The organism is Streptomyces sp. NPDC015127, from assembly GCF_043080095.1.
GTDB lineage: Bacteria > Actinomycetota > Actinomycetes > Streptomycetales > Streptomycetaceae > Streptomyces.
The window spans coordinates 124,898-215,221 of record NZ_JBIBVE010000016.1 but is presented as its reverse complement, the minus strand read 5'-3'; the positions used below and the strand labels follow the sequence as shown (position 1 = coordinate 215,221).

82 protein-coding genes, 2 tRNA genes and 1 pseudogene (1 of these 85 running past the window's edge) are annotated in these 90,324 nt (G+C 70.8%); 39 read left to right on the top strand and 46 right to left on the bottom strand.

The features are described from left to right. Positions 1–154: 154 nt before the first annotated feature. From ACF08N_RS29460 to ACF08N_RS29450, 3 genes are all read right to left on the bottom strand, one after another. A complete protein-coding gene (locus ACF08N_RS29460) occupies positions 155–697 on the bottom strand; it encodes an SseB family protein (RefSeq protein WP_392327745.1) in 543 nt (180 codons plus the stop codon). A gap of 114 nt (positions 698–811) precedes the next feature. After that, the gene (locus ACF08N_RS29455) at positions 812–1,177 is read right to left on the bottom strand and encodes a hypothetical protein (RefSeq protein WP_392327744.1); all 366 of its coding nucleotides are present in this window, start codon (positions 1,175–1,177) and stop codon (positions 812–814) included. Between the two features lie 75 nt (positions 1,178–1,252). After that, a complete protein-coding gene (locus ACF08N_RS29450) occupies positions 1,253–1,897 on the bottom strand; it encodes a hypothetical protein (RefSeq protein ID WP_392327743.1) in 645 nt (214 codons plus the stop codon). Between the two features lie 119 nt (positions 1,898–2,016). On the opposite strand from ACF08N_RS29450, the gene ACF08N_RS29445 reads away from it, so the two are divergent. Both ACF08N_RS29445 and ACF08N_RS29440 read left to right on the top strand, forming a co-directional pair. Continuing rightward, positions 2,017–4,644 (top strand): bifunctional FO biosynthesis protein CofGH, encoded by a 2,628-nt coding sequence (locus ACF08N_RS29445; protein ID WP_392327742.1) that lies wholly within the window; start codon positions 2,017–2,019, stop codon positions 4,642–4,644. 573 nt (positions 4,645–5,217) lie between these two features. After that, positions 5,218–6,351, top strand: a complete 1,134-nt coding sequence (locus ACF08N_RS29440; RefSeq protein ID WP_392327741.1) for an ADP-ribosylglycohydrolase family protein — start codon at positions 5,218–5,220, stop codon at positions 6,349–6,351. A 63-nt stretch (positions 6,352–6,414) separates the two neighbouring features. Here the strand turns inward: ACF08N_RS29440 and ACF08N_RS29435 are convergent, their stop codons facing one another. Together ACF08N_RS29435 and ACF08N_RS29430 are read right to left on the bottom strand one after the other, a co-directional pair. Beyond that, positions 6,415–7,968 (bottom strand): sodium:solute symporter family protein, encoded by a 1,554-nt coding sequence (locus ACF08N_RS29435; protein WP_392327740.1) that lies wholly within the window; start codon positions 7,966–7,968, stop codon positions 6,415–6,417. A 205-nt stretch (positions 7,969–8,173) separates the two neighbouring features. Next, complete coding sequence (locus ACF08N_RS29430) at positions 8,174–8,956, bottom strand: SDR family oxidoreductase (protein WP_392327739.1); 783 nt, start codon at positions 8,954–8,956, stop codon at positions 8,174–8,176. A gap of 84 nt (positions 8,957–9,040) precedes the next feature. Between ACF08N_RS29430 and ACF08N_RS29425 the strand changes: the two genes are divergently transcribed. Next, on the top strand, positions 9,041–9,880 hold the full coding sequence (locus tag ACF08N_RS29425) for a hypothetical protein (RefSeq protein ID WP_392327738.1): 840 nt from the start codon (positions 9,041–9,043) through the stop codon (positions 9,878–9,880). A 126-nt stretch (positions 9,881–10,006) separates the two neighbouring features. Here ACF08N_RS29425 and ACF08N_RS29420 read toward each other — a convergent pair whose 3' ends face one another. From ACF08N_RS29420 to ACF08N_RS29410, 3 genes are all read right to left on the bottom strand, one after another. Then, positions 10,007–10,216 carry a DUF397 domain-containing protein gene (locus ACF08N_RS29420; protein WP_307714976.1) on the bottom strand — a complete coding sequence of 70 codons (210 nt, stop codon included), beginning with the start codon at positions 10,214–10,216 and terminating at the stop codon, positions 10,007–10,009. A gap of 165 nt (positions 10,217–10,381) precedes the next feature. Further along, entirely contained in the window at positions 10,382–11,263 is an 882-nt protein-coding gene (locus ACF08N_RS29415; RefSeq protein WP_392327737.1) for a helix-turn-helix domain-containing protein, read from the bottom strand. A gap of 242 nt (positions 11,264–11,505) precedes the next feature. Continuing rightward, the gene (locus ACF08N_RS29410) at positions 11,506–12,234 is read right to left on the bottom strand and encodes a GPP34 family phosphoprotein (RefSeq protein WP_392327736.1); all 729 of its coding nucleotides are present in this window, start codon (positions 12,232–12,234) and stop codon (positions 11,506–11,508) included. A 241-nt stretch (positions 12,235–12,475) separates the two neighbouring features. On the opposite strand from ACF08N_RS29410, the gene ACF08N_RS29405 reads away from it, so the two are divergent. The 3 genes from ACF08N_RS29405 (at position 12,476) to ACF08N_RS29395 (ending at position 18,205) form a co-directional block, all read left to right on the top strand. Further along, positions 12,476–15,166, top strand: a complete 2,691-nt coding sequence (locus ACF08N_RS29405; RefSeq protein WP_392327735.1) for a D-alanyl-D-alanine carboxypeptidase — start codon at positions 12,476–12,478, stop codon at positions 15,164–15,166. 170 nt (positions 15,167–15,336) lie between these two features. Further along, complete coding sequence (locus tag ACF08N_RS29400) at positions 15,337–17,289, top strand: MFS transporter (RefSeq protein ID WP_392327734.1); 1,953 nt, start codon at positions 15,337–15,339, stop codon at positions 17,287–17,289. Positions 17,290–17,392: 103 nt separating this feature from the next. After that, a complete protein-coding gene (locus ACF08N_RS29395; protein WP_392327733.1) occupies positions 17,393–18,205 on the top strand; it encodes an adhesin in 813 nt (270 codons plus the stop codon). A gap of 66 nt (positions 18,206–18,271) precedes the next feature. On the opposite strand, the gene ACF08N_RS29390 is transcribed toward ACF08N_RS29395, so the two are convergent. Together ACF08N_RS29390 and ACF08N_RS29385 are read right to left on the bottom strand one after the other, a co-directional pair. After that, positions 18,272–18,517 carry a hypothetical protein gene (locus ACF08N_RS29390; protein ID WP_392327732.1) on the bottom strand — a complete coding sequence of 82 codons (246 nt, stop codon included), beginning with the start codon at positions 18,515–18,517 and terminating at the stop codon, positions 18,272–18,274. 7 nt (positions 18,518–18,524) lie between these two features. Further along, complete coding sequence (locus tag ACF08N_RS29385; RefSeq protein ID WP_392327755.1) at positions 18,525–18,983, bottom strand: hypothetical protein; 459 nt, start codon at positions 18,981–18,983, stop codon at positions 18,525–18,527. Positions 18,984–19,323: 340 nt separating this feature from the next. Here ACF08N_RS29385 and ACF08N_RS29380 point away from each other — a divergent pair, with 340 nt between their 5' ends. Continuing rightward, positions 19,324–19,650, top strand: coding sequence for a GYD domain-containing protein (locus ACF08N_RS29380; RefSeq protein ID WP_392327731.1), 327 nt, complete (start codon positions 19,324–19,326; stop codon positions 19,648–19,650). A 383-nt stretch (positions 19,651–20,033) separates the two neighbouring features. On the opposite strand, the gene ACF08N_RS29375 is transcribed toward ACF08N_RS29380, so the two are convergent. The 3 genes from ACF08N_RS29375 to ACF08N_RS29365 all read right to left on the bottom strand — a co-directional run bounded on the left by ACF08N_RS29375 (position 20,034) and on the right by ACF08N_RS29365 (position 23,852). Continuing rightward, the gene (locus ACF08N_RS29375; RefSeq protein WP_392327730.1) at positions 20,034–22,250 is read right to left on the bottom strand and encodes an FG-GAP repeat domain-containing protein; all 2,217 of its coding nucleotides are present in this window, start codon (positions 22,248–22,250) and stop codon (positions 20,034–20,036) included. A 414-nt stretch (positions 22,251–22,664) separates the two neighbouring features. Next, positions 22,665–23,330, bottom strand: coding sequence for a signal peptidase I (gene lepB, locus ACF08N_RS29370; RefSeq protein WP_392327729.1), 666 nt, complete (start codon positions 23,328–23,330; stop codon positions 22,665–22,667). Between the two features lie 207 nt (positions 23,331–23,537). Then, entirely contained in the window at positions 23,538–23,852 is a 315-nt protein-coding gene (locus ACF08N_RS29365; protein WP_392327728.1) for a YrhB domain-containing protein, read from the bottom strand. 988 nt (positions 23,853–24,840) lie between these two features. On the opposite strand from ACF08N_RS29365, the gene ACF08N_RS29360 reads away from it, so the two are divergent. Beyond that, positions 24,841–25,401 (top strand): hypothetical protein, encoded by a 561-nt coding sequence (locus ACF08N_RS29360; protein WP_392327727.1) that lies wholly within the window; start codon positions 24,841–24,843, stop codon positions 25,399–25,401. 64 nt (positions 25,402–25,465) lie between these two features. Then, positions 25,466–26,193, top strand: a pseudogene (locus ACF08N_RS29355) (tyrosine-type recombinase/integrase); the annotation flags it as partial. Positions 26,194–26,259: 66 nt separating this feature from the next. On the opposite strand, the gene ACF08N_RS29350 reads toward ACF08N_RS29355, so the two are convergent. After that, a tRNA-Arg gene (locus ACF08N_RS29350) sits at positions 26,260–26,332 on the bottom strand. Positions 26,333–26,521: 189 nt separating this feature from the next. Here ACF08N_RS29350 and ACF08N_RS29345 point away from each other — a divergent pair. Continuing rightward, positions 26,522–28,192, top strand: a complete 1,671-nt coding sequence (locus ACF08N_RS29345) for a class I adenylate-forming enzyme family protein (RefSeq protein WP_392327726.1) — start codon at positions 26,522–26,524, stop codon at positions 28,190–28,192. Between the two features lie 24 nt (positions 28,193–28,216). Here ACF08N_RS29345 and ACF08N_RS29340 read toward each other — a convergent pair whose 3' ends face one another. Next, positions 28,217–29,503, bottom strand: coding sequence for a M6 family metalloprotease domain-containing protein (locus tag ACF08N_RS29340; RefSeq protein WP_392327725.1), 1,287 nt, complete (start codon positions 29,501–29,503; stop codon positions 28,217–28,219). 314 nt (positions 29,504–29,817) lie between these two features. Here ACF08N_RS29340 and ACF08N_RS29335 point away from each other — a divergent pair, with 314 nt between their 5' ends. Together ACF08N_RS29335 and ACF08N_RS29330 are read left to right on the top strand one after the other, a co-directional pair. Continuing rightward, positions 29,818–30,465, top strand: a complete 648-nt coding sequence (locus tag ACF08N_RS29335; protein ID WP_392327724.1) for a TetR/AcrR family transcriptional regulator — start codon at positions 29,818–29,820, stop codon at positions 30,463–30,465. A gap of 199 nt (positions 30,466–30,664) precedes the next feature. Beyond that, positions 30,665–32,188 (top strand): MFS transporter, encoded by a 1,524-nt coding sequence (locus ACF08N_RS29330; RefSeq protein WP_392327723.1) that lies wholly within the window; start codon positions 30,665–30,667, stop codon positions 32,186–32,188. A 255-nt stretch (positions 32,189–32,443) separates the two neighbouring features. Here ACF08N_RS29330 and ACF08N_RS29325 read toward each other — a convergent pair whose 3' ends face one another. Next, positions 32,444–32,968 (bottom strand): MarR family winged helix-turn-helix transcriptional regulator, encoded by a 525-nt coding sequence (locus ACF08N_RS29325; protein ID WP_392327722.1) that lies wholly within the window; start codon positions 32,966–32,968, stop codon positions 32,444–32,446. Positions 32,969–33,064: 96 nt separating this feature from the next. Here ACF08N_RS29325 and ACF08N_RS29320 point away from each other — a divergent pair, with 96 nt between their 5' ends. Further along, positions 33,065–33,868 carry a dioxygenase gene (locus tag ACF08N_RS29320; protein ID WP_392327721.1) on the top strand — a complete coding sequence of 268 codons (804 nt, stop codon included), beginning with the start codon at positions 33,065–33,067 and terminating at the stop codon, positions 33,866–33,868. A 32-nt stretch (positions 33,869–33,900) separates the two neighbouring features. Here ACF08N_RS29320 and ACF08N_RS29315 read toward each other — a convergent pair whose 3' ends face one another. Beyond that, the gene (locus tag ACF08N_RS29315) at positions 33,901–34,443 is read right to left on the bottom strand and encodes a GNAT family N-acetyltransferase (RefSeq protein WP_392327720.1); all 543 of its coding nucleotides are present in this window, start codon (positions 34,441–34,443) and stop codon (positions 33,901–33,903) included. Between the two features lie 151 nt (positions 34,444–34,594). Here ACF08N_RS29315 and ACF08N_RS29310 point away from each other — a divergent pair, with 151 nt between their 5' ends. Further along, complete coding sequence (locus ACF08N_RS29310; RefSeq protein WP_392327719.1) at positions 34,595–35,647, top strand: RNA polymerase sigma factor RpoD/SigA; 1,053 nt, start codon at positions 34,595–34,597, stop codon at positions 35,645–35,647. 271 nt (positions 35,648–35,918) lie between these two features. Here ACF08N_RS29310 and ACF08N_RS29305 read toward each other — a convergent pair whose 3' ends face one another. Then, complete coding sequence (locus ACF08N_RS29305) at positions 35,919–36,878, bottom strand: helix-turn-helix transcriptional regulator (RefSeq protein WP_392327754.1); 960 nt, start codon at positions 36,876–36,878, stop codon at positions 35,919–35,921. A 62-nt stretch (positions 36,879–36,940) separates the two neighbouring features. Between ACF08N_RS29305 and ACF08N_RS29300 the strand changes: the two genes are divergently transcribed. From ACF08N_RS29300 to ACF08N_RS29285, 4 genes are all read left to right on the top strand, one after another. Continuing rightward, positions 36,941–38,485: an MFS transporter gene (locus tag ACF08N_RS29300; RefSeq protein WP_392327718.1), complete on the top strand. Its 1,545-nt coding sequence runs from the start codon at positions 36,941–36,943 to the stop codon at positions 38,483–38,485. A 271-nt stretch (positions 38,486–38,756) separates the two neighbouring features. Continuing rightward, a complete protein-coding gene (locus ACF08N_RS29295) occupies positions 38,757–39,518 on the top strand; it encodes a DeoR/GlpR family DNA-binding transcription regulator (protein WP_392327717.1) in 762 nt (253 codons plus the stop codon). Further along, positions 39,515–40,468 carry a 1-phosphofructokinase gene (gene pfkB / locus ACF08N_RS29290; RefSeq protein WP_392327716.1) on the top strand — a complete coding sequence of 318 codons (954 nt, stop codon included), beginning with the start codon at positions 39,515–39,517 and terminating at the stop codon, positions 40,466–40,468. The genes ACF08N_RS29295 and pfkB overlap by 4 nt, the downstream gene beginning before the upstream one ends. Further along, positions 40,465–42,660, top strand: a complete 2,196-nt coding sequence (locus ACF08N_RS29285) for a fructose-specific PTS transporter subunit EIIC (RefSeq protein ID WP_392327715.1) — start codon at positions 40,465–40,467, stop codon at positions 42,658–42,660. Before pfkB ends, ACF08N_RS29285 begins: the two co-directional genes overlap by 4 nt. A gap of 8 nt (positions 42,661–42,668) precedes the next feature. On the opposite strand, the gene ACF08N_RS29280 is transcribed toward ACF08N_RS29285, so the two are convergent. The 3 genes from ACF08N_RS29280 to ACF08N_RS29270 all read right to left on the bottom strand — a co-directional run bounded on the left by ACF08N_RS29280 (position 42,669) and on the right by ACF08N_RS29270 (position 45,930). After that, positions 42,669–43,448, bottom strand: coding sequence for a DUF6227 family protein (locus tag ACF08N_RS29280; protein WP_392327714.1), 780 nt, complete (start codon positions 43,446–43,448; stop codon positions 42,669–42,671). Between the two features lie 154 nt (positions 43,449–43,602). Then, positions 43,603–44,694 carry a P1 family peptidase gene (locus tag ACF08N_RS29275; protein WP_392327713.1) on the bottom strand — a complete coding sequence of 364 codons (1,092 nt, stop codon included), beginning with the start codon at positions 44,692–44,694 and terminating at the stop codon, positions 43,603–43,605. Positions 44,695–44,712: 18 nt separating this feature from the next. Beyond that, positions 44,713–45,930: a low temperature requirement protein A gene (locus ACF08N_RS29270; RefSeq protein WP_392327712.1), complete on the bottom strand. Its 1,218-nt coding sequence runs from the start codon at positions 45,928–45,930 to the stop codon at positions 44,713–44,715. Between the two features lie 149 nt (positions 45,931–46,079). Here ACF08N_RS29270 and ACF08N_RS29265 point away from each other — a divergent pair, with 149 nt between their 5' ends. Together ACF08N_RS29265 and ACF08N_RS29260 are read left to right on the top strand one after the other, a co-directional pair. After that, positions 46,080–46,532: a hypothetical protein gene (locus tag ACF08N_RS29265; protein ID WP_392327711.1), complete on the top strand. Its 453-nt coding sequence runs from the start codon at positions 46,080–46,082 to the stop codon at positions 46,530–46,532. Beyond that, positions 46,529–46,735: a hypothetical protein gene (locus ACF08N_RS29260; RefSeq protein WP_392327710.1), complete on the top strand. Its 207-nt coding sequence runs from the start codon at positions 46,529–46,531 to the stop codon at positions 46,733–46,735. The genes ACF08N_RS29265 and ACF08N_RS29260 overlap by 4 nt, the downstream gene beginning before the upstream one ends. 47 nt (positions 46,736–46,782) lie before the next feature. Here ACF08N_RS29260 and ACF08N_RS29255 read toward each other — a convergent pair whose 3' ends face one another. The 6 genes from ACF08N_RS29255 to ACF08N_RS29230 form a co-directional block, all read right to left on the bottom strand. Continuing rightward, complete coding sequence (locus ACF08N_RS29255; protein ID WP_392327709.1) at positions 46,783–47,283, bottom strand: MscL family protein; 501 nt, start codon at positions 47,281–47,283, stop codon at positions 46,783–46,785. A gap of 138 nt (positions 47,284–47,421) precedes the next feature. Further along, a complete protein-coding gene (locus ACF08N_RS29250) occupies positions 47,422–47,937 on the bottom strand; it encodes a hypothetical protein (protein ID WP_392327708.1) in 516 nt (171 codons plus the stop codon). 623 nt (positions 47,938–48,560) lie between these two features. After that, positions 48,561–49,484: an S-methyl-5'-thioadenosine phosphorylase gene (locus ACF08N_RS29245; RefSeq protein ID WP_392327707.1), complete on the bottom strand. Its 924-nt coding sequence runs from the start codon at positions 49,482–49,484 to the stop codon at positions 48,561–48,563. Positions 49,485–49,565: 81 nt separating this feature from the next. Beyond that, positions 49,566–49,886, bottom strand: a complete 321-nt coding sequence (locus ACF08N_RS29240; RefSeq protein ID WP_392327706.1) for an FmdB family zinc ribbon protein — start codon at positions 49,884–49,886, stop codon at positions 49,566–49,568. Between the two features lie 68 nt (positions 49,887–49,954). Then, complete coding sequence (locus tag ACF08N_RS29235) at positions 49,955–51,226, bottom strand: MFS transporter (RefSeq protein WP_392327705.1); 1,272 nt, start codon at positions 51,224–51,226, stop codon at positions 49,955–49,957. A gap of 280 nt (positions 51,227–51,506) precedes the next feature. Further along, positions 51,507–53,012 (bottom strand): potassium/proton antiporter, encoded by a 1,506-nt coding sequence (locus ACF08N_RS29230; RefSeq protein ID WP_392327753.1) that lies wholly within the window; start codon positions 53,010–53,012, stop codon positions 51,507–51,509. Positions 53,013–53,229: 217 nt separating this feature from the next. On the opposite strand from ACF08N_RS29230, the gene ACF08N_RS29225 reads away from it, so the two are divergent. Next, positions 53,230–56,016 (top strand): penicillin acylase family protein, encoded by a 2,787-nt coding sequence (locus ACF08N_RS29225; RefSeq protein ID WP_392327704.1) that lies wholly within the window; start codon positions 53,230–53,232, stop codon positions 56,014–56,016. On the opposite strand, the gene ACF08N_RS29220 is transcribed toward ACF08N_RS29225, so the two are convergent. After that, positions 55,982–56,599 carry a 5-formyltetrahydrofolate cyclo-ligase gene (locus ACF08N_RS29220; protein ID WP_392327703.1) on the bottom strand — a complete coding sequence of 206 codons (618 nt, stop codon included), beginning with the start codon at positions 56,597–56,599 and terminating at the stop codon, positions 55,982–55,984. The two genes, ACF08N_RS29225 and ACF08N_RS29220, sit on opposite strands and share 35 nt — an antisense overlap. 94 nt (positions 56,600–56,693) lie before the next feature. Here ACF08N_RS29220 and galU point away from each other — a divergent pair, with 94 nt between their 5' ends. The 7 genes from galU to ACF08N_RS29185 all read left to right on the top strand — a co-directional run bounded on the left by galU (position 56,694) and on the right by ACF08N_RS29185 (position 62,062). Then, on the top strand, positions 56,694–57,617 hold the full coding sequence (galU, locus tag ACF08N_RS29215) for a UTP--glucose-1-phosphate uridylyltransferase GalU (protein WP_392327702.1): 924 nt from the start codon (positions 56,694–56,696) through the stop codon (positions 57,615–57,617). Between the two features lie 4 nt (positions 57,618–57,621). Continuing rightward, a complete protein-coding gene (glp, locus tag ACF08N_RS29210; protein WP_392327701.1) occupies positions 57,622–58,923 on the top strand; it encodes a gephyrin-like molybdotransferase Glp in 1,302 nt (433 codons plus the stop codon). A 73-nt stretch (positions 58,924–58,996) separates the two neighbouring features. Beyond that, the gene (gene moaC / locus ACF08N_RS29205; protein WP_392327700.1) at positions 58,997–59,488 is read left to right on the top strand and encodes a cyclic pyranopterin monophosphate synthase MoaC; all 492 of its coding nucleotides are present in this window, start codon (positions 58,997–58,999) and stop codon (positions 59,486–59,488) included. Further along, positions 59,485–60,015 carry a molybdenum cofactor biosynthesis protein B gene (locus ACF08N_RS29200; RefSeq protein ID WP_392327699.1) on the top strand — a complete coding sequence of 177 codons (531 nt, stop codon included), beginning with the start codon at positions 59,485–59,487 and terminating at the stop codon, positions 60,013–60,015. Before moaC ends, ACF08N_RS29200 begins: the two co-directional genes overlap by 4 nt. Beyond that, complete coding sequence (locus ACF08N_RS29195; RefSeq protein WP_392327698.1) at positions 60,012–60,674, top strand: GNAT family N-acetyltransferase; 663 nt, start codon at positions 60,012–60,014, stop codon at positions 60,672–60,674. Before ACF08N_RS29200 ends, ACF08N_RS29195 begins: the two co-directional genes overlap by 4 nt. A 136-nt stretch (positions 60,675–60,810) precedes the next feature. Next, positions 60,811–61,905: a gephyrin-like molybdotransferase receptor GlpR gene (gene glpR / locus ACF08N_RS29190; RefSeq protein WP_392327697.1), complete on the top strand. Its 1,095-nt coding sequence runs from the start codon at positions 60,811–60,813 to the stop codon at positions 61,903–61,905. Between the two features lie 83 nt (positions 61,906–61,988). After that, positions 61,989–62,062 (top strand) — tRNA-Ala (locus ACF08N_RS29185). A 73-nt stretch (positions 62,063–62,135) separates the two neighbouring features. Here the strand turns inward: ACF08N_RS29185 and xerC are convergent. The 11 genes from xerC to ACF08N_RS29130 form a co-directional block, all read right to left on the bottom strand. Then, the gene (gene xerC, locus ACF08N_RS29180; RefSeq protein ID WP_392327696.1) at positions 62,136–63,374 is read right to left on the bottom strand and encodes a tyrosine recombinase XerC; all 1,239 of its coding nucleotides are present in this window, start codon (positions 63,372–63,374) and stop codon (positions 62,136–62,138) included. Beyond that, positions 63,362–63,568: an excisionase family DNA-binding protein gene (locus ACF08N_RS29175; protein ID WP_392327695.1), complete on the bottom strand. Its 207-nt coding sequence runs from the start codon at positions 63,566–63,568 to the stop codon at positions 63,362–63,364. The genes xerC and ACF08N_RS29175 overlap by 13 nt, the downstream gene beginning before the upstream one ends. Further along, positions 63,565–64,854: a replication initiator gene (locus ACF08N_RS29170; RefSeq protein ID WP_392327752.1), complete on the bottom strand. Its 1,290-nt coding sequence runs from the start codon at positions 64,852–64,854 to the stop codon at positions 63,565–63,567. Before ACF08N_RS29170 ends, ACF08N_RS29175 begins: the two co-directional genes overlap by 4 nt. A gap of 137 nt (positions 64,855–64,991) precedes the next feature. Further along, positions 64,992–65,177 carry a hypothetical protein gene (locus ACF08N_RS29165; RefSeq protein WP_392327694.1) on the bottom strand — a complete coding sequence of 62 codons (186 nt, stop codon included), beginning with the start codon at positions 65,175–65,177 and terminating at the stop codon, positions 64,992–64,994. Between the two features lie 5 nt (positions 65,178–65,182). After that, positions 65,183–65,386 (bottom strand): hypothetical protein, encoded by a 204-nt coding sequence (locus ACF08N_RS29160; protein ID WP_392327693.1) that lies wholly within the window; start codon positions 65,384–65,386, stop codon positions 65,183–65,185. Positions 65,387–65,477: 91 nt separating this feature from the next. After that, positions 65,478–65,798: a SpdD-like protein gene (locus ACF08N_RS29155; RefSeq protein WP_392327692.1), complete on the bottom strand. Its 321-nt coding sequence runs from the start codon at positions 65,796–65,798 to the stop codon at positions 65,478–65,480. Between the two features lie 17 nt (positions 65,799–65,815). Beyond that, positions 65,816–66,010 (bottom strand): hypothetical protein, encoded by a 195-nt coding sequence (locus tag ACF08N_RS29150; protein ID WP_392327691.1) that lies wholly within the window; start codon positions 66,008–66,010, stop codon positions 65,816–65,818. A 16-nt stretch (positions 66,011–66,026) separates the two neighbouring features. After that, on the bottom strand, positions 66,027–66,218 hold the full coding sequence (locus ACF08N_RS29145) for a mobile element transfer protein (RefSeq protein WP_392327690.1): 192 nt from the start codon (positions 66,216–66,218) through the stop codon (positions 66,027–66,029). A gap of 20 nt (positions 66,219–66,238) precedes the next feature. Continuing rightward, positions 66,239–66,910, bottom strand: a complete 672-nt coding sequence (locus ACF08N_RS29140) for a DUF2637 domain-containing protein (RefSeq protein ID WP_392327689.1) — start codon at positions 66,908–66,910, stop codon at positions 66,239–66,241. Positions 66,911–67,051: 141 nt separating this feature from the next. After that, positions 67,052–68,419, bottom strand: coding sequence for an FtsK/SpoIIIE domain-containing protein (locus tag ACF08N_RS29135; RefSeq protein ID WP_392327688.1), 1,368 nt, complete (start codon positions 68,417–68,419; stop codon positions 67,052–67,054). 5 nt (positions 68,420–68,424) lie between these two features. Continuing rightward, the gene (locus ACF08N_RS29130) at positions 68,425–68,763 is read right to left on the bottom strand and encodes a hypothetical protein (RefSeq protein ID WP_392327687.1); all 339 of its coding nucleotides are present in this window, start codon (positions 68,761–68,763) and stop codon (positions 68,425–68,427) included. A gap of 345 nt (positions 68,764–69,108) precedes the next feature. Here ACF08N_RS29130 and ACF08N_RS29125 point away from each other — a divergent pair, with 345 nt between their 5' ends. Beyond that, on the top strand, positions 69,109–70,242 hold the full coding sequence (locus ACF08N_RS29125; RefSeq protein ID WP_392327686.1) for a helix-turn-helix transcriptional regulator: 1,134 nt from the start codon (positions 69,109–69,111) through the stop codon (positions 70,240–70,242). Here ACF08N_RS29125 and ACF08N_RS29120 read toward each other — a convergent pair. The 4 genes from ACF08N_RS29120 to ACF08N_RS29105 form a co-directional block, all read right to left on the bottom strand. Beyond that, positions 70,226–71,017, bottom strand: a complete 792-nt coding sequence (locus ACF08N_RS29120; protein WP_392327685.1) for an NUDIX domain-containing protein — start codon at positions 71,015–71,017, stop codon at positions 70,226–70,228. The two genes, ACF08N_RS29125 and ACF08N_RS29120, sit on opposite strands and share 17 nt — an antisense overlap. 470 nt (positions 71,018–71,487) lie before the next feature. Then, positions 71,488–72,585, bottom strand: a complete 1,098-nt coding sequence (locus ACF08N_RS29115; protein ID WP_392327684.1) for a helix-turn-helix domain-containing protein — start codon at positions 72,583–72,585, stop codon at positions 71,488–71,490. Positions 72,586–73,464: 879 nt separating this feature from the next. Next, complete coding sequence (locus tag ACF08N_RS29110) at positions 73,465–74,418, bottom strand: trypsin-like serine peptidase (protein WP_392327683.1); 954 nt, start codon at positions 74,416–74,418, stop codon at positions 73,465–73,467. Positions 74,419–74,528: 110 nt separating this feature from the next. Beyond that, positions 74,529–75,014 (bottom strand): GNAT family N-acetyltransferase, encoded by a 486-nt coding sequence (locus ACF08N_RS29105; protein WP_392327682.1) that lies wholly within the window; start codon positions 75,012–75,014, stop codon positions 74,529–74,531. A gap of 74 nt (positions 75,015–75,088) precedes the next feature. Between ACF08N_RS29105 and ACF08N_RS29100 the strand changes: the two genes are divergently transcribed. Then, on the top strand, positions 75,089–75,886 hold the full coding sequence (locus tag ACF08N_RS29100; RefSeq protein WP_392327681.1) for an exodeoxyribonuclease III: 798 nt from the start codon (positions 75,089–75,091) through the stop codon (positions 75,884–75,886). Here the strand turns inward: ACF08N_RS29100 and ACF08N_RS29095 are convergent. Next, positions 75,874–76,620: a MerR family transcriptional regulator gene (locus ACF08N_RS29095; RefSeq protein WP_392327751.1), complete on the bottom strand. Its 747-nt coding sequence runs from the start codon at positions 76,618–76,620 to the stop codon at positions 75,874–75,876. The two genes, ACF08N_RS29100 and ACF08N_RS29095, sit on opposite strands and share 13 nt — an antisense overlap. 184 nt (positions 76,621–76,804) lie before the next feature. Here ACF08N_RS29095 and ACF08N_RS29090 point away from each other — a divergent pair, with 184 nt between their 5' ends. From ACF08N_RS29090 to ACF08N_RS29075, 4 genes are all read left to right on the top strand, one after another. Further along, positions 76,805–78,340: a flavin-containing monooxygenase gene (locus ACF08N_RS29090; protein ID WP_392327680.1), complete on the top strand. Its 1,536-nt coding sequence runs from the start codon at positions 76,805–76,807 to the stop codon at positions 78,338–78,340. Then, complete coding sequence (locus ACF08N_RS29085; RefSeq protein ID WP_392327679.1) at positions 78,337–79,245, top strand: alpha/beta fold hydrolase; 909 nt, start codon at positions 78,337–78,339, stop codon at positions 79,243–79,245. The genes ACF08N_RS29090 and ACF08N_RS29085 overlap by 4 nt, the downstream gene beginning before the upstream one ends. Continuing rightward, positions 79,242–80,132 carry an SDR family oxidoreductase gene (locus ACF08N_RS29080; protein ID WP_392327678.1) on the top strand — a complete coding sequence of 297 codons (891 nt, stop codon included), beginning with the start codon at positions 79,242–79,244 and terminating at the stop codon, positions 80,130–80,132. The genes ACF08N_RS29085 and ACF08N_RS29080 overlap by 4 nt, the downstream gene beginning before the upstream one ends. A gap of 119 nt (positions 80,133–80,251) precedes the next feature. Next, positions 80,252–80,470 (top strand): hypothetical protein, encoded by a 219-nt coding sequence (locus ACF08N_RS29075; protein WP_392327677.1) that lies wholly within the window; start codon positions 80,252–80,254, stop codon positions 80,468–80,470. A gap of 81 nt (positions 80,471–80,551) precedes the next feature. On the opposite strand, the gene ACF08N_RS29070 is transcribed toward ACF08N_RS29075, so the two are convergent. Then, positions 80,552–83,875 carry a S41 family peptidase gene (locus tag ACF08N_RS29070; protein WP_392327676.1) on the bottom strand — a complete coding sequence of 1,108 codons (3,324 nt, stop codon included), beginning with the start codon at positions 83,873–83,875 and terminating at the stop codon, positions 80,552–80,554. A 170-nt stretch (positions 83,876–84,045) separates the two neighbouring features. Here ACF08N_RS29070 and ACF08N_RS29065 point away from each other — a divergent pair, with 170 nt between their 5' ends. Together ACF08N_RS29065 and ACF08N_RS29060 are read left to right on the top strand one after the other, a co-directional pair. After that, positions 84,046–84,618, top strand: coding sequence for a TetR/AcrR family transcriptional regulator (locus tag ACF08N_RS29065; protein WP_392327675.1), 573 nt, complete (start codon positions 84,046–84,048; stop codon positions 84,616–84,618). 176 nt (positions 84,619–84,794) lie between these two features. Further along, positions 84,795–86,960: an MMPL family transporter gene (locus tag ACF08N_RS29060; protein WP_392327674.1), complete on the top strand. Its 2,166-nt coding sequence runs from the start codon at positions 84,795–84,797 to the stop codon at positions 86,958–86,960. Between the two features lie 227 nt (positions 86,961–87,187). Here the strand turns inward: ACF08N_RS29060 and ACF08N_RS29055 are convergent, their stop codons facing one another. After that, a complete protein-coding gene (locus ACF08N_RS29055; protein WP_392327673.1) occupies positions 87,188–87,670 on the bottom strand; it encodes an SsgA family sporulation/cell division regulator in 483 nt (160 codons plus the stop codon). Positions 87,671–87,843: 173 nt separating this feature from the next. Here ACF08N_RS29055 and ACF08N_RS29050 point away from each other — a divergent pair, with 173 nt between their 5' ends. The 3 genes in view from ACF08N_RS29050 to ACF08N_RS29040 are tightly spaced (at most 1 nt apart) and all read left to right on the top strand, a layout consistent with a single transcriptional unit that may run on beyond the window. Beyond that, a complete protein-coding gene (locus ACF08N_RS29050) occupies positions 87,844–88,917 on the top strand; it encodes an energy-coupling factor ABC transporter permease (protein WP_392327672.1) in 1,074 nt (357 codons plus the stop codon). Position 88,918: 1 nt separating this feature from the next. After that, the gene (gene cbiQ / locus ACF08N_RS29045; protein WP_392327671.1) at positions 88,919–89,680 is read left to right on the top strand and encodes a cobalt ECF transporter T component CbiQ; all 762 of its coding nucleotides are present in this window, start codon (positions 88,919–88,921) and stop codon (positions 89,678–89,680) included. Then, positions 89,668–90,324, top strand: partial view of an energy-coupling factor ABC transporter ATP-binding protein gene (locus ACF08N_RS29040; RefSeq protein ID WP_392327670.1) — the 5' portion only. The gene runs 105 nt beyond the window's last position; only the first 657 of its 762 coding nucleotides appear in the window; it begins with the start codon at positions 89,668–89,670; the stop codon falls past the right edge of the window. The genes cbiQ and ACF08N_RS29040 overlap by 13 nt, the downstream gene beginning before the upstream one ends.

Here is a 90,324-nt window from a genome sequence, read left to right as displayed (position 1 = left end):
TCCAGCCCCGACAACGCCAGATCCGCAAACCCACGCCCCACCGACGCCTCGCCGATCATCCCGAGCTCCTTCAGCTCGGCATGCGCCAGATTGATCCCGCTCGCGATCTCCGCCAGCGCCGCCGGCGGAGCCTTCAGCTCCGGCTCGCCCCCACTCACCGCGTCCCCCCGAAATCCACCGCCACCGCATCCGGCACGATCCCCGCAACCGGCGGAAACACCATCCCCTCATCACTGCCCGCATCCAACGCCACCCCGCCCGGACCCGGCAGCATCGGCACCATCACATCCAACAACCGCGCACCCAGAACCGTCCGGTACGCCAACTCACGCACCGCATCCCCCTGCGCGACCGCGAACCGCGCCAACGCCACCTCGTCCGAGAACGCACAGATCCACCGCACCCCGTTGAAATCCGCCGTCCACAAACTCCCCCGCGCATCGAACGGCACCAACACCGCCGACCGCCGAAACTCCCCCAGCAAACGTGCAAACCCCCGCCGCGCCACCACCAACTCATCCACCGGCTCAGCGGCCACTGGCTCATCCGAGCCCGCGTCCACCGGAGTCGAGTCGGGTGCGGAGACCGGCGCTTCAACCGCTGGTGCAGGGCTTTCCACCGGCACGGATGCCTCAGCCAAGTCGGCCAGTCGGGAGGCGTGTTGCGGCCTCGCTATGTCATCCCCGTTGTCAGTCACGTCCGGAATGCTGCCACGTGCGTCTTCTCATCAGCAACGTATAACGGGCCTAATCCCCGGCAAACCGGCCAAACGCCGATGACGCTTCTCGTGCACCCAGAGCATTACCGAGGGTCACAGCTCGTCGCGACTCACAGCGAACAGCATGCTCTCGGTGACACTCACCACAGGAAGGATCTGCACCTTCAGCTCGCCCGCCGTGTCCGCTGTCCTGAACTCCACCAGGAGGCAGCTTCTCCCGTCCTCCTCGACAACTCGCAGCAGCCGTGCCCCTTCGCGGAAGAGACGCATCCTCAGCTCTCCCGAATCGGTGAGCCAGGAGACACCCACGGATCGGCCGATGGCGTCATAGGAGAACGTCACGTCCTCGCCGGTGACCTCCTTGAAGCGCAAGGTCCTCTGGGTCTCACCCGTGATCTCCGGTGCGACGCCGAAGGCGTTGATCAGGAGTTGGGGGTCGGGCGTGACGAACTCACTCACAACTGGGCACCGTCCCCTGCCTCCAGTTCCAGCAACGCCTCGTGCCGGAAGTCCTCAGGGTCCGTGACCACGCCCTCACGCCCCGGCCCCCAGCGCCGGTGCCACCAGCCCCGTCTCGTACGACGAGCCGCTGGACGTCTCGGACGCCTCCGCCGCCGGGGCGTACGCGCACTCCATGTGCACGCCCCCGAAGAAGCGGCCGCCCTCCGCCATCCACTCGTACACCTGGCGCTCCCTCTCCCCGCGTTCCAGGCGCAGGATCCAGTCCTGGGAGGCCTGCTGCTGCTCGTACGACGTGATGTCCCAGCCGTCCGCCTTCAGGTGGTCCCGCAGGCGGGCCAGTGCCGCCAGTGCCTCGTCGCGCGGGACGTCGTTCAGCTGCCAGCCGTGGGACAGCGCGTACGCGTTCTCCACCGGGGTGTCCGCGATGCTCTCCAGGCCGCCGGGGTAGCACGAGTCGGCGCTGAACCCGTTGTACTGCCCTGCGGGGAGCACCGTGTCGAAGCCCGCGACCTCGTACGCCTCCTGCGAGCGCGCGGCCGCCCGGTCCGCCATCTTCTGCGGGGCCACGCGCGGGTAGTCCTCCGGCGTCGCGCTCTCGATCCCGTACGTCACGAACAGGCCGAGCACGAACAGCACCGGCGCGCCGATCATCACGGCCAAGGTGATCCAGAGCCACCGGAGAACGGGGAAACGGCGGTGTTCGAGGTCGTCGATCATGCCGTGGACGCTACGGGGGGCCGGTCCCGGCACGTATCCGCAGGTGACACCAGGCCGAATAGGCGCTGATACTCAGCCGCACCGGCCGCCCGGTCAGCACCCGCTCGTATGCTCGCAGCATGACCGATCACCAGGGCGGGCACGACGCGGGACGGCCCACAGAGAACGCCATGCGGCGTGCGCTCAAGCGGGCCAGGGACGGGGTGGCCCTCGATGTCGCCGAGGCCGCCGTGCTGTTGCAGGCCAGGGGGAGCGACCTGGAGGACCTGGCCGCCTCCGCCGGCCGGGTGCGGGACGCGGGGCTGGAAGCCGCTGGGCGGGCTGGGGTCATCACGTACTCGAAGAGCGTCTTCGTCCCGCTCACCCGCCTGTGCCGCGACAAGTGCCACTACTGCACCTTCGCCACCGTCCCCGGCAAGCTCCGCCGCGCGCGGGCTACGGAGGGGGCACCTCCCGCCTCAAAGAGTGCGGGGGCGTTCATGTCGCCCGACGAGGTCCTGGAGATCGCCCGGCGCGGGGCCGCACTCGGCTGCAAGGAGGCGCTGATCACCCTCGGGGACAAGCCCGAGGACCGCTGGCCCGAGGCCCGGGAGTGGCTGGACGCGCACGGGTACGACGACACGATCGCGTACGTGCGCGCCATGTCGATCCGGATCCTGGAGGAGACCGGGCTGCTGCCCCACCTCAACCCCGGGGTCATGTCCTGGACCGACTTCCAGCGGCTCAAGCCCGTCGCCCCGTCGATGGGCATGATGCTGGAGACGACGGCCGAGCGGCTGTGGTCCGAGCCGGGCGGGCCCCACTACGGCTCCCCGGACAAGGAGCCGGCCGTACGGCTGCGCGTCCTGGAGGACGCGGGCCGGTCGAACGTCCCGTTCACGAGCGGCCTGCTCATCGGGATCGGCGAGACGTACGAGGAGCGCGCGGAGTCGCTGTTCGCGCTGCGCCGCATCTCCCGTGCCTACCACGGCATCCAGGAGCTCATCCTGCAGAACTTCCGCGCCAAGCCGGACACGGCCATGCGCGGGATGCCCGACGCCGAGCTGGACGAGCTCGTCGCCACCGTCGCGGTCGCCCGGCACATCATGGGCCCCTCGGCGTGCCTGCAGGCGCCGCCCAATCTCGTCGACGGCGAGTACGCCAGGCTGCTGCGGGCCGGGATCGACGACTGGGGCGGCGTCTCCCCGCTGACCCCCGACCACGTGAACCCGGAGCGGCCCTGGCCGCAGATCGACCAGCTCGCCGAGCAGTCGGCCGCCGCGGGGTTCGAGCTGCGCGAACGGCTGTGCGTGTACCCGGAGTTCGTACAGCGCGGCGAGCCGTGGCTCGACCCCCGGCTGTTCCCGCACGTCCAGGCGCTCGCCGACCCGAGCACCGGGCTCGCCCGCGAGGACGCGATCCCCGCCGGGCTGCCCTGGCAGGAGCCCGACGAGGGGTTCACGGCGAACGGGCGCACGGACCTGCACCGCACCATCGACTCCGAGGGCCGCACGCACGACCGGCGCGACGACTTCGACGACGTCTACGGGGACTGGGAGGCGCTGCGCGAGGCCGCGGCGCCCGGCATGGTGCCGCAGCGCATCGACACGGACGTGCGGCAGGCACTGAGCCGGGCCGCGGACGACCCGACGCGGCTCACCGACGACGAGGCACTCGCGCTCCTCCACGCCGACGGGCCCGCCCTCGACGCGCTCACCCGCATCGCCGACGAGCTGCGCCGGGACGTCGTCGGTGACGAGGTGACCTACATCGTCACCAGGAACATCAACTTCACCAACGTCTGCTACACCGGCTGCCGTTTCTGCGCCTTCGCCCAGCGGCGCACGGACGCCGATGCCTACACCCTGTCCCTGGGCCAGGTCGCCGACCGTGCCGCGCAGGCGTGGGACGTCGGGGCGGTCGAGGTGTGCATGCAGGGCGGCATCCACCCGGACCTGCCGGGCACGGCGTACTTCGACATCGCGCGCGCGGTGAAGCAGCGCGTCCCCGGCATCCATGTGCACGCCTTCTCGCCGATGGAGGTCGTCAACGGCGCCAGCCGCACCGGCATGTCGATCCGGGAATGGCTCACGGCCGCGAAGGAGGCGGGGCTCGACTCCGTCCCCGGCACCGCGGCCGAGATCCTCGACGACGAGGTCCGCTGGGTGCTGACCAAGGGCAAGCTGCCCGCCGCCACCTGGATCGACGTCGTGAGGACCGCGCACGAACTCGGCATCCGGTCGAGCTCCACGATGATGTACGGGCATGTGGACCAGCCCCGGCACTGGCTCGGCCACCTCCGTACCCTCGCCCGTATCCAGCAGGAGACCGGCGGTTTCACGGAGTTCGTGACGCTGCCCTTCATCCACACCAACGCGCCGGTGTACCTCGCCGGGATCGCCCGGCCCGGCCCGACGGACCGCGACAACCGGGCCGTCACGGCCATGGCCCGGCTCCTCCTGCACCCGCACATCACCAACATCCAGACCAGCTGGGTCAAGCTCGGCGTGGAGGGCGCCGCGGAGATGCTGCGCTCCGGCGCGAACGACCTCGGCGGCACGCTGATGGAGGAGACCATCTCGCGGATGGCCGGTTCGCGTTACGGCTCCTACCGGTCGGTGCGCGACCTCACCGCCATCGCCGAGGCGGCGGGCCGGCCGGCGAAGCCGCGGACGACCCTGTACGGGGAGGTGCCGCGGGAGCGCCAGGAGGCGGCCGCGGCGTCCGACGGACACCTCCCGGAGCTGCTGCCGCTGCTGCCGGACTGACTGGGATGCGGTGCGGCCGGCGGGCGCACTGCGGTCGGGTCGTGGGCCGGCAGGCGCCCGCTGTGGGGCGGGCCGGCGCCCGCTGTGGTCGAGGCCGTGGCCCGGGCGGCACCCGCCGTGGTCGGGTCCTTGGGCCGGGCGGCGCCCGCCGGGCGGCACCCACCTGGGTCGCGCGGACCCGGCCGTGGGCCGGGCGGCACCGCCGTGGGGCGGGCGGGCACCGGTGTGGTCGAGGCCGTGGGTCGGCAGGCGTCCGCTGCGGTCGGGTCCGCGGGCCAGCAGTCGCCCGTCGTGGGCCGGGGCACCCGGTGTGGTCCGGGCCGTGGGCCGGCAAGGCACTCGGTGTGGTCGAGGCCGTGGGCCCGGGGCGTCCGCTGTGGTCCGGGCCGTGGCCCGGACGGCGCCCGCCGTGGGCGCGCGGCGCCCCGCGCTCACCCGCCGGCCGGTCATTTCCGGCGTCCGGGGAGTTCGTCGACATACCTGCGCGATCCCCCTGCGCGCTCCGAGGGCCCCGTGCCCGTTCGATTACAGTGCTGCGCCGGGCAGTGTTCGTTCGACGTCGGGGAGGGCACGGTGAGTGCAGCAGCCGCGGCCGTGTGGGGCCGGGCCGAGCAGCAGGACTTCCGTGCCCGCGTACGCGGCGCCCTCCTCGGCGGCGCGATCGGCGACGCGCTCGGCGCGGGAGCCGCGGGAGCGGGCCTCGACGCGCTGCGCGAGGCCCACGGGCCGGAGGGCCTGGTCGACTTCGTGCCGGTGGACGGGCGCCGGGGGACGGTGACCGCCGCCACCCAGATGACCCTGTTCTCCGTCGACGGGCTGATCCGCGCCCAGGTGCGGCGGGACACCGGGGCCTGGCATCCGCCGACCGACCTGCACCGCGCGTATCTGCGGTGGGCCGCGACGCAGCGCGACTGGGGCCCGGACGAGCGCCGCAAGGACAACGGCTGGCTGGCGTGCGAGGAATGGCTCTACGCCCGCCGCGGCCCGTCCCGCGAGTGCCTGACCGGTCTCGGCGACGAGACCATGGGCACGCTGCAGGCACCGAAGAACCCCACCGCCCGGGACGCGGGCGCGCTGGTGCGCTCGGCGCCGTTCGGGCTGCTGGTGGGCTGGGAGCCGCAGCTCGTGTGCCAGCTCGCGGTGGAGTGCGCGGCGCAGACCCACGGGCACCCGACCGCGTACCTGTCCGCCGGGGCGTTCGCCGTGATCGTGCACGGGCTCGCCCGCGGGGAGACCCTCGACGGCGCGGTGCAGCGCGCCCTCGCGCAGCTGGCGGCCCGGCCCGGCCACCAGCCCGTCACAGACGCGCTCAAGCAGGCGCTCGGCTCCGTACGTCAGGGCATCCCGAGCCCCACCCGCGTCGCGGCGCTCGGTGAGAACGGGTACGCGGAGGAGGTGCTGGCGATCGCCGTGTACTGCGCGCTCGTCGGCGAGGACATCCGCCACGGCCTGCGCCTCGCGGTGAACCACGACGGCCCGTCGCAGGCGACGGGCGCGGTGTGCGGTGCCCTGCTGGGCGCGCTCCACGGGGAGACGGCGCTGCCGCCGGCGTGGCTGTGCGAGCTGGAGGGGCGGGGGACGCTGCTGGAGATCGCGGACGACTTCGCGATGGAGATGACGCAGGGGCCGGCGCTGCACAGCCCGACGTCCACGGCGCCGGGCTGGCTGGCGCGCTATCCCCGCGCGACGGCCCCGGAACTGGCCTGAGGCCGTCGCATCCCGGGGGTGCCGGGCCGAGGGCGGGGGCAAGGCCCCCCGGCCCGCACGGCGTCAGTCCGCCGTGCCCGTGCCGGCAGGTGCCGGCACCGGAGCCGCCGCCGCACCCGTCCCCGACGGACCGTCCGTGTTGATCTTCGCGAGGACCTCGTCCCGCTCCGGTGTCGCCTCCGGCTTGATCCAGCCGACCACGACGTAGAGGACCAGCGAGACGACGAGCGGCACCGAGACCTGGTACTGCAAGGGCACCCCGCCCTCGACGTTCCAGCTGATCGGGTAGTTGACGAGCCAGAAGGCGACCAGGCCGACGCCCCAGCTGAGCAGCGCCGCCGTCGGGCCGCTCTTGCGGAACCAGGGGAGCAGGCCGAGCATCAGCGGGATGGCGATCGGGCCCATCAGGCCGGCGACCCACTTGATGACGACGGTGATGATGTCGCCGAAGAAGGGCGAGTTGACCTGCGTGGCGATCGCCATCGACAGGCCGAGGAAGAGCAGCGTCGTCCAGCGCGCAGCGAGGAGCCCCATGCGGGTGTCCCACTCGCGCGCCTTGCGCGACATCGCCGGCATGATGTCGCGGGTGACGACCGCCGCGATGGCGTTCGCGTCGGACGAGCACATGGCCATCGTGTGGGAGAAGAAGCCGACGATGACGAGACCCAGCAGGCCGTGCGGCAGCAGCTGTTCGGCCATCAGCGCGTAGCTGTCGGCGGGCACGTCGGTCTCGATGAGCAGCGGCGCGACCCACATGGGGAAGAACAGCACCAGCGGCCACACCAGCCACAGCACCGCGGACAGGGCCCCGGAGCGCTGCGCGGACTTCGCGGTGTCGGTGGCCATATAGCGCTGGGCCTGGTTCCACATGCCGCCGTTGTACTCGAAGGTCTTGATGAACAGGTACGCGATCAGGAAGACCATCATGTACGGACCGGCCAGCGGTTCGGCGTGCCCGGCCAGCTTCGGCTCGTCCCACACGGTCCACAGGCTGCTGAAGCCGCCGAGTTCGGCCATGACGGCGACGAGCATCGCGATGCCGGCGACGAACTGGATGACGAACTGGCCGAGTTCCGTGAGGGCGTCGGCCCACAGTCCGCCGACCGTGCAGTAGACGGCGGTGACCGCCCCGGTGATCAGGATGCCCGTGTTGAGGGAGACGCCGGTGAAGACGGACAGCAGTGTGGCGATGGCCGCCCACTTGGCGCCGACGTCGACGATCTTCAGCAGCACACCGGACCAGGCGAGCGCCTGCTGGGTCGGCAGGTTGTAACGGTTCTTCAGGTATTCGAGCGGTGAGGCGACATGCAGCCGCGAGCGCACCCGGTTGAGCCGGGGCGCGAAGAGCCGTGCGCCGATCGCGATACCGATGGCGATCGGGAAGGACCAGGTGACGTACGAGGTGATGCCGTACGTGTACGCGATGGCCGCGTAGCCGGTGAACATGACGGCGCTGTAGCCCGACATGTGGTGCGAGATGCCGGAGAGCCACCACGGCATCTTTCCGCCCGCGGTGAAGAAGTCGCTGACGTCGTCCACGCGCTTGTGGGACCAGACGCCGATCGCGACCATCACGCCGAAGTAGCCGATGAGCACGGCCCAGTCGAGACTGTTCATGCCCCCTCCAGGGGTCCGGTCCGCCTTGTGAACGCCGTTCATGGTGTGGCGATCCACTGCGGCGCGACAACGGATGGGAGGGTCAAGTCCGAGTAAAATCGTTCGAGTTATTGACCTGTGTTCATGTGTGTGACCGACAGAAGGGTGAAAAAACGGCCGCACGGGGCGCGTCCCGTGCGGCCGGAAGAGAGGAGGGAGGCGCGCTCTAGCGCATCAGCTCGCCCGCGTTGACGAGCAGCGACTGGCCGGTGATCGCCCGCGCGCGGTCGGAGGCGAGGAACGCCACGGCCTCGGCCACGTCCGCGTCGGTCGCGAGCTCGGGCAGGGCCATCCGCCCGGTGAGCCGCCCGAGCACCTCGTCCTCCGGCACCCCTTCGGTCCGCGCGGTCATGCGCACGTACGCCTTCACCGGCGGCCCCCACATCCAGCCCGGCAGTACGGTGTTGACCCGGATCCGGTGCGGGCCGAGCTCGCGCGCCAGCGAGTACATCGCCGAGGTCAGCGCACCCTTCGATGCCGCGTACGCCGCCTGCCGCACCTGTGAGGGGGCGGCGACGGCCGACTGCGTGCCGATGACCACGACCGAGCCTCCCCGCTGTTTCAGTGCCGGCAGGCAGGCGCGGGTCATGCGCAGGGTGCCCAGCAGGTTCACGTCCAGGACCTGCCGCCAGGTCGTGAAGTCGGCGTCCTCCAGGCCGCCGAAGCAGCTGTCCCAGGCGGCGACGTGGACGACCGCGTCGATCCGCCCGAAGCGCTCCAGCGCGAGCGCCGCGAGCGCCTCGCACTGCGCCTCGTCGGTGATGTCCGTGGCGCGACAGGCGGTGCGCGTGCCGCCGGGGTCGATCTCGCGCGCCGACGCCGCCAGATTCGCCTCCGTGCGCGCGCCCAGCACCGCATTGCCCCCGTCCCGTACGACGGTGGCCGCGACCTGGTGTCCGAGGCCCGCGCCGACGCCGGACACGACGACGGTCCTGTCTCGCAGCGGCATCCCGACGCCTCCCCGCTCTGGCCAATTATCTGACGGACCGTCAGAGTAGGTCCGTCCGATGGCGGAGGGAAGGGAGCGGGCACCGTGAACGAGGACACGCGCAGCGAGGTGTACGCGGAGCTGGCGGGCGTCGGCCCGTACGGGGTGCGCCCCGGCCATGCCCTGATCACCATGGTGGAGCCGCATCCCGGCCATGAGTACGCGTACAACCGCTGGTACGAGGACGACCACTACTACGCCGGCGCGATGGCGATGCCCTGGATCTACGCCGGGCGGCGCTGGGTGGCGACCCGGGACCTGCAACTGCTGCGCCACCCCGCCACGTCCGCCGTCGCCCGGCCCGTGACGGCCGGGTGCTACCTCTCGACGTACTGGATCACCGAGGGCCGCTACGACGACCACATGAAGTGGACCGTCGCCATCAACAAGCGACTCAACCGCGACGGACGGGTCCATCAGCAGCGGACGCACGTCTTCACCGCGTTCCAGGACCACGAGGCCACTGTCTACCGCGACGGAGCGGCGGGCCCGCGCGATCATCACGCGCTGGACCATCCGTACGCCGGGCTCGTCCTGGAGGTCGTCGACGCACAGGGCACGGGCCAACGCGGGGAGCTGCTGGAGTGGCTGTGCGCGCGGCATCTGCCGAAACGGCTGGCCGGGTCGGCGGCGGCGATGGTGACCGTCTTCCGGCCGACGCCGCTGCCCGGCGACCGGATGACCTATGTGAAGCAGGTGGAGGGCGTGGACACCCGGCTCACTCTGCTGTGGTTCCTGGAGGCGGACCCCAGGGAGTGCTGGGAGCCGACGTTCCGCGGGCTCGACGCGGCGGTCGAGGCGACCGGACTCGGCCGCGTGGAACTGGTTGCTCCCTTCGTCCCGACGATCCCCGGGACCGACCGCTACGTCGACCTGCTCCGGTAGCACCGAGGCGAAGACCCGAGGGGGAGGCCGAGCCCCCTCGGCCGGGACGGCGAACCAGTCGAGAGGGCTCCTGTCGGTGCTGTCCGGTTCTGGCTGGTACTCGATGGGGCTTCCGTGGCGCCGCGCTCAGTCGCGACCGAACGCGCTCTGCGCCACTTCGTTCACGAACGCATTCCACGAGTCGGGCACGAAGGTGATCGTCGGGCCCGCGGTGACCTTGGAGTCACGCACGGAAATCGCGTCGACCACGGGGGACTTGACCTCTACGCAAGCACCGTTACCCGTGGAGTACGAGGACTTCGTCCAGGTCTCCGTGGCGCCCTGAATGATTGCCATGATCGCTCCGCTTCGGCAAGTGATGTGATGTGCGCCAACGTTCTTGCTGGCGTGATCGACGCTACTCGCCGCGCTGGGAGCGCGAGATGGGCATTCACTCGACCGGATGGCATATACCAGGCGACTCTTCCGTCACACCGACCCAGTGGTGTACCGTGCGGCGCTTCAGCCGTCGAAGCGGCCCGCGGTCTCCCGCGCGTAGTCCTTCGCGATCGTCTCGATGAACTGCCGCGTCTGGTCCACGTTCAGCGCCTGGGCCCGCAGATGCTCGTACATGACGCTGTACTTCTGCACATCGTTGGCCTTCTCCAGGTACAGGTCGCTGGTGACGCCCTCGATGTAGACGACGCTCGAGTCCGAGGCGTCGGGGAACTCGAGGATCGCGTACTGCCCGTTGATCCCCGGGTGTGCGCCCATGTCGAACGGCAGGACCTGCACCGTGACGTGCGGCTGATGGGACAGCTCCACCAGGTGCTCCAGCTGCTCGCGCATGAGCTGCTGGTCGCCGACCCGGCGGCGCAGCGCGGCCTCGTCGATGACCGCCCACAGCCGCAGCGGGTGCTCGGCGTCCTTGATGCGCTCCTGGCGGCGCAGCCGGACGCTGACCCGTTTCTCGATGTCCGTGACCCCGCTCTCCGGCAGGGCGCCGGCGATCAGCGCCTCGGCGTACTGGCGGGTCTGCAACAGGCCGGGCACGACCTGCGGTTCGTACACGCGCAGGCTCGCCGCGTCGGTCTCCAGACCGATGTACACGCTGTACGGGATGTCACCGAACGCGTGCCACCAGCCCTGCTGGCGGGAGTCCTTGGCCATCTGCATCAGCGAGTCCACGATGCGGTGGTCCTCGACCTCGTACACCCCGCACAGGTCACGGACGTCGCGCTGGCTGATGGAGCGGCGGCCGTTCTCCAGCCTGCTGATCTTGGACTGGGACACGAGCAGGCGCTCCGCGACCTCCTCGGCCGTCATGCCCTTCAGCTCCCGGAGCCGGCGCAGCTCCTGACCCAATCGGCGTCTCCGAACAGTGGGATTGACGTTGGACGCCACGGAAACTGCACCTCCGACCGCGTTGCTCTGCGTATCTACTGTTCAGCAGACTGCCACCAATCGGCCTTCCTGCGCTGCCAAATGGCCACACACGCGAACGCGCGGAGCAGCAATGAAGCTGCCCCGCGCGTTCTGCGGCTCCCGAACCGGGTCTTGGGGACGTCGGTGCGGCGGTGCGGCGGTGCGGATGGTGCGTATGCCCGAGCGGTGGTGCTGCGGTACGCGCTGCGGCGGCGTCGCGCTCAGTGCGCGGCGACGCGGGCCATGCCGCTGCGGCGTGGCTGCATCGGTACCGGACCCGGCTGACGGCCGCTCGCGGTCGCCGGCTGGTTGCGGCGCGGCTGGGCCGCAACACCGTTCTGGACGTCCATGACGGCGTGCGCCACGAGACCGCCCATCGGGTCGTGCCTGATGAGGTCCCGCAGCCGGGACCTCGAGGAACGCCCTTCGTTCCCGGGGTACAGGTGCTTGCCGAGACCGACCGCGTGGGCCAGCGCGGCGAGCGCCGCGGTCCGCGGGTCCGGCGGTACACCGGTGCGGATCGCACTGTCCAGCCGGGCCCTGATGTCCCGGCTGATCGCCGTGTCCGTCGCCTGGTAGCGAGTCGTCGGCAGCACTCCGCACATCTGACCCGCCACGGCATGCACCATGCCGCACCGCTCCAGATGCGAGAGGTAAATCTGGCGCAGCCCCAGGCGGGGCCCGCCGATCCAGTGGACCGCCCGTACCGGACTGCCACGTCGGCGCAGCAGTTCCAGTGCGGAGTCCAGGGTCGGATCTCCGGTCGGCCGTGGCATCACCACGGCGATACGATCCCCGTCTGGGGCTATCCGTCCTGCCAGAGCCAGCTCTACTAGCTGTGCCCCGGCCAGGCCGAGGTCGAGCGACTGCGGCTGCGCTGTGGTACCCGTGGCCGGGTCCAGAGCGAGCAGCAGAAGCTCCTCCGGAAGTGTTCTGCGGCTCCTGCCCATCCATGCCTCCCCGCGTGGATGAATGACAGGGTGACCCCTCTCACATTGGTCTGTCGAGAGCGCCTGGGTGCTTTGTTAGGGAACCGATAGGTATGTCGTTCTCGTCTAGCACGGGAGCCAAGCGCTCACACAGGACACTGGTAGATGGTTCGGACACGGCGGGCGCTCGGTCCTCGAGGCTCGTGGTGACACTCGTCGTGCCGCACGCGGGTGTGCGTACGCACCCGAATACGCATGGCACATGGCAATGACTCACGAAGGAGGCACGGTGGCGGGCGAGTCCCCCGGCAGGTCGGAGCAGCGGAAGTCGTCGGGGGAGACGACGGGGCGCGAAAGCGATCCGCGGCTCGCCGTGTTCCGCGAAGGTTCCCGGGCCTCGTCAGAGGCCCTTTCCGAGTCGTCCGCGTCGGCTGCCGAGCCGCCGGCGAACGAGCGGACGGCGGTGTTCCGGACGCTGCCCGCGCGGGGGGCGGCCGAGGCCGCCGCGACCGCGGAGGCGGATGTGGACCCCGGCGCGGCCCAGGCGTCCCGGGCGGGCGTGGGGGAGGATCCTGCCTCCCGGGCGGAGAGGGGCGGCGTGGCGACTGCCTCCGAGGACGAGGGTGATGCGTCGGCGGACGCGGCCGACGAGGACGGCGTGGCCGAGAGCCCGGCCTCCCCGGCCGAGGCGGCCGGTGCGGCCACTGACGCCGGCGCGAGCGGTGCTGACAGCGCGGACGCGGCTGAGGCCGTAGGCGCGGCGGACGCGGCCGGTGGGGCTGCTGCCGAGGGCGAAGCGTCCTCGGTGGACGCGGCCGGCCGGGCCGAGGGCGGTGTCCCGGGTGAGGCCCGTGCGGCGTCGGTCCCTGCGGCCGGGTCCGGCGTGGCTTCGCAGGCGGAGTCGACGTCGGCGTCCTCCGCCGAGGAGTCCGGCGAGGCTTCCCCCGACGGTGATGCGGCCTCGTCAGCCCGGCGGTCCACGGAGGCGTCCTCCGCGGCTCCTGAGCCCCCGCTGAGCGAGCGGACGGCGGTCTTCCGGACGCTGCCCGCCCGTGGGGCGTCCGACGCCGTCAAGGGCGCTTCCGGCGACACCCCGCAGGACGGCGCGACCTCCGAGGAGTCCGGCGGCAACGACGCGCGCCTGCGCGCGGCCGTGGCCGCGTGGGTCGGTAAGACGAACGAGGACGCGGAGCCTTCCGCGGCCCCGGCCGACGCCCCCGGGAAGAAAGCTTCCGCTGAGGCCGCGGACGCCGAGGGCGCCGAACCGTCTGCGTCTGCGTCTGCGAACGCGAACGTGAACGTGAACGCGGATGCGAAGCCGAAGGCGAAGAGCGACGAGCGCCCCGCCGTCGACCAGCCCACCACCACGTTCAAGGCGCTGCGCCGCCCGGCCGTCGATCAGCCCACGACGGCGCTCAAGTTGCCTCCGGTGCCCAAGCCGGCCTCCGAGTCGGAGCTTGCGAAGAAGGCCGCGACGCCGTCCGCGACGCCGTCCGCGAACGAATCCGCTGCCGCCTCCGCATCCGGTTCCCAGGGTTCGAGCACCTTCGTGCCGCTGCGGCGCGACGAGGCGAGCGCCGCCTCCCCCCGGAAGCCGCAGGCTTCATCCGCGCCGCTGCCCCCCGCGTCGCTCACCGAGGCCGAGCGGACCAAGCAGCAGCCCATGCCGCCGCTGCCCCCGCTCGACCTGCTCGCCGAGCTGACGAACACCCCGCCGCCGCCGGAGACCCCGGTCCGCACGGTCGTGCGGCGCATCAAGATCTGGACCCCGCTGGTCCTGTTCCTGCTGATCGTCTTTGCGGTCGTGCAGATGGTCCGTCCGCTCCCGGACCCGCAGCTGGCGCTCACCGCCGACGCGGAGGTCTCCTTCGACGGCGGCAAGCCCGCGCTCCCGTGGCCCGGTGAGGGCCAGGGGCAGATCGTGGTGTCCGGGCTGGGCGTCGTCGGCGAGTTCGGCGAGGAGAAGCCCGTGCCGATCGCCAGCGTGACCAAGACGATGACCGCGTACATCATCATGCGCGACCACCCCTTCAAGCGGGGCGAGGACGGCGCGTCCATTCCCGTCGACGCCCTGGCCGAGAAGGAGGGCGGCTACGACCAGACCAACGACGAGTCGACCCTCAACACGATCAAGGAGGGCGACACGATCTCCGAGCGCGACGCCCTCAGCGCGATCATGATCCCGTCCGCCAACAACGTCGCCCGGCTGCTCGCCCGCTGGGACGCCGGTTCCGAGAAGGCGTTCGTCAAGAAGATGAACGACACCGCCAAGGAACTCGGCATGACGAACACGACGTACACCGACCCGTCCGGTCTGAACGCCACCACCGTCTCCACGGCGGCCGACCAGGTGAAGCTGGGTCAGGCGCTGGTGAAGAACAAGGCCATGGTGGACATCACCCGGCAGCAGGAGTGGTACGACCCGTCCGGCAAGCGGCACAGCAACTACAACACGCTGATGCCCCGCAACGGCGCGATCGGCATCAAGACCGGATCGACCACCAAGGCCGGCGGCAACCTGCTCTTCGCCGCGTACAAGGACATCGGCGGCACGACGCAGACGATCGTCGGCGCGGTGCTCGGGCAGCACAAGCCGTCCATCCTCGAGACGGTCAACCGCGTCAGCGAGGAGGTGCTCGTCGCGACCCGCGAGGCGCTGGAGGCGAAGACCGTCGTGAAGAAGGGAGACGTCGTCGGTCACGTCGACGACGGCCTCGGCGGCCGTACCCCGGTCGTGGCGACCAAGGACATGACGGTCGTCGGCTGGTCGAGCCTGAAGGTCGAGCTCGGCATCACCGACGGCGGGAAGAAGCTGCCGCACACGGCGAAGGCGGGCACGGTCGTCGGCAGCCTCACCGCAGGCTCCGGCGCGGGCACCATCAGCGTGCCGGTCGCACTCCAGCAGGACCTCGTGGAACCGGGCTTCGGCGACAAGCTGACCCGTATCGTCTAGGGGTTCTTCGGCACACGTGGGCGTCCCGGGTGACCGGGGCGCCCACGTGTTAGCGTCCCCGGGCAACTGAAGGACGCAGGGACGGCGTCCTATCCGTACGGACGGCACATGACGGAGCCGGCAAGGCCCGGGAGACGACGGCAGACAGGGACAGAACGGGGAGAGCCGCAGTGACCACCGCTGAGCCGACACGGGCGGACGGGAGCAGCACGGCCACGCCCGACGGCGGCGACACCGCCGCGCCCGAGGCCCGCGACCAGGGCACGCCCGACAGCGGCGGCACGGAACCGGACCGGCGCCGCGGGCCGCGAATACAGCCCGTTCTCCCCGCCCATGACGGTGGGTCGGATGTCTCGGATGTCTCGGATGTCTCGGACGTCGCGCACCGGCCGGGCGGCCGGCGGCCGGACGGGCTGCCCGCCCGCCTCATGCGCCACCCCGTCGCCCTCGCCACGGCGTCGGCCGCCTTCCTGCACCTGCTCTGGTTCTTCCTCGTCGCCAACAGCGGCGGCGACATCGCGGCCCAGGACGCCTGGGCGGAGTTCGTCGGCCGGCACCCCGACTCCGCGTACAACCTCGCCTGGTACGGCGGGATGCACCCCGTCTCGTACAGCGTCGTCTCCCCGTACCTGATGTCCGTGCTCGGCGTACGGACGACGATGATCCTCGCGGGGACGGTCTCCTCGGCCCTGACGGCGCTGATGCTCGTGCGCGTGCGGGCCGTGCGGAATCCGGTGGCGTGCGGGCTCGCGGGTGTCTTCGCGTTCCTGTGCAACGCGCTGTCCGGGCGGGTCACCTTCGGTCTCGGCATGATGTTCGCGCTCGCCGCCGTCGGCGCCGTCTTCTGCTGGCCGCCTCGCTGGCGCCACAACCGCTGGGCGAAGGCGGCGGTCGCCGCCCCGCTCGCCGGGCTCGCCACCGCGGCCAGCCCGGTCGCGGGCCTGTTCCTCGGCGTGGTGGCCGCGGCCCTGTTCCTGAACGGCCGCCGCCCGGGCGCGTACGCGGTCGGTCTCGCACCGGTCGTGGTCGTGGCGCTCTCTGCCTGGCTGTTCCCGTTCTCCGGTACGCAGCCGATGTCGCTGCTGTCGACGTCGCTGCCGTTCGCGTTCGGCGTCCTCGTCTTCGTCCTCGTACCGAAGCACTGGCGCACGGTCCGGACGGGCGCGGCCGTGTACGCCCTCGGCACGGTGCTGACCTGGCTGATCGATTCGCAGATCGGGTCGAACGTGTCCCGGCTGCCGATGCTGTTCGCGGGTGTCGTGCTGCTCGCGGCCCTGCCGTACACGATGCCGCGCTCGCGCAAGTGGTACGCGGTCCTGATCGCCTTCGCGGGCCTGAACGCCTGGATCGGGTTCAAGGGCGTCGACGACATCGTGCGCACCGCTCCGACCGCCTCCTGGAACAGGGAACTCGCGCCGCTCGTCGACCGGCTGCAGCGCGTGGGCGCGGAGCGCGGCCGGGTCGAGGTGGTCCCGGCGAGCAGCCACCGCGAGGCGTCCGCGCTCGCCCCGTACGTCAACCTCGCGCGTGGCTGGAACCGCCAGGCGGACATGAAGCGCAACCCCCTCTTCTACGACGGGGAGAACGTGCTGACCTCCGAGAGCTACCGCGCGTGGCTGGACCGCTGGGCCGTGCACTACGTCGTGCTGCCGAAGGGGCGCCCGGACTCCAGCGGTGCGGTGCGGGAGGCCGAGCTGGTCAGCAAGGGGCAGCCGTATCTGACCCGGGTGTGGGGGGACGCGAACTGGCAGCTGTACGCGGTCAAGGACCCGATGCCGATCGCCGACCCGCCGGCGACGGTCGAGCACGCGGGCGCGGGGGAGCTGACGATCCGTGTGCGGTCGGCGGGCCGGGTGCTGATCCGGGTCCCGTACTCGCCGTGGCTCGGCCTCGTCGACGAGGAGGGCAAGAGCGTGCAGGGCCCGCAGGAGACGGCGGAGTCCAAGCTGCGGCAGGACGGGCCGAGGAGTTTCGACAATCCGCACGGCTGTCTGCTGAAGGCGGAGGAGGACTGGCAGGGCGACGAGTGGACCGAGCTGCTGGCCCCGCGCGCGGGCGTCTACCGGCTCGCTGCGCCCTATCAACTCCCGCGCGGTACGCCGTGTCCCGAGGAACTGCGGTAGTCCGCGGCCTTACCCGCGTTAACACTTATGCGCTCCGTCGCGCTGGTGCATAGTGGACGCGTTTTGACATACCGATCAGTCGGTCTACGGGGTTCGGTGCGACATGGCGTGCGAACGGAACGGCGACGACGGCGCGGGAACGAGGGCGGCGCGGTCCGGTCGACTGCTGCTGGGAGCGCTCGCGCTGGCGCTGACGCTCACGGGCTGCGGCCCCTTCGGAGACGACGCGGCCCCGGCCGACGCGCGGGCGTCGGGCCCGGACGAGGACCTCGACGAACTCGGCGGCGCGCCGCAGCGGATCGAGCCGTCCGACGTGCCGGCCCCGTCACCGTCGCGCTCCCTCGTCACGCCGAGCCCGAAGCCGCCGGCGACGTCGAAGCCGCCCCGCCCCAAGAGCCCCTCGTACGCGGCCTGGGCCGGCCCCGGCTGCACGGGCGGCGGGCGCTACGAGGAGGACGGCCGCTACAGCGACGGCGACGACGGCTGGTACACCGTGCGCTCGGGCGGCCACCGGGGCGATGGCTGCGACGGCCGCTTCACGGCCCTTCCCATGTCCGGCTCCCGGGTCAAGGACCGCGGGAACACGGCGACATGGTCCTGGTACGTCGGCAGCGGCTACACGAGCTGCTCGGTGGCGGTCGTCGTCCCCGAGAGCGCCCGCCCCCAGGACGTGGCGGGCCGGCCGTCCACGTACCTCGTCCTGAAGGACCCCGCGGACCCGGCCGGCGACGCGGTCAGGACGTTCGAGATCGACCAGACCTCACTGCGCGGCAGGGGCGTGGTCATCGAGAAGGTCCCGGTGCACGACCAGCGCCTGACGGTGCGACTGGTCGACCGCGGCGAGGACTGGGGCACCGCCGCCCGCGCCGGCGCGCACCACGCGGCGGCCCAGATGCGCGCGGAGTGCAGTGCCTGAGGGGCGGGGTGCGGTGGGCTGCGCCGGCTGGGCGCGAGAGTGCTCGCCGAAGCCCCACCGCCCTGATCACATGTGGTCGGTCCTCCTCCTCGCTGCCTTCGTCATCCGGGACTGGCAGCCCCAGTGAGCAAGCCCGCCCACCCCCAGGGCCACGAGGATTGCTCCCCAGTCGATGACGTGCGGCAGCCCGGGGAAGAAGGCGAAGAACGCGAGCGTGGCGACGAGCCCCCCGAGAAACGCGGCGATCCCGGCCCGGCGCCGCCGTGTCTCCCACGCCGGGTCCGAGTTCCGCCCCTGTTCCTGCTTGATCATGGACAACTCACTTCGTGATGTGGTGGCACTGACTCACGCGCCGCACGCCGTTGACATGGAGGTGGGCGCACGCCTTGCCATAACGAGGGAGCGTCTGAGGAGAGTTGTTCCGCATCGGATCGATCTTGCACTCGCTGTGCGTCCTGCCGCGCGACGTACGGTAGGTCCGGTTGTCGGTGTCGGCGTACGTGAAGTCGATGCGCCAGTTGCAGAAGCCTGTGCCGAGCGCCGCGACAAAGGCACAGTCGACGCCGGCGTTCTGGTACGTGATTTTCCTGCCGCTTCCGCGAACGACGTGCGTGAACATGCAGCCTGTCGGAACCTTCATCGTCACACCGCCCACGCTGTACTCAAAGGTGCGGACAGGAGTCGATCCGATCGCGCCGGCGTGCGCACTGGTCGACGAGGTGGCGACGAGTGCCCCTGCGACGGCCAGAGCCGTCGTGAGGCGCGAGATGGAGCGCATGGCCAAGGTGGTCCCCTCCGGTGATCTCTGATGAGACCTGGGAAACGGCGTCCGGGGTCGGCCAGTTGCAGTATCCGGGGCGATTCACTGACATGTGTGATCAGCCAACAAGTGGGCTGACCAGCAGAAACGTTAATGATCCCTGGATGTGGGCTGCGGGCCTTGTCGAGCCGGCACGCATCACGGCGGAGAGGGCCCGAAGCGGTGATCCGCCGTAGTCTTGCTGCGTCCGTGGGTGATGCATGACACGCAGAGGCGTTGCAGCCCACCTCAGTGTTTCAGCGGTTAACGTTCGGCACTCGACAGGAACTCGCGCGGATCGCCCGACGAGAGGGAGACGATGCCGCTCTATCTATCGAGGTTCAGCTACACGCCAGAGACCTGGGCCAGGCTCATCGGCCGTCCCGAGGACCGCAGAACGGCTGCTCAGTCGTACATCGAGTCGGTCGGTGGAAAGCTCCACGGGTTCTGGTACGCCTTCGGAAAGCACGATGGCTACACCCTGTGGGAAGCCCCCGACAACGTGTCCATGGCCTCAGTCGCGCTGGCGATCACCGGAGGCCGCGCGCTGAGCTCGTTGGAGACGACCGTCCTGCTGACCGTTGACGAAACACTGGATGCCTTGAGCAAGGCCGGGGAAGTCCAGTACCGAGCGCCTGCGTCGTAGTCGCCTCGCGCCCAGTCGCGGCCGCTCACCGCACGTCGGCCCCGGCCCTGAACGACCGCTCCCCGGTGATGTCGAAGGCCCGGACCGTGACCGGTCCGGGGCCTCTGCGCTGGTGCCCCGGCAGGATTCGAACTGCGACACCTGCCTTACGAGCTCGATCGAGGATTACGGCCGAACGGCACCGCCTCAGCGGTGACGCGTCGTTGACCTAGCAGTGAGGGCTGTCAGCGTCGTAGAAGAACAGCCCCAGGTCCTCGACAGAAAGCCGGACGGCCCCCGCCCAGCAGCAGGGAGACGGGACTGACGACTGCGGGGCCCGGCTCCTCCGCCGCCGACGAGGCGGCGGTGGTGCCGGACGGTGCGGTGCACGGTGGCGCTGCTCTTCATGCAACGCGGTTGAACTTGGAGCCCTCGCCCGCGTACAGCGACGTCGACTGACGGCTGAAGGGGGCGGTGGTGGAGCCCGTCGAGCGGTAGACGAATGTGCCGCCCGCCCCGTACGCGATCAGGTCCGGGCGCCCGTCGCTGTCGACGTCACCGGCGCCGACGAGCTGGGTGAAGGCACCCCAGCCGCCGCCGATCCGCACGCGGGCGGAGAAGTTGCCGCGGCCGTTGCCCTGGTACAGCCAGAGGACGCCGTCCTTGTCGCGGGCGACCAGGTCCCCGGCGGCCGTACCGGCGATGTTCCCGACGGCCGTGAGCTGGTTGTAGACGCCCCAGCCGCCGCCGACTCGCACGCGGGCGGCGAAGGGGGCGGTGGCGGAGCCCGTGCCCTTGTAGAACCACAGCACACCGGCGGTGTCCGTGGCGAGGAGGTCGGTGCGGCCGTCACCGTCGAGGTCCGAGCCGCCGGTGAGCTTGTTGTAGACGCCCCAGCCGCCGCCGACGCGGGCACGGGGCGCGAAGCCGCCGTCGCCCCTGCCGAGGTAGTGCCAGAGCACGCCGGAGCCGTCGAGGGCGACCAGGTCGCCGACCTCGTTGCCCGCGAGGTTGCCGACGGCCTCGATCTGCTTGTACGTCTGCCAGCCCGAGCCGATCCGGGTGCGCTGGGCGGTCTCGATCCGGCCGTTCACCGGCCGGTCCCGCAGGTCGTCGCGCCACAGCACGCCGGAGGCGTCCCGGGCGAGGACATCGGTGGAGCCGTTGTTGGTGTAGTCGTGCGGGTTGATCGTGCGGACCACGTTCATGCGCCAGCCCTGGTAGACCGGCTCGCCGGTGCCGTCGAGCAGCATCGCCTCGGCCTCCACCGCGTACGAGCCGTTCGGTGCGTCCACCCCGTCGAGGGTGCCGTCCCAGGTGAGGGAGAAGCGGGTGCCCTCGGCGGGGGCGTACACGCGCGTGCGGTACAGCTGCTCCGTGACGGTGTGCGTGAGCGTGACGTCCAAGTAGGCGTCGCGGTGCGACAAGGTCCATCCCAGCGTCACCTCGCCGCCGGTCTTGTCGAGGTTCACCGTGTCGGGGACGTGCACCTGCTCGATCTTCAGGTCGGCCAGCCGGCCCTCGTCGGCCACCTTGGTGACCTTCGGGGTGCCGTCCTCCGCGGCCTCGATCCGGAACAGCCCCTTGCCGTCGGCGGCCCGCTCGCCCCGCAGGATCAGGCTGCCGTCGGCCACGGCCCTCGTGTCGGACCCGCGGTCGGCGAGCTCGCGGGTCTCGCCGCTGGTCAGGGAGACGGCCCGGGCGGGCGTCTCGGGGTCGCCGTACAACAGCCAGCCGCCCACGAGCTCGTAGTACCACTCGTCGTCGCGGGCACCCAGGACGGTCCGCTTCTCCTCGCGCGTCTTGCGGTCGACGGACGTGACGAACAGTCCGGTGCCGGACTTCCAGTCGAGCCAGGCCACGTGCGAACCGGAGAACATCAGGCGGCTGAAGCCGTACCCGGACTCGATGGAGGGGTACGTCTCGGACACCGTCCCGGCCGCCACGTCGATCAGGGCCCGGCCACCGGTCCGCGCGTCAGCCGGACCCGTCTCGTACCCGACGAGGACGAGGCCGTCCTTAACCGTCGAGCCGATGAAGTCGGTGGCGTCCGCGGGGAGCCCCGAGACCTTGCGGGTGGTCGTCGTGGCGCCGTCCTTGCTCACGACGTGCAGTTCCGCCGTGCCGTCGTCCTTCGTCACCTGCGCGAGCACGCTCGTCGGGCTCAGCACGGCCACGTAGTTCCCGTTCAGGGCGCCGAGGTCGATGTCCACGCCCGGGGCCGACGGGTCGGCCATGTTCCGCAGGGTGAGCGAACGCATCTGGGCGTTCCAGTTGTCGTCGCCGAGGACGACCACGTCGCTGCCCGCCATGGTCCAACCGCCGTCCTCGGGTTCCTGGAGCGGGGTCGGGGCGCCGCCGTCGTACGGCGTCCAGAGCAGCTTCCGGGTGCCGTCGTGGGCGAAGGAGTAGGTGAGGAAGCCGGAGGTGCCCACGCCTCCGAGGTCGGAGCCCTCCGGGTAGACGGGAAGGGCGGCGGCTGCCTCGGCCGGGGCCGAGCCCGAGACGGAGCCCGAGCCGGCGGCGAAGGCGGCCGGGGCGGTGGCCAGCGTGCCGGCGCCGAGGGCCGTGACGACGAGGACGGCCGTGGCGAGACGGGTGCCGGTGGAGCGGAACTGCAAGGTGAACCCCCACGAGAAGACCGGACACGGAAGTGCCGTGCCCGATCAGACTCATGATCGGGTCGCTCGGTTGTACGGGAACTTCGGCGAACCGTTCGACTTCATCGGGCCGGGTGGCAGCACCCGTCACCCCCGTCCGCCCGCTCCAACGTGGCGGCGGACATGTGGGCCTTGTCCGTCCAGGCCGTCGGCAGTCGCTGAACACCGCGGCTGTCCATGCCCGTTGGTGTCACCGGTTGATGTCAGCGCAGGGCCGCACCTGCGGGCAAGCGATTTGCCACCTCCGTCGGACCAAGAGTCAGTGAGTGCGGGATGCCCCGGTAGTCCCGGCAGTGGACGCTGCCGCCGACCGCGCCCCTTGAGGCGCGGTGCCGCCGCGCTCACGCCAGCCACAACGCAAATGCCCCAGATCGCTCACACCACGGGCCGCGGCGGCACAGCCGTGAGCGGCCGGCGGGCACTCCGTCCGGACGCGTACCCCCCGATCCCCAGGCCGATCCCGACCAGGGTCAGCACGATCCCGAGGACCCCGAGCGCCACACACACCGCCGGCACAGTGAGACCACTCTGCACTCGCCCGAGCACTCCGGAGGCCGCGACGCTGCCCGACTGCTCGTCGAGGAAGAACCGCGAGTCGTTCGAGTTCCCCCGGTTGTCGCCCAGCAGGAACAACCGCCCGTCCGGCACCTTCACGTCGTACGGTCCGGTTCCCGGGTTCACTTCGCCGCGCATCACATACGGTTCGTCGACCGGCTTCCCGTTCACCGTGATCCGAGTTCCGTCGCACACCACGTGATCGCCGCCCATCCCGATGACCCGCTGCAGGACCGGTCTGCCCTGATAGCGATCGGGCACATGGACGAGTACGACATCACCCCTGCGTATCTTGCCCGCGTCGATGCGCTCGATGACCAGCCGCTCGCCTGGGCGGTACGTGGGCTCCATCGCCTCGCTCATGACGGTGGCCCCCTGGTAATGCGTGAGGAAGTACCCGATGCCCCCCAGCGCCAGGACCAGCCCGAGTGGTACCAGTACCCAGGCCGCGACTCTCAACCTGCTGCCCACTCCCCGCTGCTGCATGAACACCCCTCCCTGAACCGCCCGAGGCCGGGCGAACCAGCAGAGGCTAAGCGGTCTCGGGTCAGGAAGGCATCTCACCCCCAAGGCCGCATAGGTTGGTGGAGCCTTCGGCCCGTACAAGTGCTCGGGCAGGGGCCTTGGATCAGCAGTTTGGAAGCCGCCGTATGCGGATGCCCGCTGAGGGGCGGTGGCGCCGGCCTGCGCGGGTCAGGGCTTTCCGCCGGCAGACGTCTCTTGGTCGTAGACACGCTGGTACTCAGCGACCGTGTCGCCGAACTGCCTGCCGCCAAGTTCCTCCAGGCGGCCGTCGCGGCGGTCAACAACGAGGGGCCCGGTCCCGATCCACCTGTCTCGAAGGCTCCCCGTCTGCACGTATCTGGAGCTCTGATACGTGAACTCCCACCCGAAGCGGTGCTCCTTCACTTTGATCACTACAGCGGTCACGCCCTCTTCCGGAGGGTACGGCTGCATCAGGGCGAGATGGGCGTCAACGATCTCTCGGGCTCGCACGGCTGTGATCACTGCGCGAGTCTACGGACGCAGCTGAGGTCGGCGGGGCGGCTTGGGGCGGGAGCTGCCATGGGGCGAGAGATCGTGGCTCCGTAGGCTCCCGGCGAGTCACACCCGCTTTAGGAGCGAGGTGGGGCGAGTTGGGCCTGGCCTGCGGGATGTCGACTTCGGCGTCTGCTGGCTGCGGCCAGCGGTGGCAACCGCAGTTCCCCGTGAGCGCCCGTCCCATCTGGCGCGGTTGTGGCACGGGGAACCTTCTGATCCCTAGCTCTAGCCGGATCGGTCAGCAACAGCCATACCGGCCGCTACGAGGCACTGGAGGGACGCTGTCGGACGGGGGCGGTTGCTGGGGTTGCGGTATGGCGCTGCTGTATGACCGACTGACCGATCGAGTTTCTGTCTCGTGGTGCCTGGCTGTGGGCGCTGCCCGTCCCCCGGTGCTCACGTACGGCGGCCGCGGTCAGCGGCCGCTCCAGCGCCAGCAGGACGCCTCCCGGCTGGTCGAGAACCATCCCATACCGGACCGACTGTTACGGCTTGCCGTGACCGTTCGCCGCAACCTGTGAAGGGTTGACTCGTCCGGCCTAGCTGATGATGCCCAGAAGACCGGCTTTACGGAGACTGGAGTCGGTGAATCGAGCTATGCCTGAACGACTCCCACGTTTCGGAGCAAGGTGCCGCCGCCCGGCCTAAATCTGCATGATTCCGCGTAGTGAGGCGACATGGCCAACGGCCCGCGCCGAAGGCTAGGAAGGCATCAATGAGTCCATCATTGAAAGATGAACCGGACGATGTTCCTCGCCGAGATAGGCGCAAAATTACACCCGAGCGAGCAACCATCATTGCGTCATTAATCGCACTGGTAGGCACGTTGGCGGGAATCCTGCTGCCACAGCTTCTCAGCTCCACAGAACCCACCCCTGAGCCGACTCCCACCCCAAAAGTGCCGGAGTCGTCCTATCACGCGACAGCCAGCCCGACTCCGGAGCCAATCGACAGATTGTCAGCGCTAGAGCTTGTCGACGTAAGCGCAACAGAACGCGGAGACGAGACTGTATTCCTGGACGTGAAGATTCGAAACATCGGCAGTAAAACTTCTGTCCTCAAGAGGGCAACTGCGATTGTCAGCGACTGGCGAACGATCGACGTCTGCCTTGAGGGAGCTCCCCTTCCGGTGTCCAGCACGTACAAGATGACCTTTCCGGAATCACCCAAGAATCGGAAATTCAACGTATCCACTGAAATGCATGACTCCCTCAGTCCGAACGAAGCGACCCGCGTAAGGATTGAAGTCGGGCTAGACGTCGAGAATCCAGACATTGACGCAATCATATTTCGGTTCACGCTTCAGCTCAATTTTGACGCGGAAGGGGAAATGAGATCTGATGCCATCTTCATCTCTCTCCCTGGGGAAGTCTCCCCTCCGAGCCATTGGGAGCAGTTGCGGAAGGACCCCGTGACGCAGGAATGCGCCGAGGCCAACCTGAAGAATCTGATGTATATGCTCGGCCTGCCCGGAAGGCGGAGCAAAGACCTTCAAGAGGTCACTGATGCTCTTTAGTGCTAGATATGCGGGACCGACCACGTCGAGCTGCTCGGTCTCAGTGGCATCCCGCTCGACCCCTGCCAAGGAATCGCACCGGGTGCTCCGCTCCGCCCTGACGGCTGCCTGCCGCGAGGAGCTGGTGACCCGCAACGTGGCGAGCCTCGTCGAGCCGCCCCGGGCCAAGTCCCGGGAGCTGGGCCCCTGGTCCCTCGACGAGACGCTGGACTTCCTCGCCGCCGCCCGTAGGGATCCGCCGTACGCCGCCTTCGTCCTCGCATCGCCATGGGCCTGCGGCGGGTTGAGCTTGTCGGTCTCCGCTGGATCGACGTCGACCTGGACAAGCGCGTGCTCTACGTCCGTCAGCAGACGCAGCGTCGGCGCGGCGTTCTGTATGACGACGACCCCAAGAGGCGCCGTCGTCGGGCTGTGCCGCTCCCGACCATGTGCATCGCCCCGCTCCGCTGGCACGGGATGCCAGGCCGCTGCCAAGCTGCGCGCGGGGGAGTCGTGGGACGAGGGCGGCTACGTCTTCGCCACCCGGAACGGCCGACCGGTCGAGCCGCGTAACGTGTGCCAGTCCGTCACCCGGGTCGCCGACTCCGCCGGCCTTCGCGTCGGCTGCACGCTGCCCGGCACGGCTGCGCCACCCTGCTCACCGCGGCCGGAGTCGCTCCTCGCGTCGTGATGGAGATCCTCGGACACAGTCAGATCAGCATCACCATGGACGTCTACACGCACGTCGTGCAGGACACGCAGCGTGAGGCGATCAGCCACATGGACCGGCTGCTCAAGAGGCGACCCGGCCGTGAACGACCGGCCCCTGGTGACGTCGAAGGCCCCGGACCGATCACCGGTCCGGGGCCGTTGCGCCGGTGCCCCCGGCAGGATTCGAACCTGCGACACCCGCTTTAGGAGAGCGGTGCTCTATCCCCTGAGCTACGAAGGCGGGGGGATCCCGTCAGGATCCGGCGCCTAGCCTAGCGGATAAGCTCTGCCGCTCGGCGGGATTCCCCTTTGGGCAGCTCACGCCGGTGCCGGCCATCCCCCGGCCACCACCTGGGCACGCCTTGACGCCGCACAGGGCGCCGCATAGCGTCGCCCCGGGACTGAGCGAGCGCTTAGAGAGGGGCGGGCCGTGTCACAGAGCGGGACGTCCGACGGCGTGCGGGACCGGCTCACCGCGCCCGGTGCGCCCTTCGCCGTCGTGCGCGGGGAGGACGGTGCGCTGCGGTACGCGTCCGGGCCGCGGACGCTGCGGGAGTTCGTCGAGGCCACGTGGGCGCATGGCGAGCGGCCGTTCCTGATCGCCGAGAGCCGGACGTACACGTACGGGGAGTTCTTCGCCGCCGCCTCCGCCCTCGCGTGCCGCTTCGTGGACGTCTACGGGCTGCGCCCCGGTGACCGGGCCGCCATCGCCATGCGCAATCACCCCGAGTGGCAGATCGCCTTCTGGGCGGCGCAGTTGGCCGGGCTCGTCGCCGTGCCGCTCAATGCCTGGTGGACCGAGGAGGAGCTCGCGTACGCGCTCGGCGACTGCACCCCGGCCGTGCTCCTCGTCGACGGCGAGCGGCTGCCCCGCGTCGAGGCGTGGCAGCGGGCGAACTGCGCCCGGACCGTCGTCTTCCACCACGACGGCGCGACCGGTGAAGGCGTCGAGCGGTACGAGGACTTCGACGCGCCCGACCCGTTCGCCGCGCCGCCCGCCGTGGACGTGGCGCCGGAGAGCGACGCCACCGTCATCTACACGTCCGGGACCACCGGCCGTGCCAAGGGCGCCGTCGCCACGCAGCTCGCGCAGGCCGGCGCCACCGTGCATCCGCGGTACCACGCCACCGTCTCGGCGCTCGGGCGCGGGCTGGTGCCGGGGCAGGGGGCGGCCCCCGTCTGCCTGATGACGTTCCCCTTCTTCCACGTCGCGGCGTTCACGACGCTCTACGCGATGATGGGCGTCGGCGGCACTCTCGTGCTGATGCGCAAGTGGGACGCGGGCCGGGCGCTCGCGCTCGTCCGGCGGCATCGGGTCACCCATTACTCCGGCGTGCCGACCACCGCGCTCCAGTTGCTGGACGCCGCCGAGCGGGCGGGCGCCGGGCTGGAGACGCTGACCAATCTGAGCACCGGCGGGGCCGCCGCCCCGCCCGGCCTGGTGGCGCGGCTGACGGCCGCGTACGGGCGGCGGATCGAGCCGCGCAACGGCTACGGGCTCACCGAGACCAGCGGGGGAGTGCTGGCGAATTTCGGCGACGCCTACCGCGCGCACCCCGGCAGCGTCGGCCGTCCCGCGCCCGCGGTCGAGGTCCGCGTCGCCGGGCCGGGCGGGGATCCGCTGCCCGAGGGCGAGGTCGGCGAACTGTGGCTGCGCGGTCAGGGTGTCGTACGGGGCTACTGGCGCGACGAGCGGGCGACCGCGGAGGCGTTCCACGAGGGCTGGTTCAGGACCGGGGACCTCGCGACCGTCCGCGACGGGCGGGTCAGTGTGGTCGACCGGATCAAGGACATGGTCGTCCGCGGCGGCGAGAACGTGTACTGCGTCGAAGTGGAAGGCGTTCTGCACGACCATCCCGATGTCGCCGACGCCGCCGTTCTCGGGGTGCCGCATCCGGTGCTCGGGGAGGAGGTCGCGGCCGTGGTGCGGCTGCGGCCCGGTGCCACGGCCGATGCGGAGGAACTGCGGGCGCACGTCGGCAAGGTGCTCGCCGCGTTCAAGGTGCCGGCGCACGTGGTGGTGCGCGACGAGCCGCTGCCGCGCAATCCGACGGGCAAGATCCTCAAGCGGGAGCTGAGGGAGGGGTTCGCCGCCGGGTGACCGGCGACATGGCACGGGAGCGCGTCACGAGCGGGTGATCCGCACGCGGTACCCGCCGCCCTCCTCCTCGCCCACCACCGAGATGCGCACGCCGTGCTCGCTGTCGGTGAAGGACTGGCCCGGCTGGTACGGCGCGTCGGACAGTTCCGCGTGGACGTTGGGGCTGCGCGTGCACCCGCCGCTGTCGAGTTCGCTGTCCGCCACCGTCACCGGGCCCCGGCCGGTGTCCACGCTGGACTTCACCCGGTAGATCAGTACGCCCGGCTCGCACACGGCGTCGTCGTTGCCCGCCTGGGCCCGTACCTCCACCGCGTAACCGCTGTCCTCGCTCAGCGGCACGACCGCCAGCTTCGAGCCGCCTGCCGTGGCGAGAGGCGTGAGCGCGTACTCCGCCGAGCCCGGCGCCGACGCGCAGCGGATCTGCTCGTTGTCGAGCCAGCCGAGCTTCCACTTGTGCCAGCCCAGCAGATCGTTGTTGGCGCCCCAGTCCTCGGACATGATGTCCCAGTGGCCGACTGCGCCTCCGCCCTCCGCGGTGTAGAGGTCGGGCAGGCCGAAGACATGGCCGTTCTCGTGCGGCAGGACCCGGTAGCCGGTCCGGGCGTACGATCCCGAGCCGTCGTCCTGGCGGCTGTAGACGAAGGACGTGTTGGCCAGCGGCACCCCGTCCGCGTACGGCGCCTCGTCGTTGCCGGAGAAGGTCACGGAGAGCACGGTGTCCAGGGCGGACGGGCCCGCGTTGGGGGTGACCAGCACGTTGACCAGGTCGTACCGGCTGAAGTCGACCCTCGAATCGGCGACCTCGATGAGGTCCTCGACGAGCTTGCGGTAGCCCGGCTCGTACGGCGAGCCGCGGTCTATCCCGTACGCAGCGAACGGCAGCGGCATCCGCAGCCAGTCGCTCACAGGGGCGTGGGGGCGGTAGCTGAGCCGGCCGTACGAGCTGGTGCTGAACCACTGGGAGGTCTGCGGGAAGAACTCCGCCAGCCGGTCGAGCGCCGAGCCCTCGCCCACCGCGTCCGAGAAGTCGATCATGAGGTTGAGGGCGCTGACCTCGCCCGTGGAGCGGGTGTAGCCGGGCGGGGTGGGCAGGCCCTCCGACATCTGCACGCCGGAGACCGAAGGAATGCGGCAGGGTCCGAGCCCCGGAGCGTCCGGAGCGGCCACCGGTCCCGCCGACGCCCGGGAGGGGGCGGGAATCGTGGAGCTCGCCGTGGTGAGCGCCGCGAAAGTGAGGGCGGCGAACGCGGCGAGTCCGCCGAGCCGGCGGTGGCTGCTCCGTGTGCGTATCCGGTGGCGGGGCTGCTGCATGCGTTCGCCTTCGGGTCCGCGGCAGCAGGCCGGGCCCTGGCTGCGCTCTGTCCGTCAGCCTGTGTCGGCCTCCGGCCGGGCGCGCGCCGGGTGGTCCGATCGTGGGTACTTCCCGATCCGCGGGTTCGACCCGGCGGAAGTGACTCAGGTCACGTCCAGGGCGGGAAATAACCGGGGAACCTTTCCCCGTTTGCACCGGTGTCCCCGCGAAACGGGGACGGGCTCCCCGTTTGTCGAGGCTCGTCGAGATTCGTCGAGGCCTGTCGAGCGGTCAGGGGCCGGACCCATCGACCATCCGGGAAGGAAGGGGAGCCGTGAGTCCCGCCGCCACCGAAACGCGCCGCACGCCGCGCCCTCGGGCCGACGCCCTGCGGAACCGCGAGCGGATCGTGTCGGCCGCGCGCGAGATGCTCGTCGAGTACGGACCCGAGGTCCCGCTGGACGAGATCGCCCGTCGCGCCGGGGTCGGCAACGCCACGCTCTACCGCCATTTCCCCGACCGTGCGGTGCTCGTACGCGAGGTCGTCATCTCCGTGATGTCCCGCACCACCGAGCGGGCGACGACCGCGACGGCCGATGAGGCCGACCCGTTCGCCGCCCTGCGCCGCTTCGTCCACGAGGCGGCCGACGAGCGCATCGGCGCCCTGTGCCCGATGCTCTCCGGAGCCTTCGACTCCGACCACCCGGACCTGCACGCCGGACGCGAGCGCCTGGAGGATGCCGTGCTCGGCCTCGTCGAGCGCGCCCAGTCGGCGGGCCGGATGCGCGGTGACGTCGCCGTCGGGGACCTGATGGTCGCCCTCTCCCAGCTCACCCGGCCCCTGCCGGGCACCGCGTGCCTGAACATGGACCGGTTCGTCCACCGTCATCTGCAGCTGTTCCTGGACGGCCTCGAAGCGCCGGCGCGCTCCGAACTGCCCGGCGCGGCCGCCACCCTCGAAGACCTGCGGAGCACCACGTGACGCCGTAGCGCCGATTCCGGTATCGCCGTCGCTTCGCGGCACCGCCGCGGAGACGGGGTGGCGGTGCCGGCCGGGCCCCGGCCCGACCGATGACTTATCCCCGCCTGGGGGGTCTCCATGCCGTGACCCTCCCACGCGGGCCTCCTGCCGACCTGACGCACCTCGTGTGACCTCTCGAACTCCTTAGGTGGCCAGACCCATGCCGAAAACGCCCGACATATCCCTTCCCGACCCGAGCCGCTGGAAAGCGCTCGTCTTCATCGCCCTCGCCCAGCTGATGGTGGTCCTCGACGCGACGATCGTGAACATCGCGCTCCCCACCGCCCAGCAGGACCTGGGTATTTCCGACGCCAATCGGCAGTGGGTCATCACGGCCTACGCCCTCGCCTTCGGCGGTCTGCTGCTCTTCGGCGGCCGCATCGCAGACCTGTGGGGCCGCAAGCGGACCTTCGTCGTCGGCCTGCTCGGCTTCGCCGCGGCCTCCGCGCTTGGCGGCGCGGCCACCGGCGAGGCGATGATGCTCGGCGCCCGCGCCCTGCAGGGCGTGTTCGGCGCGCTGCTCGCGCCCGCCGCGCTCTCGCTGCTCGCGGTGATGTTCACCGACGCCAAGGAGCGCGCCAAGGCGTTCGGCATCTACGGTGCCATCGCCGGTGGCGGTGGCGCGGTCGGTCTCATCCTCGGCGGCTTCCTCACCGAGTACCTGAACTGGCGCTGGACGTTCTTCGTCAACATCCCGTTCGCGATCGTCGCTGCCGTCGGCGCGTACCTCGTCATCCGCGAGCCGGAAGGCGCGCGCAACCGCTCGTCGCTGGACATCCCCGGCGTCGTCCTGTCCACCCTCGGACTGGTCGCGCTGGTCTACGGTTTCACGCGCGCCGAGTCCGCCGGCTGGTCCGACGGCCTGACCGTGACCATGTTCGTCGCCTCCGCGGCGCTGCTCGCCGCCTTCGTCGTCACGGAGGCGAATGTCAGCTCGCCGCTGCTGCCGCTGCGCGTCCTGACCGAGCGCAACCGCGGCGGTGTCTACCTCTCGCTGGGTCTCGCGGTCATCGCGATGTTCGGGCTCTTCCTCTTCCTGACGTTCTATCTGCAGGTCGTGAAGGGGTACTCCCCGGTCATGACCGGCTTCGCCTTCCTGCCGATGATCGCGGGCATGATCACGGGCTCGACCCAGATCGGCGCCCGGCTGATGACGCGTGTGCCGCCGCGACTGCTGATGGCCCCCGGCTTCGTCGTCGCCGCGATCGGCATGCTGATGCTGACTCAGCTGGAGATCGACAGCTCGTACGCGGGCCTGATCCTGCCGGCGCAGTTGCTGCTGGGGCTCGGCATGGGTACGGCCTTCATGCCGGCCATGTCCCTGTCCACGCACGGAGTGAACCCGGCCGACGCCGGTGTCGCCTCCGCGATGGTCAACACCTCGCAGCAGGTGGGCGGTGCGATCGGTACGGCGCTGCTGAACACGATCGCCGCGTCCGCCACGACCTCGTACATCACCTCGCACGCGGCCGGTGCGGCCGACCCGAAGCTGCTGGAGCTCCAGGGCATGGTGCACGGCTTCTCGTCCGCGATCTGGTGGGCGGTCGGCATCCTGGCCGTCTCGGCCGCCATCGCCGCCACGTTCATCAACTCCGGGCGCCCGGGGGCCGGTTCGGCCCCCGCGCGTTCGGACGAGGGGGACGGTGTCGAGGACGAGGTCAAGATCCCCGTCGTCGCGCACTGAGGCGGCGCGGGAGCCCGCGACGCCCGAGAGGTGACGTCGACGTCGAGAGGTGACGCACCGGGGCCGCGCGGCGGAGGCCGGAGAGCCGACGGTGCGCGGCCGAGGATACGGCAGGGGCCCGGCCCGGGTGATCGACCCGGGCCGGGCCCCTGGTCATGCCCGGGTGTCCTGCGTCCGCGTGTGTGTCCGGGCCGTGTCGGCGTGCGCGTGCGCGTGCGCGCCCGCGTCCGCGTACCTGTGCGCGTGGCCGTGCGGTCAGCGCAGCCAGGGCAGGTCCGCGCCCGTGTCCTGCGGCTGCAGTCCCTCGGCCAGCACCTGCATGATCTCGCCCAGCTGCCGCACCTGTTCGGGTGTGAGCCGGTCGAACATCGCCTGGCGCACCGCCTCCACATGCCCCGGCGCCGCGCGCTTGAGGACCTCGAAGCCCGCGTCCGTGAGGACGGCGTTCTGGCCCCGCCGGTCGGAGGGGCAGTCCTCGCGGCGGACCCAGCCGTTCTTCTCCAGCCGGGCTATGGCGTGCGAGAGCCGTGAGCGGGTGATCTTCGCGTCGATCGCGAGCTCGGTCATCCGGCGGCGCCGGTGCGGTGCCTGGGAGAGCTGGACGAGCAGCCCGTAGTACACGTGCGGCATGCCCGCGTCCCGCTGCAGCTGGCGGTCGAGATGGTCCTCGAAGAGAGTGGTGGCATGCAGGTAGGAACGCCAGACGCGCTGTTCTGCCTCGGTCAGCCAGCGCGGTTCGGAGTCGCTGTCGCCAGTGGATGCCCTGTTCATGTATCCCACTCTACGACCCTGTTCTTGAAAGTTGAACTAAATGGCTTCCGGGAGTAGAGTCGGGGCCTGAACTTGAAAGTTCAAGAAGATCGGGAGTCAGCCGCCATGAACGCCAGCCCCGTCGCGGAGCGCATGCCCGCCCTCTATCTGTCCCACGGCGCGCCGCCCCTCGCCGACGACCCGGTCTGGCCGGGCCAGCTCGCGGCCTGGTCGGCCGAGCTGCCGCGCCCTAAGGCCATCCTCGTCGTCTCCGCGCACTGGGAGGAGGCCCCGCTCGCGCTCGGCGCGACCGTGACCGTCCCTCTCGTCTACGACTTCTGGGGCTTCCCCGAGCACTACTACCGCGTCCGCTACGAGGCTCCCGGCGCTCCCGAACTGGCCCAGTCCGTCCGCATGTTGCTCCGCCGCGCCGGTACGCCGGTGCAGGACGTCCCGGACCGCGGCCTCGACCACGGCGCGTACGTACCGCTCGTGGAGATGTTCCCCGGCGCCGACATCCCCGTACTTCAGATCTCCATGCCGACGCTCGATCCCGCCAGGCTCCTGGAGATCGGGCGGCGGCTCGCCCCGCTGCGCGACGAGGGTGTACTGATCATCGGCAGCGGCTTCTTCACCCACAACCTGGCCGCCCTGCGGCACGGCGGGACGCCCGGCTGGTCGACGGAGTTCGACGACTGGGGGCGGCGGGCGCTGGCGGCCGCGGACGTGGACGCGCTGCTGGACTTCGAGAACAAGGCCCCCGCGGGCCGTATCGCCCACCCGCGCACCGAGCACTTCGCCCCGCTGTTCGTCACCCTGGGCGCCTCGCAGGACGAGCTCGGGACGGGCCGGAGCGTGATCGACGGCTTCTGGATGGGGCTGGCCAAGCGCTCCGTGCAGTTCGGCCGAGTGCCGGTGCGGTCCGGCTGAGGCGAGCCACCGGGCCGTCGAGCCGACGCCCGTCAGTTCAGGGGCTTCTCGAACCAGGCCACGTCCCAGTACCGGCCGAACTTGCGGCCCACCTGTTCGTACGTCCCGACATGCCGGAAGCCGAAGCGGGCGTGGAGCCGGATCGAGGGCTCGTTGGTCCCCCTGCCTTCGGCGGAGGTGCCCCCAGCGATGCCCGCATAGGCGCGGTGCACGTCCTCGCCCTCGAGCGCCGCGAAGAGCTCCTTGTAGAGGAGGGTGCCGATGCCGCGGCCGGTGGCTTCGGGGGCCAGGTAGACGCTGACCTCGACGGAGGTCGCATAGGCCGGCTTGGGGCGGAAGGGGCTGCTGGTGGCGTAGCCGAGGACGCCTCGTGCCGCATCCCGCGCAACCAGGAGGCGGTGCGGGCCGTCTTCAGGGTGGGAGTGCAGCCACGGACGGCGTTGTCCGGGGGTGAATTCCGTGGTGTCGAATGTGACGGCGGTCTCACGGACGTAGTGGTTGTAGATGTCGGTGAGTGCCGCGAGGTCGGCCTCCACGCCCGCCCTGACCTGCACGTCCCTGCGCTCCGGCGGCATCCGGTCCCTCCCCTCGGTGGCGGCACAGGGTACTGCATGATCGCGGAAATCGATGCACCTGATGGGAATTCTGTCCGGATTCCAGTCGTTGTTTCCTTCGGATGCAGGGCACCCGGGAGGGTGTCGTGACCTACTCAGCAAGGGAGCTCGCATGGCAACCCGTGCCGTCGCCCGTCGCCAGTCCGACGCTGGGAGCACGTCTCAGGTCTCCGGCTCCGGGGGTGGGACCGACAGGGCGAGCAGCGTTCGCGCCGTGGGCGGGGAGATCGCCGACCGCGACCTGGTCGGCATGTACCTGGACGAGATCGCGCGTACGCCACTGCTCGACGCCGCCAAGGAGGTCGAGCTGTCCCAGACCATCGAAGCGGGTGTGTACGCCCGCCAGATCCTCGACGGAACAGTGACATCAGCCGCTGCCGCGGCGGGGTCGGGCGAGGCCGGCGGAGCCACGCGTGAGGAGCTGGAGGCGCTGGCCGCTGCCGGTGAGCGCGCGAAGGACGTCTTCATCCGTTCCAACCTGCGCCTCGTGGTGGCCGTCGCCCGGCGTTATCCGCGCAGCGGACTGCCCCTGCTCGACCTGATCCAGGAGGGGAACGCGGGCCTGGTCCGCGCGGTCGAGAAGTTCGACTACGCGAAGGGCTTCAAGTTCTCGACGTACGCGACGTGGTGGATCCGCCAGGCGATCACCCGTTCCATCGCCGACCAGTCCCGCACCATCCGGCTCCCTGTCCACCTGGTGGAGGAGCTGGGCCGCATCCGGCGCGTCCAGCGCGAGTTCAACCGGGAGCACGGCCGCGAGCCGGAGGCCGCCGAGATCGCGGAGGAGCTGGGCTCCACGCCGGAGCGCATCACCGACGTCCTGGACTGGGCCCGCGACCCGGTCAGTCTGAACATGTCGGTGGACGACGCCGGCGAGACCCAGTTCGGCGATCTGCTGGAGGACACGTCGGCGGTGTCCCCGGAGCAGTCGGTGCTCACGCTGCTGCGCAGCGAGGAGCTCGACGACCTCATCGGCAGGCTCGACCACCGCACGGCCTCGATCATCCGTATGCGGTACGGCATCGAGGACGGCCGGGAGCGCACGCTGACGGAGGTCGGCAAGGAGCACGGCCTGACGCGTGAGCGGATCCGTCAGATCGAGAAGCACGCGCTGCTGGAGCTGAAGCGCATGGCCCGCGACACGGGCTTCGACGCGGCGGCGTAGGCATCGGCCGGGCCGCGCCTGCGCGCGGCCGAGGGCATATGGCGGACGATCCTGGCACCCACCAGGACCGTCCGCCGCCGCGTATCCGGAGCCGCGTGCTGCGTCTCTTGCGGGCCCGTCCGGTCTTTTCCGGGCCTGCCTGCTGGGCCGACCGGGGCCGCCCGGGCTCCTTTTCCGGTCCGCACGCTGGGGCCGGCGGGCAACCCGCCTCTCTTTGCGGCCCGCACGCTGGGGCCGAGGTCCCCCTCGGACGGCCCCCGCCGCGACCCCGTCAGGCCGTGGACCTCGTCAGGCGGGTCGCCAGGTCCGTCACGTAGTCGCGGAGCGGCTGCGGTCCGTGCACCGTGAACTCGCAGTCCACCAGCGCCAGGCGCAGCGCCAGCCACTCCACCGAGTCCGCCGAGCGCGTCCGCAGCCGGCACGTGTCCTCGCCCGTCGGGGCGGGCGCGCCCAGGTGCTCGGGCAGCCGGGCCGCGACGAAGGACGCCGGGGCGCGGAAGCTCACGTCCACCTCGTGCTCCTGCTGCTGACGCGACATGGAGTGGCTCAGCAGCTCTGCCGCGTCCCCCACCGGAGCCTCCCGCGGCGTGAACCGCGCCCCCGTGGCGAACGGCTCCGTCACCCGGTCCACCCGGAACGTGCGCCAGTCCTCGCGCTGGAGGTCGTACGCCACGAGGTACCACCGGCGCCCCGTCGACACGAGCCGGTACGGCTCGACCTGTCGTCGCGTCTCGGCGCCGTCGCCCGCGCGGTAGGCGAACCGCAGCCGCTCCCGCGCGGTGACCGTGCCCGCGATGACCGTCAGCGTGTGCGGATCGATCGTGGCGCCGTCGCCCCTGGTCAATGGGAGTGTCGCCGCCTGAAGCGTGGTCACGCGGTGCCGCAGCCGGGACGGGAGGACCTGTTCCAGTTTGGCCAGCGCCCGCACCGAGGCCTCCTCGATGCCTTCGATCGCGTGGCCCGCCCCCGCCCGCAGGCCGACCGCGATGGCCACCGCCTCCTCGTCGTCCAGCAGCAGGGGCGGCATCGCGGCGCCCGCGACCAGGCGGTATCCGCCGACCGCGCCCTTGGTCGCCTCAACCGGATATCCGAGGTCGCGCAGCCGGTCGATGTCGCGCCGGATCGTGCGCGGGGTGACCTCCAGGCGCTCGGCGAGCTCGCTGCCCGGCCATTCGCGCGGGGTCTGGAGGAGGGAGAGCAGATGCAGAAGTCGTGCCGGAGTGTCCGTCATGTTCTTCAGGGTGCTCCTCATCTAGGACATGATCTGACCTATATGGCCTCCAGAATCCTCGTATGAGTTCACAGCAGCCCGCCGTAACGGGTACGGCATCGGACCGCCGGCGATGGATCGCTCTCGCCATCGTCATGACCGCGGCCTTCATGGATCTGGTCGACGTCACCATCGTCAACATCGCGATCCCCAGCATCGAGCGGGACCTCGGCGCCTCGTTCGGTGCGATCCAGTGGATCACCGCGGGATACGCGCTCGCCTTCGCCGCCGGCCTGATCACGGGCGGTCGGCTCGGCGACATCTACGGCCGCAGGAAGCTGTTCCTGATCGGCATCACCGGATTCACGATCGCCTCTGCGCTCTGCGGGTTCGCACCGAACGAGGAGATGCTGGTCGCCTCCCGCCTGCTCCAGGGCACGGCCGCGGCCATGATGGTGCCCCAGGTCCTGTCGATCGTGCACGTCACCTTCCCGGCGCACGAACGCGGCAAGGTGTTCGGCCTGTTCGGCGCGGTCGTGGGCCTGGGAGCGGTCTCCGGTCCGCTGCTCGGCGCGCTGCTGACCCAGTGGGACCTCTTCGGCCTCGCCTGGCGCCCGATCTTCCTGATCAACCTTCCCGTCGGCATCGCCGGTCTGATCCTGGGCCGGAAGTTCATCACCGAGTCCCGCGCCCCGAAGGCGCTCCGGCTCGACCTCGTCGGCGTCGCCCTGGCCACCCTCGCCCTGCTGATGCTGATCTACCCGCTCACTCGGGGCCGTGAGCTGGACTGGCCGCTGTGGGGCCACCTGTGCATGGCGGCCAGCCTCCCGGTGTTCGCCGCCTTCGTGGCGTACGAGAGGTACAAGACCCGCAAGGACGGCTCCCCGCTGGTCGAGCTGTCGCTGTTCAAGGTGAAGAGCTTCGCCGCCGGTATCGCCGTACAGCTCACGTTCGGCGTCGTGCTGGGCATCTTCTTCCTGGTCTGGACGCTGTACATGCAGATCGGCCTCGGCTGGAGTCCGCTGAAGGCCGGTCTGACCGGGGTGCCGTTCTCGATCGCCGTCTCGGCGGCGGCCGGGATGTCGGTGCAGCTGCTGGTGCCGCGCTTCGGGCGGAAGGTGCTGCAGGCGGGCGCGGTGACGATGGCCGCCGGTCTGCTGATCTACATCTGGGAGGCCGACCGGTACGGCACCGCGATCGCCCCCTGGCAGATGACCCTGCCGCTGATCGTCATGGGCGCCGGCATGGGCCTGATCGTCGCGCCGCTCACCGACGCGGTGCTCTCGGAGGTGCCGCGCGAGCACGCGGGTTCGGCATCGGGTCTGATCAACACGACCGGACAGATGGGCAACGCGCTCGGACTCGGCCTCGTGTCGGTGGTCTTCTTCGGCACGATCGACGAGGAGCGGCTCGCGCCGGGCGCGACGGGCCGGGCGTTCGTGGAGGCTTTCCAGAACTCGCTGTGGTGGGTGGCCGCGGTGCTCGTCGCGATCTTCCTGGTGATGTTCGCGCTGCCGGCCCGGCCGAAGCAGCACCTGGAGGCGGGCGCGGCGGACGACGACGCGGAGCCGGTCGCGAAGGAGCGGCCGACCGGCGAGCCGGAGCCGGAGCCGGTGCTCGCGCGCTGACGCCGCCTGCCGGTCGGGGCTGCACGTTCCGGCGGGGCGTGGATCTCCGATCCCGCCCGGTCGGCCGCCCCGGAACACGACGATGCCCGCGCCACGACCTCGGTGGCACGGGCATCGCCATGCCCGGATGCCCGGATGCCCGGTTCCCCGAATGCCTGAGTGTGCCCGCCTGTGTGGCTCTCATTGCCCGAATCTGTTTACTTTGCGGAAATGCGGGCGTAGCCTGCCAAGGGAAACCACAGGTTCGGGCATGGATCGGATGTAGAACCACATGTACGCAGCGGAGCGCCAACAGGAGATCCTGCGGCTCGCCCGGGACGGCGGACGCGTCGACGTTCTGTCGCTCGCCGAGGCGTTCGAGGTCACCGCCGAGACCATCCGGCGCGACCTCAAGGCCCTCGACCGTGCCGGCCTCGTGCGGCGGGTGCATGGAGGGGCCATCCCGGCCGGGCGGCTCGACTTCGAGCCCGACCTCGCCGAGCGCGAGTCCACCGCCGCCGACGAGAAGGACCGCATCGCCCAGGCCGCCCTGGCCGAACTGCCCGACGAGGGCAGCGTGATCCTCGACGCCGGATCCACCGTGGGCCGCCTCGCCGCCGTGCTCCCCCTGGACCGCTCGCTCACCGTCGTGACCCACGCCCTGCCCGTCGCGGCGCGGCTGGCCGACCACCCCGGCATCGACCTCCACCTGGTCGGCGGCCGCGTCCGGCACCGTACGCGGGCAGCCGTCGACGCCTGGGCGCTGCGGGCGTACGGCGAGATCCACGCGGACGTCGTCTTCATCGGCGCGAACGGGTACTCGGCGGACGGCGGCCTGACCACCCCCGACCTGGCCGAGGCCGCCGTCAAACGCGCCCAGATCGCCGCGGCGCGGCGCGTCATCCTGCTCGCCGACTCGGCCAAGCACGGACAGGAGCACTTCGCACGGTTCGGCGACCTCGCGGACGTCGACCTGCTCATCACGGACAGCGGGCTGGCCCCGAAGGACGCCGCGGCCATCGAGACCGCGGGCACGAAGGTCGTACGCGCATGATTCTCACCGTCACCCCCAACCCGTCGCTGGACCGCACCTACGAAGTCCCGTCACTGGACCGCGGCGAGGTGCTGCGCGCCACCGGCGAGCGCATGGACCCGGGCGGCAAGGGCGTCAACGTGTCGCGGGCCGTCGCGGCCGCCGGGCACCGCACGGTCGCGGTCCTGCCGCTCGGCGGCGCGCCCGGCGCACTCGTCGCCGACCTGCTCGCGGGCCAGGGCATCGAGGTCGTGTCCGTGCCGGTGGCCGGACACACCCGCTCGAACATCGCCGTCGCCGAACCGGACGGCACGCTCACCAAGATCAACGCTCCTGGTCCCGAGCTGAGCCCCGCCGAATCGGTGCTGCTGCTCGCCGCGGTCCGGGAACACTCGACCGCCGCGGCCTGGATCGCCTGCTGCGGCAGCCTGCCGCGCGGGCTGGGCCCCGAGTGGTACGCCGAACTGGTCGGCCGAGCCCACGCGGCCGGAGCGCGCGTCGCCCTGGACACGTCCGGGCCGTCACTGCTCGCCGCCCTGCCCGCCTGCCCCGACGTCGTGAAGCCGAACGCCGACGAACTCGCCGCGGCCGTGGGCCGCCCGCTCCTGACCGTCGGCGACGCGGTCAAGGCGGCGGAGGAACTCCTCGCGCTCGGCGCGCGCTCGGTGCTCGCCAGCCTGGGCGCGGACGGCCAGCTGCTCGTCTCACAGACCGGCACGTACTTCGGCTCGGCGGCCGTGAGCGCCGTGCGCAGCAACGTCGGCGCGGGGGACGCCTCCCTCGCCGGATTCCTCGCCGCCGGCGGGGAGGGCCGCGACGCACTGATGGCGGCGGTCGCCCACGGCGCGGCGGCGGTGCAGCTGCCGGGCAGCGTGATGCCCGCCCCCGCCGACCTCGACCCGTCCGCGGTCACCGTGACCGCCGACATCCCCCTGGACCGAGTCCTCACCGAACAAGGGAGCCCGCGATGAGCGACATGATCACCGCGGACCTGGTCGACCTCGACCTGGCCGCGACGACGAAGGAAGCGGCGGCCCGTTCGCTGGCCGAACGGATGAGGGCGCTCGGCCGGGTCACCGACCTGGACGGCTTCCTCGCCGACGTGGCGGCGCGCGAGGCGCAGATGCCGACCGGCCTGGACGGCGGCATCGGCATCCCGCACTGCCGCAGCGCGCATGTCACCGAGCCGACGCTGGCGTTCGGCCGCAGCGCGGCGGGCATCGACTTCGGCGCGCCGGACGGACCGGCGGACCTGATCTTCCTGATAGCCGCACCGTCGGGCGCGGACGACGCGCACCTGACGATCCTCTCGTCGCTGGCCCGCCGTCTGATGGACGAGTCCTTCACGGGCGCGCTGCGCACGTCGACGGACCGCTCGGCGACGGCTTCCCTGATCCGCGGCGACGCACCGCCGGCGACGGACGGGGAGGGTGCCGCGCCGTCCTCGGAGGCGGACGCCGCAGCGAGTACGTCCGCGGCTGCGGGCGCCGACGAGGCGGAGGCCGGCACCGCGCAGGCGGCGGGACCGTCCGCCTCGGCGGCCTTGTCCCCGGGCGGCGAGCCCGCTACCGGAACCGCCGCGGAGCTGGCGGATGCCGGGCAGGCCGCGCGCGACGGGGACAAGGCCGCCGTGGCGACCGCTCCGGCCGGGGCGGACGACGGTACGGCCGCCGGTTCCGGGCCCCGCGGCCCGTTCCGTGTCGTCGCCGTCACCTCCTGCCCCACCGGCATCGCCCACACCTACATGGCGGCCGAGGCCCTGGAGAAGGCGGGCGGCGCCGCGGGCGTCGAGGTCGTCGTCGAGACGCAGGGCTCCGCCGGCTTCGCCCGCCTCGACCCCTCCGTCATCGCCGCCGCCGACGGCGTGATCTTCGCCCACGACGTACCCGTACGGGACAAGGAACGCTTCGCCGGCAAGCCCACTGTCGACGTCGGCGTCAAGGCCGGCATCAGCCGGGCGGCCGAGCTGATCGCCGAGGTGCGCGGCAAGGCCGAACGCGGCGAGGTCACCGCGCCGACGCGCGCGGCGGCCCCCGTGGACCGGGCGGGCGAACCCGGCGAGGGCTACGGCACCAAGCTCCGCAAGTGGCTGATGTCCGGCGTCAGTTACATGGTCCCGTTCGTCGCGGCAGGCGGTCTCCTCATCGCCCTCGGCTTCGCGATCGGCGGCTACGAGATCGCCGACGCCAAGTCCGTCGCCGAGCACTTCGTGTGGGCCGACCACACGAGTTGGGCCGCGCTGCTGTTCCAGATCGGCGGGCTGGCGTTCAGCTTCCTCGTGCCCGTGCTCGCCGGATACATCGCCTACGGCATGGCCGACCGCCCCGGTCTCGTCCCCGGATTCGTCGGCGGCGCCATCTCGCTGACCATCAACGCCGGGTTCCTCGGCGGCCTGATCGCCGGTCTGCTCGCGGGCTTCACGGTCATGACCATCCAACGTCTCAAGGTGCCCAAGCCCCTGCGCGGCATCATGCCGGTGGTCGTCATCCCGCTGATCTCGTCGATCGTCGTCGGCTTCCTGATGTTCCTCGTCGTCGGCAAGCCCGTCGCGGAACTCCAGCAGGCGCTGACCGACTGGCTGTCCGGCCTCTCCGGAGCCAACGCCGTCATCCTCGGCGTCATCCTCGGCCTGATGATGTGCTTCGACCTCGGCGGCCCGCTCAACAAGGTCGCCTACGCGTTCGCGGTCGGCGGCCTCGCCAACCCCACCGAGGGCTCGCTCAAGGTCATGGCGGCTGTGATGGCCGCGGGCATGGTCCCGCCGCTCGCCATGGCGCTGGCGACGGTCGTGCGCCGTCGGCTGTTCACCAAGACCGAGCGGGAGAACGGCAAGGCCGCCTGGGTGCTGGGCGCCTCGTTCATCACCGAGGGCGCCATCCCGTTCGCCGCGGCCGACCCGCTGCGGGTCATTCCCTCCGCGATGGTGGGCGGCGCAGTCACCGGCGCCCTGTCGATGCTCTTCGAGTGCACGCTGCGCGCCCCGCACGGCGGCATCTTCGTGGTGCCGCTGATCGGCAACCCGTTCCTCTACCTGCTCGCCATCGTCGCGGGCACGCTGGTCAGCACCGCCCTGGTCGTCGTGCTCAAGAGCGCACGCAAGCCGGAGACGGCCCCCGCGGGCGCCGAGGCGGCCCCGGCGGAGAAGGTGTCCGTCGCCGCCTGACGCCGCCGCTACCGCACCCGCGCGCGAAGCTCCATCGCTTCGCGCGCGGCGTGCTCCGCCTCGTAGACCTCGCACATGTGGCGGCCGTCGGGTGTCGCCGTGTGCTCGACCTCCCACAGGCTGGTCTCGGTGCCGTCCAGCAGCAGGAACGCGTGCTCGTACAGCGTGAAACCCGCGTCCTTGCCCGCCACCCGGTACTGGCGGCCGAACACCTGCGTGATGTGGTGCGCGAACGCCGCCCGCAGCCTGTGTGCGGTCTGCTCGCCGGGCCGGTTCTCGTTCTCCGCGCGGCGCAGCACGCGGCGCGCGTGGTCGGCCGAGTCGTCGGGGACGTACATCGGCGGGAGCGGCGCCGGGGGCGGTGCCATCAGGGAGGCGAGGAGCTCCAGGTCGGCGTCCAGGCCGAAGCCGGGACCGGAGATGTCCTCGGCGAACCCGGGGAAGCCGGCCGGGAGGCGGGACGCGGCGAGCCGGGCCTCGCCCTCCTCCGCGTAGAGCTCGTGCTGCTCCGGGCCACGGGCGCCGTCGCGTCCGGTCCCTTTGCTGCCGCTGTGCACGAGCTCCCACAAGGTGAGCGAACTGCCGTCACCGAGCAGGTACGTATGGCGGTACGTCGCCCGGTGCAGCCCCGCCTCGTGATGCGAGGAGTGCAGCGAACTGGCGTGGGCCAGCGCCGATCCGAGCCGCTCGACAGTCGCGTCGGGCAGATCGAAGGAGTTGAGCGCCCGACCCAGGAGTCGCTCGAGGTGTGTCTCGGTTGTCTCGTACGGATCGATCGGATCGTTCAAGAGGGGTCTCCAGGCCGTCGCCACACGTCACTTGCTGATTGCTAAACGTAGCGCTTGGGTCTGACAACGCGGTCGCGGTTCGGGTAAAACGAAGGGCAAAGCGCCAGAAGTTCCCCGTTCTCACGAGGCGCCCCCAACTTCCCTGCCGGTCCCGTCAGTCGGCGCCGTACAGCTGTCGGTACGACGGGAAGGAACCTCCGGGTCCGTCGACGCCGTCGGCCTCCCGTACGGCTCTTACGATCGCCCGGGTCACCATCTCCGCGCCCGCCGCGAGGACGTCGTTGAGGGCGAGCGGGTCGTCGGCCAACGCCTTCGCGCCTGTGGCCAGGGCGAACACCGTGTCGCCGTCGTTGAGCAGGTGCACCGGCCGTACCGCGCGCGCGATGCCGTCGTGCGAGGTGCCGGCGAGCTTGTGGGCCTGGGCGCGGGTCAGGTCGGCGTCCGTGGCGACGACGGCGAGCGTGGTGTTCAGCGGCGCCGGGCCGCTCTTCTCGCGCGCCTCGGCCAGCCGGAGCAGGGCCGCGGCATGTACGTCGGGCGCCGGTTCGATGGAGCGTTCGGTGCCGTACGCGCCGTACAGTGCGCCCGTGCGCGGGTCGACGGCCGAGCCGACCGCGTTCGCCACGACGAGCGCCGCCACGGTGATCCCCGACTCCAGTACGCAGCTCGCCGTGCCCACACCGCCCTTGAAACCGCCGATCACCGCGCCCGTTCCCGCGCCCACCGCTCCCTCCGCCACGGGGGCGCCTTCCGCGCTCGCCGCGGCGGCCTCCACCGCGGCCCGCCCGGTAGCAGCGTCCGGGCGGGCGTGCCAGTCGCCTCCGCGGCCGAGGTCGAAGACGCACGCGGCCGGCACGACGGGGACGACCTGCGAGGGGTCCGGTCCGACCCGTACACCCCGGCCCTGCTCCTCCAGCCACGCCATCACTCCGGCCGCGGACTCGAGCCCGTAGGCGCTGCCGCCCGTCAGGACGACGGCCTCGATGCGCTGGACGAGATTGCGCGGGTCGAGGGCGTCCGTCTCCCGGGTGCCGGGCCCGCCGCCGCGTACGTCGACGGCCGCGACCACGCCGCCCGCCGGCGCGAGCACCACGGTGGTGCCACTGAGCGCGCGCTCCCCCGGGACCTGTGCATGCCCGACGCGCAGACCGGCCACATCCGTCAGCCCGCCGGACCCGGAGCGGGACACGGAGCCGGACCCGGAGCGGGGCCAGGGTCCGTGGCCGGTGCTTTCGTCGATGCCCATGGCCTCCACCGTAGTTGGTCACCCGGCGACCGCGGGGCGCGGCGGGCGGGCGGCCAGCGTCACGCCGACCGCCACCGTCGCGCCCGCGGCCAGCCCGGCGGCGAACACGGCCCAGTGGCCCGCGAACGTGCACGCCAGCACGGCCAGCGCGCCGACCGGCAGCGTCATCTGCTGCGCGATGCCGTGCTTGAAGTGGCGGGCGTGCAGCAGCCATACCGTCATGAAGAATGTCGCCGCGGGAATGGTGACCGCTGCGGACGCGGCAGTGGTGGACACATGCGCCTGGCCCACCGCCTCCTCCACCGCGACCTCCAGCCCCGCCCCGACCGCAGCCGCCGAGGCGAAGATCAACAGATGTCCGTAACCCCACGGGATCGCCTGGCGGTTGGACACCAGCCGCTCGTGCGCCGGGATGGCGAAGTAGACCCACCAGGCCGCGAAGACGATCAGCAGCCCGCCCATGGCGATGGGCAGCAGCTCACCGAGGTCGCCGTGCTCGTCGAGCGCGGACTGGACGGCCGTGGTGGCCGCATGCATCGTCTCGCCGAGCACGATGAGTGTGAACAGTCCGTAGCGCTCGACGATGTGGTGCGGGTGCCAGGCCGTCTGGTGGTCCCGTTCGGCGACCACGGGGACCAGCAGCTCGCCCACGATGACGATCAGGAACAGCCAGCGCCGTGAGCCCTCCGGAGCCGACAGCAGGGCGACCCAGGCGGCCTGGCAGAGCACCAGGCCCACGGCGTACCGCACGGCGGTGCGCCGGGCCGGGCCGGACGGTTCGGAGGCGGCGGCGCGCAGCCACTGGGCGGTCAGCGCGACCCGCATCACCAGATAGCCGACGACGGCGACGGTCCAGTCGTTGTCGACGAAGGCGCGCGGCACGCCTGCCGCGTAGACGAGCACACCGGCGATCTGGATGAGCGTGGCGATCCGGTACGGCACGTCGTCGCAGTCGTAGGCGGAGGCGAACCAGGTGAAGTTCATCCACGCCCACCACACGCCGAAGAACACATACAGATAGCCGGCGACTCCCGTTGCCGCGTGGTTCTCCGCGACGGCGTGCACCAGCTGGACCCCGGCCTGGGCGACGGCGACGACGAAGCACAGGTCGAAGAAGAGCTCCAGCGGGGTCGCGGTGCGGTGACTCTCCTCCCTGCTGCGGGCCTTCATCCGCCGCAGCGGCGTGACGTGATGGTGGTGAGCGGACCCGTTGTCCGGAACAGGTGTGGACATCATGGGCAAAGCACAGCAGAACGGTTCGCTTGCCGATGTCCGGACGCGCGCGGCGGCCGTCCCGGTCACTCGGTCGTTGCGTGGTGCACCCTTCTCACCCCCCTGTCCGCCCAAAACGGGCTGATCCGTGCATATCGACCTAGCGTGGCTGCGTGACCGAGCCACCAGAAGCCCCCGCCGTACCGGCGAAGCCGCCGGTGCCCCCGTCGGAGCCGCGGCCCCTGCCACCCGTGCCCCCCGCACCGCCCTGGCGCACCGTCGGCACCCGGCGGCTGCACTCCGTGACCCGGCGCGGCGCGCTCCCGGGCCTCGTCGTGTCGCTGCCCCTGGTCCTCGCGATCGTCTCGGGGGCCGGATATTGCGCGATGTCGGCTCCGCCGAGTACGCGGCAGCGGCCGTCGCGGGCGCCCGTGCCGTTTCCGTACGCCGTCGCCGCGGTCCACCTGGCGTTCGGCGTCGTCCACCGCTACACGGTCCGGGACTCCTCCTCCGCCGCCGCGTCGGCTTCCCGGGTCTCCCGCCCGTCGTGGTCCTGGCGTCGTGGTCGCTCGACCGGTGGGACCGTTGGCCGCGGGGGCCCCGGCCGCCTTACCCTGGAAGCATGAGCACCGCCCCCGCCCCCGGACCGCGAGATGCGAAGCAGCCCGGCCGGCAGCAGTCCAAGCCGGAGCTGATCTTCGACGATCCGATGGACCAGCAGTCCTCGGACGATACGGACCGCGGGTGGGGTGAGCGGCCTCAGGTCAGCGGGGACAGCGCCACCGATCTGGCGCGCTTCCTCGACGAGAAGCCGCCCCACCACATCTGAGCCCTCGGGCACATCTGAGCCCTCGGGGCTCGCGATCCCTGCGGTGCCTAGCCGCGGTCCCCGGGAGCCGGGGAGCCCTCCGGGCCCGCGTTTCCGCCGGCGCGCTGGGCGACCAGGGCGTCGCGGATCTCCTTCAGGACCTCCAGCTCCGTCACCTCCAGCGTCTCCTGCACGCCTTCCTTCGCCTTCCGCTGCGCCTCGCGGCGTGCCAGGTACCTCGCCATGGGCAGCACCATCAGGAAGTAGACGACGGCCGCCGTGATCAGGAACTGCAGGGTGGCGCCGAGCACCGACCCCCACATGATCTGGATGCCCTGCATCTCGCCGTCGGGTCCCACCTCGCAGGGAGCCTTCAGGCAGGAGCTGTAGGAGTCCAGGTTCTTCGTGCCGAACGCTCCGACGAGCGGGTTGATGACGCCCTTCACCACAGCGTTGACGATGTTGGTGAACGCGGCGCCGATGACGACGGCGACCGCCAGGTCGATCACGTTGCCACGCATCAGGAAGGCCTTGAAGCCCTCGAGCAGGCTCGGCTTTTTCTCGCTCACGAATGAGCCTCTTTTCACATGTGCGATAGGGGAGGGGGACAGCTGCGCAACTTACGTCAGCCCCCGGCAGTCCTGTCCAATCCGCACCCGCAAAGAGGTGACCTGACAATACGTCAGTACGAGTCGGTGTATCGAACGTCAGCACACCGCCACCGCCAGTCGGGACGTCGCGCCAGCTCCGGCCAGCGCTGCGGCGGTGGTGCGCGGCACGGTCAGCACGATCAAGGCGCCGCCGCCCGCCGGGTCTTCGCCGGCTCGGGGGATCTCGGCAACCCGGACGCCGGACGCCACGACCTTCGCCGGGGCCTCCTCGCCCAGCGACGAGTCGGCGGCGGCGATCACGTCGACGCGGTCTCCCGGGCGCAGCAGTCGGACCGTCGCCGCGTCGGCGATCCGCACGGGAGCGGACACCAGAACGTCACCGGGGCGGCGCTCACGTGCCGGAGCTGCGGCCGCCAACGCCCGTGCGCCCGGACCGCCTTGTCCATGCGGCCCGGACCGGCCGCCGGGATCGTCCGGGCCCCGCGCGCTCGAAGCGGCCAGCGCCGCGGCCGTCACCGCCAGCCCGGCAGCCATCGCCCGCCGCTGCCTGCGCAGCGCCCTCCGCAGCCGGCGGCTGCCACCGCGCACCCGCAGCGGGGCGAACTGCGGCACGCCCAAGGGCTCCGGAGCAGGTGACGAGGCCAAGCAGACACCCGTCGGGAAGCGCATCGGAGCCGTCGGGCCGGAGAACGGATCTGCCGTCGGGGCGGTCGACGAGCCCGGGAACGAGCCCGGAAACGAGCCCGGGATCGAGCGGGGGGACGAGCCGGGGGACGAGCCGGGGGACGAGCCCGATGAACCGTCCGGTGGCGCGTCCGGCGACACGTCCGTTGAGACGTCCGTTGAGACGTCCGGCGCCAAGGGTGCCGCCGAGACCCGCCCCGAGTCGGTGGAAGGCGCACGAGGAGCCGAAGGGCCGGATGAAGAACCGGGACCGGAAGAGGAGCGGGGACCGGAAGGGGAGCCGGGGCCGGAAGAGGAGCGGGGACCGGAAGGGGAGCCGGGGCCGGAAGAGGAGCGGGGACCGGAAGGGGAGCCGGGGCCGGAAGAGGAGCGGGGACCGCCGGGACCGGAAGAGGAGTACAGCGACATGCCGAGCACCGCCTGTCATGAGGCGTGGACCGGGCCTGCTGCCCGTGTCCGACCGCTCCTCACGATCCACCTTCCGGCCCCTGCCCGCTGAAGCCTGTGGACAGCCCCCAGGTTGTGGACAACTCGGTCACTCCCGAGGGTGGTTACGGCAGCTCGATGCCCGGATCGACGCCCGCGAGGGCGTTCCCGCACGTGCAGTCGCGGTCCTCGTTCGCTGGCAGTGCCGCCACCGTGTCGAACAGCACGGTCCGCAGCCGGTCCACATTGGCGGCGAACACCTTCAGGACCTCCTCGTGGGAGACGCCATCGCCCGCCTCCGCCCCGGCGTCGAGATCGGTGACCAGGGTCATCGACGTGTAGCAGAGTTCCAGTTCCCGGGCGAGCACCGCCTCGGGGTGCCCGGTCATGCCGACCACCGACCAACCCATCGAGGCGTGCCAGCGCGACTCGGCACGGGTCGAGAAGCGTGGCCCCTCGACGACCACCAGCGTGCCGCCGTCCACGGGCTCCCAGTCCCGTCCGCGCGCCGCCTCCAGGGCCGCCTTGCGCCCCCGAGGGCAGTACGGGTCGGCGGGCGAGACGTGCACGACGTTCGGCACGGCACCGGACGGCAGGGGCAGCCCGTCGAAGTAGGTCTGGGCCCGGGACTTCGTGCGGTCCACGAACTGGTCCGGCACGAGCAGCGTGCCCGGCCCGTACTCCGGCACCAGGCCGCCCACGGCGCACGGCCCGAGCACCTGGCGCACACCCACCGACCGCAGGGCCCAGAGGTTGGCCCGGTAGTTGATCCGGTGGGGCGGCAGGTGGTGGCCGCGACCGTGGCGGGGCAGGAAGGCCACCTTGCGGCCGGCGATCTCGCCGAGGAACAGCGAGTCGCTGGGGGCGCCGTAGGGCGTCTCCACCTGGATCTCGGTCACGTCGTCCAGGAAGGAGTAGAAGCCGGAGCCGCCGATCACGCCGATCTCGGCGCGGGCGGAGCCGAAGTCCTCAGGAGAACCGGAACCGGCAGGAGAACCGGAAAGATCAGGGGAACCGGAGCCTGGGTTCGGGTGCGCGTTGGTCGCCATGCCGATCACAGTAGCCGGAGGTGAAAACGCCAAGAACCCCACCGTGGCCACTGCCACGGCGGGGTCCGCGAATCGTCGGGATCAGGCGGCGGAGCCGGAGGCGCTCGACGCGCTCGTCGAAGACGACGACGAGCTCGACGACGAGGTCGTGGCCGACTTCGACTCGGACGGCTTCGACTCGGACGACTTCGCGCTCGACGAGGCAGGCGAGCTGCTCGACGACGCGCCACGGCTGTCGTTGCGGTAGAAGCCGGAGCCCTTGAAGACGATGCCGACCGCCGAGAACACCTTCTTGAGGCGTCCGTCGCAGCTCGGGCACACGGTCAGGGCGTCGTCGGTGAACTTCTGCACCGCCTCGAGGCCCTCGCCGCATTCGGTGCACTGGTACTGGTAGGTCGGCACTTGTCTTCCTCCTGGCACTCTCACTCGATGAGTGCTAACGACGATCCATAGTGACGTATTCCGCTGAATCAGTCCACCGTCACCGGCACTCGGTGACCGATCCCACGTGCGGCCACCCGTCCGCCGGCCGTCGGCGCAAGGCGCGAACGCAGTGCCAGCAAGGTGGCCAACGCGAGCGCCGTGCCCGCGAGCGGGACGACGAATCCGGCGCTCGCGCCGTAGCCGTCGGCAAGCCGTCCGGCCGCCGTCACGGCCGCCGCCTGCCCGAGCGCGACGGCGCCGGTCAGCCAGGTGAAGGCCTCGGTGCGGGCGGACGCGGGCACCAGCGACTCGACCAGGGTGTAGCCGCTGATCAGGGCCGGTGCGATGAACAGGCCGACGATCAGGCCGAGCGCGCCGAGAAGAGCCACGGAGTGCACCGTCCACAGCAGGGACGCGGCGACCGTGAGCGCCGTGTAGCCGATGACGAGCCGGCGGCGCGGCCCGGTCTTCCAGGCGATGGCTCCGACGGCGACGCCGGCCAGCATGTTGCCCGCGGCGAAGAGTCCGTAGAGCACACCGTTCATGCCGGGCTGCCCGATCTCCTCGGTGAACGCGGTCAGCGAGACCTGCATGCCGCCGAAGACCGCGCCGATGCCCAGGAAGGCGACGGCGAGCACCCGCACACCGGGAACGGACAGGGCGGACGTACGCTCCGCGCGCACCTCTGCGCTCTGGTGGCCGTGCGCGGGCTGGGTGCCGCGCTGGGCCGCGAACAGCAGACCGCCCGCGAGCGTCAGTGCCGCCTCGGCGATCAGGCCGGCGGCGGGGTGCACGCCCGTGCACAGGGCGGTGGCCAGGACCGGGCCGACCACGAACGTGAACTCGTCCGTCACCGACTCGAAGGCGGCGGCGGTCTGCATCAGGGGCGAACCCTGGAGCCTGGCGGCCCAGCGGGCCCGCACCATCGGGCCGATCTGCGGCACCGACGCACCGGTGGGCACGGCGGCGGCGAACAGGACCCACAGCGGAGCGCCCGCGAGGGCCAGCGCCGTGAGTGAGGCGACCGAGGCGGTGTGCACCAGGACGCCGGGCAGCAGCACCGCGCGCTGGCCGAAGCGGTCCGCGAGCTTGCCGCTCTGCGGGGCGAACAGCGCCATGGAGACACCGGTGACGGCGGCGACCGCACCGGCGCTGCCGTAGGAACCGGTGGTGTGCTGGACCAGCAGGACGATGCCGATGGTGAGCATCGCGAAGGGCTGGCGGGCAGCGAAGCCGGGAAGCAGGAACGTCCAGGCCCCGGGGGTACGGAGCAGCTGTCCGTAACCAGGACGCCTGTCAGAAGCGACCGTGGATGCCACGGCCCCTTGCCTTTCTGCCGCCTGGTAGCGCTCCCCTGGGTGTCGGGAGCCGCCGAGAGCTGTCCTCTTGCGCGGAACTGCGGTAGATACCGGGGTCCACTCGAGGGGACACCGCGGCCGCCATACGGTCGCGCCAGCTCTGCGTCAGGCAGAGTTGGTCGATCAGTGTGCCTTCATGGTACAGGGATTTCTGCCATGTCCACCTGGGAAATGGCAGAGATCACGCCGTCCGTTCCTGTGTTTGAACAGCTTCTGGCCACAGAAGGCTGCGGGGGCACGTCTACCCACCTGGTGACTCGCCTCCGGTGCCCAGCCAGCCGGCCAGCTTTCCGCCCTGGCTGACTGCCCTGAGCCGCCGCTCCGCCGCGTCCCTGACCGGGTCGGTGGCCACGACGAGCAGCTCGTCGCCGTGCCGCAGCACGGTCGACGGGAGCGGTACGAAGCTCTTGCCGTCCCGCACGACGAGGGTGACCGCCGAGCCGGAGGGCAGCCGGAGCTCGGCCACCTCCACACCGTGGATCTTCGAGCTGTCCGGGATGGCCACCGACAGCAGGTGGCCGCGCAGCCGCTCCAGCGGAGCGGATTCGACACCGAGGTCGGCGGCCTCGGAGACGTCGCCGAGGCGCAGCGCCCGCGCCAGCCACGGCAGCGTCGGGCCCTGGACCAGGGTGTAGACGACGACCAGCACGAAGACGATGTTGAAGATCCGGTCGTTGCCCTCGACGCCGGAGACCATGGGGATCGTGGCGAAAATGATGGGGACGGCGCCGCGGAGCCCCGCCCAGGACATCAGCACCTGCTCCTGCCACGGAATGCGGAAGGGCACGAGGCTGATCAGGACGCCCACCGGGCGGGCGAGCACGGTCAGTATCAGGCCCACCACCACCGCGGGCCAGAAGTCCCGGAGCAGTTCGTGCGGCGTCACCAGCAGGCCGAGCAGGACGAACATGCCGATCTGCGCGATCCAGCCGAGGCCCTCGGCGAAGCCGCGGTTCGCGGGCGCGTGGGGCAGCTTGGAATTGCCGAGGATCATGGAGGCGAGGTAGACGGCGAGGAAGCCGCTGCCGTGTGCCATGGCGCCGGATGCGTACGCGACCACGGCGATGGCCATGACGGCGATGGGGTACAGGCCGGAGGCGGGGAGTGCGACGTGCCGCAGCCCGAAGGCGCCGAGCCAGCCGACCGCCAGACCGACGAGAGCGCCGATCGCCAGTTCCAGCGTGATCTTGCCGACGAGGGTGTACCAGTCGTCGATCGGTCCGGCCGAGGAGAAGGCCACGACCAGAATGACGACCGGGGCGTCGTTGAAGCCGGACTCGGCTTCCAGGGCGCCCGTCACCCGGGACGGCAGCGGCACCTTGCGCAGGACGGAGAAGACCGCCGCCGCGTCCGTGGAGGACACGACCGCTCCGATGATCAGAGCCTGTTGCCACTCCAGTCCCACGAGGTAGTGGGCGGCCGCAGCCGTGATGCCCACGCTCACCGCGACGCCGACCGTCGACAGCGCGGCGGCTGCCGGCAGTGCGGGCCTGATCTCTTTCCACTTGGTGCCCAGGCCACCTTCGGCCAGGATCACCACAAGTGCGGCATAACCGATCACCTGCGTCAGTTCGGCGTCGTCGAAGTGGACGTCGAGCAGGCCGTCCTGGCCCATCGCGATCCCGATCCCGAGATACAGCAACAGGCTGGGCAGGCCGCTGCGGGACGAGACGCGCACCGCCGCGACGGCGACGAGCAGGACGAGCGAGCCGATGAGCAGGAGTTCGTTGAGCTGGTGGACAGTCAGTGGCCGATCCTTCCCCTTCGCGCCCTCGTGCCGGAGATGCGCGACCGGCAGGGCACTTCGTTACCTTACCTAATCTTTTACGCTTCCTTGATGGTCTGATGATCTGTTTGTCCGCCTGCCGGGACGGCCTTGTGGATACCGCGTCGGGGCCGGTCGGGCGCTGCGCCTAGAGTTGCCTCAGCATTCCCAGGACCACCCTGCCCCTCGAAGGACAGCGATGCCCGCCAACACAACCGCCTCTTCCCCCAAGAAGAAGAAGAAGGGGCGACGCGCCCGACTGCTCGTGCTCGTCCTGGTGCTGGCGCTCGTCGCGGGTGTCGGATACGGGGCCTACTGGAGCGTCAGCACGGTTCGCGCCTCGTTCCCCACCACCAACGGCACGATCGAACTCGCGGGCCTCAGCGGCCAGGTCGAGGTCAAGCGCGACGACTACGGCATCCCGCAGATCTACGCGGACAGCGACGAGGACCTGTTCCGTGCCCAGGGCTTCGTCCAGGCGCAGGACCGCTTCTGGGAGATGGACGTCCGCCGGCACATGACGGCGGGCCGGCTCTCCGAGATGTTCGGATCGGGACAGGTCGAGACGGACGCCTTCCTGCGCACGCTCGGCTGGCGCCGGGTGGCGCAGCAGGAGTACGACACCAAGCTCTCGCCCGAGACGAAGAAGTACCTGCAGGCGTACGCGGACGGCGTCAACGCCTATCTCAAGGGTCGCTCGGCCGAGGAACTGTCCGTCGAGTACGCGGCCCTGTCCTTCACCAACGACTACAAGCCCGAGCCGTGGACGCCCGTCGACTCCGTGGCCTGGCTCAAGGCGATGGCCTGGGACCTGCGCGGCAACATGCAGGAGGAGATCGACCGCTCGCTGCTCACCAGCCGGCTCAGCGAGAAGCAGATCCGCGACCTGTACCCGCCCTACCCCTACGACCGCAACGAGCCGATCGTGCGGGAGGGCGGGATCGACCCGGCCACCGGCACGTACGACCCGGCCGCCAAGCCCTCCGACGCGACGGGCGGCGGCTCCGACGGCTCCGGCGTCGGGACCTCCACCGGCAGCGGCTCGGACGGCACGGCCGGAGCGGGCGCGGGGCTGAACTCGCAGCTGGGCGCGCTCTCCGACACCCTCGACGCGATCCCGGCGCTGCTCGGCCCCAGCGGCAGCGGCATCGGGTCCAACTCCTGGGTCGTCTCCGGTGAGTACACGACCACCGGCAAGCCCCTGCTGGCCAACGACCCGCACCTCGCGCCTCAGCTGCCGTCCGTCTGGTACCAGATGGGACTGCACTGCCGGACGGTCTCCGACCGGTGTTCGTTCGACGTCGCCGGCTACACCTTCTCCGGTACGCCCGGCGTCATAATCGGCCACAACCAGGACATTGCCTGGGGCTTCACCAACCTCGGCGCCGACGTGACCGACCTCTACCTCGAGAAGCTCAGCGGCGGGAACTACCTCGTCGGCGGCCAGGAGAAGAAGCTGACCACCCGCAAGGAGGTCATCAAGGTCGCCGGCGGCGCCGACAAGACCATCACGGTCCGTTCCACGGAGCACGGGCCGCTGGTCTCCGACCGCAGCGAGGAGCTGGAGAAGGTCGGCGAGCGGGCTCCCGTGTCCAACGCGGCGCCCGACCGCGGTACCGGCTACGGGGTCTCCCTCCAATGGACGGCCCTGCAGCCCGGCACGTCGATGGACGCCGTCTTCGCGCTCAACCGGGCCAAGGACTTCACGTCCTTCCGCCGCGCCGCCCGCGACTTCGAGGTGCCCGCGCAGAACCTGGTCTACGCCGACACCAAGGGCAACATCGGCTACCAGGCCCCGGGCAAGATCCCGCTGCGGTCCGAGGGCGACGGCACCACGCCCGCGCCCGGCTGGGACCCGAAGTACAAATGGGACGGCTACATCGCCTTTGACGAGCTGCCCTACGAGTACAACCCCGAGCGCGGCTACATCGTCACCGCGAACCAGGCGGTCGTGGACGCGAAGAAGTACCCGTATCTGATCACCGAGGACTACGGCTACGGCGCCCGCAGCCAGCGGATCAACGACCTCATCGAGTCGAAGATCCGGGGTGGAGGCAAGGTCTCCACCGAGGACATGCGCACCATGCAGATGGACAACAGCAGCGAGATCGCCAAGCTGCTGACCCCCTATCTGCTGAAGATCGACGTCTCCGACGCGTATGTCCGCGAGGCGCAGAAGCTGCTGGAGGGCTGGGACTACACCCAGGAGCCGGACTCCGGTGCCGCCGCCTACTTCAATGCCGTGTGGCGCAATGTGCTCAAGCTGGCCTTCGGCAACAAGCTCCCGAGGGAGCTGCGGGTCGAGGGCGAGTGCCTGAACGTGCTGCCGGCCGACAGCGCGGCGCCGGACGACGACCTGACCGAGCGGGTGCGCGAATGCGGCCAGCGGGACAGCGACTCCGCACAGCCCGACGGCGGCGACCGCTGGTACGAGGTGGTGCGCCGGCTGCTCAAGGACGAGAACAACGAGTGGTGGCGCACGCCGAGGACGCGTACGGACACCGCGACCGACACCCGTGACGAGCTGCTCGCCCGCGCCATGGAGGACGCCCGCTGGGAGCTGACCGCGGAGCTCGGCAAGGACGCCTCCAGCTGGAGCTGGGGCCGCCTGCACCAGCTGACGCTGCAGAACCAGACGCTGGGCACCGAGGGGCCGGGCTTCCTGCAGTTCGTCCTCAACCGGGGCCCGTGGAACCTGGGCGGCGGCGAGGCCGCGGTCAACGCCACCGGCTGGAACGCAGCGACGGGCTACGGCGTCGTGTGGGTGCCGTCGATGCGGATGGTCGTCACCGTCGGCGAGTGGGACAAGTCCCGGTGGATCAACCTGACCGGCGCGTCGGGCCACGCGTACAGCGCCCACTACACCGACCAGACCGACAAGTGGGCCGAGGGTGAGCTGCTCGACTGGGCCTACGGACCCCAGGCGGTGGACGCCGCGACCGTCGACACGCTCAAGCTCGTCCCGCAGGGCGGGCAGGCTCAGTGAAGCGGCGCACCCCCTGAGGCGTGACCACGGCGTGGACGGGGTGGTCGTGCGGCTCCACCGGGACCCGCTCGACCACCTCGTTCGCGTAGAGGAGCACGACGAGGGCGGGATCGGCGTCCGCCGCGGTCAGCCGGGCCAGCACGCGGTCGTACGAGCCACCGCCGCGCCCCAGCCGCATTCCGAGGCCGTCGACGGCCAGTCCGGGCAGCAGTACGGCGTCGGCGCCCACGACGGCCTCGGGCCCGAGCCGCTCGCCGTCCGGCTCCAGCAGCCCGCGGCCCGCGGGTACCAGGTGGTCGGAGCCGCGGTAGGCGCCCCAGTCGAGGTCGTTGTCTGGGAGGAGGACCGGGAGCAGGACCCTCGTGCCCCGCGCGTGCAGCGCGTCGAGCAGCGCGCGGGTGCCCGGTTCGCGCCCGACGGAGACGTACGCGGCGACGGTGCCGGCCTCGGCCAGCTCGGGCAGCAGCAGCGCGTGGCGGGCGAGATCCGTCGCCGCGCCGCGGACGTCCTCGGCGGACAGAAGCCGTCGTGCCGCGAGGAGTTCGGCGCGAAGAGCAGTCTTTCCGGACATTTCGTTGCCCATTGGTCGCCTGTAAACCTCTCGTATACGTCTCTATGAGGATGAAGTTAACCGGAGCATCATCTTCCGCCCATATTCAGCGGATATGGTGCTCGGCATGACTCAGTCGCACTCCAGGATCAGCAAGGCTGTCATCCCTGCCGCAGGCCTTGGCACCCGGTTCCTGCCTGCCACGAAAGCCACTCCCAAAGAGATGCTGCCTGTGGTCGACAAGCCCGCGATCCAGTACGTCGTCGAGGAGGCGGTCGCGGCCGGCCTCTCCGACGTCCTGATGATCACGGGTCGCAACAAGCGCCCCCTCGAGGACCACTTCGACCGCAACTATGAGCTGGAGGAGGCACTCTCCCGCAAGGGGGATGCCGGCCGCCTCGCGCGCGTCCAGGAGTCGAGCGACCTCGCCACCATGCACTACGTTCGCCAGGGCGACCCGCGCGGCCTCGGTCACGCCGTGCTGTGCGCCGAGCCGCACGTGGGGGACCAGCCGTTCGCCGTCCTCCTCGGCGACGACCTGATCGACCCGCGCGACCCGCTGCTCGCGCGCATGATCGAGATCCAGGAGCGCGAGGGCGGCAGCGTCGTCGCGCTGATGGAGGTCGACCCGTCCCAGATCCACATGTACGGCTGCGCCGCCGTGAAGCCCACCGGCGACAGCGACGTCGTGAAGATCACGGACCTGGTCGAGAAGCCCGACATCGCCGAGGCGCCCAGCAACCTCGCGATCATCGGCCGCTACGTCCTCGACCCCGCGATCTTCGGGATACTCCGCGAGACCGAGCCCGGCCGCGGCAACGAGATCCAGCTCACCGACGCCATCCAGAAGCTCGCCGAGGCCGAGCACTCGGCCGGTGAGGCGGGGCGCTCCGGCGGCCCCGTGCACGGGGTGGTCTTCAAGGGCCGCCGCTATGACACCGGCGACCGTGGCGACTATCTGCGTGCCATTGTCAGACTCGCGTGCGAACGTGAAGACCTGGGCCCGGAGTTCCGGGACTGGCTCCGCAGATTTGTGACCGAGGAGATGTAGGACCGTGAGCAGCACGATCTGGTCGGTTGACGACCACCTGGAGGACATCCTCGCCGCGATCCGGCCGCTCGACCCCATCGAGCTCCAGCTGCCGGACGCGCAGGGCTGTGTCCTGGTCGAGGACGTCACCGTCCCGGTCGCGCTGCCTCCCTTCGACAACAGCTCCATGGACGGCTATGCGGTCCGGGTCGCCGATGTGGCGGGCGCGAGCGAGGAGTTCCCCGCCGTGCTCACCGTCATCGGCGACGTGGCGGCGGGCAGCGGCGGGCTGCCCACCGTCGGACCCGGCCAGGCCGCGCGCATCATGACCGGGGCGCCCCTGCCGCCCGGCGCCCAGGCCGTCGTCCCCGTCGAGTGGACCGACGGCGGCACCGGAGGCGGGGCCGCCACCACGATGCGTCCGGCCGGCGAGGCCCCCGAGGGCGCGAGCGGCGAGGTCCGGGTGCACCGGCCCGCCGAGGAGCGGGCCCATGTGCGGGCCCGCGGCAGCGATGTGCAGGCGGGCGATCTCGCACTGACCGCGGGCACGGTGCTCGGCCCGCCGCAGATCGGTCTGCTCGCCGCGATCGGCCGCGGCACCGTACGGGTGCGGCCCCGCCCGCGCGTGGTCGTCCTGTCGACCGGCAGTGAACTGGTCCAGCCGGGCGAGAAGTTGGCCGAGGGCCAGATCTACGACTCCAACAGCTTCGCCCTTGCGGCAGCCGCCCGTGACGCCGGCGCGATCTCCTACCGGGTGGGCGCGGTCACCGACGACGCCGAGACGCTGCGCGCCACCATCGAGGACCAGCTGATCCGCGCCGACCTCCTGGTGACCACGGGCGGGGTGAGCGTCGGCGCGTACGACGTGGTCAAGGAGGCGCTCGCCTCGGTCGGCGACGAGGACGTGCCCGGCAGCGGGATCGACTTCCGCAAGCTCGCGATGCAGCCCGGCAAGCCGCAGGGTTTCGGTTCCATCGGCCGCGAGCACACCCCCCTGCTGGCCCTTCCGGGCAATCCGGTCTCCAGCTACGTGTCGTTCGAGCTGTTCGTCCGCCCCGCGATCCGCACGCTGATGGGCCTGCCGGACGTGCACCGCCCGAAGGCCCGGGCCGCGCTCAAGGCGGACAAGGCGCTGTCGTCCCCGGCCGGCAAGCGCCAGTTCCTGAGAGGTACGTACGACCCCGAATCGGGCAGCGTCACCCCCGTCGGAGGCTCGGGCTCGCATCTGATCGCGGCCCTCGCGCACGCCGACTGCCTGATCGTCGTCCCGGAGACCGCCACCTCCGTGGAGCCCGGCACCGAGGTCGACGTGGTCCTCCTGGGGTGAGCGGCGCCGCGTGGCGGTACCGTGTCAGCCCACACAAGGCCCTGCGGGGTCCGGACCGGGAGCGCCACAGCAGATGAGTACGCAAGGCAGGCTGACGCACATCGACGACGCGGGGGCGGCCCGCATGGTGGACGTCTCCCAGAAGGACGTGACCGCCCGCACCGCGCGGGCGACCGGCCGCGTCCTCGTATCGCAGCAGGTCGTGGAGCTGCTGCGCGGCGAGGGCGTCCCGAAGGGTGACGCGCTCGCCACGGCCAGAATCGCCGGGATCATGGGCGCGAAGCGCACCCCGGACCTGATCCCGCTCTGCCATCCGCTCGCCGTCTCGGGCGTGACGGTGGACCTGTCGGTCACCGACGACGCGGTCGAGATCGCGGCCACCGTGAAGACGACGGACCGCACGGGCGTGGAGATGGAGGCCCTCACCGCGGTCTCCGTCGCCGCGCTCACGGTCGTCGACATGGTGAAGGCGGTCGACAAGGCAGCCGTGATCACGGACATCCGGGTCGAGGAGAAGACGGGCGGCAAGTCCGGCGACTGGACGCGCGAGGGAGCGCGGTCATGACCGCCGCCGACCATGCCACCGCGCCGTACCGCGCCCTGGTCGTGACCGCCTCCAACCGCGCATCCGCCGGGGTGTACGAGGACAAGGGCGGCCCGCTGATCGCGGAGAGGCTCACCGTCCTCGGCTTCGCCGTCGACGGCCCCCGGGTGGTGCCCGACGGCGACCCCGTCGGCGAGGCGCTGCGCGCGGGCGTCGAGGACGGGTACGACGTCATCCTCACCACCGGCGGCACCGGTATCTCGCCCACCGACCGCACGCCCGATGTCACTCGTGCGGTGCTCGACCACGAGGTCCCGGGCATCCCGGAGGCGATCCGGGCGTACGGCCGGGAGAAGGTGCCCACCGCGGCGCTCTCGCGCGGTGTCGCCGGTGTCGCCGGCCGCACCCTGATCGTCAACCTGCCCGGGTCGACCGGGGGAGTGAGCGACGGGCTCGCGGTGCTGGAAGGGGTCCTGCGCCACGCCGTGGACCAGATCCGCGGCGGGGACCATCCACGTCCGGCGGATCCCTCGTCACCGTCGTCATGAACGTGACCTGGCCCGTGGTCCTCGCGGACGGCGACGTCGTCCTCCGCCCCATAAAGATGCGCGACCAGCGGAACTGGCGCGAGGTCAACCGCCGCAACCGCGACTGGCTGCGGCCCTGGGAGGCGACCATCCCGCCGCCCGCCCCGGGCGGCCCGGTCGCACAGCGCCCCACCTACCGCCAGATGGTCCGCCATCTGCGGTCGGAGGCCAACGCGGGCCGGATGCTGCCGTTCGTCATCGAGTACCGCGGTCGCCTCGTCGGCCAGTTGACCGTTGCAGGGATCACCTGGGGCTCGATGTGCTCGGGGCACGTCGGGTACTGGGTCGACCGGGACGTCGCGGGCCGTGGGGTGATGCCCACGGCGGTCGCCCTCGCCGTGGACCACTGCTTCCGTATGGTCGGGCTGCACCGGATGGAAGTGTGCATCCGGCCCGAGAACGCGCCCAGCCGCCGGGTGGTGGAGAAACTCGGATTCCGAGAGGAGGGGCTGCGGCCCCGATATCTCCACATCGACGGTGCGTGGCGTGACCATCTGGTCTTCGCGCTGACGGCCGAGGAAGTACCGGAAGGGCTTCTGGCCCGCTGGCACCGGACCCGACCTGGGGCGGCACCGGGAACATCCGGAACAGCACCCGGAACGGCACAGGAAATAAAATAAGTGTTCGAAATTGGTCGCCGCGGAGCACGAACCGATCTGAGTAATCACAAAAAAAGTCGGTGATATCAGCCAGATCGTGCGACACACCGGGCCAATTGGCGGATGCCCTTGCGCGAATCCCTCTACGGTGTGATGCGTGAGCAGCAGCGGCCTCATCTACGCAGTCATCGTCGGGGCCTGGGCCGCCTACTTGGTGCCGATGTGGCTCCGCAGGCAGGACGAGCTCAACGAGGCCCGTCCGACGGAACGCTTCTCCACCGCCATCCGGCTGCTGTCCGGCCGGGCGGGGATGGAGCGCCGATACGCCAGGGAGCTGCGGGAACGCACGGCGGAGGAGCCCGAGCACGACGTGGACCCGGATGCCGCCACGGACCGGTTGAGTTCCGTGGACGTCCGGGCCTTCGCCGCGCCCCGAACCGAAGTACGCCAGGACGTGCCATCCGACGCGTCTCCGGACGACGCCGGTCCGGGCCGCCCGCCGGCCCGGCGCCCCGCCACCCCGCGGCAGGGGCAGAACCGCGCCGGCGTCGAGCGGGCCCGGCGCAGCAAGGTGCTGGCCCGGCGCAGACGGACGACGTCCCTCCTGTTCGTCGCCTTCACGGCCGGTGCGGTCGTCGCGGCGGTCGGCGGACTCGGCTTCCTGTGGGCACCGGCCGTCCCGGCCGTCCTGCTGAGCATCTACATCGTGCATCTGCGGGCCCAGGAACGGCGGCGCTTCGCGTACGTCATGGACCGGAGGCAGGCCGAGGCCGCGGCACAGCGGCTGCGGGAGAACCGGCCGCGCCGCCACCAGCCGTCCGCCGGCGCGCCCGTGCCCGACGAGGAGCCCGCCGCGCACGCCGAACCGGAACCGGCACCGAGGCTCTCCCCGCAGGAGGCCGGGCGGCGGGCGCTGGTCGAGCAGACCGACCACGCCGAGTGGGTGGACCAGCAGCGCCAGCGCGGCCCGGCCACGGGCGACAGCTGGGACCCCGTCCCCGTGCCGCTGCCGACGTACGTCACCGCGCCCGTCGCCCCGCGTGCGTCGAGCGGGGTGGAGGTCGGCGACCCGGAGACATGGAGCGCGGCCCGTTCATCGGCGGCGGAGCCGGCGGCCCCGGCCGTACCGGCGCCCGCGGAGCCGCCCACGGGCCGGCGGCCTCCGCAGCCGCGCCGCTCCCGCGACCGCGGCCGCACCCCCCTCTTCGATCAGTACGCCGACGAGGACCGGCCGCGCGCGGCCAACGAGTGACGCCGCCCCGGCGGCATCCGTGACCAGCGGGGAACGGATTTCCAAGCACCCCGATCGGGATGCTAGAGTTTCACTCGTTGCAAGGGCCTGTGGCGCAGTCTGGTAGCGCACCTCGTTCGCATCGAGGGGGTCTGGGGTTCAAATCCCCACAGGTCCACCGCAGCTGAGAGCCCCGATCGGAGAGATCCGACCGGGGCTCTTCGGCGTCGTACAGCAGTGAAGTACAGCAACTACATCTGATCCGGCCCGCCCAGGTGCTTGCCCAGCTTCCGCAGCGCCTTGCGCGTGGCCTCGGACGGGATGTGCGTGTACACCTCCATCGTCACCGCGATCTTGCTGTGCCGGAGGATCTGCATGGCGATCCGCGGGTGCACGTCGAGGGCGGCGAGGAGGGACCCGCAAGTGTGACGTGTGTCATGGAGGCGGATCTTACGAACGCCAGCCTTGGCCGAGCGGGCAGCGAACGCGCGGTTGAAGTTCCGCGGCTCGATCGGGGTGCCGTAGCGCGTGGTGAACACGAAGTCGGAACTCGTCCACAACTCGCCCGCGGCCCGCTTCGCGATCTGTTGTGCCTCACGGCGGAGCTTCAGGGCCGTCACGCAGATCTGCGGCAGCGGGAGCGTGGCGGTCGATGCCTCGGTCTTGGTCTCGTCGTGCACCAGCTGGCGGTTGATCCGCTGTAGTTGGTGCTCGACCCGGATCTCTCCCGCATCGAGGTCCACGTTCTTCCAGGTGAGTCCGAGCACTTCACCGCGGCGGAAGCCGAGCACGAGGATCAGCACGTACGCCGGGTAGAGCGGGTCAGTAGCGGTCCGCGCAGCTTCGAGGAACGACCGCGCCTCTTCGACCGACCACGGCTCACGCTTGCGCTTCCTGCCTGACCGCACCTTGACGAGGCCCGCCACGTTCTTCGTGACCAGTTCCTCGGTCATCGCGTTAGTCAGCGCCGAGCGGAGCACAGCGCGAGCGTCCTGCACCGTGCGCCGAGAGGGCACCTGTTCGCAGCACCGGCCGGCAGCGCAGCAGCGCCGCTCATCAATGGGCCGCTTGGCATCCTTGCCTTGCGCACAGCACTGGCACTGGTCTGACAGCGCGTTGACCCAGGTGCGTACATCTCGCACGGTGAGTTTGTCGAGCCGCTTGTCACCTAGGCCGGGGCGGATGTAGAGGCGGACGTGCATGGCGTACGTCTCAGCTGTCTTGGGCTTGAGGTCCGGCTCCACCACCTCCTTGAGCCAGTACGTGAGGTGCTGACCGAGCGTCGGCGAGCTGGTGGCCACAGGCCCTTTGCGTGCCTCAGCGTGGAGCTTGACCCACTTCTCATGGACCGCCGCGCGGGTGGGCCCATAGACGTACTTCCGCTTGCGCTTGCCCTCCGGGGTGTCCACCCAGGCGTAGGCCGCGTAGCCGTTCTTGTACGGGTAGATGGAGCCCTCGCCGTTGCCACGCTTGCCGCTCATGCTGCCCACCCCTCGGCGCCGGACGCGACACGGGCGACGTACTCGTCGACCCAGGCCGGGAGGATGCGGCGGTTACGGCCGACCTTCACGGAGCGGATTTCCCCGGTGAGCACGAGCATCTTGGTCTTGGACAGGCCGAAGCCGAGCATGTCGGCGACCTCGGCGGTGGTGTGCCACTTCCGCTCGATCACGGTGGTGGTCATGACGTGAGTGCTCCTTCCGTGTTGTCGGGTGTGAGTGAGGCGGCGAGCCATTCCTCGCCGCGGGTGAGTCCGGTTCCGGCGAAGGCCCAGTGCGCGAGGACGAGGGTGGTGTCGTCGTCCGGATTGGCCGGCATAGCGGCAGTCGGGTCTTCGCCGCGGGCGATGGCGGCTTGGAGGCGTTGCCATTCGGCGCGGGCGGTGCGGAGTGCGCTGAGGGTGGTGGAGTAGCGGCGGGTTTTGGTGGAGAAGTGGCCGCGGAAGCCGAGCATGTGGGCCCAGGCGCGGAGGCGGAGGTCTTCGAGGTCTTTGCGGGCGCCGAGGGTCCAGGCGGTGCGGATGAGTCGGCGGGCGTGTTCGGGGATGGATTTACGGCCGAGTTCGGCGAGGAACTTGATGGGGCGGTCGAGGGTGCCGGTCGCGGTCTCTGCTCCTTTGGTGGCGTACTTGGCGATGTAGGCGGCGACGGCGCGTTCGGTCAGTTCGGTGCCGCCTTCGAAGTCGGCCGAGCGGATCGGGCGGATGTCGAGCTGGGTGCCGAAGGCGAAGGTGTGGGCGCGTCCGTCGATGACGGGGCCGGGGACGTCGGCGGTGGTGGCGGCGGCGCGGATGGCGTCGGTGAGGAGTTCGGCGGTGGCCCAGGCCGGGGGCGGTGTGTCGCCGCCGTCGGGGCCGTCGAGGCGGATCACGGCGTGGAAGTGGATCGCGCCGCGGCGCTGGTACTCGGCGACCTTGGCGAAGGAGACGCGGGCGTGCTCTTTGAAGGCGCGCTGGGAGAGTCCGGCGCGCTTGGCGACTTCGCGGCGCAGGTAGATGGAGAACCGGGCCCAGATCTTGGAGGCGTGCGCGTTCCAGAGCACGGCCGCTTCGTAGTCGTAGCGTTCCGGGTCGAGCGGCGTGCCGAGTTCCGGGGCGTCGGCCGGGTGGTTGGTGCCGCAGCGGCAGCGGCCTTTGGCGGGGCGGTTGTGGACGGCGCCGAAGCTGGGGGCGGTGAAGGTGGCGAACACCCTGGGGTGTGTCGCGACGCGTTCGGGGGTGCCTTTGCCGCCGCGGAGTCCGGCGGTGATGAGCTGGTAGGTGTCGCGGCGGTAGGTCTCGGCGCAGGCGGGGCAGCGGGTGGTACGGCGGTTGTTGCAGCGCACGAGGAGGTTCCCCGCCGGTAGGTCGCTGGCGGTGAGGTGGTGCAGGATCTCGCCGGTTCCGGTGTGGACGTCGGTGCGGTGGCCGTCGAGTCGGATCGGGGTGGTGCAGCCGCCCAAGCCCTTCAGCTGGCGCATGAGGCCGGGCATGGTGCCGAGCGAGGCGAGGAAGGCGAGGTCTCGCAGCGGGGGCGGTGCGGTGGTGGTCAAGGAACGGTCCTCCTTTCGGGAGAGGCGAGAGGACCGGGGCACCGGCCGGCAGGAGTGCGGGCGGTGCCCCGGCGGGGTTAGCGGTGGGGGCAGGTGTTGCGGTGGTCGATCCACTCGGCGACCAGGTCGCGGACGTTGTCGTCACCCGTGGCCTGGCCGGAGGTTCCGCAGCGGCAGGCGTAGGAGCCGGTGGCGGGGAAGTCTCGGGCGGGTTTGGCGACGTGCACGCCGGGCCGGTCGGCGGTGGGCGCGAGGTCGGCCACGGCGGTCAGCGGGTGAACGCGGTGTCGGCGGCGGTGTCGAGGAGCTGGCGCAGGGGCGGGACGGTGCCGGTGCCGTGGCAGGTGCGGCAGTGGGCGGTGATGGTGCGGCGCTGGCCGTTTCGGTCGCGGCCGCCGAGGGTGACGGCGGCGGAGGCGAAGCCGTCGCAGGAGGGGCAGATACGGGCCGGGGTGTGGCGGTGCTGGGGCATGATGAAGGTCCTTCCGGTTGATGAAGTCGGGTAGGGGCTGGCCGTCCGGGTGGCGGAGACTTGGCGGTTTCAGGGCCGCCCGGAGGGCCGGTCAGCGCTGGCGCTGGCCGTTGAGCAGGGAGCGCAGGACGACGGCGCAGACGGCGACCGAGGCGGCGGTCACGGCGACCGCGAGGAGCATGGAGACGAGGACCGCGCCGACGACCAGGACCACGGCGGTGCCGCCACCGACGAGGGCGAGCGCGGTGCCGGGGGTGAGCTGGACCGTGGGCCGGGCCGGGGTGGCCGGCACGGGCGCCGAGGCCATCGGGGCTGGGGTCGGCGCGGGCTGGACCGTCGTGGGCTGGACGACGGCGGGCGGGGTGGTGATGCCGGTCGGGGTCGGCATGGTCGGGATCTTGGGGCGGAGCATGGCGGTTCTCCCTTCGGTCACTTGGTGGTGTTGTTGACGGCGTCGACGCCGGTGCGGGTGGTGGACTCGATGGCGGGGGCGAGGAAGGTGTCGGCGAGGAGGAAGCCGCCGAGGAGGAGCACGACGATGAGCCAGGTCGGCGGGCGCATGAGCTTGATGCCGAAGTAGCCGAAGATGGCGACGAGGACGATCAGCGGAAGTTCGACGTTCACGGCGGGTCTCCTTGGGTCAGTTGGCGCGGCAGCGGTGGGTGCGGGCGGCGAGCTGGGCGGCGGACTGGGTGGCGAAGTCGGCGGACCAGCCGCAGTTGTCGCGGGAGCAGACGGCGGCGTGCTCGGTGCGTCCGTGGCGGTCGCGGTGGGTGCCGATCTGCACGGGGCCGATCCGCATCACGGAGTGGAAGAAGTCGCGGGCAGGCATGGGCTGAACTCCTTGTTGTGTCAGGCGAGGTGGGCGGCGAGCTGGTCAGCCATCGGGCCGGGCAGGCCCAGGCGATCGCGCAGGGTGGCGGCATCAATCGGCGTGCCGGTCGTAGCGCGGTGGGCGTCGGCGAGCTTGCGGGCGTGGTCCACGAGGGCGGGCGGTACATCCACCGGAGGCGGCGCGGCGGGCAGCGCCGGTACAGGCTCTGAAGGCTTGACTGCGTCCGGCTCAGGGGCGGGGGCGGGTTCGGCCGGCACGGTCAACGGCTCGACCACCGGCAGCGGCTCCACAGGCTCAGCGTCGGCAGCGGCCGGAGCGGTGGGTGCGTGGACGAGGAGGGTGCCGCCGAGGAAGGCCAGGGCGGGCCAACCGGCGACGAGGATGCGCAGCCAGTCGGGCACGTCGTTGAGGTCGAGCAGGCCCGCGGTGGCGACGTTGGCGCCGAGTGAGGCAGTGAGGGCGACGGCGAACCAGGTCCATGCGGCGCGGGCCGGTTCGCCCTGGGCCCGCAGGATGCGCAGGCGTCGCCAGGCGGCGACGAGCAGCAGGTCGACGGAGACGGGATAGGCCCACGCCTTCCAGCCGTCCTGTCCAGCAGCGGCGGCGAGGTCGTGCAGGTGGGCGAAGGACAGCGCCCCTGCGATGACGGCTTGCACGAGCACGGCGTCCAGGCGGATCGAGCGGATCACGGTCTTCACCTCCTTGAGGTGGTTGGGCCGGGGCCGGGCGAGGCGCGAGGGCCGGTCGCCGGGCCCCGGCGGTCCGTTTCAGGCATGGCGGGGGTAGGGACATGGCGCGTAAGTGGTCGCGCCGACCGAGAGGGGAGCGGGTCAGGCAGTGACGGGCTTGGCAGCCGTTGCAGGTGCTGGGGTCTCAGCCGGGACCAGGTCCGGGAGCACCGGGCGGAAGGATTCCAGGCCATCGAGCGCGGGTGTGCGGTGGGCGTGCGCGGTGCAGGCGTTCACGGCCTGCCGCATCGTCGTGAACGGCGTACGGATGCGGACCCAGCCGCCCGTGGAGTCCCCGGCCACTGCCATGCCGGGCCGTTCGACCGGGATCTGTGTGGTCGCGAGTACGGCGTCGGGGGAGATGTCGCCGAACGCCATCTTGGCGGAGGCTTCGTCGTTGACCCGGTGCGAGATACGGCCGGTGAGCTGGGCACGGAGCATGGTGATGCCGTCGCCGAGTTCGGCGCCGAAGCGCTGTCCGCAGATCTCCACGTAGATGCCGGCGGCGCGGCCGAGTTGGACGAGGCGGACCAGGGCAGTGATGATCCGCTCGCGGCGCTTCTTCTCCGCGGTGTTGGAGAACAGGGCCAGTTCGGCGACCTCGTCGACCAGGAGGACGACGGGCACGGGCCGCAAGTGTTCGGGTAGGCCCCAGATGTCGGCGGTGATCTCCGCATCGGGGGTGTCCGCGCTGATCCTCTGCTCGCGCCGGATCACCTGGTACGTGTCGGCCATCCGGGAAACGAGGGCTTCGAGTAGATCGGCTGCATCGTCGGGGTTGTCGGCCAGTGCAGAGAACCGGCGTGCCAGCGGGGCGAGTTCCACCCCCTGCTTGCAGTCGATGCCGACCAGGGCGACATGCTGCGGCGCGAGTTCTTTGACCAGGTGGCGCTGGTAGACGGACTTGCCTGACTTGGTCGCGCCGAGGTTCAGCGAGTGCGGAACCTCCTGATAGTTGCGGTAGTGGACTTCTCCGTCCTCCCGCAGCGCGACCGGGATGCGCAGCCCTTCCCGCTCGACCTTGGCGGGCATCTGCACCCGCTGGAGCACGTCGTAGCCGGTCATGCGCAGCTCGACCACGCCCGACTTGATCTCACGAGAGGTGATGCCGTGCATGGCGAACGAGTGCCGCAGCCGGTCCGTGGAGGCCGCGAAGTCGAACGCGTCCTGACCGGGTTGGAGCTTCAGCCGCAGCACCAGGCCAGTGCGGGTCGGGCGGATCCGCAGAATGCGCGGCGGCCGGGACTCGGGTGCCGGACGGTTGGTGAGCCGGGCGAGCGTGAGCCGCAGCCGGGACGGCGGAACGGTCAGCCCGCAGGCGTCCATGACCGAGGCGTACCGGACGACCACCCGGACCACGGCCAGCGTGACGCCGATGCTCAGCCAGTACCAGGCCGGGCGCAGCCGCCGCAGCACCAGAGCCGCGACGACGGCGACCAGGGCTAAGACGAGGAGCGTGTTCGTCGACATCCCGCTCAGCCCTTCGAGGACGGAGCGACCAGCGCGACCGCGCGGAACGCGATGCCGAACCGCTTCTCACCGTTGAAGGTGTTCTCCCAGTCCCGCGCCTTGAGGCCGACGACCTTGACCGGCATACCGAGCGTGATCCCCTCCGGGACACCGGTCTCCGGGATCGAGACGGTGTAGAGGTTCGCCTCACCCTCGTCCGCGATGGTCAGGCCGACCGTCATCATCTTCGCGCCGGTCTCCCGGTCGACCGCGATCTCTCCGGTCTGCTTGTTGATGACCTTCGCCTTGGGCTCGACGGCGACGAAGACGACAGCGGTCGAAGTGTCGATCTTGAACGATGACATGATGGAAGCTCCCTGATAGGGGCGGAAGCGGCGGCTTGCTTGGCGGTAGGGCGCCGCTTCTGCGTTGGCTTGTGGGAGTCCTGCGAGAGCACCGCAGGACGTTCGCGTTCCAACTGGTGCGCACCAGTAGGTTGCATCTGGTGCGCACCAGCTGTCAAGCGTTGTCGCGATCCGGCTTCTCAACTCGCCTTCCTGCGACGCTTCTAGAGAACCGCGCCAGCCAACTGCTCGGTAGTCAACAGAGGTTCACTGGCGCACCGTTAACCCGGCCTGTTAACCCCTGACGACCTGCGCCGATGTGAGGCATGCTGCTGTAGAGCTGTCATACGTTCGGGGGCGGTACAGGTGTCCAACCGGCTGCGAGAGGTGAGGAACGGGCGCGAGTGGTCACAAGCGCGCCTTATTCACGAGATCGAGCAGTACGCGAGACGGCATGCGCTCGATGTCGGGTCGACCGCCAGCCTGCGTGTCTACGTCTCCGAGTGGGAGAACGGCAGGCGAGCCATCAGCGAGCGCTACTCGCAGATCCTGCGCCCGGTCCTGGGCGTAACTGACGAGGAGCTGTTCGGCCGGCACGCGCCAGCGGCGCCATCCCCAGCAGTGGGCGGTTACGACGAACTGATCAGCCGTATCGACTCGGCTCGCAGCGTCAGTCTCACGATGGTGAAGACCTTCATGGACCAGACCGAGTTGCTGCGCACAGTGGACCGTCAGATGGGTGCCGCGGCGCTTGTCGATCAGATGACGGGCCACCTGGCGACCCTTGAGGACGCTCTCACATTCGCCGTTCTTCCTGAGACTCGCCGCCCTGTTGCTCTCGCTCTGGCCGGAGCCGCCACACTCGCGGCCTGGCAGGCTCTCGATGCCGGAGGCGTCGAAAGAGCTTGGCGTCACTACGAGTTGGGCAAGCGGGCAGCGCAGGAGGCAGGCGAGCCGATGTATCTGGCGCACGCCACAGCCGAGCAGGCGTATGTCCTTAGCGACGCAGGCCGCCCAGAGACAGCGGTCGCTCTCGTACGCGAAGCGCAGCGGCTGGGCGGAAGCAAGATGTCGCCGCGGTTGCAGGCATGGCTATACGCCGCGGAGGCCGAGCTGTGTGCCAACGCAGGCTTGGTGGACGACTGCCGGCGAGCACTCGAAAGGGCGGACGCTGCGCTCCCCGATGGTTCCGAAGTACGCGACCCGGACATGGTCAGCATCTTCTTGAACGGCGGGCACCTAGCCCGGTGGCAGGGGAATTCGCTCGCGCTGCTAGGCGAAGACGATGCGCTCAGCAGTCTCTATACCGCCCTCGATGAAGCCGACCCGACGTTCATCCGCGCCACGTCAGGGTTGCGATGCAACCTTGCCCAAGCTCACCTGGCACGCGAGGAACATGCCCAGGCGCAGGAGCACCTACAGGAGGCACGCTTGTTGGCGAAGCGGACGGGATCCGTTCGCTACTTGCGCCGTATCGAGCAGCTCACGCAGAGGCTGTAGGGGCTCCCTGCCCACGCGAGGCGAGGACGTGTAGCAGCGCCACGAGGGTTCCGGATCCCATCAGCTCATCCCTGGCCATGAGGCCTGCGATGTCCGAGAGCGGCACCCACGCGATGTGGCCTGCCTCCTCGATATCGGTGGGGTCGCCAACGTGCTGGGCGCCCTTGCCGACGAAGATTTCGTGTGGTGAATCGACCATGCCCACCATGGGCTGGTAGGTGACGACGTGGTCGAGGTGATCCGGGCGCCAGCCTGTCTCTTCCTCGACTTCGCGCAGGGCAGTCGTGTGCGGGTCTTCGCCTTCGTCGACGATGCCGCCGGGAAGCTCCCAGCCCCACTTGTCGGGGACGAAGCGATAGCGCCAGAGCATGAGCACGCGGTCTTGATCGTCCAGGACGGCGGCGATCGAGACGTGATGCAGCCGCACGACGTGATGCTCGAAGCGCTCGACGCCGGGCGGCTCGACGTCGACAAGCGCCAGCTTCACCCAGCGGTTGTCGTAAACGGTCCGCTCGCCGTGAATCTGCCAGGACTCCATTTCGGCCGGGCGCTCGACGCTCACGGAACGGGACGGCACCCGATAGGAGCTGCGGGCGTACGACTCGATGACCTTCTCGGCCACGAGCTTCGCCAGCACGGTACGCAGCTGCGTGCGGCCGATCTCGAGTTCCTTCTCAAGGGTGCGCTCAGAGGGCAGCTTTTCGCCGGGCTTGAGCCTGCCCGTGGCCACCCACTCGCGGATCGTGCGGTAGACCCGCTCCGACTTCGGTCCCATCCCTTGAGCCCACTCCCTGATGTCATCAGCTGGCGCGGACCAGCGTAGCCGCCAGGACTGACCGCCAACAGGTGACGATCACGGGCCCCACGGCTGCCGCGGAGGCGGTGAGTAGAAATCTTCTCTACGGGTTCAAGGCGGCTCGCTCCGCTCGCCGCGCGCTCCCCGGCGTCACCGCCGGGGACGACGCTCCTGTCTCCGCCCCGCTCCGTCCCCGGCTACGCCGGCCGCGCGACTAGAGCGAGACGTCTTGCCCGAGGTGAGAACGAGGCCGGCACGGGGCTGGGGCGGTCGGCTCCACGGCTTTAGGCAGCCACCATGGGGCGAGCCTCGAAGATCGGGGCCCACATCGGGCTTTAGCGGGCAGGTCCACAGACTGCCCGAGTCGCGGCAAGCTTACGGGCCCCGATCTCTCGCCCCATGGCAGCTCCCGCCCAAAGCCGCTACCCCGACCTGATGTCCAGCGTCCACTACGTATCGGCAGCGCCACCAGCTCCAACACCTCGGAGTACTACTCGCGCCGCGACAAGCATGGAATGCACAGCTTCAGGACTCATTGCCCACTTATCGGATCCACGCCGGTGAGGGATGGAGAGAAAGGAACCGCTCACCTTCGAATCAACAACCGCCCCCTTGACTATAAACGGCTTAATTTCTTCAGGTTGAGGCGGCACGTAGATGGCCATGACGTCGCCGACTCCAACAGGCACGACATCTATACGCAAACCTTCCACGGGCGGAATGACGCGATCTCGAAGGATCTGCATATATCGCTGAACATTGAGCGACCCACGCCTGCAAGGAGTAACCCGTGCGAGCACATCATTTCCCGAGGAATCTTTCGATGAAGCTATTCCGATGACAATTAGGCCCCCCAGGTCGGAGTTGGCAAACGAGGCTACGTCGCAAGCGAACTCATACTTTTGCGACTCAGCGGCAATTCCATAGCTTTCCCGCTTCACCTCCAGCCATTCATTTTCAGCTTCCCCTAGAACCATCGCGGGAGCTCCAGCACCAACCAGCGCGTACGCTCCCGCAGGTGTCTTCAGGTTAAGCCGATCGTTCTGAAGGAGCATGGTCAGCGTGTCCGAGAAGGCCGCACACTGCAGCACCGTCCAGTCCAGGGGGAGGGCGACATGCAATTCAATCGATTCTGCCGGGCCGCAAAATCTAACCATGAGGACCTCGACGCCCCTCCTGGTGAAGTAATCAGTCAAGCGCTCGTCAAGCTCTACCCGATTCCTCGCTAGCACATAATCGACACTCAGGATGAGGGAAATTCGATCCTGATCCTCGCCGAGCAGTCCCAGAATCTCGTACCTAACGTCATTTTCGCCGTAAACTCGAATTCCATCCGGTGCGGACCCGAAGAGGATGAACGAAGCCGGGACGCCATCCTCGGTCCCTGTCCCTCTTCCAGCATCTCTTAGGAAATCCCGAATCTGGTGAAGTGTTACTTCGCCAACTCGATCGCGAGGGACATCGAATTCATTCGACCTGTCGGCTGTCGTAGACCAGCCGTCACTCAGCTCCAGACGGTTGTTCGATCTGTTGAACTGAATCTGCATTTCCGCCCCCGTAGCCGTCTGCGACAGACTTGACGTCTGACCTTAGCCGCCGAACGCCCGCCCTGTGCCCCGAGTGCAAACAGCCGTTGAGGGCTGGCGGATTCGTCCTCTCCCGCCGGAAGGACGATGGCGCGCGAGCATGCCGCATGCTGTGGCGGTGCTCCGGCCGGCACGTCTGGTGGAAGCGGGCAGATCGTCCGGGCGATCCACTAGCGGTCTGCCCGCACTCAAGGCTCTTCCGGCCCTGACAGCTACGGCTGACACCAACGCACAGCCGCACCCCTGAGCGATCCGGCACGGCACTTTGGTGCCCCAGGAATACGTGAGGCTGAGTGCCAATGATCGAACTCCGAAGGCGGTGGTCAGAGGGCGTGCTGTACAGCAGCGGAGTACAGCAACCACGCCGACCGCAGCAGACCTTCAAGGCACCTGAGGAGCTGGCCGGGCAGCCTGGTAGACCTCAGTGACCGCCCCGCCGATAGTTCGCATCGAGGGGGTCTGGGGTTCAAATCCCCACAGGTCCACCGCAGCTGAGAGCCCCGATCGGAGAGATCCGATCGGGGCTCTTCGGCGTTCCGGTGCGGAGCCTCGGGGTCGGCGGCGGAAGAGGCGTACGTCACACGCCGGGACGCGCCTGCCCTGCGGTGACGCGCCCCTGCGGGCGTCCAGGCCGGGCGGCGCCCAGGCCGCGTGGCGCAGCATCGCGCGGACTGTCGCGCAGGGCGGGTGGCGAGGCGCAGCGCCGCGGTGGGGCCAGTTGCCTGCCCGTGCCACCGGCTCGTGAACAGCGGCTCCGCAGGCGAACTGCGTCAGGAGACCGGGGACTTGCCGCCCCGGGGTGGCGGACCGTGAGCCGGTCCGGCATCCCGGGGCGGGACCTCAGGAGGTCTGGGCCTTGTCGTAGACCGCCTTCGCCTCGTTGCCGAAGTACGGGCCGAACATCCGGTTCGGCAGGAAGGTGTAGCCGAAGCTGTTCACCGAGACCTGGAGGCCGGTGCCGGTCGCCTCGCTGAACGAGGTGAACCACGGGCCGCCGCTGGAGCCGCCGGTCATGTTGCAGCCCAGACTGTGGTCCTGCGAGAAGAGGAAGTCCTTCGAGCTGTTGCCGCTGCAGTGGATCAGCTTGCTGCCGTCGTACGGATCGGCGGCGGGGAAGCCGAAGGCGTACATCGCCTTGTTGTAGCCGCCGTTGAACTGCAGGCCCTGCGCGCCGACGGTCTGGGCGAGCGTCTTGCCGTTCAGCGGGGCGACGACGGCCGCGCCGACGTCGTAATTGATGTCCTCGCTCGCGGCCCACTGGTCGGTCGCCAGGGTCTTCGTCGCGCTCCACTGCCCGTACGGGGCCTGGCCGTTGTTGTAGGCGGGCACGAAGACCCAGTTGGTGTGCCAGGAGCCCTGGTACTTCACGCAGTGGCCGGCGGTGATGACCGTGCTGCCGTTCTGGCTGGTGACCGAGTTGCCTGAGCAGGACGCCGTACGGCCCTGGAAGGTGAAGAACACCCGGCCCGACGTCTTCACGACGGCGCCGCCGCCGGTCCAGGGGCCGCCCGGCTGCGGGAACGCGGTCGGCGCGACGACCGTCTTCTTGCCCCCGGGCTCGGGGGCCTTGAGTGCGCCGGGGACCGTGCGGACCAGGTCGAGCGGTGTGGCGCCGCGCATGCGGTCGGCGGTCCAGAAGCCCTGCGGCGCCTGCTGCGGGGCGAAGGACGCGGGGGGCGGGGTGGACGGGGGAGAGGGAACGGGGGCCGCGCCGGCGGAGGTGGCCGACAGGGCCCCGGCCAACAGGGTCGTGACGGCCAACACGGTGGTGGCCGCGGTGCGATGGCGTCTCACGCAGGTCTCCTTCTGCCGTACCCGCCCGGTGGCGCACGAGGGCGGGGTGGGGGACGAGGCGGTGCGGAAGGACGTGCGTGAGGCAGGGTGCCACGAACAGCGTGGTTATGTCAGGAGCGCGTCAAAGACTTGGCCATGCACACACTGTTCTCGTAGCAGCGGTAGTGGCCGAATTTCGCGCAGGGTTCGTACCCGCTGGAGATGTAGAGCGCTATCGCCTCGGGCTGCATGTCGCCCGTCTCCAGGACCATCCGGGAACGGCCGGCGGCGCGGGCGTCCTCCTCCAGGGCGGCGAGGATGCGGCGGGCAAGGCCGAGCCCGCGGGCCTCGGGGACCACGTACATGCGCTTCAGCTCGGCGTCGCCGTCCGAGTACCCCTCCGGGTTCTCGTCCTGGGTGCGCCAGCCGCCGGTGGCCACGGGGCGGTCGTCGGCGTCGTACGCGATGAGATACAGGCCACTCGGCGCCGCGAACATCGAGGCGTCGAGCGGGGTGGCGTCACCCCCCTCCCCGTACCGCTCGATGTACTCGAGCTGGACCTCGTCATTGAGTTTCACGGCGTCGGGGTGGTCGAAGGCCACGACTCTGAGCTGCATGCCGAAAAGCGTACGGGCATGCGAAGGGGAGCCGGGCGGCGCGGGCCCGGTTCAGGGGTCGGTAGGGTGCCGGAATGCTCACCGTGACTTCCGTGAACGTGAATGGACTGCGCGCCGCCGCGAAGAAGGGCTTCGGCCCGTGGCTGGCGGGCTCCTCCGCCGACGTGGTCTGCCTCCAGGAGGTACGCGCCGAGGCCGGCCAGCTGCCGGCCGAGGTGCGCAGCCCGGAGGGATGGTTCACGGTGCATGCCCCGGCCGCCGCCAAGGGGCGCGCGGGCGTCGCGCTGTACACGCGGCGCGAGCCGGACCAGGTGCGGATCGGCTTCGGGTCGAGCGAGTTCGACGGCAGCGGCCGGTACGTGGAGGCCGATCTGCCAGGCGTCACCGTCGCGAGCCTGTACCTGCCGTCGGGTGAAGTGGGCACGGAGCGGCAGGACGAGAAGATGCGGTTCATGGACGCGTTCCTGCCGTATCTGAAGGAACTGCGGGAGCGGGCGGCGGCGGACGGCCGCGAGGTCGTGGTCTGCGGCGACTGGAACATCGCCCACCAGGAGGCCGACCTCAAGAACTGGAAGGGCAACCGCAAGAACTCGGGCTTCCTCCCCGAGGAGCGCGACTGGCTCACGCGGGTGTACGACGATGCCGGATACGTGGACGTGGTGCGCGCCCTGCACCCCGACCAGGAGGGCCCCTACTCGTGGTGGTCGTACCGCGGGCGGGCCTTCGACAACGACACCGGCTGGCGCATCGACCTCCAGGTGGCGACGCCCGGGCTGGCGCGGCGGGCCGTGAAGGGGTGGGTGGAGCGGGCCGCGACGCACGGCGAGCGCTGGAGCGACCACGCGCCGGTGAGCGCCGTCTACGAACTCTGAGAGGGCTCCGGCCGGTCCGGCTCGTCGTCCGGCCCGTTGGCCGGGGCGCCGGCCGGCTCGGCGTCCGCGGCTCCGGCCGGGCCCGGGTGCTCGTGACCCCGGTGCTCCAGGCCAGGTGAGGGCTTGCGCAGGCGCCGGTCCATCGCCATCGACAGCTCCGCGTCGACCACGCTCTTGGCCAGCGGCCGCAGGCGCTCCAGCTCCGACTCCGCGCTGTGGGCGGTCAGGACGTCGATGAACAGCTCGGCCAGCGCGTCCGCATGGGTGCGGACCCGGCGTCCGGCCTCCAGGACCGCCGAGAGCGGCACTCCCTCCCGCACCAGCTCGGCCGAGACGTCCAGGAGCCGGCGGCTGATGTGGACGATTTCGTCGCCGTCGGTCGCCAGGTAGCCCAGTTCCAGCGCCTTCGCGAAGTTCTCGGGGGTGACCTCGCCCTCGAAGTAGTCGGCGAGGGCCTCGGGGGTGAGCCGGACCGGGGTCTCCTCGGTGGGTTCGCCGAGGCCGAGGACCTCGCCGACGTCCCGTCCGCTCTCGAACGCGGTCGCGAGGTCCGCGATGCCGGTGAGGGTGTGACCGCGCTCCAGCAGGGCGGCGATCGTCCGCAGCCTGGCCAGGTGGTGTTCGTCGTACCAGGCGATGCGGCCCTCGCGGCGCGGCGGCTGTATCAGGCCGCGCTCGCGGTAGAACCGCAGGGTGCGCACCGTGATGCCGGCCTCCTTGGCCAATTCCTCCATGCGGTACTCGCGCGCCTCAGTCACAGCAGCAGCCTATGTTGTACCGCCGGTAACTTGTCGGGCTCCACCCCTACCGCTCGGTAGGGAGCTGCTCTACCCTCCCAACCATGCCAGTGATTGCTGGCAGTTTCTTTGACGGTACGGCGATCCGGGACGTTCAGCGGTTTCAGCGGGAGGCAGCGGCATGAGCGAGCAGCACGAGCACGTACGAGTGGCGGTGATCGGATCCGGATTCGGTGGCCTCGGTGCCGCGATCCGGCTGCGCCGCGAAGGCATCACCGACTTCGTCGTCCTGGAGCGCGCGGACTCGGTCGGCGGCACCTGGCGTGACAACGACTACCCGGGCTGCGCCTGCGACGTGCCCTCGCACCTCTACTCGTTCTCCTTCGCGCCCAACCCCGACTGGCCGCGCACCTTCTCCGGGCAGGAGCACATCCGCGCCTACCTGGAGCACGTCACCGACACCTTCCGCCTCCGCTCCCATCTGCGCCTGAAGCACGAGGTGCTGATGATGCGCTGGGACAACGACGCCCTGCGCTGGGACATCGAGACCTCTCGCGGCCGGTTCACCGCGGACGTCGTCGTCTCCGCGACCGGGCCGCTGTCCGACCCGAAGATGCCCGACGTCCCGGGCCTGGCCGGCTTCCCGGGCAAGGTCTTCCACTCCGCGCGCTGGGACCACGACTACGACCTCACGGGCAAGCGCGTGGCCATGATCGGGACCGGCGCGTCCGCGATCCAGATCGTTCCCTCGATCCAGCCGAAGGTGGGCCGGCTGACCCTGTTCCAGCGCACGCCCCCGTGGGTCATGCCGCGCGTCGACCGCAGGATCTCCGGGGCCGAGCGCTGGCTGCACCGCACGCTGCCGTTCACCGGGGCCGCGCGGCGCGGGCTGCTCTGGGGCATCAGGGAGCTCCAGGTCCAGGCGTTCACCAAGCGGCCCGGCGAGCTCGGGATCGTCGAGCGGCTGGCCAAGGCCAACATGGCCAAGGCGATCAAGGACCCGGCGCTGCGGGCCAAGCTGACGCCGTCGTACCGCATCGGCTGCAAGCGCATCCTGCTCTCCAGCACCTACTATCCGGCGCTCGCCCAGCCCAACGTGGACGTCGTCGCGTCCGGGCTGGCCGAGGTACGCGGCTCGACCGTGGTCGCCGCCGACGGCACGGAGAGCGAGGTCGACGCGATCGTGTTCGGCACCGGGTTCCACGTCACCGACATGCCGATCGCCGAACGCGTCGTCGGCGCCGAAGGGATCACGCTGGCGGAGGCGTGGAAGGACGGCATGGAGTCGCTGCGCGGCGCGTCCGCCGCGGGCTTCCCCAACTTCATGACGATCATCGGCCCGAACACCGGGCTGGGGAACTCCTCGATGATCCTCATGATCGAGTCGCAGCTGAACTACATGGCCGACTACATGCGGCAGCTCAGCCTGCTCGGCGAGGGGAGTGTCCTCGCCGCCCGGCCCTCCGCCGTGCATGCCTGGAGCCGGCGCGTGCAGGAGCGGATGAAGCGCACCGTGTGGAACACCGGCGGCTGCACCAGCTGGTACCTCGACGCGGGCGGCCGCAACACCACGATCTGGCCGGGCACGACCACCGAGTTCCGCAGCGCGACACGGCGGGTGGACCTCGCCGAGTACGAGGTGATCCGCGCCCGGAAGGCACCCGGCGGAACGGTCGAGGCGACGAAGAACGCGAAGAGCGCGGAGGTCGTCGCATGAGCCGCCTTTTCCGGCGCACCGACGCGCCCCCCGTCCCCGACCGCGAACTGACGGCGCTGTCCGCCGACGGCTCCCGCCTCCATGTCGAGGTCCACGGGAGCAAGGACGCACCGGCCGTGGTCCTCGCCCACGGCTGGACCTGCTCCACCCTCTTCTGGGCGGCCCAGATACGCGACCTCGCCGCCGACCACCGCGTCGTCGTGTACGACCAGCGGGGCCACGGCCGCACCCCCGCGGGGCCCGTCGGCACCGAGAAGCTCGCCGACGACCTGGAGGCCGTGCTCGCGGCCGCACTCGCCCCGGGCGAGCAGGCCGTCCTCGCCGGCCACTCCATGGGCGGCATGACGATGATGGCCGCCTCCCGGCGTCCCGGCTTCCGCGAGCACGCCGCCGCGGTGCTGCTGTGCAGCACGGGCAGCGCCGGGCTCGTCGCCGAGTCGCTGGTCCTGCCGATGCGGCCCGGTCCGCTGCGCACCCGGCTCACGCACCTGGTGCTCGGCGCGCGCGCCCCGCTCGGGCCGGTCACACCGCTGTCCCGGCGCATCCTCAAGTACGCGACCATGGGCCCCGGTTCGTCGCCGGAGCGGGTCGACGCGTGCGCCCGCATCGTGCACGCCTGCCCCCGGACGGCCCGCGTGGCGTGGTCGCACGTGCTCGGCGAACTCGACCTCGACGAGGGCGTACGGGCGCTGACCGTGCCGACCGTGGTGGTCGCGGGCACGGTGGACCGGCTCACGCCGCTGGTGCACGCCAAGCGGCTCGCCCTCGACCTGCCGCACTGCGTCGAGCTGGTCGAACTCGCCGGCATGGGACACATGACACCGGTCGAGGCGCCCGAGGCGGTCACCGGGAAGATCCGTGAGCTGGCCGGTACGTACCTGACCACGAAGGAGGAGGCCGCATGAGCAGGAAGAGCCTGGAGGGGCAGGTCGCGGTCGTCACCGGCGCCGCGCGCGGCGTCGGTGAGCTGCTGGCCCGCAAGCTGTCGGCCCGCGGGGCGAAGGTCGCGCTCGTCGGCCTCGAACCGGACGAGCTGAAGAAGGTGGCGGCGCGGCTGCACACCGAGTGCGACCACTGGTACGCGGACGTCACCGACCACGAGGCGATGGCGCGGGTCGCGCAGGAGGTCAAGGAGCGATTCGGCAAGGTCGACATCGTCGTCGCGAACGCGGGCGTGGCGGCGGGCGGCCCGTTCACCGACTCCGACCCGGTCTCCTGGCGGCGCGTGATCGAGGTCAACCTGATCGGCAGCGCCGTGACGGGGCGGGCGTTCCTGCCCGTGCTGGTGGAGAGCCGCGGCTACTTCCTCCAGATCGCGTCACTGGCAGCGATCACGCCGGCTCCGATGATGTCCGCGTACTGCGCGTCCAAGTCGGGCGTGGAGGCGTTCGCGCACTGCCTGCGCGCCGAGGTCGGCTACCGGGGCGTGAAGGTCGGCGTGGGCTACCTGTCCTGGACGGACACGGACATGGTGCGTGGCGCGGACCAGGACGACGTGATGCGCGACCTGCGCAAGCGGCTGCCGTGGCCGGCAAACCGCACGTATCCGCTGGGCCCGGCGGTGGACCGGATCGTGGCCGGGATCGAACGCCGCTCGGCCCATGTGTACGCGCAGTGGTGGCTGCGGGGCATGCAGTCGGTGCGCGGCTACCTGCCCGCGGTCATCGGGACGGTCGGGCAGCGCGAGATGCGGCGGTTCGCGCCGCGGCTCGCCGGCGTCTCGAAGGGCCTGGTGGGAGCGGGCGGAGCGGCGGACGAGTCGGTCCGCGCGCCGGACGTCTCCGCGCGGTAGCGCGGCCCCCGCTGATCGAAATGCGCACCGTGTTCCCGCGTGCAAGGCTGAGGTGGGTGCCGGGCCCTTCACGGGTGTGCCCGCCCCCGACCTCCTCATCCTTCCGGGAGTGACGTCTCATGGGAATGCCGGACCAGTCCAAGGAAAAGGCGCAGGAGAGCGCCGATCGGGCGCAGCAGAAGGCGCAGGGCGGCGGCCGGGCCGAGCAGCCGTCGAAGCGCACGGGCCAGGACCGCGACAAGGAACCGCAGCGGGGGACGGGGCCGGACGACGCACGGGACGCACAGGAGGCGATGCAGGAGGCCCTGGACCGGTTCAACCAGGACTACGACGCCTGAACGACGAAGCCGCGCACCACGAAACCGCGCACCACGAAGGCGCACCCACGGCGGGTGCGCCTTCGTCGTGCGCGGCCCCGGTCACCGCTCCCGCGGGGGCAGTTCGGGGCGGCGCAGGTCGGGGACCGAGGAGTGGTCCGGGGGGATCGCCGCGGGCGAGGACTTCAGCATGTCGAGCGCCAGCTGGACCGCGTCCTCCATGTCGGTGTGGCGGCCCTCGGCCCAGTCCAGCGGGGTGCGCAGCGAGTTCAGGTCCGGTTCGACGCCGTGGTTCTCGATCGACCAGCCGTACGCGTCGAACCAGGCGGCGTTCATCGGCACCGTGATCACCGTGCCGTCGCCCAGCCGGTGCCGGCCCGTCATGCCGACCACGCCGCCCCAGGTGCGACTGCCCACCACCGGCCCCAGGTTCAGCAGCTTGAAGGCGGCGGTGATCATGTCGCCGTCCGACGACGTCGCCTCGTCGGTGAGCGCGACGACCGGGCCGCGCGGCGCGTTCGAGGCGTACGAGACGGGCTCGGCGTTGCGGGTCAGGTCCCAGCCGAGGATCTTGCGGGTGAGCTTCTCGACCACCAGCTCGCTGATGTGTCCGCCCGCGTTGCCGCGCACGTCCACGATCAGCGCCGGGCGCGACACCTCCATGCGCAGGTCCCGGTTGAACTGGGCCCAGCCGGAGCCGCCCATGTCGGGGATGTGGAGATAGCCGCACTTGCCGTCGCTCAGCTCCCGTACGACCTCCCGCCGTTTGGCCACCCAGTCCTGGTAGCGCAGCGGGCGTTCGTCGATCAGCGGGACGATCGCCACGCGGCGCGGGTGCGCCTCGCCGCCATCCGCTGCTTCCGCGGACAGGAAGGTGAGTTCGACCGTGGTGCCGCCCGCGGCCGACAGCATCGGGTAGGGGCCCGTGACCGGATCAACCGGCCGCCCGTCGACATGGGTGAGGACCGCGCCCTCGCGGATGCCCGTACCGGCCAGCGGCGAACGGGCCTTGGAGTCGGACGAGTCACCGGGCAGGATGCGCTTGACCACCCACCTGCCGTCGCGGCACACGAGGTTGGCGCCGAGCAACCCCATCGCGCGCTGGTAGTGCGGCGGCCCCTCGTTGCGCCGCGCCGGGGTGACGTAGGCGTGGGAGGTGCCCAGTTCGCCGAGCACCTCGCGGAGCAGGTCGGCGAACTCGTCGGGCGACGCGACCCGTTCGACCAGCGGCCGGTACTGCTCCAGCACCGCGTCCCAGTCGATGCCGCACATGTCCGGGTCCCAGAAGTAGTCCCGGATCAGCCGGCCCGCCTCACCGTACGCCTGGCGCCACTCGGCCGGCGGGTCCGCCTCGTGCAGGATGCGGCGCATGTCGAGGTAGACCGTCGAGTCGCCGTCGCCGGGCTCCGTCGCGGGCACCGCCCGCAGCTCGCCCTCGTCGACGACCACCAGCCGGCTGCCGTCGCCGCTCACCGCGAACCAGTCGAGGTGGCCGACCAGTTCCGTCCTGCGCGCCTTGGACAGGTCGAAGTGCTCCAGTGTCGGGCGCCCCGAGATGTCGGCCGGATTGGCGAACGTCTCGCCCAGCGCGCCCGAGATGGGCCAGCGCAGCCACACCAGTCCGCCGCCGCTCACGGGACGCAGCGCCGAGTACTTGGAGGCCGTGACGGGGAACGGCACCACCCGGTTCTCCAGGCCCTCGATCTCGACCATCGCCGAGTGGTCGCCGGAGTCCTCCAGCGGGTCGAGACCGCCCGCGGCCGGCCGGCCCTCCGGTGTGAGCGCGAAGGGCGAGGGCGTCGTCGACGACAGCGGCACCAGGTAGGGGCGGCAGCCCAGCGGGAACGACAGGTCGCCGGTGTGCACGTCGTACACCGGGTCGAAACCGCGCCAGGACAGGAAGGCGAGATAACGGCCGTCCCGGGTGAAGACCGGGTTCTCGTCCTCGAAGCGGCCGTTGGTGACGTCGACGATGGTGCGGTCCGCGATGCGGGCCATCCTGATCTGCCGCAGCGAGCGGCCGATGCCCGGCTGCGACCAGGTCAGCCAGCCGCCGTCCGGCGAGAACGCCAGGTCCCGCACCGGGCCGTTGTCGGAGCGGACCAGTTCGGTGACCTCGCCGGTGCCCTCCTCCGACGCGTCGACCAGCAGCAGCCGTCCGTCGTGCGAGGCGACCGCGATCCGCTCCCCGTCGGGGTCGGGCACCAGCTCCAGCACGCGGCCCAGTCGGCCCTGCGCCAGCCGCCGGGGCGCGCGGTCGCCGCTCGCCCGCGGAAGGTAGGCGATCTCCAGGGCGTCGTCGCCTTCCGCGTCGGTGACGTACGCGACCCGGCCGTTGTCGAGCATCTCCGGCATCCGCACCCGTACGCCCGGTGTGTCGGAGATCGTGCGTGCTGGGCCGTCGCGATGGGTGAGCCAGTAGAGGCTGCCCCGGACGCCCACCGCGCTCGCCCGGCCGGTCTCGTCGACGGACAGGCCGTCCACGTTGCCCGCGGCCGGGACCTGGTACACGCGCCGCCCGGCGCGCTGGCCGCCCAGGCGTACCTCCAGCTTGCGCGGCACGGAATCCGGTGCGAGCCCGTCGACGATCCACAGTTCGCCGGCGCACTGGTAGACGATCCTGCGGCCGTCGCTGGAGGCGTGCCGGGCGTAGAACGCGTCGTGGTCGGTGTGGCGCCGCAGTCCGGTCCCGTCGGGCAGGCACGAGTACAGGTTGCCGACGCCCTCGTGGTCGGAGAGGAACGCGATCCGGCCGCCCTCCTCGGGCGACCAGCGGTCGGCTCCGGGCCCGCGGATGAACATCGGGCAGTCCAGCTGGCCGTCCAGATCGGGCAGCAGCCGCTTGCCGTGCAGCCACAGCCGGCCCGTCGCCCCGCCCCGGTACCGCTTCCAGGCGGCGGGCTCGTAGGGGGGCCTGCCCGTGAGCAGCATCGTGCGCCGCTCGCAGCCCGCACCGCCGGCGTGGGTGGGGCCCTCGGCCAGGTCCGTGACGGCGATGTCGGACACGGGGCCCCAGGGCAGACGCCCGCCGGGCTCGCCGTCGGTCGGCACGCTGTAGGCCCAGGAGAAGTACGAGAAGGGCTGGCCGTGCGAGGAGACGGCGAGGATCTGGCCGTCCGGCGTCCAGCCGCAGACCCGGGTGTCGGTGGAGCCCCAGTAGGTGAGCCGGCGCGCGGGCCCGCCGTCGACCGGCGCGAGGTGGATCTCCGGATCGAGACTGCGCCAGTTCGTGTAGGCGATGTGGCTGCCGTCGGGGGAGAACCGGGGGTGGCCGACTCTGGTCCGGTCCACGGTCAGGCGCCAGGCGCGGCCCGGCCGCTGCCCCTCCGGGACCAGGGGCGCGACCCACAGGTCGTCCTCGGCCGCGAAGCACAGCAAGTCGTCGTGCAGATGCGGGAAGCGGAGATACGCCACGTGGTCGCTCACCCCCCAATGCTTTCCGCGCCCGGCAGGCGCGGCAACTCGGACCGTGCGAATCCCGGGCGGGCAGCGGCGTGACCCAGGACACAAGCGAAACGGTTTCGTTTCGCTGCCGTACGGGAGTACCTTCGAGGTGTACGAAACAGTTTCGTTCGGCAGCGATCGAGGAGGCCGACATGACGCGCAGCCGGCTCACCCCCGAGCGCGAGGCAGAGCTGTACGAAGCAGTGCTCGACCTGTTGCGCGAGGTCGGCTACGACGCCCTGACCATGGACGCCGTGGCCGGGCGCACGCGGTCCAGCAAGGCCACGCTCTATCGCCAGTGGCGGAGCAAGCCCGAGCTGGTCGCCAAGGCGCTGAGGCACAGCAAGCCGGTGCATGTCGGCGACATCGACACCGGCACGCTGCGCGGCGACTTCCACGCGATGCTCGCCCGCACCGACGACTGCCGTATGGAGAAGGACTCCGCGCTGATGCGGGGTCTGGCCCAGGCGGTCCACGCCAACCCCGATCTGCACGAGGCCCTGCGCGAGCTGCTCATCGAGCCGGAGATCACCGGACTCGACGTGCTGCTGCGACGGGCCGTGGACCGGGGGGAGATCAGGGCGGACAACCCCGCCCTGGGATACGTCCCGCACATGTTCCTCGGCGCTGTCGTCGCCCGGCAGCTCATCGAGGACCGTGCGCCCGACCGGGCCTTCCTCATCGACTACCTCGACGCCGTGGTCTTCCCCGCCCTCGGCGCCTGACCCCCCGGACACCCGCAGTCCCCGCGGGTCCCTCGGAGTCCCACCTCCGCGGACCGTCCCCTCTCCCCGGATCACCCCAGCACGATCCGCTCACCCAAGCACCACCTGACGCGCGCCGCTCTCGTCGTCGGGCCGGCTCCCCTGCCCTGTTCACCTCACACACGGGAGTAGCCCTCGTGGCCACGTTCCTCTACTCACTCGGACGGACCGCCTTCCGGCGCCGCCGTCTCGTCGCCCTGCTGTGGGTGGCACTGCTCGTGCTCGCCGGTGCCGGCGCGGCCTCCGCGCCCGCCGCCACGTCCTCGTCCTTCTCCATACCGGGCACGGAGGCGCAGCGGGCCTTCGACCTGCTGGAGGAGCGCTTCCCCGGCGGCAGCGCCGACGGCGCCACCGCCCGGGTCGTCTTCAAGGCGCCCGACGGCGGGAAGATGACCGACGCCGGTCCCAGGGAAGAGGTCGCACAGGCCGTCTCCGAGCTGAGGTCCGGCTCCGACCAGATCGCCTCCGTCACCGACCCGTACACCGCGCGGGCCGTGTCGAAGGACGGCTCGACCGCGTACGTCTCCGTCACCTACAAGGTCAACTCCATGGAGCTGACCGACGCCACGCGCGAGGCGCTGGAGGAGACCGGCACCGCGGCGCGTGACGCCGGGCTGACGGTGGAGATCGGCGGCGACGCGCTCCAGACCATGCCGGAGCAGGGCGCCGGCGAGATCATCGGCGTGATCATCGCCGGCATCGTGCTGGTCATCACCTTCGGCTCGCTGGTCGCCGCCGGACTGCCGCTGCTCACCGCGATCATCGGCGTCGGCATCGGCATCTCCACCATCACCGCCCTGGCGAGCGTCCTCGACCTCGGCAGCACCACCTCGACGCTGGCGATGATGATCGGCCTCGCGGTCGGCATCGACTACGCGCTCTTCATCGTCTCCCGCTACCGCGCCGAGCTGGCCGAGGGCCGCGAACACGAGGAGGCGGCCGGACGCGCGGTCGGCACCGCGGGCTCCGCCGTCGTCTTCGCCGGCCTGACCGTGGTCATCGCCCTCGTCGGCCTCGCCGTCGTCAACATCCCGATGCTCAGCAAGATGGGCTTCGCGGCCGCGGGCACCGTGCTCATCGCCGTCCTCATCGCCCTCACGCTGATCCCGGCGCTCCTCGGCTTCGCGGGCAAGCGGGTCCTCGGCCGCAAGGTCCGCAAGGGGAAGCCGGTCTCCGACAAGCCCAACGCGGGCACCCGCTGGGCGCGTTTCGTGATCCGCCGCCCGGTCGCCGTGCTCCTCGCCGGCGTCGTCGGTCTCGGCGCCGTCGCCGTGCCGGCCGCCTCGCTGGAGGTCGGCCTGCCCGACGACGGCTCGCAGCCGGTCAGCACCACCCAGCGCAAGGCGTACGACCTGCTGTCCGAGGGCTTCGGTCCCGGTTTCAACGGTCCGCTGATGGTCGTCGTCGACGGTGACAAGAGCGCCGCCGACCGCACGGTCGAGGTCGTCAGGGGGCTGGAGGGCGCCGCCGCCGTTACCCCGCCGACCCTCAACAAGGCCGGTGACACCGCGGTGATCACCGTCGTCCCGAAGGACAGGCCGTCCTCGGCCGCCACCGAGACCCTGGTGCAGGACATCCGCGACAAGAGCGGTGACGAGGTCCTGGTCACCGGCGCCACCGCGATGAACATCGACTTCTCGCAGAAGATGAACGACGCGCTGCTGCCCTATCTCGCGCTCGTCGTCGGCCTCGCGTTCCTGCTGCTGATGGTCGTCTTCCGGTCGGTGCTGGTGCCGCTCAAGGCCGCTCTCGGCTTCCTGCTCTCGGTCGTCGCGGCACTGGGCGCGGTCGTGGCGGTCTTCCAGTGGGGCTGGCTCGGTTCGCTGTTCGGTGTCGAGCAGACCGGCCCGATCATGTCGATGATGCCCATCTTCATGATCGGCGTGGTCTTCGGTCTCGCCATGGACTACGAGGTCTTCCTGGTCACACGCATGCGGGAGGCGTACGTCCACGGCGAGCGGCCCGGCGAGGCCATCGTCACGGGCTTCCGGCACGGGGCCCGGGTGGTGAGCGCCGCGGCCGTCATCATGATCGCGGTCTTCTCCGGCTTCATCGGCTCCAGCGAGCAGATGGTCAAGATGATCGGCTTCGGTCTGGCGATCGCGGTGTTCTTCGACGCCTTCGTGGTCCGGATGGCGATCGTGCCGGCGGTGCTGGCGCTGCTCGGACACAAGGCCTGGTGGCTGCCGCGCGCGCTGGACCGGGTGCTGCCCAACGTGGACGTGGAGGGCGAGAAGCTGCACAAGGAGCTCGCCGGGAAGCCGGGTGACCCGGACGAGGACCGCGAACTGGTCCGCGTCTGACCCCAAGGCCCTGCCCGGGGGCATCGTGCGGCGTGGTCGCCGCGACGCACGGGCCGGTGCGAGGTGATGGGCATCGCACCGGAGGAGCGGATCCCCGGACAGGCGGCGGCACCGTGGGGACGGGGGCCGTCGTGAGAGAGGTGGCCGTATCCGCCGGACCGGACGGATACGGCCACCTCTGCGTCTGCGCGGGATGCGGCCGCCTCGTGTGGCGTGCGCCAGGACGGTCAGGCAGGCGTCGGGGGCACCTCGGGCGACACGGCCGGGGCAGGCTCCGGGGGCGTCGCCACAGGCGATGCGGCCGGGGAGGACGCCGGGGGCGCCGAAGGTGCCGCGGCCGCGGCGGGAGCCTCCGTGGGCGCCCGGGCCGGCTGAGCTGCCGGGGCGGCCGCGTACGTGTGGCGCAGGAAGCGGCTCAGCGCCTTCGCGTCGAACTGCACCACCGCGACCCCGTCGCGTGTGTGGAACTCGACCACCGCCTGCACCCGGCCGCACGGCCAGATCTCGATGTCTCCCCGCCTGACCGGCGCGTTCAGCCCGCTCTCCAGCACCTCGCGCGGGAAGGTCCACTCCTTGCCGCTCGGGAACGAGAAGCACACCGTCTGCGGATCCTCGACGGGGTCGTAACTGAGCGAGACGCGTACGGCGCGGTACTGAGGAGCGTCCGTGACGATCCGGCCTCGTGCGTGTTCCATGACGGCGGGGGACATGGCTTGCTCCTCACACTCGTCTGCTTTGTTATCTAATGTCCCATATTTCGCTGGGACACTCGCTCCGCTTGCCGACCGCACTGTTCATCTGTGACCTGTGCGCTCTTGCAAGTGGTTTGCAAGAGGGCCCTATCATTTGGACGGTTATTCATCTGTCCGAAGCGGAGCTCTCCATGCATGTCCCCGACGGATTCATCAACGCGCCCGTCTCGGTGGCCGCCGGAGTCGTCGCCGCCGGCGCGGTCGCCGTCAGCCTCCGCGGCGCCCGCCGCGAGCTGGGCGGATCCACCGTCGCGCTCGCCGGCGCCGAGCGCACGGCACCGCTCGCCGGCCTCGTCGCCGCGTTCGTCTTCGCCGTGCAGATGCTGAACTTCCCGGTCGCTGCCGGCACCAGCGGGCACCTGCTGGGCGGCGCCCTCGCGGCCATCCTCGTCGGCCCGTTCACCGGCGTCCTGTGCATAGCCGTCGTGCTCCTGATGCAGGGCATCCTCTTCGCCGACGGCGGCCTCACCGCCCTGGGCATCAATATCACCGTGATGGGCGTCGTCACGGTCCTCGTCGCGTACGGGCTCTTCCGCGGTCTCGTCATGGTCCTGCCGCGCACCCGGCGCTCGGTGACCGTCGCCTCCTTCGTCGCCGCGCTGGCCTCGGTCCCGGCGGCCGCCGCCGCGTTCACGCTGCTCTACGCGGTCGGCGGGCTGACCGACGTGCCGATCGGCTCGGTCCTCACCGCGATGGTCGGCGTCCACGTCCTGATCGGCATCGGCGAGGCCGTGATCACCATGCTCACGGTGGGAGCCGTCCTCGCCGTGCGCCCCGACCTCGTGTACGGCGCGCGCGGCCTGACCGCCCCGCTGAAGCTCCGCGTCGGCGGCGAGCTCGTCGACGCCCCGGCCGCGGCCGCCCCCGCGCCCGCTGCCTCCCCGCGCAAGGTCTGGCTGACCGGTCTCGCGACCGCGTTCGTCCTCGCCGGGTTCGTCTCCTTCTACGCCTCCGCCAGCCCCGACGGTCTGGAGAAGGTCGCCGCCGACAAGGGCATCGACAAGACCGTCGAGGAGCACGCCGCGGCCGGCTCGCCGCTCGCCGACTACGGGGTCGAGGACATCACGGACGCCCGCCTCTCCGGCGGCCTCGCCGGTGTCATCGGCGTCGGCGCGACGGTCGCGGTCGGCACCGGCGTCTTCTACGTGGTCCGCCGCCGGCGTACGGACAGCGACCAGGACACACCCGTGCGGAACTCGGTCTGACATGGGTGCGGGGCACTCCCACAAGCTCTACCGGCACGGGCACTCGCCGGTCCACGCGCTGCCGGCGCACTGCAAGCTGCTCGCCGTCCTGTGCTTCGTGCTCGTCGTGGTCTCCACCCCGCGCGAGGCCGTGTGGGCCTTCGGGGTGTACGCGGTGCTGCTGGCGGCGGTCGCCGCGGTGGCGCGTGTCCCGGCCGGCTTCGCGCTCAAGCGGCTGCTGATCGAGATCCCGTTCGTGGCGTTCGCCCTGCTGATGCCGTTCGTCGTCCCGGGCGAGCGGACCGAGGTGCTCGGGGTCGCGCTGAGCGTCCCCGGCCTGTGGGGTGCGTGGAACATCCTCGCCAAGGGCACCCTCGGCGTCGCCGCCTCGGTGCTCCTCGCCTCGACGACCGAACTGCGCTCGGTCCTGCTCGGCCTCCAGCGGCTGCGGCTGCCGTCGCTGCTGGTCCAGATCGCCTCGTTCATGGTCCGCTACGGGGACGTGATCGCCGACGAGATGCGGCGCATGTCGATCGCCCGCCGCTCGCGCGGCTTCGAGGCGAGCGGGGTGCGCCATTGGGGCGTGCTGGCCAAGTCCGCGGGCGCCCTGTTCATCCGCTCCTACGAGCGCGGTGAGCGGGTGCACCTCGCCATGGTCAGCCGGGGATATACCGGGACCATGCCGGTCCTCGACGACGTGCGCGCCACGCCTGCCCAGTGGTCGTACGCCGCCGCACTGCCCGTGACCGCGTTCGCGGTCTGTCTGCTGGGATGGATGCTGTGACGACCCCTTCGCTGGAGGTGCGCGGGCTCGCGTACGCGTACCCCGACGGACACCAGGCCCTCTTCGGCGTCGACCTGACGGTCGGGCGCGGCGAGCGGGTCGCCCTCCTCGGCCCCAACGGCGCCGGCAAGACCACTCTCGTCCTGCACCTGAACGGCATCCTTGCCGGCGGCGTCGGCACGGTCGCCGTCGCCGGACTGCCGGTGGCCAAGGCGAACCTCGCGGAGATCCGCCGCCGGGTGGGCATCGTCTTCCAGGACCCGGACGACCAGTTGTTCATGCCGACCGTCCGCGAGGACGTCGCCTTCGGGCCGGCCGCCTCCGGCCTGCGCGGCGCCGCGCTGGAGCAGCGGGTCTCTGCCGCGCTGGAGCAGGTCGGCATGGCGGAGTTCGCGAACCGGCCGCCGCACCACCTGTCGTTCGGGCAGCGCCGGCGGGTCGCCGTCGCGACCGTGCTCGCGATGGAGCCGGAGATCCTGGTCCTTGACGAGCCCTCGTCCAACCTCGACCCCGCGTCCCGTCGCGAACTGGCCGACATCCTGCGGTCGTTGGACGTCACGGTGCTGATGGTCACGCACGACCTGCCGTACGCGCTGGAGCTGTGCCCCCGCTCGGTGGTCCTCAGCGACGGCGTCATCGCCGCC

Bases quoted from the DNA above. Each gene is read 5' to 3' on its own strand.
- ACF08N_RS29450 (WP_392327743.1), bottom strand. From the start codon at position 1,897: ATGATCGACGACCTCGAACACCGCCGTTTCCCCGTTCTCCGGTGGCTC.
- ACF08N_RS29445 (WP_392327742.1), top strand. From the start codon at position 2,017: ATGACCGATCACCAGGGCGGGCACGACGCGGGACGGCCCACAGAGAAC.
- ACF08N_RS29435 (WP_392327740.1), bottom strand. From the start codon at position 7,968: ATGAACAGTCTCGACTGGGCCGTGCTCATCGGCTACTTCGGCGTGATG.
- ACF08N_RS29430 (WP_392327739.1), bottom strand. From the start codon at position 8,956: ATGCCGCTGCGAGACAGGACCGTCGTCGTGTCCGGCGTCGGCGCGGGC.
- ACF08N_RS29420 (WP_307714976.1), bottom strand. From the start codon at position 10,216: ATGGCAATCATTCAGGGCGCCACGGAGACCTGGACGAAGTCCTCGTAC.
- ACF08N_RS29410 (WP_392327736.1), bottom strand. From the start codon at position 12,234: ATGGGCAGGAGCCGCAGAACACTTCCGGAGGAGCTTCTGCTGCTCGCT.
- ACF08N_RS29405 (WP_392327735.1), top strand. From the start codon at position 12,476: ATGGCAATGACTCACGAAGGAGGCACGGTGGCGGGCGAGTCCCCCGGC.
- ACF08N_RS29395 (WP_392327733.1), top strand. From the start codon at position 17,393: ATGGCGTGCGAACGGAACGGCGACGACGGCGCGGGAACGAGGGCGGCG.
- ACF08N_RS29390 (WP_392327732.1), bottom strand. From the start codon at position 18,517: ATGATCAAGCAGGAACAGGGGCGGAACTCGGACCCGGCGTGGGAGACA.
- ACF08N_RS29385 (WP_392327755.1), bottom strand. From the start codon at position 18,983: ATGCGCTCCATCTCGCGCCTCACGACGGCTCTGGCCGTCGCAGGGGCA.
- ACF08N_RS29380 (WP_392327731.1), top strand. From the start codon at position 19,324: ATGCCGCTCTATCTATCGAGGTTCAGCTACACGCCAGAGACCTGGGCC.
- lepB (WP_392327729.1), bottom strand. From the start codon at position 23,330: ATGCAGCAGCGGGGAGTGGGCAGCAGGTTGAGAGTCGCGGCCTGGGTA.
- ACF08N_RS29340 (WP_392327725.1), bottom strand. From the start codon at position 29,503: ATGCAGCAGCCCCGCCACCGGATACGCACACGGAGCAGCCACCGCCGG.
- ACF08N_RS29330 (WP_392327723.1), top strand. From the start codon at position 30,665: ATGCCGAAAACGCCCGACATATCCCTTCCCGACCCGAGCCGCTGGAAA.
- ACF08N_RS29320 (WP_392327721.1), top strand. From the start codon at position 33,065: ATGAACGCCAGCCCCGTCGCGGAGCGCATGCCCGCCCTCTATCTGTCC.
- ACF08N_RS29315 (WP_392327720.1), bottom strand. From the start codon at position 34,443: ATGCCGCCGGAGCGCAGGGACGTGCAGGTCAGGGCGGGCGTGGAGGCC.
- ACF08N_RS29310 (WP_392327719.1), top strand. From the start codon at position 34,595: ATGGCAACCCGTGCCGTCGCCCGTCGCCAGTCCGACGCTGGGAGCACG.
- ACF08N_RS29305 (WP_392327754.1), bottom strand. From the start codon at position 36,878: ATGACGGACACTCCGGCACGACTTCTGCATCTGCTCTCCCTCCTCCAG.
- ACF08N_RS29300 (WP_392327718.1), top strand. From the start codon at position 36,941: ATGAGTTCACAGCAGCCCGCCGTAACGGGTACGGCATCGGACCGCCGG.
- ACF08N_RS29295 (WP_392327717.1), top strand. From the start codon at position 38,757: ATGTACGCAGCGGAGCGCCAACAGGAGATCCTGCGGCTCGCCCGGGAC.
- pfkB (WP_392327716.1), top strand. From the start codon at position 39,515: ATGATTCTCACCGTCACCCCCAACCCGTCGCTGGACCGCACCTACGAA.
- ACF08N_RS29285 (WP_392327715.1), top strand. From the start codon at position 40,465: ATGAGCGACATGATCACCGCGGACCTGGTCGACCTCGACCTGGCCGCG.
- ACF08N_RS29275 (WP_392327713.1), bottom strand. From the start codon at position 44,694: ATGGGCATCGACGAAAGCACCGGCCACGGACCCTGGCCCCGCTCCGGG.
- ACF08N_RS29270 (WP_392327712.1), bottom strand. From the start codon at position 45,930: ATGATGTCCACACCTGTTCCGGACAACGGGTCCGCTCACCACCATCAC.
- ACF08N_RS29260 (WP_392327710.1), top strand. From the start codon at position 46,529: ATGAGCACCGCCCCCGCCCCCGGACCGCGAGATGCGAAGCAGCCCGGC.
- ACF08N_RS29245 (WP_392327707.1), bottom strand. From the start codon at position 49,484: ATGGCGACCAACGCGCACCCGAACCCAGGCTCCGGTTCCCCTGATCTT.
- ACF08N_RS29225 (WP_392327704.1), top strand. From the start codon at position 53,230: ATGCCCGCCAACACAACCGCCTCTTCCCCCAAGAAGAAGAAGAAGGGG.
- ACF08N_RS29220 (WP_392327703.1), bottom strand. From the start codon at position 56,599: ATGGGCAACGAAATGTCCGGAAAGACTGCTCTTCGCGCCGAACTCCTC.
- galU (WP_392327702.1), top strand. From the start codon at position 56,694: ATGACTCAGTCGCACTCCAGGATCAGCAAGGCTGTCATCCCTGCCGCA.
- moaC (WP_392327700.1), top strand. From the start codon at position 58,997: ATGAGTACGCAAGGCAGGCTGACGCACATCGACGACGCGGGGGCGGCC.
- ACF08N_RS29200 (WP_392327699.1), top strand. From the start codon at position 59,485: ATGACCGCCGCCGACCATGCCACCGCGCCGTACCGCGCCCTGGTCGTG.
- ACF08N_RS29195 (WP_392327698.1), top strand. From the start codon at position 60,012: ATGAACGTGACCTGGCCCGTGGTCCTCGCGGACGGCGACGTCGTCCTC.
- ACF08N_RS29175 (WP_392327695.1), bottom strand. From the start codon at position 63,568: ATGACCACCACCGTGATCGAGCGGAAGTGGCACACCACCGCCGAGGTC.
- ACF08N_RS29170 (WP_392327752.1), bottom strand. From the start codon at position 64,854: ATGCCCGGCCTCATGCGCCAGCTGAAGGGCTTGGGCGGCTGCACCACC.
- ACF08N_RS29160 (WP_392327693.1), bottom strand. From the start codon at position 65,386: ATGCCCCAGCACCGCCACACCCCGGCCCGTATCTGCCCCTCCTGCGAC.
- ACF08N_RS29155 (WP_392327692.1), bottom strand. From the start codon at position 65,798: ATGCTCCGCCCCAAGATCCCGACCATGCCGACCCCGACCGGCATCACC.
- ACF08N_RS29145 (WP_392327690.1), bottom strand. From the start codon at position 66,218: ATGCCTGCCCGCGACTTCTTCCACTCCGTGATGCGGATCGGCCCCGTG.
- ACF08N_RS29135 (WP_392327688.1), bottom strand. From the start codon at position 68,419: ATGTCGACGAACACGCTCCTCGTCTTAGCCCTGGTCGCCGTCGTCGCG.
- ACF08N_RS29130 (WP_392327687.1), bottom strand. From the start codon at position 68,763: ATGTCATCGTTCAAGATCGACACTTCGACCGCTGTCGTCTTCGTCGCC.
- ACF08N_RS29120 (WP_392327685.1), bottom strand. From the start codon at position 71,017: ATGGGACCGAAGTCGGAGCGGGTCTACCGCACGATCCGCGAGTGGGTG.
- ACF08N_RS29115 (WP_392327684.1), bottom strand. From the start codon at position 72,585: ATGCAGATTCAGTTCAACAGATCGAACAACCGTCTGGAGCTGAGTGAC.
- ACF08N_RS29105 (WP_392327682.1), bottom strand. From the start codon at position 75,014: ATGCAGCTCAGAGTCGTGGCCTTCGACCACCCCGACGCCGTGAAACTC.
- ACF08N_RS29100 (WP_392327681.1), top strand. From the start codon at position 75,089: ATGCTCACCGTGACTTCCGTGAACGTGAATGGACTGCGCGCCGCCGCG.
- ACF08N_RS29095 (WP_392327751.1), bottom strand. From the start codon at position 76,620: ATGGAGGAATTGGCCAAGGAGGCCGGCATCACGGTGCGCACCCTGCGG.
- ACF08N_RS29090 (WP_392327680.1), top strand. From the start codon at position 76,805: ATGAGCGAGCAGCACGAGCACGTACGAGTGGCGGTGATCGGATCCGGA.
- ACF08N_RS29085 (WP_392327679.1), top strand. From the start codon at position 78,337: ATGAGCCGCCTTTTCCGGCGCACCGACGCGCCCCCCGTCCCCGACCGC.
- ACF08N_RS29080 (WP_392327678.1), top strand. From the start codon at position 79,242: ATGAGCAGGAAGAGCCTGGAGGGGCAGGTCGCGGTCGTCACCGGCGCC.
- ACF08N_RS29075 (WP_392327677.1), top strand. From the start codon at position 80,252: ATGGGAATGCCGGACCAGTCCAAGGAAAAGGCGCAGGAGAGCGCCGAT.
- ACF08N_RS29065 (WP_392327675.1), top strand. From the start codon at position 84,046: ATGACGCGCAGCCGGCTCACCCCCGAGCGCGAGGCAGAGCTGTACGAA.
- ACF08N_RS29055 (WP_392327673.1), bottom strand. From the start codon at position 87,670: ATGTCCCCCGCCGTCATGGAACACGCACGAGGCCGGATCGTCACGGAC.
- ACF08N_RS29050 (WP_392327672.1), top strand. From the start codon at position 87,844: ATGCATGTCCCCGACGGATTCATCAACGCGCCCGTCTCGGTGGCCGCC.
- cbiQ (WP_392327671.1), top strand. From the start codon at position 88,919: ATGGGTGCGGGGCACTCCCACAAGCTCTACCGGCACGGGCACTCGCCG.